The following is a 113,025-nucleotide window of genomic DNA, read 5'->3' on the forward strand; positions in this document are numbered from 1 at the left end:
TGTTCGGCGGGTGCCAGGCTGGTGGAGATGATCCCGATGAAGGGGCCGATCACCATCGCGCACGCGGCGCCCAGCACGATGGCCTTGATGATGGTCTCGACCCGGCCCGGGCGGGGCACCCCATCGATCAGTGTCCCCGACCCCGGCCTACGTCGTCGCCGCGGGGGTGGCGCGCCGGCGCCGGCGCCGGTGCCGGTGTGGCTGTGGCTGTGGCTGTGGGTGGTGTGGGTGGTGCTCATGCGCGGTAGACGCCTTCCTCGCCCAGGGCGTGGGCGATCTTGTTGGCGACCAGCACCAGCACCAGCCCGACCAGGCCCTTGACCAGGCCGACCGCGGCGCTGACGCCCCAGGCGCCGCCGATGACGCCGTTGTTGTAGACGTAGGTGTCCAGCACCTCTGAGACGTCCCGGCCTACGGCCTGCTGCTGCAGCAGCAGCTGCTCGAACCCCACAGAGAGGGAGTCGCCGAGCTTGAGGATCAGCAGCAGCACGATGATCGCCCGCATCCCGGGCAGGGTCACGTGCCAGGTCTGGCGCCACCGGGACGCACCATCCATCGCGGAGGCCTCATACAAGGACCGGTCGATCTGGGACAGCACCGCCAGGAACAAGATCGTGGCCCAGCCGGTGTCCTTCCAGATCACCTGCGAGGTGATCAACGCATAGAACGCCTCCGGGTTACCGATGATGTTCACGGCCTCGAACCCGTTCGCGCGCAGGAAGTTGTTGATCATCCCCGCACCCCCCAGCACCTGCTGGAACACCGCCACCACGATCACCCAGGACAGAAAGTGCGGCAGATACAGCACCGACTGCACCGCCTGCTTGACCTTGTTCGAGACCAGGCTGTTCAACAACAACGCCACCACGATCGGCGCCGGGAACACGAACACCGTCTGCAACAACGTGATGAACAACGTGTTCCGCAACGCCTGCAAGAACCGCGGATCACCATCAAAAAGAATCGAGAAGTTCTCCAACCCCACCCACAGGCTGCGATCAATCCCCAGATACGGCTGATAATCCTGGAACGCGATCACATTCCCACCCAGCGCCACATACTGGAACACGATCACCACAGCAATACCCGGCAACGCCAACAACAACACCGGATGATCACGCCGCAACCGAGCCCACCAACCCTGCCCCGGGCGGCGCGCCGGTCTGCGTGGGTCCCCGCCTCGCGGGGCGACCGGGGCGGTCACCTCCCGCTCGGACGTCGCCGTCACGGCTCGACCGCGCAGGGTCGAGACGCCGGTGCAACGTTCGAGCGCGTGCACATCCGTGTGGTGGCTTCGGGCATCTTCAGCTCCTTCTGACGAGTCCGCGGGAGCCACCTTGCGACACCGAGCCATGTTTGTCAAGGGCCTACGATTAATCCGTCGAAGTGTGCCTCGCTGGCAGCACAACGGCGTGCGGGCCGTCACCGGGGTCGCGATCCCGCGCCCGGCCGCCGCCGATGCCCTAGGTTCTGGCCATGAACCCGAGTGCGCAGCCGGGCAACGGCCTGGACGAGCAGGAGCGGCAGGGCAGGCGGTGGGCGATCGCGGCAGCGATCACCCAGCTGGCGAGCGCGTTCCTGTTCATCGGCGTGCAGTACTTCGGGCTCGAGTACGACATCCCTGTCGGCGGAGACCCGCACGGATACGCGCAGGTCTTCGGGTTCTTCCTCTCGTTCCTGCTGCTGATCCCCGGCATTGCCCTGCCCGGCATCGCGATCCCGCTGCTGCGCCGGTCCAGGCCCAGCGGTGCGGTGCTGCTCATCATCGCCGCGACCATGTGGGCGCTGCTCTTCGCGATCCTCGTGTCCGGCTACCCGGGCGGCATCACCGAGATGAACTGGGTGCGGGTGGTCACGATCGTGGTCAGCGCGTTCTGGCTGATCGTGTGCGCGTGGTCGGTCTGGGCCGGAGCCGCGGCCTACTCCCGTTTCGACCGACGCTGAGGGACACTGGGGCCATGTATCCACCAGGACCGCTCAATCTCGGCGAGGGCGAGGCGGGTCTCAGCTACGCCGGTGTCTACGCGGCGGCGGAGCGCGACCACGTGATCGCTGCGCTCGGCGAGATGCGCTTCACCGGGTACGTCGGGCCGCAGGAGGGCACCTGGGTGCTCTCGGTCGCAGGGAACCCGCTGGCGAAGGTGGCCGGCAAGAAGAGGCGGATCGACGACGTCGCTCGTGACCTTGCCGCGACCCTCGAGGTGGTGACGCTCGCCGCTGAGGTGAGCAAGGACGAGCGGCTCCGCCTCTGGGCGTTCGACGGCGACTCTCCCCTGCCGGTGTACGACTCCCAGCCGCCCGAGGACGATGGCGGAGCCGGCGGGATCGTGCTCGACGACTTCGGCAACCCGGTGATCGGCGAGGGCGCCTTCGTGGACACCGAGATGGTCGCCGTCTCGTTGCTCGCGGCCTTCGACGCCGACGACCCCGACGGCAAGCTCGCCGAGCTGCTGGAGGAGGACATCGGCGAGGACACCAACGAGTCCGAGCGGCTCACCGAGATCCTGCGGATCCTGGGGCTGCCCACGTGGATCGTGTCCTCGGACTCCCTGCCCAGGCGGGTGCCCGGCGGGCCGGACCGCGAGCAGGTGCTCAGGCTCGGCGCCGGGAAGCCGGGAGTGCAGGGCTGGTTCGCGGACGCGCTGAGGCGTCCCGTGCGGCCGCGACCGAAGAGGGATCTCTAGCGTCCCAGCCGAGCGATAGCGTGCGGACCATGACGACCGCTCCGCGACCGGCCGTGCGCGACGACGCACGTGGCATGAGCACGCGCACGGTCCGGACCGTGCAGCTGCAGCTCGGCGCGGTCATCCTGGTCACGGTCGGCGTGGTGGCGGCGGTCGATGCGATCACCAACCCGAACGCGCTCGTGCTGGGCCTCGCAGCCGCCGCGATCGCGACGGCGGCCGCCCTGCTGGTCCCGTGGCACCGTCTTCCCTTCTACGCGACAGCGCTCGTCCCGGCCATCGACATCGTGGCGATCGGGCTGCTGCGCGACAGCAGCCCCCCGGCGGGCTTCTCGCTGCTGTGGACGTTCCCGGTGATCTGGTCGGCGTGGGCGTACGGCCTGGTCGGGTCGATCAGCTCGGTGGCGGTGGTGTCGGTGGCGTACTGGCTGATGACAGCCTCGACCCCCACCGCTCAGTCGCTCGCCTTCCGGCTGATGTTCCCTGCCGTGCTCGCGATGCTGGCGGGGATCACACGCGTGAACGCGCGCCGCGCGCAGGCCCAGCGCGTGCTCCTGCAGCGCCAGGCGCTCGCACTGCGGAACGCTGCCGGTCGCGCGCACCGGCAGGAGAGCCTGGTCACGGAGGTGCTCGACAGCGTCGACTTCTCGGTCGTGGCGTTCACTCCCGACGGCTCGGTGCTGATCACCAACGATGCGGCGGCGCGACTGCAACGCACGCGGGACAGCTCAGGAGACGCCGTCTACGACGCCGACGGGTTCACCCCGCTCGAGCCCGCTGCCCGCGTCGAGGAGCGGGCCCGCCGTGGCGAGACCTTCTCGAACGTGCTGAGCTGGTACGGGGATCCCGGCTCCGACGACCGCCGCGCCCTTCAGGTCACGGCGCGACCTCTCACCGGCCCGGCCGGTGAAGGGGTGGGGCGCGTCGTCGTCGCGCGTGAGGTCACCGATGAGCAGCTCGCGCTGCGCGCCCGTGACGATCTGGTGGCCTCGGTGTCCCACGAGCTGCGCACGCCGCTCACCTCGATCGTGGGCTACCTGGACCTCGTCGAGGACGACCCCACCCTCAGCGCCAGCGCCCGCCACAACGTGCAGGTGGCCCAGCGCAACGCCGAGCGGCTGCTCGCGCTCGTCGCGGACGTGCTCGCCGTCTCCGCCGCCTCCCGCATGGGTATCGACATCCGGATCGAGCGGGAGGCCATCGACCTGGCCGAGGTGGTCGAGGCAGCGATCGAGGCAGCGGAGGTCCGCGCGCGCGAGCGGTCGATGACCATCGACAGCACCGCCGTCGAACCCTGTCCAGCGCGTGCCGACCCGCACCGCATCCGGCAGGTGGTCGACAACCTGATCGGGAACGCGGTCAAGTACGGCCGTGAGGGTGGGCGGATCGAGATCGGCTGCACCACCGACGACCACCATGCGTGGATCGTGGTGCGCGACGACGGACCGGGCATCACCAGCCACGACCAGGCCCGGCTGTTCGAGCGGTTCTTCCGGTCTCTGTCCGTGCGGAACACCTCGACGCACGGCAGCGGCCTGGGGCTCGCGATCAGCCGCGACATCGTGCGCGCGCACGGCGGCGACATCACGGTGACCAGCACGGTCGGAGCGGGCGCGACGTTCGTCGTCCGGCTCCCCCTCACATCCCCCGAGGAGTCGTCATGACCTGGCTGGACGCGCCCACCATGAGCGCCGCGACCGCCCTGGTGGTGACGGTGTGCGGCGTGCTCTACCTGCTCGACACGCTGTACCGCCGGGGCAACGCTGCCGCACACCTGTGGTCGGCGGCCTTCGTGGGCGGCATCCTTACCACGCTCTCCTACCTGGCCTGGAACCTCCTCGAGGAGGGCTGGGTCGCGAACGCCGTCGGCAACTGCTCGTTGGTGGCGACGATGGGCTTGTTGTGGCTGGGGTGCGCACGGTTCAACGGCCCGCTGGGCCGGATCCGTGGACCCGTGGTCGGGCTGGCAGCCACGCTCACCTTCCTGACGACGCTCATCCCTGGGCCGGACGGCGGCGACTGGGCGGGCGCCGAGGTCATGTTCGTCTCGATGGCGCTGCTGGCGGGGCTCGGGGCGCTGGAGGCCAGGCGAGGCGGGATCGCCCGCTTCCGCCCCGCGCTCTTCCTCTCGCTGACGTTCGGGGCAGCCAGCCTCTTCTACGCGGCCCGCACCGTGGTCGCGCTGACCACGGGCACCGCGAGCGCGCTCTTCACGGAGTGGTTCGGCACCGCCAGCGCATCGATCCTGACGATCGTGCTCACGGTGGTCGCGGTCGTCGCGATGACGATGCTTCGCGTGCAGTCGCAGGCGGAGAGCAGGGGTCGCAGCACACCCCTGGGCCTGCGCGAGGACGGCTTCCTCGACGTCCGCTCCTTCACGCACGCGTTGGCCAGCGTGATCGAACGGGCCAGGGCGACCAACCAGCAGGCCACGGTCCTGATGGTGCGACTGCATGGCGTGGAAGAGATCGGTGCCGCGTTCGGGGCCCGCCCCGCCCGCGACCTCACCACGCGCTGGCGCACGATCACGCTGCGCTTCATGCCTCTGGAGGCGTTCGCTGCGGACGACGACGGGGACGCGATCGTGGTCGCCCTCCCCGGCATGGCCGACGGCGAGGCGCTCAACCTGGGAAACCGGCTCTCGCAGCACCTCGCCAGCGAGCTGGCCGCAGTGGAGGGCGAGATCGTGCCGGTCATCGGGGTGGGGATCGCCACCGGCACGTGGAGCCGAGACGCAGCCGAGCTGGTCGCCGCGGCGCAGGCGGCAGCCGAGCAGTCGATCGACAACCTCGACGGCGGCGCCGTCCTCGACGCCGCGCCCGCACCGTCGGGTCAGGCCGTCATCCGGTAGCCGACGCCGCGGATCGTCTCGATCCAGCGGGGCCCGGCGGCGGACTCCCCGAGCTTGCGCCGCAGGTTCGCCACGTGCACCTCGATCGCGCGGGTGTCGTGCTCGGAGACGTAGGTGCCCATGTGCGCCTCGCCGCGCACGACGAGGGCGAGGTCCGCCTTGCTCACCACCCGGCGACCCGCGGCCATCAGCTCGGCGAGGATGTCGAACTCGCTGCGGGTCAGCTCGATGTCGACGTCGTCGCAGGTCACGATGCGCATCGCGACGTTGAGCCGCAGCCCGCGGTGCGTGAACCACTCCGAGGAGTCACCGCTCTCCTCGCGAGCGGGGGTGGGCGGGGGCGCCGACTCGGGTGAGCCGGCGACGCTACGCGGACGGCGGAGCATCGCCTCGATCCGGGCGCGCAGCTCGCGCGGCCGGAAGGGTTTGGTGAGGTAGTCGTCGGCTCCGGACTGCAGGCCCTGCAGGGTATCGATCTCGTCGTCACGCGCCGTCAGCATCACGATGTAGGTGGAGCTGATGGCGCGGATCCGCTTGGCGGTCTCGAACCCGTCGATACCGGGCATGCTGACGTCGAGGGTGGTGACGATCGGGCCGTGCTCGCGCACGAGCTCGACGCCCTCGAGCCCGGTCGCGGCGGCGTGCACCGTGAAGCCCGCCTGCTCCAGCACCACGCTGACGAGGCCGCGGATGTCCTCGTCGTCCTCGATGACGACGGCGATGTTCGCCTTGTCCATGTCCGCGCTCCCCGAGTCAAGGCGCTGGTGCACCGTTGTCACGCTCTCGGTGACGATATCGGAGAAGAGGTGCTTGAACGCCGGACCGGGGCCGGAACCGGGCACCTCAGCCCTGCCCGCAGGGCAGCCGCCAGCCAGGACCGGGGCTGTAGGAGGCGAAGATGAACTCGCGCGAGTGGCTGGCCGAGACCAGCTGGGTGTCGAGCGAGGTCCCGGTGATCGTGTATCGGGAGCCGCTGCCGGCGACCGTGGTCGCGTTGACCGACTGGAACGTGAGCGGGTGACCGGTGAGCGAGGTGCCGCAGACGAGCGTGGCGAAGTCGATCTCAGCGCGCCACGGCACGTAGAACTCGCTGGTCGAGGTGACCCGCACGCGGAAGGCCACGTAGTAGTCGCTCGACGGCGCGACGCTGACCTCGACCTTGTACAGCGACGGGTTCGGCTGCGGGGTCGGCACCTTGAGAGCGCAGAACTGCACGGTACGCGCGCCACCGGGCTGGAGCTGGCTCGCCCAGCCGTTGGAGCCGCCCACGGTCCAGTACCCGGTGGTCCGGTCGTAGCTGCGGGTCTCGATGTTGCTCAGCTGTACGGTTCCGGGCGCGGTCGGGTCCATCCCCCACATCGGGGCGAGCCTCGTGTTGAGCTGCACGGTCCAGTCCCCGAGAGGGCGGCGCGTGGTGTTGGTCACCGTGAAGGAGTGGCAGAAGGTCAGGGCGTTGGTCTGCGCACCTGTCCACGGCGTGGAGTAGCTGTAGGAGATCCCCGGGCTGACCGTCACCGGCACCAGGCCGTTGCCGCCGGTTCCCGGTGTGGGCGTGCCGCCCCCGTCGCCGGTGCCGCCGCCGTCGTCGGGGTTGGTCCCGCCGCCGCCGTCGCCCGGGATGGGTGTGGCCGCACGGGTCGCGTGCGACAGCAGCACGCTGGCTGCGCCGTCGGCGGACCCGATGCTCTGGGGCACGCTGATCGCGACGTCGAACGTCAGGTCGGTTGCGGTGGTCCAGCCCTCCCCGCTGACGTCGATCGTGGCCTGCGCGCCGCTGACGGTCGTGACCAGGGTGTCGGTGCTGCCGCTCGCCGTGAGCACGACGACGGCCCGGCCGCCCTGGAGCGCGGCCGGGTTCGGCACGTCGACGACGACGCTGGTCACGGTGCTGCCGGTGGTGGTGATGGTCAGTGCCGCGGTCTGCGCCACTGCGCCGGCGAATCCGGCGACGGAGCCGGTGAGGGCGCCGAGGTTGCTGACGAGCGTCTCGCCGTCGGCGCCCGTGACCGAGAGCGCCACCGAGGTCGCTGCGGTGAGCCGCGGCAGGGCGCCGCAGGCGGCCGTGAGGTCGGCACCGTCGAGCTCGATGGTGGCTGATGCCGCGCTGGTCTCGGTGGCGATCTCGCAGGTCGATGCGCCCGCGATGGTGACATCGACCGAGTCGCCGGCGAGGAAGCCGCGGGAGGGGTCGGCGGTGACGCCGAGCGCTCCCACCCGCCAACCGCCGTCGTGCCACTCCGGCGCCCAGTCGAGCGTGGCGCCGTCGAGCGTGTGCACCGAGGCAGCGGCTGCGCCGAGATCCTCGGTGCGCAGACCGCCGAGCCCGGCGGCCGAGGAGACGACGACCGAGGCCAGGGCGAGGCCGGCGAGGCCGGCGAGGCCCGCGATCAGCGGGCGGCGCAGGCGGCGAGGCTCACGCACGGTGGGCCGCCTCACGGGTGCGGTGGGGGGCGCCGTCCTCGTCGTCGTCGTCGGTGCGCGTGGACCACAGCAGCACGCTGACGATGGCGCCGATGACGGCTGCCAGAAGGATGGGGAGCACGGTCGGGCCGAGGTAGCGGCCCAGGCCGGGCACGGAGAAGATGGCGGTGCCGGTGATGTCGTTGGCGGTGAGCAACCACTGGTCGGCCGTCGGGTTGTTGTCGCCGAGGGTGGTGTAGACGAGCTCGCCGTCGACCTGCTCGGCGGTGACGACGCGGTGGATCACGTGGCCGCCCTCGCCGGGCTGGCCGTCGGGCACCGTGTAGGAGACGACGTCGCCGGGCTGGTAGTCGGCCTGGCGCCACGTGACCACGAGGTCGCCCGTGTAGTAGGTGGGCTCCATCGAGTGACCACTGACGATGGTCAGCCCGGTGAGGCCACCCCAGTGCGCCGGCCACATGAGCACGGCTGCGGCGATCACGAGGAGCCAGCCGAGGACCGAGACCACGCGGCGTGCCACGGGGCGGTCCGCCGTCGTGGGCTTGGTGTCCTGGGGGACGACGCAGGCACTGGACCCTGCCCTGTCCAGTGCCTGCGAGCTCATGGTGATCCGATCAGTGGTGGTGGGAATCAGGCCTGGTCGATGGCGGTGGACCCGCCGCCGGTGACGACGACGGAGACGCCCTCGACGTCGTGCGCGGCGATGTCGGGGAGGGTGGTGGTGAAGTCGACGGTGCCGCCGGTGGCGACGGTGCCCTCGACCTCGGCGGTGCCCTCGGCGAGCTGCAGGGTGAGCTGGACGTCGGCGCCCTGGGGGAGGGTCTCGGTCTCGTCGGTGGTGTCGATCGTGAAGCCGGAGACGATGTAGTAGCCGAGGTCGGCGTCGTAGGCGGTGTCCCACGTGACGTCGAGGCCGCCGGTGATCGGCGACTGCACGACGTTGCTGTTGGCGCCGAGCCACTGGGTGGTGAGGCCACCGAGCGATGCTGCGGAGGCGGCGACGGCGGTGGCGACCGCCACACCGGCCAGGACGGCGACGACGTTCTTCTTGCGGAGCTGCTTCATGATGTTCCCTCTCATGGCGGCCGGATCGCGGCCGGTTCTGTGTTGTCCCCCCGCTGCCCACAAGGTCGTGTCGCGGTGATGTGAGAGACGTTAGGAGCGGCTCCTCAACGGCCGCTCAAGGCATCGGCCGGGTCACCTCAGGATTGGCTCAAGATCCCGCACGGGGCGCGATGGCACCCCCGAAGACTTGAGTCGTTCACGTCTGCGACCTACCGTGGAGGGGTGATGTCGACGGCCCTGACCTCGGACGCGGACCTGCTGCGCGCCAGCGGGCTGCGAGCGACCAGCGGGCGGCTCGCCATCCTGAGCGCGCTGGCGAAGGCGCCGCACGCCGACGCGGAGTCGTTGCGGCGGCGCCTCGGTGCGGATGCGCCGAGCCTGCAGGCGGTGCACAACATCCTGGCCGACCTGCATGCTGCGGGGCTGGTGCGGCGGTTCGAGCCGGCGCGATCTGCGGCGCGGTACGAGCGGCGGGTCGATGACAACCACCACCACGCGGTGTGCTCGGCGTGCGGGAAGGTCGTGGACGTGGACTGTGCCGTCGGGGCGGCTCCGTGCCTGCACGGCCCCACGCCGCCGGGGTTCGCCGTCGCGGCCGCCGAGGTGATCTTCTGGGGTGTGTGCGACGACTGCGCCGCGGCCCCCAGGTAGGTTCGCCTCACCTTCCTGGCGCTCCTCGACGAACGCCTCTAAACTGGAGTCGTTCACGAAAAGAGCGACACCGGGTCGCCTCAGCGGCGACCGGAGAGGCAGAGACTGATGTCCACTCGCACAACCGCTTCCGAGAAGCTCCGTGGCTACCTGCAGCGCGTTCTCATCGACCTGATCGACCTGCACCTGCAGGGCAAGCAGGCGCACTGGAACGTGACCGGCCGCGGCTTCCGCAGCCTGCACCTGCAGCTCGATGAGCTGGTCGCCATCGCCCGTGAGGAGAGCGACGTCATCGCCGAGCGCATGCGTGCGCTCCAGGTTGTTCCCGACGGCCGCACCGAGACGATCGCCGCCACCAGCGACCTGACCGCCTACCCCGCCGACCTGGTCTCCGTGACCGACACGGTCGACAACATCGTGGAGCGCATCAACCAGACGGTCGCCGTGATCCGCGAGGTTCACTCCGACGTCGACGCCGAGGACCCGGCCACCGCCGATCTCCTCAACAACACCATCAGCCAGCTCGAGCAGCAGGCATGGATGATCGCCTCGCAGAACCTCGAGGTCTGATCCTCATCAGTCGATGGCCCGGCCCGCGTCACGCGGTGCCGGGCCTTCGGCGTTGGTGGGCGGCGGGAGTCCGGCATGGGCCGGGCCGCTCCGCCCGGAGTCGCCAGCGATGACCCGCGCGTTGCCTTCGCCCGCGTGCCGCCGCCGCAAGCAACAACGGTGCCCGAGCTGCGACTGGACTGCCTCGAGCGCGGTTGTGATGCGGATCCGACGTACAAGGTACGTCCAACTCGCATCACAGTGGCCTCCGGGCCGGTTGGCGCCCGTACGGCGCGGATCCGGTTCACGTGTCACGTCGAGCCGGCACCCGAGTGAGGTCAGGGGACGAGGTTGACGTCCATCGCGACGATCTCCACCGCTGGGGCGCTGCTGGTGGTGGTCGCGAACCCCGCGATCGGCAGCCACGGGCCGGCGCCGTTGATCTGAAGCTCACCCTGCCACGACGTCGTCAACGACACCTGAACGGACTCCGCCGCACTCGTATACACATGCGCCAACGTGTGATCCGGATACGGCCGCCCCGCATCAGTGGTCGACAACGGGGCACTGCCATCACCGAAGTCCCACGAGTAATGCACCGGCGTCGCCCGCACCGTCACCGGCACACCCAGAATCGTGGTGCTCAGGAGCTGCTGATCAGCATCGGTGTAGACGATGAAGTCCATGTTCACCAACGCCCAATCACCCTCAGGCTGATACGTGATCGCCGGGGCGGTCAACGGCAGCGTCCTGAACTCCGAGGACACCAACGCGACCAGCTCCGCAGTCGAGAGGTCACCCTCCTCCTCTTCGCATAACTCCGTCTCCTCGTTGAGGAGCTCACCCTCCTCATTCGCCGCCTGCCGCAACGAGCACTGAAACTCCGCCTCCTCATACGCCGCCCCCACAGCGTCCTGTGTCTCGGTCGATGTCGCCATCGGGGTGTCGTCGACGCGCGGCGCGAGGTGGTTGAGAACATCGCCGACGACATAGTGGTCGTCTTGGGACTCGGCGAATACGTCTTCGTCCTCGATTTCGTCCGCGTACGTCGGGATGATCGGGCCCATGACGAGCGCGATTGCTGCGCAGGCTGCGGCGAACAGGAACGTGCTCGATCGAGTCATTCCAAGTTCACCCCGAACACAACGAAACGACCGTCGACGAACTGGACGGCAACGACGCCGGCTCCTGAGGCCGCGTCGACGTTATCTACCGATCCGTCACTCCGGAAGATCCGCTGTGGCTCCTGGGCAAGAGGGAATCGGACGAGGTAACTCGGTTCCTGCTCCGTCGGGTAGTCCGCCGTTGCGTCGCTGACATCGAACACGATGGATCCACCTTCGACCCATCCGCCGGCGTCGTGGATCTCGGTGGCGTTCTCGATGGAACTGGCACAGAACTCGCACTCGGCGGCGCTCATCGCTTGGAACTGCGCCGTGTCCCCCGTCTGCCGCATGTAGGCGTACAGGTCCATGAAGTACCGCGCTGCGTGGATCGCACCCACGTGATCGTCGGTAGCAGCTTCCGGCGCCGGCGTCGGTGCCTCAACCTCGGGCGGCGTGGCCGTCTCGGCCGGCTCGGTCGTCTCCGTCGCCGGCTCCGTCGGAGCTTCGCTCGACGACGACTCCGTCGGCGGATCGGTCGGATCCTCGCCACCGTCGCACGCCGCCAGCAGCAGCCCCGCGCTCATTGCGAGCGCTGCTGCGGCCAGCCCGCCCCGTCGCCCCACGGTCCTCCCCTATCAGTCCGTGACCGAGAAACTACTTTGCCCACCCCCTCCGGCACAACGCCCCTGTGGACAACACCGCTTCCGCGGAAGCGCCGCAACGCCGATCTGGGTCGGTTCGAGCCACCTGGTGGCCCGAGCCGACCCCAAAGCCTCCGCCCGAGCTGGCCCGACCCAACTCCTCGCGTGCCACCGCCGGAATTGGGCTGTGACCGGCCGCGGCTGACTGCCTCGGGCGCTTGTGATGCGGATCCGACGCACCAGGTACGTCGAACGCGCATCACAGTGGCTCTGGGCACGAGGTTGGCGGCCATCACCAGTCACCACCGCCACGGCCAACGGCCTCCTTGACGTCATTGCGGTATGGACCCCATAGAAGAGGCGCGTCGAACCGGTACCCGAGTGAGGTCAGGGGACGAGGTTGACGTCCATCGCGACGATCTCCACCGCTGGGGCGCTGCTGGTGGTGGTCGCGAACCCCGCGATCGGCAGCCACGGGCCGGCGCCGTTGATCTGAAGCTCACCCTGCCACGACGTCGTCAACGACACCTGAACGGACTCCGCCGCACTCGTATACACATGCGCCAACGTGTGATCCGGATACGGCCGCCCCGCATCAGTGGTCGACAACGGGGCACTGCCATCACCGAAGTCCCACGAGTAATGCACCGGCGTCGCCCGCACCGTCACCGGCACACCCAGAATCGTGGTGCTCAGGAGCTGCTGATCAGCATCGGTGTAGACGATGAAGTCCATGTTCACCAACGCCCAATCACCCTCAGGCTGATACGTGATCGCCGGGGCGGTCAACGGCAGCGTCCTGAACTCCGAGGACACCAACGCGACCAGCTCCGCAGTCGAGAGGTCACCCTCCTCCTCTTCGCACAACTCCGTCTCCTCGTTGAGGAGCTCACCCTCCTCATTCGCCGCCTGCCGCAACGAGCACTGAAACTCCGCCTCCTCATACGCCGCAGCCACCGCGTTCTGCGTGGCAACCGACGTGGTGAGGTCGCTGTCGGGGATTCGCATGGAGAAGTCGGTCAACCCGACGGTGAACTCCTCATCGGCGGCGCCGGACTCGATCGTCTCTCCATCAATCGATAGTGCTGCGGCGGGCCCAGTCACCGCAGTAATGAGTAGTAGCAACAGACCAGCACCGGCGGCCCGCAACGTTGTGCGCATCACTCGACGTTCACCCCGAACACCACGAATCGGCCGTCTAGGAACTGCAACGCTACAACGGCGTCAGCAACGACTTCCTCAGTCTCGCCAGTGCTGCCGTCACCCCGGTGAATGACTTGCGGCTCCTGTGTGAGGCTGAAGCGAACCAGATAGTTCGGCTCCGCATCTGTCGGATAATCGGCCGCCGCCTCGAGGACATCGAACACGATGGCACCACCCTCGACCCACCCGCCAGCCTCGTGCAGCTCACTTGCGTAATCCACAGCCCCGGCGCAGAACTCGCATTCAGACGCGCTCATTGCCTCGAACTGCGCGCTGTCGCCGGTCGTGCGCATGTAGGCGTACAGGTCCATGAAGTACCGCGCTGCGTAGATCGCCCCGACGTGATCATCGACGGCCGCTTCCGGCGCCGGCGTCGGCGCCTCGACCTCGGGCGGCGTGGCCGTCTCGGGCGGCTCGGTCGTCTCCGTCGCCGGCTCCGTGGGCACTTCGCTCGACGACGGCTCCGTCGTCGGCGGATCGGTCGGATCCTCGCCACCGTCGCACGCCGACAGCAGCAGCCCCGCGCTGATTGCGAGCGCTGCTGCGGCCAGCCTGCCCCGTCGCCCCACGGTCCTCCCCTATCAGTCCGTGATCGAGAAACTACTTCGCCCACCCCCTCCGGCACAACGCCCCTGTGGACAACCACCGCTTCCGCGGAAGCGTGGCACTCTCCGATCGGGGGTCGATACGGACCACCTGAGCCCCAAACCGGCCCCCCACCGCCCGGAGCGATGCCCGAGCCTCTACTCCGAGCGACGCGCCGCCATCGACCGTGCCCGCGGCGCTACTGGACTGCCTCGAGCGCGGTTGTGATGCGGATCCGACGCACCAGGTACGTCCAACGCGCATCACAGTGGCCTGCGTGGCTGGCGGGCGGGCGAACATCACCGATCACGCCCGCCACCGCCTCCGGCTCGATCCCGACCACCTGATGGCCTACGTCCCCGAAAGCCTGCTCCCGGCGCAGGGCCAGAGCCCCACACGAGCAGCGAGCGCGAGCGCTTCCCCGGAAGCGCCCCGCTCGATCAGGCCACGCCCCGGCAGCGCCAGCGCTCAGCGCCGCAGCCCCACCATCAGGATCAGCCCCACGGTCAGGTGCTCGGCGAGCAGCACGACGAGCGCACCGGTCGTCGTCGCTCCCATCACGCCGATCAGCGAGGCCAGCAGGACCACCCCGCTCAGCACGAGCCAGACCACTCGCGCCCGGGCGGCGCTCCCGGTGAGCTTGCCGATCAGGGCTCGCACGCCCCAGCCGGCGAAGCCGATCACGAGGCCGGCCACCGCGACCGAGACGATCGTGACCTGCTGCATCGCCGCGCCGGTGTCAACGACCACGTCGCCCACGCCGGCCAGCATCCCGAGCGCCCACACCGCGAGCGCGCCCAGCGTCGCGACGAACGGCATCAGCCATCGGGGTGTGCGACGGCGTCCTGCCGCCTCCTTGTCGCTGGCCCTCACCTCGGTGGTGGTGGGCATGGCAGGGTTCGCATCCTTGATGCTCATCGGTGGCTCCTCTCGTCGTCGCGGCTCCTTGCCGCATCGAGAACTACGCTCCGCCGAACGCGCTGACGGCGGTACCGCCCTGCGTCGGCGGTCGCAGCGACGTTGGTCGCGCCAGGCACCGACTTTGGTCGGTGCCACCTCAGCGACCCGATGCCTACGGTGATCTCCATGACCTCGACCTGGGTGCCGCCGTGGGCGCAGCACTCGTCCGCCACCGGCGAGCCCTGGGAAGGGCTCCCGAAGGCGCAGCGTCGCCGTCTGCGCTGGGCGAGCGTGCCGCTCGGCGTCCTCAGCGCGATCGTCGTCTGGAGCACCTGGCGGGCCGGTGATGGTCTGCCAGCCCTCGATATCGCGGTCGCCGTTCTCGCGACAGCCGCCACGCCGCTGCTCTGGACCCGGCACCAGGTGCCCACCGCGATCGCGCTGGCGGCGCTCGCCGCACTCTCACCCGCGGCCACACCGGCTGCCACCGCGATGGCGGTCGTCGCCGGCCGGCTGCGCTCGCTCCGGATCGCCATCCCGGTCGCCGCTGCCGGCTTCCTCGGCCACGCGGTGCAGGGACTGTGGCGGCCGGCCCCGCACCCGTTCGGCTGGTGGCTGCTGGGCGTGGCGGCCGTCTACGGCGCGCTCGCCGGCTGGGGCGCATGGGCGCGCACCCGAACCGCGCTGCTCCGCTCGCTGCACGAGCGCGCGCTGAGGGCCGAGCAGGAGCAAGCCGCCCGCCTCCGCCGCGCCAAGCTCGACGAGCGGTCCCGCATCGCCCGCGAGATGCACGACTCCCTCGCCCACCACCTCACGCTCATCGCCACCACCGCGGGCGCGATCGAGTACCGCCCCGACGCCGACCCCGAAGCCACCCAGGCCGCCGCCGGCCGCGTCCGCACCTCAGCAGCCGACGCCCTCGTCGAGCTGCGCGGCATCCTCCGCATCCTCCGCACCGACGAGGACGAGCTGCGTCCCGCTGCCGGTCTCCCCGACATCGTCGCGCTCATCGAGCACGCGCGCGCCGGCGGCACCGAGGTCTCCTGGGAGCGAGCAGGCCAGGAGGACCCGCCAGCCGCCGTCGGGCTGGCCTCCTACCGCGTGGTCCAGGAGGCGCTGACCAACGCGCGCCGCCACGCGCCTGGAGCGCCCGTCGCGGTCACGCTCACCACCGCTCCCGGCCATCTCGATCTCACCGTGGTCAACGGGCCGAGCCAGGCGGAGGCGAACGACGACGGCGCAGGCACCGGGCTGGTCGGTCTCACCGAACGGGTCGAGCTGTTGGGCGGAACCCTCACCGCCGGGCGCCGGAACGGCGGATTCGCCGTCACCGCCTCGATACCGTGGCAGCCATGGGCCCGGTCCGCATCGTCATAGTCGACGACGACGCCCTCGTCCGCTCCGCCCTGCGCCTCATGCTCGACGGCGCGGACGGGATCGAGGTCGTCGCCGAGGCCGGGGACGGCGCCGAGGTGCCGGACGTGCTCGCGGCGCACCCGGCCGACGTCGTGCTCATGGACCTGCGCATGCCGCGCACCGATGGCATCGCCGCCACGCGCGAGATGAGACGACGGCGGGACTCGCCTGCCGTCGTCGTGCTCACCACGTTCGACACCCAGGCCGAGGTGGAGGGTGCACTGGCGGCCGGCGCTGCCGGATACCTGCTCAAGGACGCCCCGCCGCAACGCATCGCGGCGGCGGTGAAGGCGGCCGCGGCCGGCGAACCGGTGCTCGCGCCGCAGGTGGCACGCCAGCTGATGGACGCCGCCGCCGCCAGCGGCTCGGCGCGTGAGCGGGCACGGGCGGCCCTCGCGACGCTGACCCCGCGCGAGCGCGACGTGGCCGAGGGCATCGGTCGCGGCGAGAGCAACGCCCAGATCGGGCGCGAGCTGCACCTCAGCGTTCCGACCGTCAAGGCCTACGCATCCAGCGTGCTCGACAAGCTCGACCTCGACAGCCGCACCCAGGTGGCGCTGCTCGTGCAGCAGGCACGCTGACTGCGCACCACGGCGGCGGGCCGGTCGCGATGTCATGCGACGCCGCGGACCCAGCCGGCGCAGTTCTGGGTGTCGTCGAGGCAGACGCGGATCCACACGTTGTGGCCTTCGGCGATGTCACCGCTGCCATCTGGCGTGCCGAGGTTGAACTTGTCGTCGACAGCGTCTGCGTAGAACGTGTCGCGATCGAGCACCCGATCGCTCGTGTCCGTCACGAGGACGTCGGCGCGGGCGATGTGATAATCCCCGGTGCGATCGGTGAGATACAGCCACTCGCCCCGCGGTGCGACCATCGCACTGATCAGCCGCTCCGGTGCATCCACGAGCCAAAGCTGTGACGAGGCCCAGTAGCCACCTGCATCGTTCGTCGCTGGACCGCGTAGCGTCGATGAGCACGTCGACTCGTTGCACACCTTCGCCGCGATGGTGATCCCGTCGGGCGTGAACACCTCCCCGACCTCGGGAAGGTCATCGGGGTGTGGGGTCTCGTCGACCTGAGCGCTCGCCGGCACGACCGCCACCGCGAGCAGTGTCAGTGCTCCCGCGAGCGCCGTGATGACCTGTCGGATCTTCTTCCGTGTCGTATCCATGCCCCTACTGGAACAAGGACCACTTTCACCTGTCTTTCATCAGCCCGGGCTCAGTACCAGTAGCTCAGCACCGGCGCACTGACGGGTGCGAAAGCGAGGTCGAGCCAACGGGCAGTGCCCGGGCTCGCCTCGATCCGGCCGGCGGCGAGCAGCGTGGACGCGGTGACACCGCCGAGCAGCAACGAGCTGAGCTCGCTGATGCCGAGGGAGACCTGGTCATCGGCGCCTGCCGAGCCTGCGCCGTCGACCTTCTCGACCACCCCGGAACCTGCAGCGTCCACCTCGAGGCGCCAGGTGCCCTCGGCCATGCCGAGGGCGTCGGAGACCGAGAAGGTCACCGACCCCGGCACGCGATAGCGGCGCGCCTGCAGGCACCGGGCCACGTCGAGGATGCGCAGCCAGTGGTGGTCCCGCTCGGTCACGGTGAGCGCGCGCTGGTCGGCGATCATCCAGCGCAGCGGCTCGTCGAGCGCGCGGAGGCTGGTGGTGACCGTGCCGATCAGGTCGTGCTCGAGCACGTAGCGCCAGAGCGCGGCGTAGGCGTCGGTGCCGTCGGCGAGCGCAGCGACGACGTGGAGCGTGGAGCGCGTGAAGTCCGCCTCGTTCTCGCTCACCGTGTAGGCCAGGACGCCGCGCATCTCGCCCTGGGCGTCCGTGTACCGGACCGCGCGGACCTTCGGGTCGGGCTTGCCGGGCGTGAGACCGGCGAGCTCGACCCACAGCCGCGACCAGCCTTCGATGTCCCCCGGGCGGCTGCCGCGGGTGGCGGCGTTGAGGGTGTCGAGGTCGCGCTGCAGCGCCTCGCGCTCGATGTGGTCGAGGCGGCCATCGGGGCGCGGGCCGATCCAGCCGGCGCGGCGGGCGTCGATGTTCCAGCTCGCGGTGTGCGCCGCGACGCCGAACCCGTACCGCCCGTAGATCGTGGCCTCGGAGACCGTGAGGCCGGCGATCGGGACACCGGCCTCGTGCGCTGCGCGCAGCTCGCCCTCGAGGAGCGCACGTGCGATCCCTCGACGGCGGTGGGTCGAGGACACCGTGACCGCGCTGATCGACCACATGGGAAGGAACGAGTCGGCGTCGACGGTCACGTCCATGACCCACGCGTTCACCGTGCCCACGGGCACACCGGGCTCGGCGCCCTGCGGGTCGTGCACGCCCACCAGCCGGCTGCCGCCGAGCGAGTCCCGCCATCCCTGCGCCACCTCGGGCGTGGACCGCTCACCGAGGAAGCCGCGGCCCACGGCGTTGCGATAGCCGTCCAGCTCGTCGCCGTCGATCGGGACGATGCGGTACTCGAGGCCGCGGTCGGCCAGGGCCTGCTTCGATCGCGGGTCCAGCGGGACGTCGGGTGCGGAGGTTCGGGAGGGTGTGGCAGTCATGACGGCCACGCTACTGGGCAGGGCCCAGGGCGAGCGGTATGAAATACACCCCCTTCTCGTTCTCGACGAGCCTCGCCTCCAGTCGCTCGCCCTTGCGGACGAAATCATGGACCCTGACGTAGCCGCTCACGCCCGCGAGGCGGCGCACCGCGTAGGCCGGGATCAGGCCCTGCACCCCCTCCTCGTCGACGGCGAGCGCGTAGCGCGGTCCGGTGGTGCGCACCGTGATGGTTCGGGCCGGCGGCTCTGGCTCCGCGGTGTCCGGGCCGCCGAGGTCCTCGTCGCCCTCGGGGGTGACGGTGCTCTCCAGCTCGAAGGCGAGGTGGTCGGCGAGACGGTCCACCTCCGCGAGCAGGTTGGCCATCGTGGCACCGACCGCGCTGTGGAACGGCGAGGTCTTGATGGGGGCGCCGGGCTTGTAGAGATCCTCGTGCGTGAGCTCGCCCCAGGAGTCCTGCAGCATGGTCTTGATCTGCAGCTCCACGACCACCGGGGCGTGCCCCGGGACCGTCACCGCGAACTCCAGGTGCACGGCTCGGTACCCGGAGGTCTTCGGCTCGGACACGTAGTCCTTCATCCGTTGCAGCGCGATGCCGCTCGGGATCTCGACGGTGCCCAGCCGATCGGCCAGCAGGCGCTGGTCTCTGGTGGACTTGCAGAGGACCTTCATGCCGACGACGTCGCGCACCACCTCCTCGACCACCGCCTGGGCGGGCTGCCGCCCCGACGACGGCTCCAGCCTGCTCCGCAGCTTGTCGCCGGTCCTGCGCTGATCCTTGATGCGGTGGGGTGCCACGGTCATGCGGGAGACATCGGCACCGTCGAGCAGCTCGGCGCACTGCGCGGTCAGCCACGCACCCAAGGTGCTGGCAGCCAGGTCCCATGCTCGGCGTCGCTTCGCGTAGACGGCGTCGACGAGCTCACCGAGACCATCGGGCTCCTCGCCCGGGCCGCCGTCGTCAGTCATCGGGGCCCTGAGTCCAGCACCTCGCGCAGCTTCTCGGCGAACGCCGCCGGGTCGTTGTTCGGCGCCCAGTCGTTGACGGTGAAGCCGCCGTGGTCGCCGGGGAACACGACCGGGTCGACACCGAGCAGCGCGCCGAGCGCCTCGCCACCGCGGCGGGCCATCGAGCCGGCCCCCTCCGCACCGATGGCCGGCACGATCCGGACGCCGGTGGCCTTCAGCGCCTCCGCGTCGGGTAGGTAGGGCGGCATCGCCATGTTGTGGGCCAGCAGCGGGTCCTCGCGGAAGCCGTCATCCTCTGTGGGGAGGCCGAACTGGGCCGGGTCGGGCTCCGGGCGATCCAGGTACTCCTGGGTGAATTCCCCGGTGTGCATGACCAGCTGCATGAACTTCGCCATCGCCGGCCCGAAGCCCCGCTGCTGATAGGTCTCGACGATGTCCGCGCTCACCTGCCGGAGGACATCGGCATCCGGCAGCAGCAGTGTGAGCGGCGGCTCGTGCGCGACCAGCGTGCGCACATCGCCAGGGTGGGCGATCACCCAGGGCAGCGCCGCCTGCGCACCGCCGCTGGATCCGAACGCGTCGACAGGGCCGCGCCCGGCTGCCTCGACCACCCGGTGCAGGTCGTCGCCGTGGATCTCCACGCTGACCTCGCCACCCTCGGTGAGATGGCTGCGCTCCATCATGCGGGGGTCGTAGGTGATGACCACGCGGTCGTCGAGAAGCGAGACCAGCCGCTCGAAACCGGAGGCGCCCATCGGGGATCCGAAGACGAACAGCGGCGGGTGCTCGCTGAGCTGCTGCGGCTCGTGGATGTCATAGGTCAGCACCGCTCCGGGCACCTCGAGGGTGTGCGTGGTCGTGGGCATCGGATCCTCCGGTCGTCGGGCCACCACGGTATGCGGGGCCTCCGACACTCTCAACGGGTTCGAGGAGGCAACGCGCCGGCGCGCGCGTTCGAGGTGCTGCGGGACGAGCTGCACGAGCGAGCTACGACAGCACGTCCTTGGTGGTGAACCGCCCGTAGGCGAGCGCGCCGAAGAAGGCCACGTAGGCGCCCTGCAGCGCGGCGTTCTCGGTGAACGAGGTCCACACGATCGGGGTGCGCAGCAGGTCCGCGAACCCGAGCCAGTGGTGGGTGAACAGCCAGGGGTGCAGCCACGCCAGCTGGTCGAGCTGGCCCAGCACCTGCGCCACGATCGTGAGCACCGCGACCGCGGCCATGGCCCCCACGCCGGCGTCGGTGAGCGTGGAGATGAACTGCCCGATGGCGGCCAGCCCGATCATGCAGATCGTCACGTGGGCACCGACGAGCAAGGACCGCAGGACCGCATCCCCGACGCCGATCGTGTCGCCCGAGAGCAGGGTCGCCTCGCCGGTCCCGAACAGCGCGGCGCCGATCGCCCACCCCACCAGCAGCACCGTGCCGCTCGCCACCACGGCGAACACCACGGTGGTCAGGTACTTCACCACCAGCAGCCGCACCCGCCCGGCGGGCGCGACCAGCAGGTAGCGCAGCGTCCCGAGCGAGGCCTCGCCGGCGATCGTGTCGCCCGAGACCACCGCGATCGTCAGCGGCATGAACAGCGGCGTGGTCATCACGAGCGCCGTCACGGCCACGAACATCCCGTTGTTCGTCACCTGATCCAGGAACGGTGGCCCCTCGCCCGGGCCGGGCGGGTCCGAGGACAGCCGCACCACCACCGCCATGAGGATCGGGATCGAGGCCAGCGCCGCCAGCATCGCCCACGTGCGCCACCGGCGGAACAGCACCCGCAGCTCCGAGCCGAGCAGACGTTCACCGCGCAACGTCGAACCCCTCCCCGGTCAGGGCCACGAACCGGTCCTCGAGGCTCGGGCGCTCGACGTCGAAGCCGCGCACCCGCACGTCGGCACGCACGAGGGCGGCGACGACGTCCTCGGCGGCCGGCCCGTCGTCGGGCAGCGGCGCCACGACCTCCGCGTCGCCGGCACGATGCGCCGCGAGGTCGCTCGGACCCACCTCGAGACCGAGGTGAGCGAGCTCGCTCACGCAACGATCGCCGTCGGGAGTGATCACCCGGACCACGCGAGAACCGGTGCCACGGAGCTCGTCGAGGCTGCCCTGCGCCACGAGCGAGCCCACGTGCATCACGGCCGCGTGGGTGCAGATCTGCTCGACCTCGGCGAGCAGGTGGCTGGAGACGAACACCGTGGTGCCCTCGGCGGCGACGGCGCGGATGAGCGAGCGGACCTCGCGCGTGCCCTGCGGGTCGAGGCCGTTGGTGGGCTCGTCGAGCACGAGCAGGTCGCGGGGCTCGAGGAGGGCGGCGGCGATGCCGAGGCGCTGCTTCATGCCGAGGGAGTAGGCGCGTGCCTTCTTCTTCGCGGCGTGCGTGAGACCGACGCGTTCGAGCGCCCGGGCGACCCGCTCTGCTCGGGTGGCGGGGTCGGCGTGGCGGTCGGCGGCGTCGAAGCGGCGCAGATTGTCGGCGCCGGAGAGGAAAGGGTAGAACGCCGGGCCCTCGATGAGCGCGCCGACCCGGGGCAGGGCCTCGCGGAGCCGGGTGGGCACGTCGTGGCCGAGGAGGCGCGCGCTGCCGCTGGTCGCGGCGGCGAGGCCGAGCAGCACCCGGATGGTGGTGGTCTTGCCGGAGCCGTTGGGGCCGAGGAAGCCGAAGACGGCGCCGCGCGGCACGGCGAGGTCGATGCCGTTGACGGCGATCTGCTGCCCGAAGCGTTTGGTCAGTCCCGTGGTCGCGATCGCGAGATCGCCGGGTTCCGCCTCAGCGGTCTCGCTCACTCAGCGGCCGCGGCCTGGAGCCGCTCGAGCGGCACTGCCCCGACGAGCACGCGCCCGTCGTCGGTGATGAGGGCGTTGACGAGGTCGGTGCTGAGCAGGCGACCGCCGTCGACGGCGGTGGTCAGCTGCGCGAGCAGCGGCTCGCTGGCGATGTCGCCGGCCTCGAGCACGGCCACGGACTCCCAGCCCTCGCCGATCACGGTGGGCTGGGGCTTGTCGGTGGGCTCGCTGCCGTGGTCGCCGGTCGGCGGGGTGACCTCCTCGACCTCCGCGTCGGCCGGCGGGGTGAAGGTGAACAGGTCGGCGTCGGGGGCACCGAGGTCGAGCGAGGTGTAGGCGAGCTGGAAGGCGGGGGCGTCCTCGCCGCGGGCGGTCACGGTGACGCGCAGCGGCTGGCCGGTCTCGCCGTCGACGGCGATCGCGACCTCGCCCACGAGGGTGGCGTCGGTGCGCGGGGTCAGCACCAGGTCGTAAGCGGCGCGGCCGGCGACCTCGACGTCATCACGGACGCTGAGATCGGTGGTGGGGCCGGCGGCTTCGATGATGCGGTCGGCGACGGCGTCAGGGGTGAGCTGCTGCTGATCGGGCGCCGCGGCGTGGGCGCCCTCGGGGATGGTGGTGTGCGTGGCGGCGTTCTCGCTGGAGTCGTACGCCCAGACCTCCGTGCCGTTGACGATGAGGTCGCGCTCGCCGAAGGACTCGAAGACCTGCAGCCGCGCCTGGTGCTCCTCGCCCACGAACACGCGGCCGGAGTGGTCGCTGGTGAGGGCGTCGAGCGCGGCGGTGACGGCGGCCGCGTCGCCCTCGCCGGCGGGCAGGTCCACACCGCCGGGCAGCGACGGCAGGCCGAGGTCGGAGCTCTGCTCGAACTCGCCGGAGAAGGGCTGGTGCTCGCGGTCGGCGAGCAGCGTGAGGATCTCCTCGGGGGTGCGTTCCGGGAGCTCGTCGGCGCCGGCGGCCGAGGCGAGGGCCACCGACCCTGCGATGACGAGCGGGACCGCAGCGGCGGGTAGCCAGCGGGTCAGCGTGCGTGCCATGGAGATCACTCCCAGAGGTTGATGTGCCTGCCTCGACGGTACGTCGCGGTTCGCGGAATGACTACCCCTCTGGAGGGGGATCTGTTGTGGAGGTCTTGTCTGTCCACAGGTGGACGTTGTCCACAGAAAGTGCCGATCTGAGCCTCGGCCCGAGCGGGCGCCGTCGCGATCTCGGCAGCCTGGACCGATGGCTGACACAGACGAGGCGAGGTTCCCGTGGTGATCGCGATCGACGAAGGGCTCGGGGAGGGGTGCGACGCGCCGCGGCCGTCGCGTGGTGGGCGAACGAGGGACGCTGACCCGGGGGTCGCGGCGGCACGGGGCGAATGGGATTCAGTTGGTAGCCCGTTCCCATGAAGGCGACGATCGATTCTGGGGGCCGTCTCCTGCTGCCCAAGGCACTGCGAGACGCCCTGGCACTGACTCCCGGCGCCACGGTCGACATCTCTCCGTACGGCTCGGGTGTTCAGATCACACCCGGCGGACGCACGGCACAGCTTGAGCGAGATGCCGATGGCCGCCTGGTGGCCACGAGCGGGACCGTGGTCACGGACCAGGAGATGTTCGCGCTCATCGACGCGGGTCGTCGGTGAGCATCACGGCGGTCGACACGAGCGTCGCGGTTCCGCTGCTGATGTCATCGCACATCGCCCACGCGGCTGTGAGCGCACGGGCGAGGGATCGTCCGCTGGTGCTGAGCGGCCAGGCGCTCGCCGAGACGTCCTCGGTGCTCACCCGGCTCCCGGGGGATGCCCGGGTGGCCCCGGCGGACGCCGTGACCTTGATCGACGAGACCTTCGGTGACGCCGTGGTGCTCGATGAGATCCACCCGGCTCCGGAGCTCGGCGGGCTGATGGTGCATCTCTGGTGGGACTGATGTCCGCGGAACAGCCCCGTCGCCACCGGGGTCCGGTGCGACGTGCCACTGTGAGCGCATGAGACCGGACGCAGGAACCTACGACCTCGAGGACGTGCGGCGACGGATCATGCAGACACAGGGCGGGGCAGTGGACGAGAGCATCCCCGAGCTCGCGGCTGCGGACCCAGATCTGTGCGCGCTGGCACTGGCGCTCCCGGACGGGACGCTGCGCGCCAGCGCGCAGGCGGACGTGCCGTTCAGCGTGCAGTCGGCTGTCAAACCGTTCCTGTTCGCGATGGCCCTGCGCGACACGGACGGCGACGCCCTCGAGAGGGTCGGGATCGAACCGACCGGCGAGGCCTTCGACGCGATCAAGCTCGAGAGCGGCACCGGCCGCCCACCGAACCCGATGGTCAACGCTGGAGCGCTGCTCACGGCATCGCTCATCGACGGCGGGGACGTCGACGAACGTGACGATCGGATCCTCCGAGGCCTCTCGGCCTTCGCCGGGCGCCGGCTCGAGGTCGATGAGAGCGTGGCCCGCAACGAGCACCTGCTCGGCGACCGCAACCATGCGCTCGCCCACCTCATGCGGGCCGAGGGAACCCTTCACGTCAGCGCCGACGACGCTGTCGCCGTCTACGCCCGGGCGTGCGCCGTGCTGGTCGATGCGGAGGCGCTCGCGGTGATGGGGGCGACCCTCGCCTGCGGCGGGGTGAACCCGGTGACGCAGGAACGCGTCGTGTCACCGGCCGTGGCGCGCGACGTCGTCTCCGTGATGGCGACCTGCGGTGTGTACGACGGCTCCGGGCGATGGATGCGCGCGATCGGCATCCCGGCGAAGTCCAGCGTGTCAGGCGCGATCGTGCTCTCCGCCCCCGGGCGGCTCGGTGCCGCCGTCGTCAGCCCTCCCTTGGACGAGTACGGCACCAGCATGCGCGGAAAGGTCGCCTGCGACGCGCTGAGCATCGAGCTCGACCTGCACGCCTTCGGAACCGCGGCGCGCTGACGAGGTCGAGGCACACGAGGTGCCGACCGCACACGCCGCAGCTCCACGGCGCCGAAGCGGTGCGAATGCGGCAGGAACACTCAGCGCCAACCCTCGCCAGTCAGACGCCGTCGTCGCGTTCCGGACCAAGCGTGGCCGCCGCCTGGTTGAACAACCGCTGCAACGAGGCTCTCCATGCCGGGAGGTCCTCCGACAGCGTCGCCCACGTCAGACTGCGGTCGATCTCGTCGTACTGATGGATCAAGAAGTTGCGGTTGGCCACGGCAACAGCCCAGGTGACGCCGTCGGGTGCGAGTACGTCGAGCTTCGACAACCGGTTGGCGGCTTCCCCGAGCTTCATCATCAGCGAGTCACCCGCCTCTTGGAGCAGCTCGTCCTCAAGGTAGGCGGCGGGACCTCGCGCGATGACGTCATCGACGCGGTCCAACCAGCCCTCGATGTGAAGCAGCTCCTTAGCGGCCTTGCGCTCCATCACAGCACCACCGCATCCCGCTTGATGTCGTCATCGAGGCGGTCCTTGAGACCGCCCCATGAGATGAGATCGATCTCCCTCCCGAGGACCTGCTCCAGCAGAAGCTTGAACTCGACGAAGGCGAACGACGACGTCCCCTCGGGTGGGGCCACCAGCAGGTCGATGTCCGAGTCTTCACGCGCCTGACCACGCGCGACCGAACCGAATGCAGCGAGCTCGGTGTACCCCCGCTCAGCGGCCAGTGCCTTGAGGACCGGGGCCGCAGCCTCGAGCAGAAGCTCGGGGCGAACGTCCCGCAGCTGGTGGGAGAGCTTGAGCTGCTGACTGACGGCTGGCTGACTGACACCCAGTGCGTGAGCGATCGTGCGTTGACTCATCCCCGTGGCGATCATCGCGCGAAGCGCGATTGCACGACGGAGCCTCGCGACATCCTCATCTCGTCGAGCGCCTCGGTACTCCGCCAGCAGTGCCATAAGGCAATCTTATCAGCCGCTCGTCGGCCGACGGGTGCCGCAGCCAGTCGCACTGGAGCCTTGCTCACACCTCGACGGCGTGCGGCTCCTCGTGCGTGGTCACCCAGAACCGGGCGGCTGCGACGACCCCGATCACCAGCAGCACGGCGGTCAGCAGGAACGGCAACCGGCGGTCCATGCCGGAGAGCCAGCCGCTGATCCAGCCGAAGGGGGCGGTGACGAGCATGACCGCGGTGCGTTGGATGGCCATCACCCGGGAGCGCTCGTGGCGGTCCACGTGGAGCGCCACGAGCGACTCGGACAGCATGAACAGGATGCCGGCGCCGAAGGCGTCCAGGACCAGGCACAGACCCAGCAGCAGATAGGTGGAGAAGGAGGCTCCGCCGTCGGCCCCGGGAATGGCGACCAGCAGCAGCTGCCCAGCCAGGTACACCAGGAAGCCGATCAAGGTGGGGGCCCGCAGCTGGCGGCCGTGCGTGAGCAGCGGGATGAGGGTGAAGAAGAACAGCACCGAGAGCAGCGAGCGGGCCATCGGGAAGAACGGCAGCAAGGCGTCGGGCACGCCGAGGCGCTGGTTGATCACCACCTGCCAGAAGGTGGCGTTGACGAGGGTGACGGCGCCCACGAGGGCCGCGATCGCCAGCGAGAAGATCGTGCCCTTCGAGCGGATGATCAGCCCGAGCACGGTGCGGTACTCCCACAGCGACTTCCAGATGCTGACGCCGCGGGTCTGCTCCATCCGCACCACGCCGGTCGCCGTCTCGGTGGTGAAGCGGTACAGCAGCCAGATCTTGAGCGCCATGATGACGAACGCGTTGAGGTAGAGGATCCGCACCGCGAGCTCGAGCCCGAGGTTGGAGACCAGCAGCGCCGCGATCGGGGCGAACAGCGCCGAGAAGTCGCCCGCGACCTTGACGAGCGAGTAGACCTTGGGGATCTCGGCGCGGTCGACATCCTCCACGAGCAGGCAGTCCCAGGAGTTCTGGGTGACCTGCCACGCGCCGTTGATCACCGAGGCGATGAGGAACCACCAGAAGTTCTGCGCGAACGCCCACACGAGGCAGGGGATCGCCCAGGCGATGATGTCGAAGATCGCGGTGGTGCGCCGTCGGCCCAGCTTGTCGGTGATGACCCCGCTGAGGAGCCCGAAGACCACCTGAGAGAGCATCGAGATGGTCGCGAGCAGCCCGATCTGGGTGTCCCGGACGCCCAGGGCCAGCATGAACACCGACGCATACGGCAGCACCAGCATCATCGACAAGCCCCACATGGGCTCGGTGTAGACGGAGGCGCGACCGTTGCCCCGCAGGTTCAGCAGGGTGGCGATCATCGGGTTGCGAGTGCGCTGCACCGCAGGAGTCAAGCCCGTGGCGCGCGGATTGTCCACTTGGTCAGAGCGGCGCCTTCTGACCGGTGCGGCGGGTCCGGCGATCGCTCGTGCCCGACGCTTGACCGACCAGCGATACTCGACCCATGCCCAGGGGGACGGTCGCACTCGACGCGAGCATCTGCCGTCGCCCCTCGGCACGGGGCGTGGCATGAGAACTCTCACCGAGCTCACCACCCTCGCCGTCGACACCGCTTCCCTGTGGTGGCGCACCTTTCCGCGGCTGTTCCTGTGGTTCTGCCTCGGCTTCGGTGTCCACCACCTGGGGCAGCAGGCCTCCGCCCTGGTCGGCAGCGCCCACCAGCTCCTCGCCACGATGCTGTTCGTGCTCGGCGTGCTGGGCTGGCTGGCGTGCCTGGTCATGATGATCCACTCGGTGAAACCGGCCCTGTGGACCCCGCGCCACCTCGAGCCCGGTGTGGTCCACGACGGCGTCCCGCAAGCCCTCTTCACCAGCGAGCGCGGCATCAACGTGCTCGCCCTCGCGCTCGGCCCGTTCCTCGCCGTCTACTCGGTGTGGGGGCTGGTCGAGGACGAGGTCGCCGACCTGTTCTTCGCGAACATCAGCCGCGAGGGTCTCACCGACCCCGAGGGCTGGTCGATCAGCTTCGCCCCTGACCGCCTCGGCTTCTACGCCGCGCTCACGGTCGGCGCCTGGCTCATCGGCAAGCTCGTCACGCTGCTGAGCGTTCGACTGCGGGCGCGCGACGGCGTCGGGCTGGGGTTGCGGATCGTCGCGATCGTCGCTGACGGCACCGCCGTCTTCGGTCTCTTCGTCGCCCTGGGGATCGGCGCCGGCCAGATCCGGGAGTGGTGGCAGGGCCGGATGGTGTCGGTGTGGTTCGGTCAGACCTGGCGCGCCCTGCTCGACCGGCTCCCCGAGTGGCAGCTCTGGTTCGGCGCGACCCTGCCCGAGGCTCTGCGCGGCGCCGCTGCCTGGTTCTGGACCACTCTGCTCCCGGCGATCTCGGACCGGGTGCTGCTGCCGCTGATGTGGTTCGCGCTGGCCGCCACCGTGTTCGGATGGCGGGAGTTCCGTGGCCGCGACGTGGTGGCCGGCACCCGGCTGGAACCCGCCGCCGTTCGCCTCGACCACGCGACCGGGCGTGCCGGCGTCCAGGCCGGCGCGATCCCGACCCTGCTCGCGCTCGCCACCGACGACCTGCGCCGCAAGTACCTGCCGGTCGCGAACGCCCTGCGGGTGGTCTGGCACGCGGGCCCGCGCTTCATGGGTGTCTACCTGGTGCTCGCCACCGTGCTGTGGGCGGGTGAGGTGTGGGCGTCCGAGGGGCTGGTGCGCCTGGCCGGTCCTCAGCCCGACGACGTCTCGTTCGCGCTCGAGCCGTTCTACGACCTGCTGCTCGGCGGGGTGTTCCTCACCGCCTCGGTGGCCCTGTACGCCACCGGTGTCGACCGCGCGCTCGCGGAGGTCACCCGCACCCCGTGGCGCCCGGCCCGTTCGCCTCGAGCCTTCCCGACGGCGGAGCCTCCTCAGTCGGTCAGTCGCACCATGCCGCCCTCGTAGCCGAGCGAGAGGTCGACGTAGAGGGTGTCGACGGCGTCCGCCGGGACCACGAAGACGAAACCGACCGGGAGCGGCTCACCCGGGCGGATCGGGTCCTCGGAGGTGCCGCGGCACGAGTACGCCTCCGGGCCGGCCACGTCGCTGAGCAGGTCGGAGCGCCACCGCCGGCCGGCGGCGTCGTACGCCGTCGCCTCGCAGTAGTGGGTCTCGGGGTCGACCTCGTCGCTGAGGATCTCGGTCGTCACCACGACCTGCACGAGCGTCGCCCCCGCGGGCGCCTCGACCCACTCCTGCCCCTCGATGGTCGATGGCAACCGCGGCGCGGCCGTGAGGCTGTCGAAGCGATAGGAGGCACCGTCGATCTCGACGGTCTCGCCCAGGCCGATGACGGCGTCCGGCACCGGGTTGCGGGCGGTCCAGTGCAGGTACGCCTGCCAGCCCGCCACAGCGAGGGCGAACGCCAGCGCGGCGGCGAGCACGGCCCGAGACCGCAGCACCGCCGTCATGGCGTCACCTCCTGGCTGGGCGGGGCCAGCAGCACCGGTTCGGTGATCACGGGGGAGTCCTCGGTGAGGCCGAGGTCCACACGCACGGTGACGTCGTAGGTGAGGAACAGCGGCGTCCAGGGCTCCACCAGCAGCCGGGCGCCGGCGAGGCGGTCGGTGGGCACCTGGAACACGAAGGTGCCGGCCGCCGTGAAGCCGGGGTCCACGAAGGAGGGCTGCGCGGTGCTGAACTCCGGCCGCGGCCCGTAGCGGTGCCCGGTGGTGGTGAGCAGCCACACGTCGCCGCTGAACGAGACCGGTTCGCTGCGGGCGTCGGCGGTGAGCTCGACGACGAGGAAGCGGTGGTCGGTGGTGAGAGGCTCGGAGTACTCGTCGCGCTGCACCTGCTGGGTCACCTGCACTCGCCGCACCTGGGCGGCGAAGGTGGTCGAGACGCCGGTCTGGCCGATGCCGACATCGGCGTAGCTGACCGGGATCTCCTCCTCGTGGCCATCGGTGCCGATGGCGATCGCCGCCACGACGGCGAGGCAGCAGGCGAGCGAGAGCCACCCACGCCAGCGGCTCACTGCTCGACCCGATTGTCGGTGACGGGCAGGGTGACGACGGCGGCGACGTCGTCCACGCTCCAGTCCCACCCGAACAGGGGGTTGTCGGCCCACGTCTCGTCGCGGACCACCACCGCGACCGTGGCCGGCACCGCGGTGATCGGCGGCTGGGCGCCGTCATCGGGGCGTGGCGGCCAGGGGTGGTCGATCACGTAGGGGCGGGGGAGGTCGGGGTCGAGCTGGCTGCTCCACACGTCGCCGGCCTCGAAGCCGCTCTCGGGGGCGGGCCCTTCGGGGACGACCACGCTGACGATCCCGGAGGGAAGCCCGAACTGCGACTCCTCATCGGTGAGGGTGACGGTCATGTGCACCCGCAGCGTGGTGTCGGTGGGCGAGCCGGCTGCCGTGGTGTTGACCAGCTCGACCTCGTGCACGGTGAGCCGCCAGCGAGCCAGGGGGATCTCTGCGCCGGGATCGGCAGCCGGGCCTGCTTGTGCGTCGGCTTCGCGGAACCCGCCGGCCGCGGCGACCACCGCGACGAGGATCGCGACGGCCGCGAGCGGCAGGAACCACCGCGTCAGCAACTCCCGACGGCGCGGCCCCATGTGCTCACGGTAGTCACCGACGGGCGCTCACCACGCCATCACGACCTTGGTCCCAGGAACGCTGCAGCCGCCGTCTCGACAATGGAGGTACCAGCGAGAGGTGAGGGAGATGCGAATCCAGGGTGCGGTGCTCGTGGTCACCGGGGGTGGCAACGGGATCGGGCGAGCGGTGGTGCTCGAGCTGCTCCGCCGCGGCGCAAAGGTGGCGGCGGTCGACCTCCGCGAGGAGGGTCTGGCCGAGACGGCGGCGTTGGCCAGGGCAGGTGCCCGGCTGAGCACGCACGTGCTCGACGTGACTGATCGGGACGCCGTCGGGCAGCTGCCCGAGTTGGTGGCCGACGCGCACGGCACGATCGACGGCCTGGTCAACGTGGCCGGCGTGATCCAGAAGTTCGTCCCGTTCGCCGAGCTGGGCTACCCGGAGATGGAACGGGTGGTCTCCATCAACCTGTGGGGCGTGGTCAACACCTGCCACGCGTTCCTCCCGTGGCTGCTGGACCGGCCGCGCTCGAGCATCGTCAACGTCTCGAGCATGGGCGCCCTCGCACCGGTCCCCGGGCAGACGATGTACGGCGCCAGCAAGGCGGCCGTCAAGCTCTTCAGCGAGGGCCTGTACGCGGAGATGCAGGGAACGGAGGTCGCGGTCACGACCGTGTTCCCCGGTGGCGTCGCGACCGGCATCGCCGAGAACTCTGGAGCCGCCATCCCCGGCCAGGCCGAGCGTGCTGGTGAGATGGCCTCGAAGCTGACGACGGCGGCCTCCGCCGCCTCGCAGATCGCCGACGGCATCGAGAAGGGTGCTTTCCGCGTGGTGATCGGCAACGACGCCAGGATGCTGGACCGGCTGTCGCGGCTGGCGCCGCGTAAGGCCGTGGAGATGATCGCTTCGAAGATGAAGTCGTTGATGACCGTCTGACTCGCCCGGCCGGGTCACGCCATCCGCTCCCGTGCCGTTTACCCGACCGTGGGGGCGGCGAGCACCACGGCGGGCACCACAGCCTTGCCGCCGGCGGCCCCCGTGGTGCCGACCGGGCCGAGCTGGCCGCGCAGGCCGCGGATCGCGGGCACCGTGTACTCGAGTGAGACGTCGCCAGGTCCCGCGGGGATCGTCGTCGAGGCGCGAGAACCGCGGGTAAGCCCGAGCCGGCAGGTGAGCTCACTCGGGCGGTCGGCCAGAAGCGGCATCACGTGGGTGCCGTAACAGCGCGCGACCTCGACGCCGTCGAGCTCGGCGACGGGAGCGACGCCCAGGTTCGCGGGCATTCCTTGTCGTTGCAGCGTGATCGTGAGCGTGCGAGACATCGGCGTCAGTATGGCGGTGCGGTCGACGGCGGCCAACGCCACGTCGGGTCCGTCCGCCCTCCGCAACCGCGCCAGCCCGGTGAAGTGCCACAGCATCTGCCCGGGAGTCGGTCAGCACGAAACAGGCGGCTCCTGGTTCCGCGAGCGCGGTAGCGATCGGGTCGCGCTCGGGCAAGATCTGCACGTCGTGCGCCGACTGCGACCCGGTCGACCGCTGGGCCACACAGCCACTCAAGACCACATGGCGATCGTCCAGCTGTCACCTGGATGTTCGTTCTGATCCGCTCACAGCACGCGTGCCACGCGACGCCCTGGTCAGGTGGCGAAGGTTCGCTGCGACCGACTGATGAGCCTTGCGATGCCCTATCAGCCATGGTGGCCTGGAACCCGATCCAACCGAGGGAGGAATCGCGATGGATGCGTACGTGCTCGACCGGGCCGATGGTCGCGACGATGGTGAGCATTGGACCGAGAACTATCAGGAGCTGCCGGGTGGGCCAGGAATCTCGCTGATCCTCGAGTCGACGACGCAGGAGGGCGTCGGCCCACGCCTACATCTGCACCCGTACGCGGAGACGTTCGTCATCCGGCGCGGAGGTGCGCGATTCACGGTCGGAACCGATGACCTCGAGGCACACGCCGGGCAGATCGTGGTCGTGCCCGCCCAGACCCCGCACACCTTCCGCACGCTGCCCGGCGGCTACGAGGCGATCCACATCCACAGCAACGACCGGTTCGAGACCACCTGGCTGGAGTAGCCCAGGCAGGCCGGCCACGAGGCAGGCCATACTCTCGATCACAACGTCTCGGAGTAGATGAGGAAGTTGTCGACGTTCCGCTTCGAGATGATGACCTTCAGAGCTCGTTCCGCGCCGCTCACCTGGACCCCCTGGTGGAAGTCGTCCAGGATCACGTGGAAGTTCGCAGGGTTCACCTCGAGGATCCTCATGCTTCTGAAGCTCACGGCTTCCTTGAGCTTTGAGGAGTACGACAGATCGTTGTAGTCGGTCTTGAGCTGACCAAGAGAGCGTCGGAGCCGGTTCCAGGCGACGGTCACCTGGCCACCCGTGTCTCGCGCATGTGTGGTCGCGTGGTCGTAAATGACGTACCAGAACTTGCCGTACTCGTTCACGCAGCGTCGGATGGCGTCGGCGTCGTTGCCCGGTGACTCGCGCTTCACGATGTTGGACGTCTTCAGGTCGCCGTAGTGGGACACGTACGGACCGTCGGGGAAGACGAGGTCGGCGTCGAACCGACCGACACGCTTCTCCTTCTGGAAGCGGACAAGCGAATCGAGGCCATTCGCTCGAACGAAAGAGTCGAAGCGGTACTCGAGGTAGAAGCCCTGCCACTCGCTCTGGAACCTGTCGGGCCAGGACGCGGCGTGCATCTCGTTGACGGCGTCGAGCACATGCACCCATCCGTCCGTGAACAGCTCGGCGTTGAAGCGTCGGAACACCTCGACGCTTGGGTCTACCTGTGCGATCTCGCCGAGGAGGTGCGTCCGAAGGAGGTCTGATCGAACGGTCGTGAGCCGATTGCCGTTCGCGTCGACGCGCCAGAAGGTCCCGTCTACGTACGCCTGGTACAGATCGTTGGTCGATACGTGCGCCGCCGAGTTATTCGCCTTGCGTCGGATGTAGGTCGCGGGGTCGAAGTCGGCGAACAGGGTGGTCTCGCCGTACCGGTAGATGCCGATAAACCGCACCCTCAGCCCGTCACGCTGCGCTTGCTCGGCGACGTTCACCCACGCCCGACTGATCTGTATCCGCTTCTTGAAGATCGGGTGCGGGATCCCCAGATAGGTGATCTGGGCCTTCAGAATGATCTGGTCACGGAACCTGAGGACACGCTGCCCGGCGTAGGTGTCGACGGTCGCTCCGGGGACCGCGGCAGCCACTATCTCGTTCTTCTGCTTCTCGCTGAGAGTCAAGTCAGCGCCGCTGACGAGCACGCCTCCGGGACCGACTTGATCGACGACCACCGTCCCCAAGACTTGCTACCTCCAGGTCCGCTCGCCGAGCGCTCGCATACATGTGGAGATGATTATTCCCCGCACACCGGACGTAGGGAGACACCGTAGTCTCGGCGGCACTGCGCAGACCGGCTCCCGGACGGGGTGAGATCAGATGAAGTCAGCACGAGGAGACACAACAGCGCCGAGTGGGCCTCGATCGTGCGAGAGCTCGGAGATGGCCGAGATACGGACCTACCACGTCCCAACACACCCGGGCGCGTCGTCAGTTCAGGTCTCACGACGGATGTCGACAGCACGGCGAAAGGACACCGCCGCCGAGATGGCGCTGCGGCGGGAGCTCCATCGTCGCGGCCTTCGGTACCGCGTCACCGTCAAAGTTCCGGACCGGCCTCGCCGAACCATCGACATCGCCTTCACACGGCGCAAGGTCGCGGTTTTCGTCGATGGCTGCTTCTGGCACGGCTGCCCTGAGCACGGGACCGACCCGGCCAGCAACGCAGCGTGGTGGCAGACCAAGCTCGAGGCCAACAAGCTGCGAGACGCCGACACTACGCATCATCTCGAGTCGCTCGGGTGGAGAGTGGTGAGGGTGTGGGAGCACGAGGACCCGGTAGCGGCTGCCACGAACATAGGGCAAATCGTGCGCACGTTGGCAGGCTCACCGACCGACCTCCCGGCCGATGTCGGGGCCGTCAGGTAAGCTGCACGCATGTTCGAGCCGACTGACAACAACGAGACCGTGGACGCCCCCACGTTCACCTACGCGGACGCCTTCGCGGGCATCGGCGGTTTCGCCGCTGTCCTAGAACGCCTTGGCGGAGAGAGCGCCTACGTGGTCGAGTTCGATCGACACGCAGCGGCGGTCTACGAGCGCAACTGGGGTCACCGCGCCTATGGCGACATCACGGTCGATGCCACCGACCAGGGGTTCCGTCCTCTCGAGAAGCGCGACGGTCAGCAGCTGGGGGCTCCTCAGCCTGCACCCAGCATCGACGTGTTCACCGGCGGGTTCCCCTGTCAGCCGTTCAGCAAGTCCGGAGCCCAGCGAGGCATGGACGAGACACGCGGCACCCTGTTCTGGAACATCGAGAAGATCCTCCGTGAAACCCGCCCAACGCTCGTCGTGCTCGAGAATGTGAGGAACCTCGCCGGACCGCGCCATCTCCATGAGTGGCAGGTGATCATCGATCACCTGCGGCAACTTGGATACCAGGTCTCGTCTACTCCAGCAATCTTCTCGCCACACCAGATAAAGCCAGAGCACGGCGGCAAGCCTCAAGTTCGCGAGCGCGTCTACATCACAGCGACGCTCGTGCCCGAAGGCATGCCAAACGACGAGCTCGTCGAACCGGTGCGCTTGCCCGAGAGCATCCGGATGGACCGCGAGTGGGATCTGCGCATCGATCTTCCTCTTCAAGAGGAGCGTGTCCTCCCGGGTACACAGATCAGCGCCGATGAACATGTCTGGATCGACCATTGGGACGAGATGGTCACAGCAATCCGTGAGATGTTCGCGCGTGATGCTGACCGAGAGGGCGAGCCAGCGCGCGGAGTGCCCGGCCACCCGATCTGGGCCAACGTGTGGACCACCGACGATCGGAAACGCCGCAGCCTGATGGCTCCGGGGGGTGTGCCGGTGCCGTCCTGGAAGGCGGACTTCCTGAGAAAGAATTGGAATCTCTACGAAGCGCTCCTCGAACGCGGCGACGCGGCCTGGCTCCGGAAGTGGCTGCACAAGACGCGCACGTTCCCCGAGTCCCGGCAGAAGCTCGAGTGGCAGGCCCAAGACGCGCGTGGCATGTGGGACTGCGTGATCTCGTTGCGACCCTCAGGACTCCGTGTGAAGCGCATGACTCACCTGCCCGCGCTTGTCGCCATCACCCAGACACCGATTCTCGGCCCGCTCGGGAGGCGGCTTTCCGTGAGGGAAGCGGCTCGCTTGCAGGGCCTGGAAGATACCTTCACCTTTGGTGAGCAACGCGATGCGCTCAGCTACAAGCAGCTCGGCAACGGCGTCAACACGGGTGTCGTACTGAGTGTCCTTAAGGCACACGTCGAGCGGGATCGAGGACTGCTCGAGATGACCGAGGTCGGCCGCCGGCTGCTGAAGGTCGTCACTGGAGCCCGCGCCGTGCTCACCACCTCGGCCTGATCTACCCGATCTCCGGAAAGACCGACCGACAGATCGCTACCAGTTCGGCCGCCTTGGTCGCGTCGAGCTGGATGGACTGACTCACAGTTCCTTTGTCCTTCCGTTCGGGCGAGCCGTAGGTATCGATCTGCAAGACACGCAAGCCCTCGCGCGTCGCCACCCGCCATGTCGCGTCCGACACGGAATGGGGTCTGCCTCGGTCGAGGGGATCGAGGGCAGAGAGTGATTCGAGGTATGCCATGGGTTCTCTCTCATGTCTGGAACAACCGGAACACTTTGTCGGGACGGTTTCGAAGCACCCGCGGGTCCGTCCAGCGGAGACTCATACCTGCACCGTGGACCTGCTCAGCTAGCTCGCCCTGAGAAGAGTTGAGGCGGCCGGCGGCGCGCGACCACAACGGGTGCCCGACGGCCACGACGCGGGAATCCGTCTCGAGCGTCACCATGCCGCATCGCTCGTGGATGGCAACTGCGCCAGCCAGTTCCTCGATGGCTTCTCCGTAGGCGTCGATGAAAGCGGCTGCTCCCGACTCCGCGGTCGCTCGCCACCGCGCAAGGCGCACAGTCCCACCGCGCGCTGCATCGACCACGTCGAGCGCAAGGCGCCAGTCCAGCGCACCGTGCAGATGGCGGTTGTCCCATGAGCGCAAGCAGTCCGGGCACGAGCTGTCGCAGGCAGCATGCCCGCCCGCCTCCCACCGGGCTCCGACAACATGGGCAAGTGTCTCCAGCACCGGCTGGAGCCGACCGCGTGCGAGCTCGAGCGCGTAGCCCGCTCCGTTCTCGAGCGTGTCGGCTGCGTAGAGGGCCGCGGTGCGGACGCCGCCGACCTCGCGAGGTTGGAGGCCGACGACGAGCTCGGATGGATCGATGTCAAGCTCAGCTTGGCAACCGCGACGCAACGCCTCCGCGAAGGACAGCATCGCAGCGCGTCCTGACGCGCACTCGGCCGGGTCGGTCGGCACGACTCCTCCCACCAGGTCGGCATCGGAAACGAGCAGCAGGACCGCATCGGTGACCCTCACCTCACCGATCGCTGCCTCGCCGATGACGGGCATCTGGGTCGCGCTCGAGCCCTTGACCTGCACGATGACTGACTGATCGCTGTGTCGCTGAAGCTCATACAAGCGGCCGTTGTTGTCGTTGATCGTCAGCAGGCGTGCCTGGTCAAGACTCCACAGCTCCATCGCACCTATCTGCCCCGGAGCAGGTCCGAGCTCGAGCCAGCTCAGCACAGGGCGGGCAGCGGTGGCGGCGTCACGATCTTCGATGTGACCGTCACTGCGCTCGATATGCGTCCTGAATCCCAGTGGCTGGTACATCGTGACAGTGCGGACGGCATCACCGCACACCGGGCACTTCTGCCAGGTGTCGACGACGGTTGAGGCGGAGCACGAGTTGCAGCGCTGCACGGCCAGAGGGGTGCCGAGCGGGTCCATCGGTGCGCTCTTGCGCCCCTGTTGCCTGAAAGCGGCGAAACCGTTAGCCGTGTAGACCCATCCATCTCTGATCACTTGGGCCCCGGGGGCAAAGAGCGAGACTGCCTGACCAAGCGGACGGTCGCTGATCGGCTCGGGGCGCTTGCTGCCGTGCTCGGTGGAGTAGAGGTAGCGCACCTTGGTCGGAAAGCCGAACATGGGCAGGATTCCCGCGTTGGCAAGCCGTTCGCTCAGCGACCTGTCCGAGTGCACCTCCTCGTGCACTGCAGCATCCACAGCCGTGACGAGGTTGAAACGCGTCCACGTGATCGTCTCATCGACGTCAGCGGGGTCCAGCCCGGTCAATCGGGCGAGACGTCGGAGCGTGGTGTCGACCTCGGCCGATGACGACAACCAGCGAGCGACGCCGGTGCGGTATTGCACCCACTGCTCTACTCTCCCGAACGCGCCGTGGACGTTGTCACCGCGAGGCTCGGGCGGCTGCTCGAGCGAACTGAAGGCGCGCCGAAGCACTTCTGCAGCAGCGACGCGTTGGAAGATGCGTCGTCGACCGGTGTCCAGGAACGGCTGGGGTGGTAGGTCGCCCGTGATGCGATGCGCGTTGCTGAAGTAGTAGTCATCGTGGGAACGGTCGCGGCAGAGTGTCGCGGCGTAGGAGAAGGTCTGACCCGAGCGTCCGGCTCGTCCGACGCGTTGCTGGTAGTTGAACCTTTGTGGGGGCATGTTGCCCATCACCGTCGACCGGAGCGAGCCGATGTCGACGCCGACCTCCATCGTGGTGGTCACACTGAGGACGTCCAGCGGGGTGGCCCGGCGGTTCTCGGTCGGTTCCGGGAGAAGAGCGCCGCGGAACACACGCTGTCGACGCCGCTGCTCGTCCGGGGGCCGGGTCTGCCCGGTGAGCTCGGCGACAGCGAGCCGCTGGGGTTCTCGAGTTGCTAACCATGCGTAGTAGTCAGCCGTCCCGAGCTCCGACGCCGGTTCTACCTCGAGCTCTCCTGTGCACTTCTCCCGCGTGCAGATTCCCGCCGAGGCGTGGAGGTGACGCCGACCGCACAGCGTGCATACCCATACGGCGTCCTCCGAGGGTCGCACGTCCAGCGGAAGGTCGAGACGGTCGAGGTGAACCTGTCCATCAGTCAACAGTTTGTCGAGGCGGGTCTGGACGATGGTGACGAGCTCATCGGCCGCAACGCCCACGCGAGGCGCCGCTCGACCGAGGAAGTCCGTCAGTGCTCGCGGCCACGATGCCGTCGAGGCGCGAGCCTGTGGCAGCCACCGGCCGCTGCTCAGCAGGATCCGGAGGCTGGAGCAGACGGCTTCCACGATCTGCGGGCTGTCGTGCTCGACCGATCGAGGCACGAAATATGCCACGAGGGTCTCTTCTGCGTCACGACTGCTCTGCCCTAGCAGGACGTCGCCAAGGGACGAGGCAAGCCAGTGCAGGTAGCGCTTCTGGGCGTCGTGACGAACGGTCGGGTCCTCGAGCGGGCGCCACTCGCCTGTCACCGGAGGGTCGAACGCGGTGTACCACGGTGAGTCATCGGGCAGCTTGAGCAACGAGGCTCGCGGTCCACCCGGTGGGACACCCAGGGCTACCAGTCGGTCTCGGATACGTGTGACCAGTGACGGCCACGAGAGCTGCCGCGCCGCGGCTGCCTGTGCTTTTTCGAACTGCTCGATGAGGGCAACGTGCTCAGCTTGCGCCACACCCACGCTCTGCAGCGTGTAGGCCGTGGTGATCTCGTGGTTCTCGGCGGCCAGCTGTCCGTAGCGTGCCGCAAGATGCGGTTGAAGGTTGCCTGAGGAGCCAGCGCGGAGGATCGCAGCGACGTCCTCGCCGGGTTCGGTCAGCGTCTGCTGGACCTGCTGCCGCACAAGATCCGCATAGTGGGTCATCGCGAGCCCCATCGCCATCCGCGCAGCGTCATCACGTGAATCCGTGAAGATGATCGTCCTGCTGGACTCGGGGTCGTCTCCGAGCTCTCGGAAGATCTCGGAGACGAGCAGCTGGGCTGCCTGCGCCGCGCCTTGCGTGTGCGCGCGAATGGCTGAGGTGACGCGGCCCTTCTCAAAAGCTCGCTGCTGTCGAGTGTGCGCGCAACGTGGGCAATGAGATGGCAGGGCAGGGGGTGACCACTCTTTGTCCGGCCCCGTCCAGGTCATGACCGTGCCCGTCGGGTCGAACGGGCTGGGGGCCAGATAGCCGGTGGCAGGATCGAACGAGCCTCCAGCGAAGCCGAACTTCCACGTGCCCTGCCCGGGGCCGGTGTGCGTCCAGCTCACCCCCGCGCCGTCCCGGCGTGGGAGATACCAGCGGTACTCGCGCGTACTGCGCTCGTAGACGTACCTGCTCCGTTCGTCGTCACTCTCCCGTGGATCTACGCCGAGGAACACGCCGCCTGCCTCGTCGTGCTCGCTGAGGACGTGCCCGCCGAGGCTCGCGTCACCACAGTTGCCGCAGTAGAGGAGCTCGAGGACCCTTCCGCCGCAGGAGCAGCGGTGCATCGGCCTGGCGAACAACCGACCGAAGCCGCGTTCAGTCCTGGCTTGGGCATCGATCTCCGTGCAGAAAGGGCTTGAGCATGCCCACATCCCGCGCATCGTCCGGACGAAGTAGTGGGCTCGGAAGGGGATACCACCGCTTCGTTGGGGCGCTCCCGCGGCGAGCACGTCGAGCGCGGTTGAGACGAGCTTCGGATCCGGGTCGCCAAAAGCTCGCGCGGCGATCTCGGGCAGGCGCGTGGCACGGACGACACCGTCGTCTCCGCGGCACGCCGCAGCCAGGATCTCGTCAAGCGGCGCAGCCGCGTCCTGCAGGACGTCGCTCGTCGTGGGGAGCGGTTGCTCAACCGCCCGAGGGGATCCAGCGATCTGCTGGAAGGACTCCCGGGGCACACCGAAGAAGCGTTCGAGGTATTCGTCTGCGTCCGCGTTCAGTGACGCGCTGGTCCCGACGACCCTCAGCTGCCGGGACTCAGGTTCCAAGCCGAGTCGCATCAGCAGGTTCCTCAAGATCAGTGCGACCTCGGATCCCTGGGTGCCGCGGTAGAGGTGCAGCTCGTCGACCACGAGCGTGAACACATTGTCCGGGTCTGCTCGCAACCACGCCGCAGTCTGCTCGAAGATCGGCTGCTCACGCTCCCGCATGAGCATGATGTTGAGCATCGAGTAGTTGGTCACGAGGAGGTCCGGTGGCGTCTCCACCATGTCCCAGCGCGTCAGCAGCTCGACGCGCCGAGGATCTGAGAGAAAATCAGCGATCTCAGGGTTGGCGGCCGTGACCGAGTCGAACTCCGCGACGAGGTCTCGCAGCTGCTTTGCGATGGCTGCGACATCTTGGGGTAGATGTGCCTCCGGCCGCTTGGTGCCACCGATGGCTGCGGACGTGTAGCGGCCGAACCAGAGCGCAGGGCCCCCGAGGTCGGCGATCCGTCTCGCAGCCCGCCGAAGCCGCGACATCTGGTCCTCGACCAGCGCGTTGGTCGGGTAGAGGACCAGGGTGCGGACTGCAGCGTGGCGTCGTTCGTGCGCCCGGACCGGAACCCAGTGCCTGGGGTCGGCGTCCCACCACGGTGCCGCCGGTTCGTCAGCCTCTCGCCAGCCTCGCGCCTCTATCAGCAGCCGTGACAGCACTGGGAGCAGAAAGGACTCCGTCTTGCCGGATCCCGTTCCGGAGGTGATGACGGGGTTGCTCGGCCCCGCAGCACTGAGGGCAGTGCGGAGCGCATCTGCCTGGTGCTGCCTCAGCCGAACTTCAGAAGCGGCCCGACCGAACAGCCCGCCGATGAGCCATTCCGCCTCGTGAGCTGCGAGGCCCACCTCGGCACAGACAGCGCGGGCGTCGTCGGTCCCGTCGTACGGCAGCACGGGTTCCAGGAGCGGTGGGGGTACCAGCGGAGCATCCGCTGCGAGCAGACGCCGTCTCTCGAGCGTGATTGCGCTGTCCCGGAGGTAGAAGGCGGTATCGATGTAGCGCAGGAGCGTCTCGCGCAACCTGTCGCCGAGCAGCACAGGGTTGATCTCAGCAGTCATGTCAACGCTCAATTCGTCAGGAGGTACGTGAGTCGTGAGGCGACGCGCTCGGGGACGCTCATATAGACCATGTAGTTGCGGCGCCGTTCCGGCGCGCGGCCAGAGCAGAGGACGGCGGCCCTCTGATAGAGCCCCGGAAGGCTCGCCCCGAGGGGGACAGCCAGCTCCCGAGAGTCTCGGGACCACGCGATCAGAGGTCTGTTCGCCAGGTCGGCGGCGGCGGCGTGCTTGACGAGGTAGACGTCGCCGATCGCTGCGGTGCCGTCGTCGAGGTCTCCGTGGGTCCGGTAGAAGTACTCTGAAGCGAACCGCCCGACGCGATACGCGCCAACACCATCCATGCCTTCGCCGTCGACCCACGCAGCACGAGCAGGGTCGAACCACTGAGTCTCGAGCCACCCGTTCATGTGGCGACGTGGCAGGGCCGCGATGACGGTGCTCAACGGGGGAAGCGCGTCGACGAGCGCACCCGCGGCGTCGCCTGCGATGGCCACATCCTCGATCTCCAACCACTGAAGCAGAGCGTCGTCGCTCGCCGTCGTCGCCACCCGATCGGGTCCACGTCGCTGCTGCTCGACACTGTAGATGTGCCCGTGGTCCTCGGAGTTCTGAGCTGCGATGTCGCGCAGAACGGGTGGCCAGTAGCCCGTGAGGACTCGATCGGCGCCCGTGTCCACGACGGCGGTAGATGTGACCTCCCAGCTGATCTCAGAGAGATCTGTGGCAGCCCGCCTCAGCTCGATGTGGCCGAGCGAGTCGAGCGTCTGTACGAACTCCTTGTAGAAGACCCGGCTCGGGTCGATCTGTGCGGCAACCCGAGCAAGCAGGGACGCGTGGCCTCCACCGGTGTACTGGAGAGCGTCGAAGGCAGTGCTCCAGTCGTCACTCGGCTCTGTCACCGGGACAACCGGTGGAAGAGCTCGTACGTCGACCGTGTCGCTCGTGCTGGCACCCCGGCGGCGGTCGTAGTCGCGCTTGTTGCGCCAGTAGCTCGCCGGATAACGCCTTTCGAGCCCGCACCACTTGCACACGCCTGCCGAGCTGGCCACCTTGGGTCGGAAGGTCTTCGAGTCGATCGGTACCTGCTCGACGATCGTGTAATGAGCTCCCGTGTAGAAGCACGACTCGGCCTCCGGTCGGCGCAAGGCCACCTTTGCCTGGCGCTCTTTGTCCCGGACTGGCTTCCACCAGGGCTGAGCCGGTGGTGGTGACGACTCGGAGGGACGGCGAATGGGGGCGTCGTACTCGAGCTCCACTCCGTGCAGCCGAACAGCACCGGCGCCGCTGTCGGCTCCCATGACCGCCAGCGGGTCGGAGATGTCGTGCATGATCGATTCGACGCGGGCCCACTGAATGGCATCGGGGTTGTCGCTGCTGCGAAGCACGACAGACTTGCGGGCGGAGACCGTGCCGTCTGCCACCAGCTCGACCTGATAGTCGCCGTCTTCGAGATCGAGACCGTCAAGAGCCTGGATGACAGAGCCCGTCCCGTTGTCTGACCACTCCTCGAGCACCAAGGGTTCGTCGTCCTCACCGGGAGCTCCCAGGGAGACGAGGCGAACGGTGAAACCACTGCTGTCGCTGACGGCGCGAATCTCAGGGGCGCGCCAGGTGTGCCACCGATGGCGGAGAGCTCCGGGCAGGGCGAACCCACCAGCCAGCTTCAGCTGGCTGCTCGTGAGCGGCACCAATGCCCTGACGTCAAGGTGCAGCGACTCGGGACTTGCCGGTCGCCCGAAGACCTCGACATCTCGGACTAGGGTCCAACCCTGCGGGATGCCCGGCGTCTCCTTGTCGAGCTTCCACCCGGCTCGAGCGACCGCATCGAGCAGCGACGTGGTCGCTGCGAGAAGGCGATCAGCGACAAGAAGTACGACATCGTCGCCGAGCAGGACCTGCGGGACCTCGATCCACGCGCCGCTGAGCTCATCGCGTCGGAATACCACCAGCCCTCGCGGACGCCGCTCGAGCCGGCCGGCTGTCGCATCCTCGAGAGTGAGCACTCCTTCGAGCAGGTCGGCGGCGTCGATCAGGCCAGCATCCGCCAGGGTCGCAGCCCCGGGCATGCTGGGGACCAGCTTCACGTCGACCGGTGTGTCTCCGAGCAGCCTGCTGTCCCGGGTACGGCTCGCGTCGGCGACGAAGAACAGGGGTGAGAGGCGCGCTCGTCGCTTCGGGAACGACGTCAGCTGCAGAACAAGGCGTACGCGGCCGCGGTGAGCTGCACCATTCGCGTTCTCCTGCTCTGCTCCGTCCCACTCGGCGAGCAGGGTCGCCGCCACCTCGGCGATGCGCTCCTGCAATGCCGGCTTCTTCCACAGCTTGGCTAGATGGTTGGTCGCGGGGGATGGTGTCTGGCTGACCCACGAGCCGATCAGAGGCAACAGCTCGCCCGGCGGGAGCTCGGAGCGGGGGGCGAGAGCGAAGTCTGCGAAGAAGCGTTCCAGATTCCGTCTGTCTGCCTCACGCACCAGGGCCTGTGAGAGCGCGAGACCCACGTAACGCAGCCCCACCGAATAGGCGGTGGGAAGCCCTCGCCTGCCGCCGAGCGACTCGAGCCACAAGTTCAAGCTGGCCCAGAACGGCTCAGCAACTGCCCGGTAGCTCGAGGCCAGCCGCTCGCTGTCGCGCACGGCCAGGAGATCGCCCAGGCGACCGTAGTAGTTGTGCGCCGCCATTCCGTCGCCGGACGCCATCTTCTCCGCAGCGAGGCTGAACACCGACAAGAGCGCGATCAGGGGATTCGTCTCCACCCGTGTTCCCGCGCGCCATGCAGCAAGCCGTCTGTGATGGCGATCGAAGGCCGATGGACCACGACTCAAGAGCGTTGCCCGCACGACGTCGAGCAGTGCGGGCACGACGTCGTCCGCTGCTATGCCCGCCGAGATGGAAAGCCTGGCAACCACGTCGTCCTCGACGTCGAGGTAGACCGGAGTCGCCACCTCCACCTCGGGGAACAGGATCTCGGCGATCCAATCGTTCCATTCGTCATAGTCCGACCATTGAAGACTGTTCGACACCCGCGTCTCGTCCCCCGTTGGTCCAGATTAGGTTGATGCTGTGACCGTATCGAAGGGCTGTGACAACGGGCGTCGTACCTGGACACGATCCCATAACCATTAGCCTGGCCTGAGCAGCGATGCGGACGAAGAGGGCGGGACTGACAATGACGCATCTGGCCGAGCCATCTGTCGGTGACGAGCGCAGCGAGGTGTTGACGAGCCTTGCAGCGGGACTCGCCATGCTCTCGGCGACCGAGGTCACACCCACCGAGGTCGACGAGGTCGTGCCCTTCGACGCCGAGGACGTGACCTTCGACGCCGAGGCCACCTGGCTCGATCAGCTCGTGCTCGTGCAGGACTGGCTGCGACTCGATCATCGCCTGGATCCCTTCGCGAGCACGGCGACGCTGGCGACCCGATTGTTCGACGGCCTCGGAGCGAGGGACCACAGCGAGCTCTACGTGCTCGACGGCGACAGCCTGGTGCTCACGGATGCCGGCGTGGACCTTCTCCGGGCGCGCGTCGAGCGGGCGACTGCCCTTCGTGATTCCTTCCTGGCCTCCGTCGAGACAGGCTCGCGGTCGGCCGCGACGGCGGAGTGGTTGACCGCGTGGGACGACAGTCTCACCGCCACGGTGTCCGGTCGGATCCGCGCCAAAGCGGAGGTCTGGTCGATACACGACTTCGCATCGCGAGCGAAGTCTGGGCGACTCGACCTCAGCCCCTCGTATCAGCGGGGCGACGTCTGGCCGACTGCAGACGCACAACTCCTGATGGAGTCGATCCTCCGTGGGATCCCGTTGCCGTCGATCATCATCCTGCGGCCGCGGTCGGTCGCGGACGCACCGTTCGAGATCGTCGACGGCAAGCAGCGGCTGACCTCGATCCTCCGGTTCATCGGTGCGCATCCCACAGCGCTCGAGTCGGTCGAGGCAGCCAACAGACAGCACCCAGGATTCGATCTCCCGCATCTGTTCCGCACCAACTACCCGGCCTTCCGACGGGCATGGGCCGATGCGACCGGCGAGCGACTGACTACGACCCTGGAGCGGTCCTACTTCTTCCCGTACCGGCTCGCCTCTGGAGCCTCTGGACTGTCCGGCGAGCTGGCACCCTTCGCCGGGAAGTACTACCACGAGATCACCGATGAGTACGTGCACGTGGGTGGAGAGCAGGTGGCCGTCCGGGACGTGTTCGAGTCCACGACGGACTACAAGATTCCTGTGATCGAGTACACCGAGGCGACACCTCGACAGATTCACGAGGTCTTCAGTCTCTACAACAAGCAGGGCAAGCACCTGAATGCGGAGGAGATCCGCAACGCGGTGTACCACGAGCTCCATCTGATGCGCGCCCTGTCCGCCGCTTCCGGCGACGCCCCGAGCATCCGCAAAGCGGCTCCATTCCTAGCAGCCGTCGGGGGTGACGCCGCTGACATCAGCAAGTTCCTGCAAGACGCGGGCATCGCAAGCGCGCGCTACCGCCGCACCAAGGTCCTGTCATGGCTGATGTCGATGCTGGTGGTCGAGTCGCTGAACGAGCGCGGAGAGCCGCGCAGGCTCTCGACCGCCAGCCAGATCAACGCGATGCTCGACCGAGCACAGCACCCAGGCGACCCGCTGAACGACCCCGGAACCATCAACGAGCTCATCTCGCTCGTAGCTCTCGGCATGCGGGCGCACAGCGAGTCCGATGCCTGGGCGGACACGTTCAAGGACGGCAACCTGGGCAAGCGATGGCAAGACCTTCAGCTAGTGGCGAGCCTGACGGGCGTCTGCCTTGCGGGGGCGGCCCTTGGGCCGACTGTGGTGCCTGTTCTGACTGAGAATGCCGAGCGCATCAGGGCGGTGTCCGCGTCGGAGTGGAAACGACCCGCGAAGACGCAGACCTCCGTGCAGTGGGACTACCTCGGACGCGTGGCTGTGAAGATGCTCAAGTTGCTGAAGGTCGATCCGCAGCGGGCGCACGAGGCGGTTCATTCGCTGTCTGGTGCCTCGTCAGTTACGGCTTTAGTAAGAGCCGCGGTCGAGTCGGAGTAGGCCGCCTCGGGAGGGGCGCAAGCACTACCGCGCAGTTGGATAGCGTCTGCGATCGGGCCGTCAGTCAGCGGGCCGCCGTCCACGAATACTTCGCGTTCGTTCCAAGTTCGTCCGAACTCGACGGGCACCTGGCGGGATGTTGATTGATCGACTTCTCCGGCTCGCCGGCGTCGAAGTCCCAGGTGGCGGGCGCTCTACGAAACAATGGAGAGGAGAGCGCACATCGAAGGCTACGGATGGATCAAGGTGCTTGGGCACTCCACACCAGATGTCCCAGGAACCCGAAGCTTCAGTCCTCTGGTCGCGCAAAGCGGCCTCTGTGACCAGCGATTCTTGTTGAATCCTGGAACGGCTAAGTCAGGTGGCCTAAGCACTTTGGGCAGCCTGGATCTCAAGGTTTCGATAGAGTGCGTCCTTCATCGTACTCCAGCGCCCCCTCAAGAAGGAGCGGTATGCCTCCAACGTCAAGCCAGGCTCGCTAATATCGACATCCTCTGCTCTGCAGAGTAGAAGCCGGTCAAGAACGGCACGCTCCTCCTTTGACAATTGGTGGGCCGAAAGATACTCAGAAATAGTCTGCTCAGACTTTTCGCGATTGAGAATCTTGGTGAAAAGGGCAAGATTCGCGATACAGCTGATTGGCCAACCGGGCCCTTCGCTGGACACGATCACACGCTTCAATCGGGAGACCGGGTACAGATGCTCCAACTCAAACTGGTGCTTCTTGTCGTCCTTGAAAGATACGAGACCCGCATATACAAAGCGCAGCAGCAAACGATCGACTGCTCGAACATACTGCCTGCTGCGCTGCTCCCTCTCGAGCTGCTTTCCGAACCACGTATCGAGCGCGTTCTCCCACGTACGCCGCTCAATTGGGCGACTATAGTAGGGCGAAGGATCTATTGCTCTTCCATCGTCGTCCATTTCCCAGACCCGTGAGAATAGCGTCGAGTAGATCGGCCCGCGCCAAGTCTCCTCAATTGCGTCCATGAGGTAGTGCTGCGGAACCGCGAGCGCAAGCCGTTTCCAATCCGCCTCCCAGTTGGGTCGTTCTGACCAGTCGCCCCTCGTGTCCCACCGGCCGGCCGCAGTGCGCGCAATAATCGAAACGATCTGGAGTTCACCATGTGCAATATCTATGCCATCGGATGTATTGTTTAGTCGGAGCCCGACGAATGGTGCCAGCCATCTTTGAACTTCAGTCGCTGCGGCGGTGAGGCAGGCTTCCATCTCGGCCGGATCGATAATCCCATCCTCAGCCCGGGGCATGAACTCGGGCAGGAGAGCCATCCGCGATAATTGCTGACCCCGCACCACGCAACTGAGCGAAAACGCGGCCGGCTCCGTCTCCGCGGGATCGGACCGCTGGTTGAACAGCAGACTATGGCCACGGACCAGACACTTTCCGAATCCGAATAGGTACTCGAAGAGGTTGAAGTCTTGGATTGCGCGGCCAGAATCGAGATCGCTTATCGCGAATCCGCGGGATATGAGTGCGTCGTACTTGTCATTGATTGCGACGCGAACGTCAGTGGAATTGACCTGCGTCTGCGAGTTGCTCATCCATGTGGCTGCAAACACCTCGTACTTGTTGAGCTTGGTCCCCGACTGATTGATGCGTTCGAAGATTTCGGGCAATTCACCTTCGGGCCCCGCGTAGGTGACCACCGGTAGCGATACGGCGGTGATATCGACGGCAACCTTCAACTCGTCGAGCGCCTCCTCGATGAGGACATCGAGCTCCGCGGAACGCTTCGATGGCAATACATCGAGTGCGTCAAAGACGAACGCCGCAAGATTGTGCGGGGAGAAGCCTGCGGCGAATGTGAGTTTCTTCGTTGCGCGCATCCAATCCTGGATGGCGCGTTCGACGTGCAAGGAGTCGCGCTCGATGAGGTGGGCGATGCCGCTGATATGCGGTGCGCTTAGCAGTTTGCTCGATGCATATGTCAGCGGTTGTTCGCTATAGCCAATCAATGTGCTTGTCCGCTGAAGTCCGTCGACAACTTGGTATGTCTCGTGCTGACCACCGGGATTCGGACGCCGATAAAGAAGGATCGAGCCTATCGGATAGCCGCGATGTATTGAGTCGATGAGGTCAATTCTTTGTTGATCTTTCCATACCAGGCGGCGCTGGAACTTGGGGATTTCTACGCGCACCCCAGAATCTGCTATCGCCTGGACCGCCTGGACCAGTTTACCGATGGTCCAGATCGAACTGCCAGCCGTATCTTTCAGCATGATCTCTCCCTTGACACAACTCAACATTGCTAGCAAAGGCTAGCGGAACGGATGGGACTCAGGGGTACGTCGATCGTCCTGCGCGCGGCTCAATCGTCGTCGGGCTGGCCTGCAGGTTTCCGGCTCGCTCAAGGCATCACGATTGATCTCGTCCAGAGCCTTGGTGACGGTTTGGGACATCAGTGGTCAATGTTGGCGCGAGCCGGGCAACGGGCAGCACGGCGGCGAGCAGGCGGTCACCCAGCCAGACACTGACGCGGCGCGCTGCCAGTTCTACGGTGTCTTAATGGATGAGCAAATGGGTACCGTTGGGCACTCGGCATGGGAAGCATGTGCCTTCATCATGGCTACGATTCCAGTTTGGCAGTGGCCGCCCGGCAGGATATCCATCTGTGTGACTCGGTGTCGTGAGCGATCATCCCTTGCGGCGGGCGCGGGGCAGGGCGATGCCGCCCGCGCGATCGGAAACGATGACTCTGTAGGGGCCGCGCCCGGAGCAAGTAGCGGGGCCGCCGTGAGGCGACGCTCTGAGTCCTTGTGCCGGGGCTCCGGCAAGTGGTGTGTGCCCAGTCAGTCCCCGCGCTCTCCGGCCCCTATTCACGGTGCGGTGGCATCCGGCGGCCTGGGGACCCGTAGACGCCGTCGAGATGACGATCGCGTCGAGCACTTCCGCTGCGGTCTCACCGTCGAAGTTGTGCACCGCGGCTGTGTCGAGGGCGTCATGCCTCACGGATCGAGCGTGTGGTCTCGCGGAGCGGGTTCGCGACCTTTGCCTCAGACCCTTCGTTCGACGCCCGGACCGGGAGCCTCCCGTAGAGAATCGTCAGGGCCGAACGATGTGGCGCGGCACGTAGCGGTGAGTACTTCGCGGCCAGCGTTTCCAATCCCCTATTCTCGTGGGCTAGCGGTACCGACGGACTTCGCGTGCGACATGTCCCCCACCGCACGAGTAATCGTGCTGCCCGGGGAGACAGATGGCGTCGACGTACCGCCTGCAGGCGGCCGATCTGGTGCGGATGTTCGAGCCGCCCTCACCCGGGGAGGAGCAGCTCGCGCGGACACTCGCCTACTCGGGCGCCTCGCCGTCGGCCTCGGAACGGCAGTCGTGGCGGGCGTCGCTGCCCGTACTTGGCCGAGACCTGGTCGACGCCGACCTTGGCCACATCGAGGTTCTGCTTGAGCATCGCCTACCGCTGAGCTCGAAGCGGACCGATGCCGTTCTCGCGGGCGTGCACCCACGCACTGGCCATCCCTCGTACGTGGTGGTCGAACTCAAGCAATGGTCGAATGCGCACCGGTGGGAGGACGACGACATGCTCGTCGAGGTACCAGGCGCCGCCTACCGACCCGTACTGCACCCGTCGCTCCAGGTGGCTGGGTACGTCGGCTACCTCCGCGACTTCACCACGTCGATCGACGCCACCCACGCTTCGATTCAAGGCGTCGCCTACCTGCACAACGCGGCCGATACCGGCGTCGCCGAGCTGTGGTCCGTCCCGGCCGCACATCAAGCGCCGGTGTTCACCGGCCAGCGTCGCGGCGAGTTTGTCGATTTTCTGCGAGGCCAGTTCTCTGACGAACCTGGCCGCAGCGCGGCCGATGTCCTCCTCGGGTCCGCGATCCGCCCCTCGAAGCGCCTGCTCACAGTTGCGGCCGCCGAGATCCGCGAGCGCGAGAACTTCATCCTCCTCGACGAGCAGCGCGTCGCCTATCAACTCGTGCTGCACGAGGTCGAGGCGGCTCGACGCGAAGATCACAAGACCGCCGTCGTGATCTCGGGCGGACCGGGCTCGGGCAAGAGTGTCATCGCTCTCGCCCTCCTTGGTGAGCTCGCTCGAAGCGGGCGAGCCGCGCTCCATGCGACCGGCTCTCAGAGCTTCACGCAGACGCTGCGCAAGGTGGCGGGACACCGCTCCCGTGAGACGCAGTCGCTCTTCAAGTACTTCAACTCGTTCATGAACGCCGACCGCAACGGTCTCGACGTCCTTATCCTCGACGAGGCGCACCGTATCCGGGACAAGTCCGTCAACCGGTACACGTCCAAGGTGGTTCGCGAGCACGCGGGTCCGCAGATCGACGAGCTCCTCGACGCCGCCCGCGTGCCCGTGTTCCTCCTCGACGAGCATCAAGTGGTCCGCCCGGGTGAAGTCGGCTCCATCGACCTCATCGAGAGCCGTGCAGAAGAACGCGGGATCGACATCAGACACGTCGACCTCAACGCCCAGTTCCGCGCCGGCGGGAGTGAGGCCTACATCAGCTGGGTGCTCAGCCTTCTCGGCCTCGCTCCGGGTGGCCCACAGCCCTGGCGGGGTGACGAGCCCACCTACTCGCTCGACGCCGTCGACAGTCCCGAAGAGCTCGAGGCTCGCCTGCTCCTGCACCACGACGGCGGGGCGACTGCCCGTATGACCGCAGGCTATTGCTGGCGGTGGAGCGACCCGACGAAGGACGGGCAGCTCGTCCCTGACGTCACGATCGGTTCGTGGCAGCGCCCGTGGAACGTCAAGGGCGATCGGCGCGTGGGCGACGCGCCGCCGTCACAGCTCTGGGCAACCGAGTTGGGCGGCTTCGAGCAGGTCGGCTGTGTCTACACCGCGCAGGGATTCGAGTACGACTGGAACGGCGTGATCCTCGGCCCCGACCTCGTGTGGCGCACCGACCGATGGGTCGCCGTACGGGAGGCAAATCGAGATCCGGCGTTCCGATCCCGCTCGGCTGTGAGTGACGTGGAGTTCGACCGGCTCGTGCGGAACGTCTATAAGGTCCTCCTCACGCGCGGGATGCGCGGGACGCTGGTGTACTCAACCGATCCCGAGACTCAGGAACTGCTGAAGTCCCTGGTGCTAAGGCGGGGAACCGTGGCTCAAGTCACTGGCGGTACTCCGTTGGTTGGCAATCCCTCGGCTGCATACGTCGTTGGTGAACCGTCACGGCCGAAGGAGAAGGTCTCCACAGTCCGAGTGACGGGCCTGACGCCACAGTCAGTGCTCAGAGACTTCGTTCTGCTGGCACTCCGCGACCTAGGAGGGTCTGCGACGAAGGAGAAGGTCCTCGACCGGATCGACGAACGCTTTGGCGCCGGCTTGACGCGGGATGACCGCCGGCGGCAGCCCTCGAACAACGAGGTCAAGTGGGAGAACCAGGCCGCCTGGGAGCGCAACGCCATGGTCACGGACAAACTGATCGAGCCTTATGTCCGTGGCGTCACCACGCGCGGTGTCTGGACCCTCACACCACTCGGGCGGGTTGAGGCCGACCGGCTCGCAGACGGCGGATAACCCCGCCGCCACAAGTACGTCTGTTACTCCTGCATCTTGCTGTGGGGCGATGCACCTGGCCGTCGATGCGCCCGCAGTGGGGGAAACCGTCTTTCGTTGAGATCGATCTTTGCACCGGTGACCTGGAGTAGGTCGATCTGCGCGACATCGGCGAGGCGGGCCAGGTAGATGAGCACGTCAGCCATCTCCTGACTGACACGTTCGCGGAGGGCGGCGTCCTCGATGACAGCCGTTCGACTCGCCTCGCCGTCGAGCCACTGGAGCTCGGCTGCCAACTCGCCTGCTTCACCTGCAATCGCCATCGCAAGGTTCTTCGGGGTGTGGAACTGGTCCCAGTCACGAGCGGCGGCGAAGGCTCTCAGACGGTCGGTGAGTGCCTCGACGGTCCCAGTAGCGCTCTCGGCGCGCCGTGTGACGTCGGGGACGACGGTTGCACTTGCCGGTCGCCGTGGCGGATGGTGCGGTGCGGGCGGAGCGACGATGTAGCCGGTCTCGATATCACCAAAGGCCATCAGGGTTCCGGGGTCGTTGTCGAACAGCCAGGCGAGGTAGGCGCACACGACTGCGTCCACCTCGTCCTCGACTGAGTCCAGGTCCACCGGACGGGCACTGCGTGACACAACCGCTCGGATCTCCTGCCACCGTGCGTTCGTCTCGAGGGCGAGGATGTGCCATGTCTCCATGAGATCCAGGAGCCTGATCAGCTCGGACCTCCGCCCCTCGATTCGGCCCTTCTTGTACCGGACCACCCACTCAAGGCCGAGCAGGCCCACGAGCGCCGCGTGGGGGTACACCTCAACGCACACCGGACGGCCGGAGCTCGCCGGATCCACCTCCCAGCCGTGGCGCTCCGCAAGGAGCTCAGCGCGCGGGGGGTTCATGTACGCACGGGAACGGTTGCTCGCATGGCAGCTCGCGCCATAGCGGCCGTAGGCCACGCCGACCAGCCGTTCGCACTCGCGCATCCCGGTCTCGTTCGGAACGATCAACGGGGCGTCCACGGCAATGACTTGCGGCGCGCCGGCAAAGGTGCCTAGCCACGCGTCGATCTCGTCATCGGTACGTCCCGATCCAGATGCGATAAGGCGTCCGGCCGTGTCCACCACGGCCAGACCTGTACGCGCCCGGTCGCCCCAAGCGAGGTCGATGCCGACATAACTCATGACTTGCTTCCTCGATCCACCGCCTGGGCGTGCGTCCGCACTAGGTTCCCATGTATGCCGTCTCTCCTCGCCTGGCTCGACACGACTGAAGATGAGCAGCGCGTATCCCGCGAGCTGATGTCGCTCTTCGTCGAGCCCGAGGGCCGCGACGAGCTCGGGATCGGGCAGGTCCGTGACGCGTTTAGCGAGCTGCTCTTTCCCGGCACCACGACCCTGCTCACCCGAGCGCGGTACTACCTGCTGGTGCCGTGGTGCTATCGCGACGGTCGCGCCCGCGGCACCTCCGGTGAGGAGTGCTTCCGGATCGGCCAGCGGCAGGAGCGGGACCTCATCGGCGCCCTCCGCCACGAGCTCCAGCCGGGAGAGACCGGGCTGATCGGGGCCACGCTCGGCGCCAACGTCCGCAATCTGCCCTCCGTCTACTACTGGGGTGGCCTCATCCGCTTCGGGATCCTGGCCAGCGGCGTCGATGTGCACCATCTCGGCCGCCACCAGCCCGACACCTCGGAGGCGACCGAGCTCGCCGAGCGGGCGGTCACCGACTGGGATCCCACGCTCCCCAGTCCGCCTCCCCGACGCGAGGGGGAGGACGGGTTTCCCTGGCGGATGCCCGGCGGCTTCCGTCTCACGCCCGAGGAGTCGCAGTACCTCACCGAACGCATCGTCCGGAGCGTCCCCGACACCGCCCTCGCGGCACTCCTCCTCCGTGACGACCCGCTCCCCGACACGCGGTTCGCGTGGGACTTCCTCGACGACGGCGTGCCCCACCTTCGCCACGCCCGGCTGTTCTCCGCCGCGATTCACGGCGCGCAGATCCTCTACAACCTGCTCGTCGCCGAGCGATACGTCGCGACCCCGGACCTCGACCGCTACGACGTGGACATCCTGGACGAGTACCGCACCCTCCTTTACGACTGGGCGGACGAGCTTCCTGCGGCCGACCTCGCCACCTGGGACGTCCCCGAGATGTGGCGCACCGTCACCGGCGTCAACCCCCGCATCGCCCCCGCCACCAGGGCCTTCATCGACGCGTGGATCACCGCAGTCCGGACCGACCCACAGCAGGTGGCGGACGACCCCCGGCTCCGGAACGCCGTCGAGAACCGCGAGCGCCGCAAGGGCAAGCGGTCGCGCTTCGCCAACCGCAAGCTCCTCGCTAGCTGGCCCCGCGACTCGGGCATCGGCCGGCTCGACTTCCGCTGGTCCACCGTGAAGCGGATCGTCGACGACATCCACCAGGGCAGGACGATCGATGCTGCGGCCTGACGACCGGACGATCCTCCTCGACAGCTTGCGCCCGCCCGCCGGCTACGTGCTCGACGCCGCCGTCGCCACCACATTCACGCTCAGCCTGCCGGCCGCGGTGCTGCCGCCTCTGGCCTTCAGCGCGTTCGCGATGAGCTCCTCCGCACCGGACCCTGTCGCGCTGCTCCAGGCGATCCGTAGCGCCGCGGACAAGGTGGACATCTTCTGCCAGGCGGGCGCTGTCGCGATCCCGCCCGCGCCCTACGACCTGTTCGCGTTCCTCGAGCCGATGATCCATCAGGTGCGGCGGCCGCAACGCGGGCTGTTCCACCCCAAGGTCTGGGCCGCGCGCTTCACGGCCGATGACGCCGCACCCTGCTACCGCGTGCTCGTCCTCACCCGGAACCTCACCCACGACCGCACCTGGGACCTCGCCGTCCGCCTCGACTCCGCCGAGGTCGGCACCCGCCAGCCCGCCAACGACGGCCTCGCCTACCTCATCGCGAGCCTCCCCGACATGGCGCTCGCCCTCCCCCGGAGACGTGCCGACCGCGTGCGCCGGCTCGCACGCGATCTGCGAAGCGTGTCGTGGCAGCCCATCGACGGCGTCTCCGACCTCACGTTCCATCACCTGTACGACGGGGGGCCGGTGCCGTCGTTCATGGGCGGGCGGCACCTCGTGGTGTCGCCGTTCGTCGACGACAACGGTCTGCAGCTCCTGCGGTCGGCGCGGCGTGACACCGTCCTCGTGTCTCGCGAGGAGGAGCTCGACACCCTCAGCCCGGAGACACTCTCCGGCCTCGAGACCTATGTGCTCAGCTCGAGCCTCACCGAGGCCGACCCCGACACGGACGAACCGTCCACGCTCGGGAGCCTGCTCGGCCTGCACGCGAAGCTGGTCATCGACGAGGACCCAGCCACCCGGGGACGGCGCGGTCCTGTCTCGATGTACGTCGGCAGCGCCAACGCGACCTCAGCCGCATGGGTCGGCGGCAACGTCGAGCTCATGCTCCAGCTCGACGGCGCACGCCAGGACCTGGGCGTCGACGCGCTCCTCGACCCCAGGACCGGCTTCGGGGCTCTGCTCGAGAGCTATGCCACCACGGGCGGCGCCGAGCCCGATCCCGAGGACGAGGAGCTCCGTCAGCTGGAGAACCGCTTGCGCGCGATCGCCGAGATCCCGCACACGGTGACCGTCGCTCCCGACGAGCAGGGCACCCACACGCTGACGGTCACCGCAGCGCGCCCGTACCGACTCGAGAGCGGCTGGACCTGCATCGTCTACCCATTGACGCTTGCCCAGCGAGGCGGCGGCAGCCCGATCGACGACGCCACCTTCCACCACGTGGGGACGACGGAGGTCACTCCGTTCGTCTGCGTCTCGATCACCTCGGAGTCGGGCGCGAGCGCCGGAACGGTGCTGCTGGCCAAGCTCGTCGGCGACCCTCCCGACCGTCTCGACCTCACGCTCGCCGAGCAGCTCAGCACGCCCGAGAAGTTCCTCCGGTTCCTGCTCCTCGTGCTCTCGCTCGGCAACCCGCACCTTCTCGCACAGCTGCAACGGGCAGGCGCCCTCGCAGGTGACGTGACGACGTCGCTCGTGGACCTGGGGACCGGGCCGGGGATCCTCGAGCTGGTCTTGCGTGCTCTCGCGGAGCGGCCAGAGTCGCTCGACGACCTCGCGGCGGTCATCGAACGCCTGCACGATCGCCGCGGTCCCCACGGTGAGCCGATCCTGCCTCCGGGGTTCGAGGCGTTGTGGTCCGCCGTCGAGGAAGCGCGGCGAGCGCTCACCTCAGGAGGTGCTCGGTGAGGTACTCGGCCGAGCCGGTCCTGGATGGTCTGACAGCGTTCCAGCGGCGGACCGTCGACCACGTGATCGAGCAGCTCTACGGCGTCGGCGCGGACCGGCTCCTCGTGGCCGACGAGACCGGGCTGGGCAAATCGATGGTGGCGCGGGGTGTCATCGCTCGCGCCGTCCAGCACCTGCAGGACGTCGACAGCGTCGAGCGCATCGACGTGGTCTACGTCTGCTCCAACCTCGACCTCGCCAACCAGAACATCCGGCGCCTGCAGGTGACGGACGACGACGTCATCCCCTTCGCGAGCAGGCTCACCCTCCTCGGCAAACACTCCGCCGAGCTCTCGCGGCCGACGACGGACCACAAGCCGGTCAACCTCGTGTCGTTCACACCCGGGACGTCGTTCGACCCGAAGTCCAGCACCGGCTCTGCCGAGGAACGAGCGATGCTCTACCTGCTGCTGGAGCAGCTGCTGGAGCTGCGGCGGGCGCGCACGACCGCCGGGCTGCGCCTGCTCCAGGTCGGCGTACGGAGTTGGCGACGCTTCAAGGGCCGTGTCGACGACCTGACACGCGAGCTGCGCGACCACGGCATCGACCCGGCGATCGTCGCCACGTTCCAGACGCTGGCGAGCGAACGAGGCGAGCTCGCCAGCTTCGAGGAACTCGTGCAGCGCACGGTCGGGCACGACGCCGTGCCGGCGGACCTCCACGGGCCGAGCCGGGCGCTGGTCGGTGCGCTGCGCCGCACCCTCGCTGAGGCGAGTGTCGCCACCCTCGAACCCGACCTGGTGATCCTCGACGAGTTCCAGCGGTTCCGGCACCTGCTGAGCACAACGAACCCGGCCGGTGAGCTCGCGCACCACCTCTTCGACTGGCCGGACGCGAAGGTGCTGCTGCTCTCCGCCACGCCGTACAAGCCGTTCACGTACGCGGAGGAAGGTGCGGAGGAGAACCACGAGCGCAGCTTCCTCGAGGTGCTGGACTTCCTGACCACGGGTCGATCGGACGTCTCGACCGAGGCGGTGGCGGGCGAGCTGCGGGAGTACCGAGACGCCGTCGTACGTGGCCGACCTGCAGCCGACATCACGCAGCGCCTGCAGCGCTCCCTGCTCAGGGTGATGACGCGTGCGGAGCGCCCGCGCAACGAGCACGACGGGCTCCGGGAAGTGGTCGCCGGGGCGCTGCCCATCACCGCCGAGGACCTCGTGGGATACGCGCAGCTCCATCACGTGGCGCAGAGGGTGCGACAGGATCGCGACGGCGCCCTCGTCTCCGCCCCGTACTGGAAGAGCGCACCGTACTTCGCGACGTTCTGCGAGGGCTACCGGCTCGGGACGCGGCTCAAGGAGGCGCCGGCCGAGGCGGTCGATGCGTTCGGGCGGCTGCCGCAGGTGCGGCGCGACGACCTGGAGGGTTTCCGGCCGATCGATCCGGGCAACGCACGCATGCGCCATCTCGTTGACACCACGATCGGCGAGGGGTGGTGGCGACTTCTGTGGGTGCCGCCGTCGATGCCGTACCTCACGCCTGGTCGACCGTTCGTTGACGATGACGGTCAGCCGGTCTCGATGACCAAGCGGTTGGTGTTCTCGTCTTGGACGGCGACGCCGTCGGCGGTCGCGAGCCTGCTGTCCTATGAGGTCGAGCGATTGGCCGCTCAGGGCACCGACGGCAGTCCGTCGAACTACGCCGAGTACACGGCGGCGGCACGGCAGCGGCTACGCCTCCCCTTCTCTTACTCGGTGGCCGATGATCGGCCGTCCTCGATGGCGACGCTGCTGCTGTTCTGGCCGTTCCCCGGGTTGGCGGACATGGCCGATCCCCTGCGCCTGGTCGCCGAGGCCGGGGGCGAGCCGCTGACGCGGCGCCAGGCGTGGGAACGCGCGCGACCGGGTGTAGCTCGAGCCGTGGGTGGGTCCGAGGATGTCTCGGAGGACGCGTCGCCGCTGCTGGAGGCCGAAGGGGAGATGCGTCCCACGATCTGGCGCGCGGCCTTCGCGCGGGCCCAGGCGTGGCCGGAGCTCGCAGATCACGCGATCAGTGAGGTCCTGGTCCCGCTACGACGAAAGGCCGAGGACAGCGAGGACGACGACGCGCCGTCGGACCCGGTGGGTCTTGCCGCCCACATCGCGGCCGCACGCGAGGCGCGTCAGGGGGAGCGCCCTGAGCCGGATGCGGACGCCGTCGATCTGCTGACGTTGGTGGCGCTGCACGCGCCGGGCACCATCGCCTGGCGCGCGCTGGGGCGGCAGCTCGAGGGTGCTGACGTGAGCGACGCGGGCCACTTCCGTGCAGCCGCCGTGCTCGCCAACGGTCTGCGGTCCCTGTTCAACCGCCCGGATGTCACGAAGCTGATCGAACGCGTGACGGACCCCGGCCCGTACTGGCGACGCGTCCTGCAGTACACGGGACGCGGCAATCTTCAAGCGGTGCTCGACGAGTACATCCACCACCTGCGAGCGGATCAGTTCGCAGCACCGTTGACCGACGAGTCGCTCATGGAGCTGGCGACGACGGCCGCATCCGCCGTGAGCCTGCGGTCCTCGACGTACCGAGCTCTCGACCTCGCGGACGTGCACGGGCCGGGTCTGGCGTTCACGCCGAGGTTCGCGCTGCGCTACGGCGGCCGCAAGCAAGACGCCGAGGATGCACGGCAGCCGGAGGTGCGGCGGTCGTTCAACAGCCCGTTCTGGCCGTTCGTGCTGGCGTCGACATCGGTGGGGCAGGAGGGCATCGACTTCCACTGGTGGTGCCATGCGGTGTTCCACTGGAACATCCCGCCCAACCCGGTCGACTTCGAGCAGCGCGAAGGCCGGGTCGATCGATACCGCGGGCATGCGGTGCGGAGGAACGTCGCGGAGAACCATGCCCGCGAGGTCTTGCGAGCTCCTGGGACGGATCCGTGGGCGACGGCGTGGAGGCTAGCGGCGCATGACGAGGAAGGGTTCACGCCGTCGTGGGTGTATCCCGGCAGCGCACGCGTGGAACGGCACGTCGCGCCGTACCCGCTCTCGAGCGACGAGCCGCAGTACGACCGGGTGAAGGAAGACGTGGCGCTCTACAGGCTCACGTTCGGACAGCCTCGGCAGGAAGACATGCTCACGCTGCTGAAGGAACGTGGGCTGGGGGACGATCGCGCTTCAGCTGAAGCCCTGCGGGTGCGCTTGGTGCCATAGTCCGTGTGACGAGGTTCGAGCATGCGAGCGGTCGATGGGCTAGAGAGGGAGAGGCGAGCATGACGCCGCAGGACGTAGGGGAGGAAACAGTGGATCCCTCGCGCATCGAGATCGGTTCCACCACCGTTGGTGCCGTCATGGCGGATCTTGCCCGCCACCGTTCGGTGTTTCACAGCGAAGCGGATCTCCAGTTCAGCTTCGCGCAGACCGTCGAGAGGTTGTCGTACGGCCGGGTTCGGTGTCGGCTGGAGGCCCCGATCAGGGACCCAGAATCTGGACGGACTACCTACCTCGACCTCCTCTGTCTCGCCGAATCTGGCGACGTCGGGATCGAGTTCAAGTACTTCACCCGCTCGTGGACCGGATCGGCGCAGGGCGAGACGTACTCGCTGCGCAACCATGCCGCGAGCGACCTCGCCCGGCTCTACTTCGTCAGTGACGTGAGTCGATTGGAGGCCCTCACGGCGGCGCGCTCCTGCCAAGGCGTCGCCCTCATGATGAGCAACGAGCCTCGCCTCTGGCAGCCTCCGGGCCCGCGCGCGCGAGCTCGGAACGACCGGGCCTTCGGCATCCATGAGGGCGCATCACTCTCGGGAGAGCTTCGATGGGGGAACGGCTACGCAGCCAATACCCGGACACTGCGAGGCCGCTACGACGCCGTCTGGCGCGACTTCTCCGCACCCGACCCGGGAGTACCCGGTGGCACTTTGAGGTGGCTGGCACTCGCAGTGGGCCCTGCGGCGGGGGGTACTGCAACCTGACAGTGCGCAGCCCCGGACCGCCGTCGAGCACGATGAGCGCGACCGCTGCCTGCTTCCGCGACACTCGATCGAACACAGGGCGAGAGCGTCGCGAGTAGCCCACACTCAATGGCGTGGCGGACTGGCAGCCTCTCCGGGAGCTCTTGCAGGGCGTTTCCGGCTCCATCACGCTCGGGTGGCACGAACTCGACACGCTTGTCGGCGGTCTGCCGCCCTCGGCCTCGCGCTACCGGGAGTTCTGGTCTAGCGACAGGAGCACCTGGCGAGGCTTCAGAGTCAGCGACGTCGACGTAGGCGGCTCCGTCACGTTCACTCGCGGCGTCGGCGTTGATGGGCAGCTCCCGACCACCGTCTCCGAGCACCGCGAGTTGCCAGGCTCGAATCCGCGCAGGCTGGCAGCGAGCACGAGAGCGGATGTCGTGCTCGTCAGCTGCGCCAAGTCCAAGGCAGATCACGAGGCACCCGCGGCTGACCTCTACGTGTCGCCGTTGTTTCGGTTCACACGCGCGTACGCCGAGGCGACTGGCAGACCGTGGTTCATCTTGTCTGCGAAGCACGGGCTGGTCCGTCCCGACCAAGTGCTGCAGCCTTACGACCTCAACCTCGGCGACCTTGATCGAGGGTCGCAAGGAACGTGGGCACGACAGGTCTCCGACGACCTTGCGCTCGCCCTGGATGGACTGGCCGGCGCGGTGATCGAGATTCACGCCGGTGAGACATACACCCGCCACCTCCGAGCGCGCCTGCTCCGGGCCGGCGCCTTCGTCGGGGAACCACTCCACGGGCTCACGCTCGGCGAGCGGCTGGCGTGGTACTCCAACGCAGACCGGGAGAGTGTCGAGTCGGCCGCGGTCCCCGAAGGGCTGCTGCAACAGGACGAACTCGTTCGCCGGCTGACGAATCACGCTTACGCCCGCACCCCTGCGGAGGTTGTGGCAGGTGCGGATGCCGCACTCCTCCAGCCGGGGATGTATAGCTGGTGGGTAGACGCCGCCGGTGCGCGTGAGCTGAGCCAGGGACTGGGCCACGAGATAGCACCGGGACTGATCTACGCGGGCCTGGCAGGGGCGACAAGACGGCGGAGTCAACGTCGGTCGAGCAACACGCTGCGCGGGCGGCTCGTCGGAATGCACCTGGGAAGTAGGTACCGGTTCTCCACCTTCCGCTACAGCCTGGGTTCAGTGCTGGCCTGCGCCTGGGAAGCTGACGTGATCGATGAGCAAGGGCTGACGTCTTGGATGCACGACCATCTGCGTGTCGTGGCTGTTCCGGTCGCCGACCCTGACGCTCTTGAGGGTCTTGAGGACCGAGTCCTGGAGATGCTCGACCCGCCCTTGAACCTCAGCAAGGTCCGTTCAACACCTACACGTCGGAAACTCACGGAACTACGCCGCCGCCACAAACGCTGATCGTACGGCTCGCAAATTCGTTCACGATCGTGTGCGTCAGCCTACAGACCGCTGGACGAGGCCACGGCACCCCCCGTGCGGTCGCTGAGCGATGCCGTTTCGGATGCATTCGGCTGCTCAGGCTTCCAGCCGTTACGGCTTTCGCGACGAAGCGCGCCCAGCCTCATAGATGAATCCCAGTCGACTCACTAGCTCGCTGTGCTCTCGCTCCATGTACTTCGCAGCATCTATGGGTCGCACGTAGTCGACCAGCTTGGCGAAGAAGAGCAGTTCGAAGGCCATGGACTCGAACCAGTCGACGTCCTGGGTGAAACCGCTTAGTAGGCGAACACCTAGCGATTGACGAATTTGTTTCGCAAAGTCGTTCCCGCCGTCGAGCACCGCACATGAACCCAAGTGGAGGCACTTGGCTGTGAGGTCTACCCCTTGAAGCTCACCTCCAAGATCGACCATGGAGATCTTCTTCCGTCCGGTGTAGACCGCACCAGGCGACCCGTGCAGCGCCAGGTAGCCGATTCCGTAACTATCATGCTGCTTCTGTCCCCAGCGCCGGAGTGCCTTGACCAGATCCTCCGGACCATTGACTTGCTGTCGCGCGGCGTCCGCAACCTTGGCCGCCCTCATTGCGTCGAGGATCGGGCTGACCGACCGTACGTCCGTGACCCGAGCGGACCATTGGCCCTCCATTGCCCAGATCCCAGGCTTCCTCCGCCTTGCCATGACTCTCTCCTTCGCTAGCCCGAGCTTGCCGGCCTGCAGGCTATCCACTTGCTGGCTCAGGCGCTCCGCGATCGAGCAAGCCGTGGCGAACCGCCTGCCCAGTTGTCATGAGCACCAGCGTGTAGCTCGCCTCGATGTAGTCGTCATCTTCACGGTAGTGCGGAGATTCGAGATCCTCGGCCGCCTCCTCCAGGGTCTCCTGGGAGATGAAGTCCAGCAGTACGACGCGTTGCCCATTCAACGAACCGACGTAGGGCTCAATCGCTCCGCCGAGCTGGAGATCCGCGCGGAAGTTGCTGACCAGTTGCTCCTCGTCAGCTGTGAGCCAGTTGCCCGTAGCCTCGACACGATCTTCCCCATGGTCATACATCCTCGTCGTTGATGTCGACCGTCTCCCCTGCATCGACGTCACTTCCTGCATCCGTACCGTCCATCCAAATGACGACGTCGAGCACTCGAAGCAGCGAGAGGTTCTGGTCAAGTCCGGCTCGTCGGCGAAGGTCACGGAGACGCTCGGCGAGCGGCCGGTCGTCAAGCGCGGGGTGGGGCGCACTACCGAACTGCGCACAGAGGAACGCCCAGTAGCCAAGGGAGCCGTCCGCGCCGTACTCGCGACCTATGACAGAGTCATAGATCGGGAACAGGTGCGGTCGTTTGCGCGCAAGAAGTTTGCTAGTCCGGACCGGTCCGAAGCTCTGAGCTCGACGCATACGCTGCGGAGCGGCGGCGCCGGCTTTCCGCACCGAAGTCCATAAGCGCGACGCTGCTCCGTCGCGCTCGGTGAGCAAGGTGCGGCCCTCCTCGTTCTCGATCGTTGCGCTATGGGGTATCTGCCGCAGCAGGTCGCTGATCTCGTCGGCGAGTGGCCTCATGAGGATCTCCCGGGCCGCAAATCCGCCGACCGAGACGGACAGCATCGCTAGCGCAAGCAGATCATCGGCAGTGATGCGATCCGCGACCTCGGGCCGATCACCCCCACCGCCGAGCCGCTCGAAGCTCGCACCCGCGTAGTTGCCCTCTCGGAAGTAGGTGATTAGGTGCTGGACCGCTCTATCCTCGGATTCTGGCGTCAGGATCCTCGGAATGGTGCTACCCCACTGTTTGGTTTTCGCCATGCTCCATCCTGGCGGTCGATCAGCGCTGCGTCTTCCATTTACCCGGAAAGGTGCATCGGTACGGATGTCGGTCTTCGTGCGGCTGCCTCACTTGGTACGTGGGGGCGTCCTCCCGCGCGGACAGCCGCGACTGTGCACGCCCTGCTTCCACGATTGGATGCCATCGCCGGCGGGCCGACGATCGATGTGGTTAAGTTTCAGGTCCCCACGACAGGCCGTTCCTTGCGATCCGTACGTTCCTCCTCCGGATGAAGTGCATGCTCGCATCGCGATACGCGAGGTACTCCTCCGGAGTCCGCGGCAGCGGGTCCTGGCCGAACCGCGTGAAGGGAAGGTGGAAGCGCACGGCGGATCCGCCGTCGTCGGTCAGATCCTGCAGCAGGAAGAACTCGACGTAGCCGCGGAAGTCACCGAAGAGCTCGAAGAAGTCGCGATAGCGACTGAGCACCTCGCCGAGTGGCGTGTCTTCGTCTGCGAGGTAGAAGCGTCGGATGCACTCGAGCGTGAGGTCGAACCGATCACGGATGTCCGGATGGACGCCCCGCGCCATGTTGATCGTGTGGCGCCCGTCGACCTTGTTGCTGGGGAAGATCAGCATGCCGCCGATCGTGTAGCCGAGAGTCCTGAACTCCTCGACATCGCGCGGATCGACCTTGGCAATCAGGTCTGCGGTCGAGCGCCAGGTCGCATAGCTGTGCGTGATCGAGTCGCTGCTGAGGAAGAACTCGCCCGCCTCCGAGAGGTGGTACAGGTAGGCCCACGGCGTCGTGGTGTCGAGCGTGAAGACCCTGCCATCGGGCAGCGGCTTGCTCCACAACAGCTGGTGATAGCGCCGAAGCGTCGGGCTGCTCTGGTCCGGGTCGGCCGTCGTGGCGTCGCGCCGGAAGTCGTAGGCGGTGTCAATCGGCCCTGATGCCATAAGTCCTCCATGCCCAATCGCCATTCACTATGCAACACGTCCGGCCGCGCGGGGCCTACGCCAGCGTCATGTCGGTGCGGGCACCTACCGTCTGGCAGGTGCAAACACTAGTCCTGCGCGATGGATCAGTGATCGGGCCACCACCGCTTCAACTCGGCTCTGGGCTCGGCCCCGAGGTTGTGGATCCGGTCGCTCGCGCCCTCACTCAAGCGCTCTTCGACGGGGAGTCGCTGCTCGGCATCGTTCGGCTTGTCTCCGACGGCGAATGGGAGCTGCTCTGGGTCGCTTCGGAGCACCACCTCTCTCGTGTCGCCTTTGGTCCGACGCGTGAGGACGCCCGGATCGTCAGTGTCGGATACGAGCACCTGAGCGCTGGCATCGTTGACCTGACGCTGACCTCGGGGGAACGGATCCTCCTTGGTGAACCGGAAGATCCCACGGACTTCGAGGACCACCGCGGTGTTCAGCTCACCTACTTCATGCGCCTTCCGGCGGGCTCAGACGGCCACCGGGTCTTCGTCGATCCCGAACCGGTCGGCTCGTACCGCTGGGCACTCTCCCGAAACTGAACAACGCAGCGCGTCCCAGTGCGCCGACCTCAGCGTGGTTCGTCAGGTCGAGGTCGAAAGCGGCGGACACCGCGTTGCCCGCCAAGCCCCGCAATGCGCCGTACTTCTCACCGAGCCCGCCGACCTCGAATACTGGTGGCCGCCCGCGAAACCGGACCCCGACGCCACCCATTGGTGATTCGCCGAGCCAGCACCACAGGCGGGACCGAAGCAGGCTGGTGCAAGACCGACGGCAGGGCGGCTGCGGGAACGTCGGAGCGCGCTGCCATGATCAGGACATGGCCAACTGGCAACCACTGCGCGACCGGCTCGAGGGCGTCCAGGGCTCCATCACCCTCGGCTGGGACGAGATCGACCGACTGGTCGGTGGGCTACCGCCGTCGGCGTTCGAACACACAGCCTTCTGGGGTGGTTCTCGGCCCGCGTGGGCAGGATTCCGGACACGTGAAGTCCGCGTGGGGGGCGAGGTCACCTTTGTGCGCACGCCACCGACTCCCGGTGGCGCCACAACCGACGACCGCCGTAGCCCCGGTTCGTTCGCCGCTGCCAGTGAGATTCGCTGGGTGGGCACGCGCGAGGGCCAGGCCATATGGGCCGATGTCGCTCTCGCCGTGCTCATCGGCGTGGCGAGTCATTACGGCGGCGTCATCTCCTACTCGGATCTAGGAGAGCACGTTCAGGAGCGGTCAGGTCTTCGAACCCGAGTGCCCCTGCGCAACTGGATCGGCGGCATGCTGGCAGAGGTCGTCCATCGCTGCCACCGTGAAGGCCTACCGCCACTCACCTCGCTCGTTGTTCACAAGCATGACGGGCAGGTCGGTGTGGGCTATGACGAGGTCCTGACGGTGCAGGGAATCGCGCCAACAGATGATCAGCTCGAGCGCGAAACCTACGCCGCCGAGGGCCGGCTCGCCTGCTACCGCCGCTGGGCCAACGATGTGCCGGCCAACGCCACGGCCACTTTGACGGCGAAGTTCGAGCGCAGCGTGCAGTCGCGACGCCGCCGCTCGGCCACACCAGCACCTCCAGCTGTCTGCCCAACATGCTCGATCCAGCTACCCGCCTCCGGTGTGTGCGACGACTGCAGCTGACTGGCGGGGCGACAGTGGTGACGTTGCGGAAGCCGAGGCGGAGCCGCGGAGGTTCCGTTCGGCCGTAGATCGCCTTTGTCGGTCCCTTACTGGCTGAGACCACTGCGGCCAAGTATCGATGGTGCAGTCGCTGGAACATCGAGCGAAACCGACGTTCGGAGACTCTTCCCCTAGCGTTACTGACCAGCCGCATGCAGCGCTCGCATCCGCCGCCGAGCAGTACCTTTGGTCAACGCTTCATCCACCGCTCAGAGAGTCGACCATGGATTACGAGATCGAGCTGATCAGCGACGGAGGTCGGAGTTGTCGGTAACGCGGGCGACCCGGCCGACTTTGAGGCGTGGTACTCCGACTCCCTCTCGTCATCCCCGCAGCAGCGGGCCTGGGAGATTGCCCGGCGGCGCGTGGCTGCGCTGACAGAGGCCGATCCGCCGGCGTTCCCTGGTCTTGTTAACGGCGGTGCAACGCCGTTCGGGCATGAGGACAGCATCAGCGGGCCTCTGGAGTCCTTGACGGCGATCGCCGAGCGAATCGATCCCAAGACCGACGGATTCAGCCTCGAACGTGACGACGCCGCCATCGCGGCCACCTTTGGTGGTTTGTTCTCATGAGCGAAGCGATGATCGCCGACGAGGAGGAGGTGTACCGATGGTTCGCCGATGGCCGCGCATATCTGTTCATGGTCGATGCCTACGAGCGCCAGTACGGCCTGTCGGTGATGCCTTCGTTGTTCGGTGAGTATCGGCGTCGGCATGGTCTGACCCACGCTCAACCGGACCAGTGGCTCGAGGACGTAGGAATCGAGACGACCTAGAAGAACGCCGACGGGCCCGGGCGGGTGGGCCATCGAAGCGGCACGACCGATCAGGGCTAGCGCGATATGATGATGATATGAACACGGTGCTCGCGCTGCGTCGTGAGGCGGGGCTCACTCAGGATGAGCTGGCAGCCCGTTCCGGTGTCGCCCAGCCGAACATCGCGGCGTACGAGGCAGGGCGGAGGAAGCCGTCAGCAGCGATGCTCGCACGGCTGCGCCAGGCAGCCTCGCCCTTGCCGCGCGACGCTGTTGCTGCGAAACGTGAGGCTCTCGTTGCCCTCGCGGAGAAGTTCCACTTCGAGAACGTACGGATCTTCGGCTCGGTCCGTCATAGAGCGGACACCCCTCGAAGCGATGTGGACCTGCTGCTCCACGTGCCATCGGGGACCGGTCTGATGACGATCGCAGCATTTGCGCTTGAAGCCGAGGAGCTCCTTGGTGTGAAGGTCGACATCGTCACCGAGGGCGGACTGCGGACAGACCATCCGATCCTCCGTGATGCGGTTGCTCTGTGAGCGAGGACGCCGCAGCCGCCATCGCCGTTGGGCGCTCCTACGGAGCCAAGACGCTGGAAGCGCTCCACGAGATCGTGCGGATCACCGACCTGGGCATGCAGCTCGCATCACGCGGGCACGATTGGTACACCAACGACTCTGCGAACGTCCCCGGACTCGCGGCAGAGGCTCTCATCACCAAGCTCGGCGAGAACGTCAGCCGCGTCAGCGCACCCTTCGAGGCCGACCACCCCACGGTGCCGTGGAAGGTGATCAAGGACATGCGGAACCGTCTCACCCACTACTACGAGGCGACCGACTACGACGTCGTCTGGTCGACGATCGCCTCCGACTTTCCGACGATCAACGCCATGGTTCGCCGCTTGCTGGGAGCGTCGTCGGACGATCACACGGCGAGCTCCTGACCTCGGGGGCAGTCGCCCGCTGCAGCCATTGGCGCGCCGGTGCGCCAGGTCTAGGCTGGAGCGCGAGCCGCTGACATCCCTCCCGGAGGTGCTCATGACCGTGCAGGAAGCCAAGGACGTCGAGTTCCATCGACTGCACTCCTCCGGCACCTTCGTGATGCCGAACCCCTGGGACGCGGGCAGCGCGCGGGTGCTGCAGCAGCTGGGTTTCGTTGCACTGGCGACCACGAGCGCCGGCCTCGCATGGACGCTCGGCCGCGCGGACACCGGCGTGACCCGCGACCAGGCGCTCGAGCACCTCGAGACCGTGGCCGGCGCCGTCGAGGTCCCGGTGAACGCCGACTTCGAGGATGGCTACGCCGTCGAGCCCGACCAGGTCTACGACAACGTCCGCCTCGCGCTGGCGACCGGCATCGCCGGGATCTCCATCGAGGACTCCACCCGGGGCGCCGCCGAGCCGCTCCACGGGTTCGAGCTGGCCGTCGACCGGGTCCGGGCCGCCCGTCGCGCGATCGACGACAGCGGCACCGGCGTGGTGCTCACCGCGCGAACCGAGGGCTTCGTCGTCGGGCGCCCCGACCTGGACGAGACCACGCGGCGGATCCGCGCCTTCGTCGAGGCCGGGGCAGACTGCCTCTACGCACCCAGAATCGAGTCCGAGGACCAGATACAGGCGGTCGTGGCCGCGGCGTCACCGAAGCCGGTGAACCTGCTGATCAATGCGCCCTTCATGACCGTCGCGCGGGCCGCCGAGCTCGGGGTTCGGCGGATCAGCGTCGGAGGGACGCTGGCGCGTGCAGCCTGGCGCGGGATGCTCGACGCCGCTCGCGAGATCGGCGACCAGGGCACCTTCACCGCGTTCACCGGGCTGCCCGACGTCGACGGGCTGTTCCGGCAGTCCTGACTCATCTACCGTGCGAGCGGAACGAGAATGGTGCAGACCTGCCACCATGGCTCGATGTCGGACGACTCGAGCACCGCGCAGCAGCTCACCGAGTCCGGGCACCACATCGTCATCAACGGCCGCCGGTGGCGAGCCACGGACCCGTCAATCCCTGCCTCACTCCGCGACGAGCTCGTCTCAGCCCTGATGGCCGCACGCCGAGCGGTCCGGAGCGACGAGAGCGCGCGACCCGCCGTCCACGACGCGAAGGTGGCGCTCGGCGAGCGCGGCGAGCCCTGGTGGGAGCCGACCACGCCGGAGGGCCGGGTGGATTGCGTCCACCACGCCGACCTGACGGCCGGGAGTGGCTCATGACGCGGCCGTGGGGACGAGCGATACCCAACGCCGGATACCGTCGAGCTCCTGTCGGCGGCGCCCGGAGTACATGAAGCGTTGGGCTGAAGCCATCAGCACGAGCTCAAGGATCGATGCCGCAACCTGCCGCCACCACCAGGGTTTTCCACAAGCTGTCGTCGCGTCCGACTTATCCACAGATCCGCCCGACCTGGTAGCGCACCAGCGCGGCCGCACCCGACGCTCGTGGCGTGACAACACTTCACGACGACGTCGAGATCGATCGGACTCAACCTGGGTGGCTGCGCCGGGCCTGGCAGGTAGGCCTGGCGAGAAGGCAAGCGGAGCCGGGCGGCAACCGGTGCGGCATCGGCTTCCTCCTCCGCGGGAGCATCCCCGAGGTCCTCGAGCCGTACATCAGCACCAAGCCGTCGGCGTACGGGACACGCATCCTTCACTTCAACGACCTGGATAGTCCGGCCGCAGTCGCTCTGCTCGCCGCCCTCCCGAAGCCGGCGCTCAGGCAAGACTTGAGCGGCTACGCGCCACCTGCGTCCATCATGCTGAAGATCGTCGCTGACAACCCCGGCACCGTTCGCGCGGGCGGGTCGGTGATCGCTCCGGAACTACCCGGAGAAGCACTTCAGGTGCGGGAACTGACCATCCTTGACCCGGAGCTGCTCAACGGAGTGCCGGATGTCGAGCCCGCCGAGCTGCCCTCATGGATCGACGAACTCACAGCCGAGGACTACACGGAGTACCTCGAATGGCGTCGCAGCTGCCTCGAGCACGGGATCACGCGACAGGCATGGATCCGGGCGGTCGAGCGCTACGGCATCCGCGAGGAACGTCGCAGCCCCTACATGCGCCTGGTCACCGATGCCAAGACCAGCAGCCAAGGAGTGTGGTTCGCGTGGTGATCGACGACGGCGAAGACTGGCTTCTGGACATGTTCATGCCTCCTGAGCCGTTCCGGAGCGGAAATCTGACGCCGGAGCAGGCCGACGACTGGCAAACGCTGACCGGATACGACTCTCAGCGGCCCTACTACTCAAGCAACGGCGTCGATCGCGCCGACGCGCGGCGCCTCCTGCGCAACCTCTCGGACACGCAGCTGTCGGGGAGGTGGAACAGCTCACCTACGGTGGGGACGATCCTGCGCAGCATCATCAAGTACCCACAAGTGCGGGCAAACCAGTCGGCGTCACGGACCATTCCGAAGCCAGACGCGCACGCAGCCTTCAGCGGTGTCCTCATCGACGACCCCGAGCTGATCGCCTTCAGCCCCGATGTCAAGCTCGGTCCGCTCCCACCCGAGATCGGGGACCTGGAGCCCGAGCTTCGGCGCGAGTACTACCACCACCGCGCCGCCTGCATGAGCAGCAGCATCTACCGGCAGCGCTGGTTCGCCGCCCGCCACCGGTACGACCTCCGCGACGCCCTGTCCGTACCTGACGAGATCGACGTCGTCACCGGTCCGAACGGCACACCGGTGCTGCATCTGTGGTGGGACTGAGGTTGCCCCTGCAAGGCGGGGGCATCTCGCCAGAGATCACCCCGACCGGGGTGGAGCTGACCGTGAGCGCCATTGCGGTCGGACTTGAGAAAGGGTGGACCTGTCACGATGGCTCGATGTCGGACGATACGAGACGCGGGCAGCAGCGCACCGAGTCCGGGCATCACATCGTGATCAACGGCCGCCGGTGGCGAGCCACGGATCCGTCGATCCCCGCCGCACTCCGCGACGAGCTCGTCTCAGCGCTCATGACCGCACGCCGAGCGGTCCGGACCGACGAAGGCGCACGACCCGCCGTCCACGACGCGAAGGTGGCGCTCGGCGAGCGCGGCGAGCCTTGGTGGGAGCCGACCACGCCGGAAGGTCGGGTCGACCGGCTGCAACGAGCGGCACGCGCGTTGCTCCGGCATCGGGGTGGCGATGGCGCCGTCACCGTCGAGGAGCTGGCCACCCTCTCGTCGGGTTCCGGCATCGAGCTGGCGGATGCACAGCGGCCTGTCGACGACCTCGCGGCGCTGCCAGCGCGACCGCCGTTCGTTCGTCCGATCTGCCCGCTCAGCCCCGCTGATGCCGGCGGGGCTTGGTCAGGGGTACGCCCGACCGACCGCCTTGCGGAAGTACTCGTTCTGACCCAGGCCCGGGTGGGCGTCCAGCAGCTCCAGCGCCAGCTTGTCGAGGAACGCTTCGGCAGCGGCCAGCAGCTCGTCGTGCGGTACCGAGGCCGTGTCGTTGACGTATGACGCCGAGATCTCGACCCGGTCTCCGACCCGTCGGAAGCGGATGACATCTCCGTTCTCGGTGAACTCGAAGGTCTCCTCTCCGCCTCCAGGTGTCAACGCGGCCGCAATGGTGCGGAGGGCCAGCGCGAAGTCGAGCTGAGGTACCCACTCCCAGCCCGTGGTGCTGAAGTCGGTCTCACCCACCCGGAAGGTGAAGTCGCCGAGGAAGTAGTCGTAGTGAAGCTCCATCTGCGTGACCGTCGCCCAGTCGGGAGCGGGCGACGGGCCGACTTCGACGATCTTTGATGCCAGGCGGATGTCCATGGTGCAAGTCTCCAAGCTAAAAGGGGAAGGCGCTCCAGATCTCACCCGCGTCGTTGACGACGACCCGCAGCCGCGAGGTCGGACGCCCACCACTCACGCCGATGATCCTGCCCAGGTCGACCTCATAGATCGTCCCCAGTCGACTGTTCGTGTTCGGCCGGGTGGCGCCGTATTGCAGTGCTGCCGCGATCATGTTGTTCAGGTCTGTCAGGCTCGTGCCATCGGCAAACTTGCTGACCCTGGAGCTAGTTCCAGCGGTCGGCCAGTGCCTCGCGACGATGTGGTCAAGTCTGGCCTGAGTCAGCCGCGGCGCCGCATTCGCTGCGCCGTCGAAACGGCCCGCGATCCGCATCAGCGTCCCAGCGCTCCCGACCACAGGAACGACACCTGCCAGCGAGATCCCCGCGTTGATCCAGTCGTGCTCCCAGGCGTAGATCGCGGCGTTGATCGCGTCGGCTGGCTCACCAATGACCGGGATCAGACCGAGCAGGTCGAGCTCGTGGTGAGCGGGGTTCTCCTCATGGATCAGCACCTGCGGCAAGGCGGGAGCGTTGCCGCGGTGATCAGCCCACTCAGGCGAGGCCACCGCACTACCCGCTGACGCCGTCGGGACTCGCTCACCCTGAGCTCGCCGGCCGTGCAACCCGCGCAGGGTCTCTTCGCACGCCTCGGAAGCGTGCGTCAGATGCCGCATCAGCGTCGCGTGCTGCTGCAGGAGATCGTCGTTGGCGCGGACCGCCGCAGGATCGTCCCGCCAGTCCACCGCAAGCCCTGCCGAGCTGACGACGGCGCGGCCCACCTGCGAGCGCAGGGCCTCGTCCCGGAACTGCTGGGCGCGGCGCTCGAGGTCGGCGAGCCGAGGACCGAGGACGCTCAGCTCGTGAGCCAGGTGCTCCAGGGCGCGGGACCCGCGCGTGAGCCTGGTATCGACGTCGTCGGCTCTCGCGATCGCCGGGTGCACGAGCGCGTGCACCCGTTCCTGCTCGGGCGCCCGATACCCGACCTCGAGGCCACGCCACGCCTGCGCCACCTCGGCTGCGCCGGCTCCGACGCGTGAGCCGACGGCCCCCATCTCGGCAGCGGCGCGGTCAACGGCGCCCGCATCGATCTCGGTGGACCTGACCGAGAACAGGTTCGGATCGATGAGCCCGTCCGGTGACGTGCTCACGCTCGCAACACTCCTACGACCCGCGCGCCCGACGGCGACGCCGCCTGGGTGCGCAGCGCCATGTCCGCCTGTGCGCTGTCATAACCGACGCGGGCCGCTGCCACCGCGGTGGCGGCGGCGCTGATCTCGTCGGTCAGCCCGTGGACGTCGTCGGTGCACTCCTCGAGCAGCACACCCAGGGCCGCCGCAACACCAAGCACCGCAGGGATTCCACGAGCTACGTCTGCCTCGACGCCGCGCAGTCGTTCTCGCGTGGCCACCGTGCTGAGATCTGCGGTCAGTTCACCGGTCCGGGCCAGCACCCGATCGATCACCGCGCCGTGCAACCGCCATTCACCCACTGGCCTCCCCTTCCACGTGGGACCAGCGTGGTCGAGTGCGCTGGCCCGCCGCCACCGGGGGTCCGCAAGTTGTGGATACTCGTCGGCGTTGGCAGACCCACCGTCGGGATACGCGGAGTGGCTCAGTGAGCTGAAGAGTCGCGTCTACGCTGCCCAGCAGCGCTCAGCTCTGGCTGTGAACACCGAGAGGCTGGCGCTCTACTGGCAGATCGGAAGCGACATCCTGGCCCGGCAGCAAGCGCGGGGGTTGGGGCGCCAAGATCATCGATCGTCTCTCGCACGACCTACGCACCTCGTCTCCTGACCTCGGCGGATTCTCGCCACGGAACCTCAAGTACATGCGTGCCTTCGCGGCCGCCTGGCCCGACCGGGCGTCTGTGCAGCAGCCTGCTGCACAAGTCCCGTGGGGCCACCACTTGGTGCTGCTCGACAAGCTTCCGAGTGAGGATCAGCGCACCTGGTACGCCGGCGAAGGTCGGCGAGCACGGCTGGTCCCGCAACGTGCTCGTGAGGCAGATCGAGAGCCGCCTGCTCGAACGCACCGGCACTACCGTGACGAACTCCGAGAGCTCGCTACCGAACCCGACTCCGAGCTCGCTCATGAATCGCTCAAGGACCCGTTTCGCCTCGATTTCCTCGGCCTGGGGTCCGAAGCGCACGAGCGTGAGATCGAGGCTGCGCTGATCGAGCACGTCACCGACTTCCTGCTCGAGCTCGGTGTCCGGGTTCGCGTTCGCCGGCCGTCAGGTCCATGTGCAGGTGGGTGGCGCGAAGCACTCCAGACCGCACTGCCCACTATCGAGCAGATCGAGCGCGAGCTCGGCGGCGACGCTGCCGGCTGAAGCCCATCGTTGACAGCGCCGGCCCGGCGGTCACTTGATGCCCGTGGTCGCGATCCCCTTCACGAGGAACCGCTGCCCGAACAGGAAGATGAGGAACAGCGGCGCCAGCGAGATCAATGACATCGCGAACATCGGGCCCCAGTGGTTCTGTCCTGTCGCGTCGAGGAACGTGCGCAGCGCGACCGGCACCGTGTACATGTCCGGATGTGTCAGGAAGATCAGCTGGCTGAAGAAGTCGTTCCACGTCCAGATGAAGGTGAAGATCGCCGTGGTCGCCAGCGCCGGCACCGACAGCGGCAGCATGATCCTGAAGAAGATCCTCGGGTGTCCGGCACCGTCGATCCGTGCGGCCTCGTCGAGCTCGCGCGGGATGCCCCGGAAGAACTGCACCATGAGGAACACGAAGAACGCATCGGTCGCCAGCACCTTCGGCGCGATGAGCGGCAGGAACGTGTTGATCCACCCGATGTTCGAGAACAGGATGTACTGCGGCACGATGATCACGTGGATCGGCAGCATGATCGACATCAGCATGATGGCGAACCACAGGTTCTTGAACTTGAAGTTCAGTCGCGCGAAGCCGTAGGCCGCCAACGAGCACGACACCAGGTTGCCGATCACCGCACCCGCGACCACGATCAACGAGTTCGTGATGTACCAGCTGAACGGCCGCCGTAGGAAGTCCCATCCGAAGGCGTAGTTCTCGGTCGTGAACTCGCTCGCCAGCAGACCCGGCTCGCGGAAGATCAACGCCTCGGGCTTGAACGAGCTCGCCACCATCCACAGCAGCGGATAGAGCATCAGCAGGCCGCCGAGGACGAGCAGCACGTGCTTGCCGAAACGCCGCCACGATGCCCGGCGCCTCCCCGCCGCCCGGGCAGCATTCATGAGCACGATATCGGCGCGTGCGGCGTCAGTCATTGTAGAAGACCCAGTACTTCGACAGGAAGAAGTTCAGCGCCGTCATCACGGCCACGATGAGCAGCAGCACCCACGCCATCGCCGAGGCGTACCCCATATTGAGGTTCGTGAAGGCCTGGATGTACAGGTAGAGCGTGTAGAAGAGCGTCGAGTCGACCGGACCGCCGCTCCCGCCCGAGACGATGTAGGACTGCGTGAAGGTCTGGAACGCATTGATGACCTGCAGCACCAGGTTGAAGAAGATGATCGGGGTGAGCAGTGGCAGCGTGATCTTGAGCAGCTGCCGCCACCGCGAGGCACCATCGATCGAGGCGGCCTCGTAGTACATCTCCGGGATCTGCCGAAGGCCGGCGAGGAAGATCACCATCGGGGAGCCGAAGGTCCACACGTTGAGGATCATCAGGGTGCCGAGCGCGGTGTCCGGGTTGGATACCCATCCCTGTGTCTGGATGTGGAAGAACGGCTGGATGTCGTTGAACCACCACAGCACCTGGTTGACGAGTCCCTCAGTACCGAATATCTGGCGCCACAGGATCGCGATCGCGACCGAACCACCCAGCAGCGAAGGCAGGTAGTAGACCGAGCGGTACACGGCCAGTCCGCGCAGACCCCTGTCCAGCAGGAGCGCCAGGCCGAGCGCCGCCGCCAGCTGCAGCGGCACCGACACGAACACGTATGTGAAGGTGACCTGGAGCGCCTTCCGCAGCTGCGCGTCGGTCAGCAGCGCCTGGTAGTTCGCCAACCCCTCGAAGGTCGGCGACGAGAGCAGGTTGTAGTCGGTCAGCGACAGATAGAAGGACGCCGCCAGCGGGCCGGCCACGATGACGAGCAGCCCGATGAACCAGGGGCCGAGGAAGAAGAGTGCCGCCTTCCCGTCGTTGCGCTCGGCGGGGCTCTTCGAGGCCGGTGCGCCCCGACGCCGGAGGCGGCTCAGCTCGCTGAGGGCACTCATGTGTCGCCGTCACCACCCCCGGGCGCCCAGGCGCGCGCGACCTCCAGAGCGATCTCGTCACGGCGCTCGGGGCTCAGCGGATCGTCCTTGCTGTTGAAGCCCATCGACGCCGGGCCGATCCGGTCCGCCGGGATGTCGGCACGCCGCGGAGCCAGGCTGAAGTGCACATGCGAGACCCCCTCGGCGAACTGCATGACGTACGTCTTCAGCGCACCGAAGTGCTCGACGTGCAGCGCGCTGGCCCGCTGAATCAGCGGCCCGAGATCCGCAGCCTCCTCCGGCGTCATCTCGTGCAGCGACTCGATGTGACGCCGCGGCATCAGCAGGAACCACCCCGGGAGCGCGGAGCGATGCACCACCAACCGCCAACGGTCGGTGCGAACCGCACGCTCGCGCGGCGGTGCGTCCTCGACGTCCGCCACGCAGAATGCGCACTCGTCAGCCATCAGGCCCCACCCATCGCGGCCTTGCTCTCCGCGACGATCGCCGAAGCGGCATCGGAGACCGACATCTGGCCGTACGCCACCGCCGTGGAGTTGCGACCGATCGAGGCGTTGACCTCCTCCGAGCCTTCCGGCCGCACCGGGAACGGGCGCCGTGGATACTCCTGCTCGCGGGAGATCTGCTCGACGAACGCCCGCTGGCCGTCATCGAGGAGCGGCAGGATCGCGTCGCGCACGGCCGCTGAGGAGGGCGCACCCTGATTGAGCAGCGTGTGCTCGCCGGCCGCGGTGTCGTTGACGAGGAAGTTGATGAGTCCGGCAGCGATCTCGGGGTGCTGGGTGTTGGCGCCGGCGCAGATGAGGATCGGTGGGAAGAACCACCAGTCCTCGGTGCCGTCCGGCAGCACCGGCAGACTGGCGAGCGCGAGCTCGTTCTGGGTGACCGGCAGCACCTGCACATAGTGGTTCGTGCTCATCAGGGCCAGCGCGCACCGGTTCGTCGCGATCATGCTGCCCGCCACGCCGGCCGCGTCGTTCTCGAGCGACACATCCGGCGGCGTGAGCACACCGTCGCTACGCAGCTGGTGCCAGAACTCCAGCCACGAGCCGATCGTGTCCTCGGAGAAGCCGATGCCGCCCTCCGGCGTGAACACCTCCTCACCGGCCTGGCGGATGTAGGCCTCGAGGAACCGCTGGGTGGCGTTGTCCATCGTGGGGTCGTCCAGGCCCACGATGCCCTCGCGGACCCCGTGCGCCGCACGCGCGGCCTCCGCCAGGTCGTCCCAGGTGGTGATGGCCGTGCCGTCGATGCCGGCCTCCTGCAGCATCTCGACGTCGTAGAAGAGCGCCTGGCCCACGTAGTGCGTGGGGAGCGCGTAGACGCCCTCACCGACCGTGCCGTCGCCGATGGCGGCGTCACCGATCTGGTCGGTCTGGATGATGTCGCCCAGGTACGGGGTCAGGTCCAGCAGCGACCCGCTCTGCCCGTACCAGCCCACGTGCGTGTCCCGCATGAAGAACACGTCCGGCAGGTCGTTGGCCGCCGCGGTGGTGGCGAGCCGCTCGAGGTAGGGGCCGAGCTCGGCGAAGGACATGTCGAAGGTGACGTCCTCCTCGAGGGTCTCGGCAAACATCGCGGCTGCCTCCTCGTACAGCTGGGCCCGATCGGCGTTGCCCCACAGGGCGGTGCGCATGGTGATGGGGCCGCCCCCACCGCCGTCGTCACCGGTGCCGGTGCCGCCGCCGCCGCTGTTCGGTGCGGCGTCGCCGCGACCGCATGCCGCGAGCATCGCTGCCATCGCGCCTGCTCCGACGCCGGCGGTCAGGAACGTGCGCCGGCTCGGGGTGATCAGGTGTGTCGTCATCGTTGACTTTCCCTTCGTGAATGGTGCTCAGATGTGAAGCGGTGCTGGTCCCCCGACCTGTCGGTCCGGCCTCAGTAGCCGTGGACCTTGTCGACGATGTTTTGCAGCGGCTGCCCTGCCACGAAGCGGCGGAGGTTGTCGACGAAGATCTCCACCCCTCGTCGTGCCGTGCCCTGCGTGGTGGCGCCGTTGTGCGGGGTGATGATCGTGTTGGGCGCGGTCCAGAACGGGCTGTCGCTGGGCAGCGGCTCGACGCCGTGCGCATCGATGCCGGCCCCGGCGATCCAGCCTTCCTGCAGCGCCTGCAGCAGGGCGTCGTCGGCGGCGATGCCGCCGCGAGAGATGCAGATCCAGTAGGCACTCGACTTCATCGCCCGGAACACGTCGGCGGAGAACGCCCCGGCGGTGCCCGAGGTGTACGGTGCGGTCACCACCACGAAGTCGCACTCGGCCACGAACTCCGTGAGCTGGTCGGGGCTGTACATCTGGTCGATGCCAGGGACAGACGTCTCATGGTTGCGGCGGCACCCGAGCACGCGCATGTGGAAGGCCCTCGCCTTCAGAGCGAGGTCGCTGCCGGAATGCCCCACGCCGTAGATGCCGACTGTCTTGCCGTTCAGCTCACCGTGGGTGAACCGGTCCCAGGTCTGCGCCCGCTGGCTCGCCATCCACCGCGGCACGTCGCGGTTCAGCATCATCATCAGCAGCATCGAGTGCTCAGCCAACGGGATCGCCCCGTTGCCGACCGACGAGGTCAGCACCACGTCGCTGGCCACCATCTCGGGCGTCAGATCGTTGTTCGCTCCGGCCGCCCAGCTGTGCACCCAGCGCAGCCCGGGTGCGGCCGCGAGGTGCTCTCCCGAAACCGTGCCCGCGACGGCGACCGCGGCACCGAGCAGCTCAGCCGCATCCTTCATACTCGGGACGAAGCGCACCGGCACCTCACCCGCCGCCTCGGTGATCAGCTGGCGGTTCTCTTCGCTCTGCTGCCCGGTGACGAGGATCAGTCCTTGGGTCTCTTCGTTCGGCACTGCGTCTCCTTGTGTTTGTGTGATGGATGAGGCCCGACGGCGTCAGCCGGGATCCGTGGTCGCGCCTGCCCTGGCAGGTCGTGATCCCGGTGCCGCTGCCGCGCCGTTGCGGCCCAGGTCATGCAACGCATGTCGGGTCGCCTCTCGGACCCAGTGCGCGGCGGAGGGCCCGATCGCCTGCTGCGGTTCGGGCGCGGCGTTTTCCGCGGACGCCCAGGCACGGATGCCGATCTGCTGGAGCTGCTCGTTCGCCATCTCCACCCGGCCCGCCACCACGACCGCCGGCACGCCGGCCGCGACCGCACGCTCGATCACGCCGAGCGGCGCCTTGCCGCGCAGCGACTGCCGGTCGAACGAGCCTTCACCGGTGATGACCAGGTCCGCCCACGCCAGGTGGCCGGCCAGTCCGGTCAGCTCGGCGATGAAGTCGATGCCGCTCACGAACTCGGCTCCCAGGACGCCGTGAAGGCCACCCGCCGTGCCACCTGCGGCGCCGCCCCAGTCGAGGGCGGCGATGTCGCGTCCGGTGGCCCGGTCGATGGCCGCGGCGAGCGAGGCGAGCCCGCGCTCGAGCACCTCCTGAGTGGCCGGGCTCGCCCCCTTCTGCGTACTGAACATGGCGATCGCGCCCTCGGGGCCCAGCAGCGGGGCCGCGACATCGCAGATGACCGTAAGCGTGACGCTGCGCAGCCGTGGGTCGAGCGAGCCAAGGTCGACGTCGGCCAGGCGCACCAGGTCGGCGCCGCCGAGCTCCAGCGGTTGCCCCGCGGCATCGAGGAAGCGGGCACCGAGTGCGCGGAGCAGGCCGGTGCCGCCGTCCGTGCTCGCGGACCCGCCGACCCCGATCACGATTCGCGTCATGCCCCGGTCGAGTGCGGCGCGGACCAGCTGGCCGGTGCCGAAGGTGTGCGCAGTCCCGGCCGTGGTGTCCGAGGGCTCCAGCAGCTGAAGACCGCTGGCCGCGGAGAGCTCGATGACCGCCATCGAGCCGAGCACTGCCCAGCCCGCCGTCACGCTGTCACCCAGCGGGCCCTGCACGGTGGTCGTCACCGCTGTCGCTCCCGCACCCAGGGCCGCATCCACGGTGCCCTCGCCACCGTCGGCGACGACGACCTGCCGCACCTGCGCGCCTGGCGCCCAGTCGTGCACACCGGCACTCATGGCCTCGGCGGCCTCCTGCCCCGTGAGCGTGCCCTTGAACTTGTCGGGCGCCAGCAGCACCCGCGGTCCAGCGGGCACGGCCTCCGGCGTCGAGCTCGTCGCGGCGGACATCACTGCCCGACCAGGACCTCGAAGGAGCCGATCTCGGGGAGAGCGAACGAGCCATCGTCGTCCCGTTCGAGATCGACATCTGCCTTCAGCGCGCGAAGCGTCTGCACCTCGGTGCTCTGGATCCGCAACCGGCGCCCCGCTGGCACGGTGAGGGGATCGCTGAGGCCTTGGTGCCGGCGGCCGCTCACGTTGTTGAGATGAAGGACCAGCCCTGCGCGCGAGCGGCCCATGATCACCTCGATCTGAGCAGGCAGGTCGGTGTCGATGTCGATGTCATCGGCGAGCAGCATGCGCACCTGCGCCGCCATCTCTTCGGCGATCGCGCTGAGGCCGAGGTGCCGGTGCGCACGCCCGGGGGTCCAGAACATCGCTGCGCCGCGTCCGGCGCCGTGCTCGACGACGGCGCTCGCCGGCGTCTCCAGCGGCAGGTGCCCGTAGCACTTCTCGGGCGGGCCGTACGGCGCGCGGGACAGCACGGCACCGGATCGCCGGGCGCCCTCGCGCAGCGTGGTGACGTGCAGCGCCCCGAGGATGGGGAGCGCCGTGCTGCGGTCCTCGGGATCGGTGAGCACCACGGAGGACCAGGTGGTCTCCGGTGTGTCGAGCACCGCGAGCCGGGAGGCGGCGGGGCTCGCCGCGAGCTGGCTGGCCCCGGACGCGAAGCCGCTGCTGCCGGTGCCCAGGACCCGGCCGCCGCGCTCCACCCAGCGGTCGAGCGCCGTCGCGGCTGCCGGGTCGAGCGGTCCGAGATCGGGGAGGATCAGCACGCGGTAGCGCTCGAGCCCTCCGGAGTCCGCGATCTCACCGAGGCGGCCGAGGTCGAGGGCGTCGAACGGGATGTGGGCGGCGCTCAGCGTCTGCCACCACCCACGGAACTCGTCGGTGGCCTCCTGCTGGCCCGGCAGCGCCTCACCGTGGCGCCCGCCGGGCGGACTCACGAGCCCGGTGCGGGCCACCGGCGCGAGGTCGTGGTAGACCTCCTCGTGATCGCGGTGGAACCGGGTGACCTCCGACCCGGCCTCCAGTGACGCGTAGTCGAACTCTTCCGGGACGCCCATGATGTAGGTGGAGGGGATGGCCCCCGTGGCCATCGCCTGCAGCAGGTACTGGGCGAAGTGGTGCGGGTCTTCGGACACCAGCCGGTAGGGCATGTCGACGAATGCGACGGAGTTGACCAGTACCGGGACGTGGGGGCGGTAGGACCGTGCCAGACTCACGCGCTCCTGGGTCAGGGCAGGCCACAGCTCGCGGCCGATCGCGTTGTTGGCCTCGTGGAAGACCATGTCCGCAGTCACGCCCATGATCAGCGGGGCCTGCGGCCGGCGCTCGGCGATGAAGGCCCGCACCCGGGCGAGGAGCTCGTCGATCACGGCGCCCGCGTAGCCGCGCCACTGCTCGTACCCAGGACTGTCGGGACCGGCGGGCAGCTCGGCGCCCTCGAACGCCGCGGCGTACCCGGTGCGGCACGAGACGCAGTGGCACACGCCGCGGTACGCCTTGTCGTAGTCGATCTCGTTGAAGCTCATCCAGTTGAAGAAGAACCCGTCGACCTCGTAGCGAGCGAGCACCTCGTCCAGGACCTCGAAGATCTTGGTCTGGTAGTACCCGGCGCTCGGGCACACGCTGGTCAGACCCTGGTAGACCTGATGGCGACCGTCCGGTCCGACGAACAGCCACTCGGGGTGCTCCATCGCGACCCGGCGCGCGACCTTGGAGAAGTCCATCCGGGCGAGCACCCGCACGCCCCGCCGGCTCGCGGCCGCGGTGGCGTCACCGATGAGGTCGCCGCTGGGCCGGTCGGCCAGGCGCGGGTTCGGGCTCTGGTGGGTGAGCTCAGTGGGGTAGTTGGAGATGATCCCGCCCACGCCGAGCAGCCAGGTGTTGGCGCCGTAGTCGATGATCCGGTCGAGCACTCTCTCGACGTCGAGCCCGGCGTCGATCTCGCGGATGTTCGTCTGGAACATCCGGAACGGCTTCTGCCACCACATCTGCTCATCGGGTTCGGTGCCCGCGACGACCGTGGTCATCGGTCGGCTCCCGCTGCGTGCTCGCCGTTGAGGTCGAGCAGGAGCTGTAGCAGCGCCGAGTGGTCGAGGTCCTCGTAGCCGCGCCGCCGCGCGGCCCGCACGAGCGCCGTGACGGCCGCCGTCAGCGGGAGGGCGAGGCCCTGCTCCTTGCTGGCGTCGTCAACGATGCCGAGGTCCTTGTCGTGCAGCGCGATCCGGAAGCCGGGGGCGAACTCGCGATTCACCATCGCTGCGCGCTTGCGGGTGATCACCGTGCTACCGGCGAGCCCGCCGCCCAGCACGTCGAGCGCGGTCTCCGGCTCGACACCGTGGGCGTCGAGGAACACCAGCGCCTCGGCGAGCATCTGGATGTGCCCGGCGACCATGAGCTGGTTGGCCGCCTTCACCACCTGCCCGGACCCGGCCGGTCCGACCAGCTCGATGGTGGATCCCACGACGTCGAAGAGGGGCTTGGCGGCGTCGAACGCCTCCTGGTCGCCGCCGACCATGATCGACAGGACACCCTCGACGGCGCCGGCTTCACCACCACTGACCGGCGCGTCCAGGCACCGGACCTCGGCGGCGGCCGCGCTCTCGTGCACGGTCAGCGCCTCGGCCGGACTGATCGTGGAGTGGTCGATGAGCAGCGCGCCGGGAGCGAGGTGGCTGATCGCGCCGCCTTCGCCAAGCAGGACCTCGTGCACAACGGGACCATCCGGGAGCATCGTGATGAGGACATCGCAACCGCTGGCGGCTTCCGCGACCGAGCCGACAACCGTGCCGCCCGTCTCCGCTGCTCGAGCACGGGCTCGATCACTCGCTCCGTACACCCGCACGTCATTCCCCGCGGTGACCAGGTTGCGCACCATCGGCGCACCCATGATGCCTGGACCGATGAATCCGATGGCTGTCATAGACCTTGGGCTCCTTCGCCTTGTCGTATGTACGACCGTAGGGCACGAACCTATGAGCGTCAAGAACTCTTGTATGACATTCCGAAGCCGCTTAGCATCAGCACATGGCAGACCATGAGCTCCAGACCCGTTCGGTCGTGGACGCAGTCGAGGAAGAGCTGCGGAACCAGCTTCTCCGCGGCGAGGTCGATGCCGGTGACGGTGTGACCGAGGTGGGCGTTGCTGCGCGGTTCAAGATCGGCCGACCCACCGCCAAGGCCGCTCTCGATCGACTGGTTAACGACGGGATATTGACGCGGAACGGCCGTCGAGGCCTGATCGTGCGGGTGCTCTCTGCCCACGACATCGGTGAGCTGTACGAGTCTCGGATCGTCCTCGAGAGTCACGTGGCCAGCTCCCTGGCGACTCGCCGAGACGTCCCAGAGACGGCGACCCTCCAGAACGACCTCCTGCGCCTTGCGGCCACCCGCAACGACGCCAGCGTCGTCGTCGCCTCCGACGTCCAGCTTCACCACGCGCTAGTGCGCGCGCACGGCAACGAGCGGATCTCCAAGATGCACTCGACGCTCATGGCCGAGGCGCACCTGTGCATGGCCCGCGTGCAGGCACGTCAGCTACTTCGCGCCGAGCAGATCGCCGACGAGCACGCCACGATCCTCAGCGCGATCGCCGCCGGCGATCCCGAGTCAGCCAGGAATCTCACCCGGGCCCATCTTGAGCGAGCCCGTGACAAGCTCCTCGCCACGATGTTCAGCGAGCAGGCTCCTTGAGACGAGAGCGACTCCTCGTGCGACCTGCCCTTGCGACGCACTGCGGCCGGTAGCCGCCTGGAGCGGGCTTAGGTCTCGCGCCAGTACCGGGTGAACAGCGCTGGGTCGGGGTCGTACGCCCACACGGTCCCGGTCGCGCTCATGCCGCTTCTGACGACTGCGCGGTCGGCGAGGCTGTCCCGGATCCGTCGCTCGATCCCGTCAGGGTCGAAACGCGCCAGCACATCCTCACGGGCGGTGGTGACCGCCTCGGCGAAGCGCGGATCGTTTACCAGATCGTGCAGCTCATCAGGGTCGGTCGCCAGGTCGAACAGCTGCTCACCATGGCCGTGCACGTAGGTGTACTTGAGGTCGCCGTCGCGGCGCATCCAGCAGGGGGCGTAGACGCCCTCGGAGTGGTACTCCACGAACACCGGGGCCGGGCTGGCGGGCTCACCCGCAAGCTCGCTGAGCACGCTTCGCCCATCCGGCCGCACCGCTTCAGCCCCGACCATCTCGCACACCGTGGGCACCAGATCCACCAGGGACACCGGCGTCGAGGACGCGGTTCCCTTCGCCGCGACCGGTCCTCCGGCCACGATCAGGGGGATGCGGGCCGACCACTCGTAGAAGGTGCGCTTCTGCACCATGCCCCGCTCGCCCAGCATGTCACCGTGGTCGCTGGTGAAGATCACCACGGTGTCCTCGCCGTGGCCGGTCTCCTCGAGGACATCGAGCAGCTCGCCGAGCTTGTCGTCGATGTAGGTCACCAGGGCGTAGTACGCCCGGCGGGTACGGTGCACCTCCTCCGGGTCGGTGAGGTCGACGCCGTCGACACCGTGGAGAGTGTCCACCCACTCATCCATCGGGCTGCGCGGCAGGTCGTCGGACGCCGGTACGCGGACCGGGTCGATCGGCGCGTCCTCGTACATGTCCCAGTACCGCTGCGGCGCCAGGAACGGCTCGTGCGGGTGGTGATAGGAGGCCACCAGGAAGAACGGCGACCGCTCCGGCTCCGCCGTGGGGACCTGCAACGAGCCGCGTCGCGACGTCCGCCGCGAGCGCAGGTACTCCATCGCTCGGTAGTGCGTCTCCTCGTCGAACTGGAGCTGCTCGGTCCACTGCACCGGCCCTGCGGTCACATAGTCGATGGCGATCGGGGGGCCGTCCGGGTTGCCGGGATGGACGAACCGCCCGACGGCGTCACGATCGGGTGTCCACGCGAGCGTGCTGGGGAACATGTCGGTCGTCAGCCGCGCACCGAAACCGTGCACCTGGTCGGCGCCGACGAAGTGCATCTTCCCCGAGAGCGCCGAGTCGTAGCCGACCGTCGAGAGGTAGTGCGGCAACATCGGGATGTCCGAGGCGATCGGCGCTGCGTTGTCCCACGCCGAGTTCGTGGACGCGTGCCGCCCGGACAGCATCGAGCTGCGCGACGGCGAGCACACCGGCACCGGGCAGTACGCCGCATCGAACCGGACCCCGCGCGCGGCCAGCCGGTCCAGGTTGGGCGTGCGAACCACCGGGTGCCCGTAGGCACCCGTCAGCTCGGCGACGAGCTGGTCCGCCACGATCAGCAGGATGTTCGGTCGGTCGGTCACAGAGCTGCTCCGGTGAGGTCGATCGCGGTCATGATGTCGTTGAGCTGTACGGCGGCCGTGTGCACGCCGGTCGCGGCGACACCGTCGTTCGCGACGTCGCCGATGACCTCGACCACCAGAGGTGTGGTCGGCTTGCGCCCGAGCAGCTCGCGGGTGAACTCGACGACGTCGAACGGGCCGTCGAGCGGGAACGTACGGTCGCGGTAGCCCAGCAGGTCCTCGAGCGGCCGCCCGTTGGAGTTCGAGAGCTGGGCCGCCACGACCGGGACCGCATCCAGCAGCGCGAGGTCGGTGACCGCGTGCCCGGCGCGGAAGAAGTGGAAGGAGTCGAGCAGCACCCCGGCGACATCGCCGTCGAGGCTCGACACGACCGGGACGAGCTCCTCGAGTCGCCTCACCACGGGGTGGTGACCGATCGACTCGACCGCCAGCCGGAGGCCGTGCTGGCGGGCGATCGGCGTCGCGGCCAGCAGGCCTCGCCGTACCGACTCAGCGTCACCGCTCGGCTCCATGAACGGCATCACGAAGTAGGCCGCTCCGGCCTCGGCGGCCCGCCTCATCTCGAGCTCCAACGCCCGCCCGAGTGCGTCGTCCCACCGCCAGTGCCATGAGTGCAGGTCGCGCGTCGGGGACACGCCTAGCAGCCTGATCCCGCGCTCGCGGAGCTGCTGCGCCAGGCCAGCCTCCGAGGCCAGCAGCTCGCCGGTGATCTCGACGGCGTCGAGCGCCGCACCGGCGACCGCCTCGACCAGCTGGGCAGCGCTGGCGCCGGGGACGGTCTGAGAGTTCACCGCGAGCACGGGCCGCGGAGCAGGCAAGGGCGGGGTGGTGGCCTCAGTCATCGAGGACGTCGGCGAAGGTGGTGGTGTCGACGTAGTCGGCCGGCTCCAGGTCAGCCCCCTCGAGAGCACCGATCTGCTCGAACGTGGACTGCATCGTCTCGATCCAACCCAGCACCGTGCCGTCGGCGTAGAAGGTCGCCCACTCCTCGTTGCTGTACGCCTCGGTCTTGCCGTAGAGGTTGTGGCACTGCTCGGCGTCCATGTTCTCTTCGATCCGGGGGCAGAAGACGTCCAGCGCTGCCTCGGGGTCGGCCACGATGTCGGCGTTGGCACCCTGCCACGCGCGCACCATGCCCTGCACGAGATCCATGTGGTTGTCGTAGAAGTCGTTCGAGGCGACCCAGCCGCCCGAGATCGGGGCGTCGAGGTCCGCAGCGGTGGCCACCAGCACTGCCTCCGGCATGTTCTCCTCGACCTGGCTGTCGAAGGGCGCCCACAGCGAGGCGACCTCCACACCGCCGGTGACGAACGTGTTCGTCACCGCGGGCATCTCGAGATTGACCACCTCCACGTCGGCGCGGGTGAGGCCGGCCTTGTCGAGCGCGACCTGCAGCACCACATCCGAGGCGGTGCCCGAGGTGGTCGCGATCGTTGCCCCCGCGAGGTCGTCGATCGAGGTGATGCCGGACTCGGGCGAGGCCCAGATCTGGTGGATGTCGACCTGCTGGTTGTTCAGCACGATCACGTGGCCCTGCCCCTTCGCGGGAAAGTTCGCGACCACAGCACCCATCACACCGACGTCGAGGGAGCCTCCCGTGAGCGCCTGCGAGAGCGTGATCCCGGTCTGGAACGACGTGACCTCGAGCTCGATGCCCTGCTCCTCGAAGTAGCCGGCCTCGTCGGCCACGAACAGCTGGGCGATGTCGTGCGCGCCGGGGATGTACCCGACGCGGACCGTCGTCAGCCCCTCGCCGTCGGTGGCACCGCCACCTCCGTCCGCGCAGGCGACGAGCGTGGTGGCGAGCAGAGCGGCGGCAGTGGCCGTCGCCAGGCGCTTGAGAGACATGATCGGATCCTCCGTGGTGTGTGGGGTCAGCCGTCGGTGTGGAGCAGGTGCTCCACGTGCCGACGAAGGTCGATGAACTCGGTCGTGAGCTTCACGTCGTGGTGCCGCTCGGAACGCCAGGGCACCTCGACGATCTCGGTGATGCGCGCGGGGCGGGCGCCCATCACCACCACGCGGTCGGCGAGGTACAGCGCCTCCTCGACCTGGTGCGTCACGAACAGCACCGTGCGCCGCTCCTGTCGCGTGATGTCGAGGAGCGCCTCCTGCATGTGCTCGCGCGTCTGGGCGTCGAGGGCGGCGAAGGGTTCGTCCATCAGCAGGATCGCGGGGTCGACGGCGTACGCCCGGGCAATGGCGACGCGTTGGCGCATGCCGCCCGAGAGGGTCTTCGGCAGCGCATCGCGGAAGGCGATCAAGCCCATCAGCTCGAGGTAGCGATCCACGATCGCTCCGCGCTGCGAACGATCGCCGGACCACGTGCGCAGCTGCGTGCCGAAGCCGATGTTCTGCTCGACCGTCAGCCATGGGAAGACGGCGTACTCCTGGAAGACGACACAGCGCGACGGGCCTGGACCAGTGACCTGCTCCCCGTCGACCAGGATGCTGCCGGCATCGGGCGTGATGAAGCCGGCGACGGCGTTGAGCAGCGTGCTCTTGCCCGAGCCGCTGGGTCCGACGACAGCCACGAACTCGCCGTCGGCGACGTCCAGGTTGATCCCGTCCAGCACGTTGGTGCGCTTGGCACCCTTGCCGAACCCGACACTCAGGTCGATCACGCTGAGTCCGGTTGTCGAGATGGTGGTCATCGCTCGCCCCTGTCCTGCCAGCGAAGTACCCGTGCGGCGGCCACCCGGACCGCGAGGTCCATGACGAGCGCCGCGAGCCCGATCAGGATGATGCCGGCGTACATCCCTGGGACGTCGAGAAAGTTGGCGGAGTTCTGGATGGCGGCGCCCAGCCCGTCCTGGGCCGCGACGAGCTCGGCGGCGACCAGTGAGGACCACCCGATCCCGAGCGAGATCCGCGCTGCCGTGAAGATGTGCGGCGTCGACAGCGGCAGCACCACCCGCGTGAAGAGCTCGAGCTTGCCGGCGCCCAGGGTGCGGCCGGCTCGGATGTATTTCTCCTCGATCGCGCCGACACCCTCGTAGACCACGATCACCGTGGCGAAGAACGCTGCGTAGACGAGGATCACCTCGCGGGCGAGCTCGCCGATCCCGAAGTAGATGACGACCAGCGGCACCAACGCGATCGGTGGCAGCGCACGGAAGAAGTTGACGAGCGGGTTGAAGGTTGCTCGTGCGCGCGGGAACCAGCCGAGCACGAGCCCGAACGGGATGGCGACGGCCATACCGATGGTCACGCCGATCACCACACGGCGGCTGCTGACGAGCAGGTCCCGAAGGAGGTCACCGGAGACGAGGCCCTCGATCATGACGCTGCCGACCGTGCCCGGCGTGGGCAGTAGGCCTGGTCGCATCAGGCCCAGCGATGACGAGAGCTGCCAGCCAGCGAGAATGATCAAGAAGCCGAGGCCGCCGAGCAGCGTGTTCGCGACCCAGCGCCGGGCAGCGCGCCCTCGTTCCGATCGCGTGGCCGCCCGAGTGTCGGCGGCGACGGCCGGCTCCGCGCCAGGGCTCAGTTGCGTGGTCCGATCCTGCATGGTCTCCATTGGCCTCATCATTTGTAGGATCATTGGAATGCTTTGATCCCAACTAAAGCTCTCGCACACCATGCTGCAGTTCTGCTTTAGTTGTCAAGCCTTCGTGCTGGACAACGCGACGTGAGGCCATTAGGTTCTACCTATCCGTGCCGAGGGGAGAGATATGGGCACCAGCTCGCGCGTCGCCGTCGACCATGCGCATCAGCAGCTCGTGGGGCTGATCGAGCGACATCGGCAGGAGGGGGTGGACCGGCTCCCGACCGAGGCGGAGCTCAGCACTGAGCTGGGTGTCTCGCGCAACAGCCTGCGCGAGGCGCTTGCGCTGCTGGAGTCTCAGGGGGTTGTCTCACGGCGCCGCCGGGTCGGCACGCTCATCGTGCCCACCCCCGACCGTGCCGACAGGTCTCTGCTGGAGTACCCGATCGACTCGATCGTCTCCATTCCGGACTTCTTCTCCGGTGCCGGCCGACCGGTCGAGATCTCGTCGGTGACGGTCGTGCAGGAGCTGGCGGACGCCACGATCGCCGCGCAGCTGGATGTCGCTGAGGGCGACGACGTGTACCGCGTGCGCCGCGTCTACGTCTGGCCGGACGGTCCGGTCGCCGTGGGTGAGCACGCCATCCCGAAGGTTCTCCGCGGCCACGGCATCCACATCGAGGCGCTCACCGACGGCATCTCGACCTTCCTCGCCGACGTCGAGAACATCCAGGTGGACGTGGTCGAGCACACGGCCAGCGCCGTCGCCGCAGACGATGCCCTCGCTCGGGATCTGCACGTCCCCCGGGGGACCGCCATGCTCGTGGTCGACGCGACGCTGATGGCCGTGGAGGCCGACACGCGGCGCGCGGTGGCGATCGGACGGTTGGCGTTCGATCCCCGCAAGGTTGCTGTGCGAGCAACAGCGACCCCCAAGCGCTGACCCGAGCTCCGGTGACAGGAGCTCAGGTCGGAACGGCGCGCGCATATCGCTCCCAACACCCGCACGTGCTCGACCAGCTCGGGCGGTTCGGTCACGTGGAAGTCGATCCCGAGCATCCCGATCCACACCGCGACGATCTCGACGCTGTCGCCGCCGGTGACGAGCACGCTGCGCCGGTCGGCGAGCGCCTCCACGGTGCCGACGGCCGGGTTGATGCGCGCCAGCACCTACTCGGCGGGGGCGTCGATGGTGATGCGGGCGTGCACCGCCCAGCCGGTTCGCGCCACCTCGCGCACCACGAACTCGGTGAAAGTCGTCAGGGAACGGCGGGCGTGTCTTCCGCTAATCGGACAGCACCAAGGCGGCTATGGCGGCATGCCGTTAGTGAGCGGGCGTGGAGAACCGTGCAGCAATCTCACGGACTTGTATCGCGGCCCGCCGAACAACTTCGCTTCGGACGTTGTCCGGGCTTCCGTGCGTGAGCTTGTTTCGCAACTCGCGAATTTTGAGAAGCCGTGCATAGTCTGATTCTGGAATCAGCGCCCTTCTCCGGGCGTCCCGAAGTAGAAGCGAGAAGGGCGCCGGCTTGCGCTCGCCTGCGTTTTCTCCAAGAAGTTCCATCAGGGCGGTTTCGAGGTCAGCCCAGGCCTGGATGAAAGTTCCAATATCATCGGGGGAGGCGGCGTCAGAAAGGCGCTGCCGGTCTCTTGACTCGACGAGACGACTAGAATGTTGCCGCGCGCTCCTAGACGTCTCACGATACGCGTCGTACTGACGTCGGTCGCCGGAAAGCATGAGATCTGCTAGTTGCTCCGCGACCGGACGCCGCTCAAAGTCCCTCTCCAGTTGCTCTAGGTAGGGGGATACCGCTGTCGCACTAGCTAGGCCCTGCTGAATGAGAAAGGCGAAGAGAATATCGACGCGACCGAGCGCGGGTTCCGACACCTCGGCGCCAAACGCGCTTAGCCGTGATCTCAAAAATTCGGCGAGCTCAAAGTGGTTCCGAAAGGGCGATGACGCTGCAGTCAGTCGCTCGTCACCTGCGGATTGCAGTTGTTCCAATGCGATTTCACCGGCTAGAACGAGGCCGTTCAGTTGGTCCAGGAGTGCGTACTCAGACGCCGACAAATCGCCCTCAAGCGGTTTGTACACGAGATCGTGCTCAACCTCCGACCAGGCATGCATCAACACGGATGCGACCTGGATCTCGACAATTGCAGTTGCGTAACGGACGCCTGTGCCAGTCAGCGACTCTGAAGGGATATGGGCACGGAAGTGCCGCGCGCCGTACCCCACGAACCGCCGCTTCGTCGGCAAGACTCCAACACCCGTTGCGCTGTTCATGGGCACTGGAGTCGAGTGCTCCGGAAACTGCTTGACATGCACGACATCAAGCGTTGAGCGGATAATTTGTTCGACCTCCTCCATCTGGCCCGGAAAGTACAGGGCGACTCGGACTCCAGCAAGATCTGCAATGTCTTCACGAATCTCGGCGGACGTTTGATAGTATTTATGACGATTGCGTTGCTGCAACTTCTGGGACAACCGATCCACTGACTTTGCGCGGCTGCTGACAATTGCACGGAGACCCGAACTGTTCAGTGCGGCTTCAAGTGTGCTGCGCGCCATACCAGCGACTGCGTCCCAATAGTCATACTCTCGCTCGTACGCTGCGACGAACCGCTCGATGACGTCCACGACGCTCCTTTATCGTTGGTCGGGTCGCGATACGGCTAGCCTAGGGGTCGCTCTAGCTCCGTGTCGACAGGGCGTGGCGCAAGAGCTCCTATCCACGCGATCCGACAGTTTCGGGCTCGATCGCGGCCCTGGGGCTCGGCGAGAGAAACTCGTGTCGGCAGGCACGCTCAAGCGGCCGACGCTGGGGACCGTGGAACGTCATAGGACTGGTGAACTTGGCTCGTGCACTCCTACGAGGCAACCGACTACGACGTCGCGTGGTCAATCGTTGAGTCCGACTTGCCAGCCATCAACCGCCACTATCCACCTCCCGCTGGGCCAGTGACAACGCGCCAAACTTGCGTCGTCGCACGTGCGTACCGCCCCGCCAGCACCCGCACGTGCTCCACCAGCTCGGGCGGTTCGGTCACGTGGAAGTCGATCCCGAGCATCCCGATCCACACCGCGACGATCTCGACGCTGTCACCGCCGGTGACGAGCACGCCGCGCCCGTCGCCGAGCGCCTCCACGGTGCCGACGGCCGGGTTGATGCTCGCCAGCACCTCCTCGGCGGGGGCGTCGATGGTGGTGCGGGCGTGCACCGCCCAGCCGGTCCGCGCCACCTCGCGCACCACGAACTCGGTGAAGTCGCCAGGGAACGGCGCGGGTGTGAAGCGGCGGCCGCCCGGGGTGCGCAGCTGTAGCCAGTCCAGGTTGTCGGTGTCGTCCATGACGAGAACGCCGTGCTCGTCCGCTCACTCGTACGCCTATCGCGTACGTGCGGGTGCACCTGGTGGAGGCCGAGCCTCGCGTGCGCACCCACGAAGCTCACGGTGCTGCCACGGACAGGACCGCGCCACCGAGCGCCGCGTCCCTCAACCACGCAAACGCCGGCCGACAATGTCTGTCGACCGGCGCGTTGCAGTGAACGGTTCCGTGCGCGGACCGGGTCAGAGCGTCCCGGAGTCGGCGATGGTGACCGTCGCGCTGGTGCGGCCGCTCTGCGACCCGAGACCCTCGATCTTCGTGACCAGGTCCATGCTCTCCTGGTCGGCGACCTCGCCGAAGACCACGTGCTTGCCATCCAGCCAGGAGGTCACGATGGTCGTGATGAAGAACTGTGAGCCGTTGGAGTTCGGGCCGCTGTTCGCCATCGAGAGGAGACCGGGCTTGGTGTGCGCCAGCGTGAAGTTCTCGTCGTCGAACTTCGCGCCGTAGATGCTCTTGCCGCCGGTGCCGTCACCGCGGGTGAAGTCGCCGCCCTGCAGCATGAACTCAGGGATCACGCGGTGGAAGGAAGAACCCTTGTATCCGTAGCCCTGCTCACCCGTGGCCAGCTGGCGGAAGTTCTCGGCGGTCTTGGGGACCACGTCGTCGTAGAGGTCAAAGACGATCCGCCCGGCGGGCTCGTCGTCGATAGTGATGTCGAAGTACACCTTGCTCGTCATCGAACCATCCTGTCATCCGCCGGCGGTCCATGGACACCGTGGCTGCGTCGAACGGGTGGGGATCGTCGCTGGTCGGCTCGGGATCTGGGTCCTCTGGACTGCAGGCGCCCAGGGCCAGCACCATCCGCCGACAACACAGTGGTCTTCGTTCTCGCATCGTCACTGTCCCGCACCCAGCCGGGGCCACGTCGAGGACAGCGGTACTCACATCCCTGGGCAGATCCGTCGGCACGTGTTGCCGTCAATCGGGCGTTGGTCATCGGTCAGCGGACGCTGGCGCTCAACCGGTCCGCGACCCAACCTGCGGTGCGCGTTCTTCTTCGAGGTCGCCGCACTCGGGAGGGAGGCCGCGGGTGGAACAAAGTCCACGCTCGATGCCATCATCGGCGGTCTGGAAACGGTTGCAGCCTCATCGAGCGTGGAGAACGTTTCACTGCTCCCACCGTCCACCGCCACGTGCCGCACGGCATCGGGCGGACAGGCCCGGCGCCTTGCCCGTTGCGGTGCGATCCCGACGTACCAGGTACGTCGCGATCGCACCGTTGGGGTGTCCGGTGCGATCGCGCCTCCGCCCTCAGCTCGGCACAGCGTTCGCGTACCGGGCGGTGAGCACTTGTAGGTGCTCGACCAGCTCCGCCGGCTCGGTCACGTGGAAGTCGATCCCGAGCATCCCGATCCACACCGCGACGATCTCGACGCTGTCGCCGCCGGTGACGAGCACGCTGCGCCCGTCGGCGAGCGCCTCCACCGTGCCGACGGCCGGGTTGATGCGCGCCAGCACCTCCTCGGCCGGGGCGTCGATGGTGATGCGGGCGTGGACCGCCCAGCCGGTTCGCGCCACCTCGCGCACCACGAACTCGGTGAAGTCGCCAGGGAACGGCGCGGGCGTGAAGCGGCGACCACCCGGGGTGCGCAGCTGTAGCCAGTCCACCCGGTACGGCGCCCACTCACCGCTGCCGGGCTCGCGCGCCACGAGGAACCATCGCCGCTGCCAGGCGACCAGCCGGTACGGCTCCAGCTCCACCGGCTCGTCGCGGTAGAAGGCGCGCAGGCCGTGGTGGTCGCGGATCGCGTCGGCCACCGAGGCGAGCGCCTCCGAGTCGACCGGCGGGTCCTCGACGTTGGAGTCGGTGTTCTCCGGGCCGCTCGCGCTCGCGTCCCGAATCGATGCCAGACGACGGCGCAGCCGATCCGGGAGCACCTGCTCCAGCTTGGTCAGTGCTGAGTGGGCGGACTCCTCGAAGCCGGCGGTCGCCGTCGCGGTCCGGAGCCCGACGGCGACCGCCACCGCCTCCGCGTCGTCCAGCAGCAGCGGGGGCACCCGGGCGCCGGCACCCAGCCGGTAGCGGCCTCCGGGCCCGCGGACGCCGTCCACCGGGTAGCCGAGCTCGCGGAGGCGGGCGACATCGTTGCGGACCGTCCGGTCGGTCACGCCGAGCCGTTGTGCGAGCTCGGCGCCCGACCAGTCGGGGCGGGACTGCAGCAGCCCCAGCAGGGCGAGGAGACGGGCGGACGTGGAGCCCATGGCGGACCTCCCGAAGGTCGTGAGAACTCGCTCAGAGTAGCGGAAAGAAACGTTCCGGAACGGTGCATAACGTGAGGTCAACGAGCTGGAGATGACCCGGCTCACGACCACGGGAGCATGACATGACCACAGCGACACCCGCCGCCGGCCTCGAGATCCGCCCATTCGCCGTCGAGACCCCGCAGGCAGATCTGGACGACCTGCGGGGGCGGCTCGAGCGCACCCGGTTCGCGCCGGCCGCGCCCGGCGACTCCTGGGACTACGGCACCCCGCAGTCCTACCTGCGGGACATGGTGGAGAGGTGGAAGACCTTCGACTGGGCCGCCGTCGAGGGCCGACTGAACGGCTTCCCGAACTTCGTCACCGAGATCGAGGGTCAGCCGCTGCACTTCCTGCACGTGCGCTCGGCGCACGAGGATGCGACGCCGCTGCTGCTCGCCCACACCTACCCCGGCTCGGTGCTCGACTTCCTCGACATGATCGAGCCGCTCGTGGACCCGGTCGCGCACGGCGGCCGGGCGGAGGACGCGTTCGACGTCGTGATCCCCTCGATGCCCGGATTCGGGTTCTCGACGCCGCTGGTCGGGGAGGGGTGGACCATGGCGCGGGTCGCGCGGCTGTATGACACGTTGATGCGCGGGCTCGGCTACGACTCGTACGGCATCCACGGCAGCGACGCCGGCGCGTTGGTCGGCCGGGAGCTGGCGGTCCTCGACCCCGAGGGGTTCCGCGGCGCGCACGTGCTGCACCTGTTCTCCTTCCCCTCCGGGGCGCCGGGGGAGATGGACGACTTCGGCGAGAAGGAGTACGCGGCGCTCGGGCACATGCAGTGGTTCCAGTCGGTGGGCGGGTACAACGCGATGAACGCCTCGCGGCCGCAGACGGTCGCCGCCGGGCTGGCGGACTCGCCGGTCGCGACACTGGCCTACCACGAGCTGTTCGAGAGCTTCGGCAACGGCACCTCGCTGGTGAGCGCGGACCAGGTGCTCGCGCAGGCCACGCTGTACTGGCTGACCAACACCTACGCGACGGCGGCTCGCTACCACTATGCCGAGCAGCGCTCCGGCGCCGAGCCGGTGGTGAGCACGGGGCGGATCGGCGTCGCGGTGTTCAAGGACGACTTCCAGACCATCCGCAGCCTCGCCGAGCGCGACAACGCGCGGATCGAGCACTGGTCGGAGTTCGGTCGCGGTGGGCACTTCGCGGCGATGGAGGTGCCGGAAGACGTCGTGGCCGACCTGCGGGTGTTCTTCGGCTGAGCTCGGGACCCAAGGGCTCCGCCGGCAGCGATGCTGGTGGGGCCCTTGTCTCCTGTGTGGTGCATGTCGCCGTTTGACGGCTGGACGACGGCGGGCGAGCGCTTCCGGAGATGCGACGCTAGAGGCATGACGGATGGTGCGACGGCGGAGCGGTGGGTCAAGCCCACCGAGGCAACGAGGGAATGGGCGGCCGCCGCCGGCGAGGTCCTCACCGGCGTCGCCGAGCACTACCTGGGTGTCATCACCTACGCCGACCTCGCCGAGCAGGTCCAGTCCCGGACCGGGCTGCGCACCCGCGCGCCGTACCGCAGCTGGATCGGGAGCGTCCTCGCCGCGGTGGTGGCGAACTGCCGGGCGGAGGGGCTGCCGCCGCTGAGCTCCCTGGTGGTCTACCGGGCCGACAGCGACGCCGACGTCGAGGAGGGCACCGCCCTGGCGCGGTTCGCCTGCTACCGGCGGTTCGCCGTCGACGTCCCGGTCGAGGCGGTCGCTGAGGCCGATGCGCTGGCGCGGGCCAAGGAGGCCGCTGCGCAGGAGGCCAAGCCGGCGGCGCGGCCGCGGCGAGCTGCGGCAGCGCCGCGTGAGCGGAAGCCGAAGAAGCCCGACGAGCCCGAGCCCCAGATCTGCCCGACGTGCTTCATGCAGCTACCCACGTCTGGGATCTGCGACAACTGCAGCTGAGGGACGCTGCGCGAGTCCGTACTTTTGTACGTGACTCCGTACCTTTGTACGCGGCGGGGCCCTCGATCGTTGGTTGCCGGTCACGCGCAATCAAGGGAACCCGAGGCCGCCGCGCCCGCTGAAGGGCACAGACGTTCGACTCAGCCGGAGAGGACCTCCTCACCGAGCCAGCGGCGGTAGGTCCACACGACCTGGTGATCCACCGCTGCTGGGTGCCACTCCTTGATCTCGACAGTGACGTTGAGCAGGTCGCCCGTGAGGTCCTCGAACTGCTCCACGATCTCAGCGATCTCTGGGTAGTCATCCACGACCGGGTGATCGACGTAGAAATGCAAGGTGACATCGAGGCCGTCGTCGGTGGCGCCGGCGATCACGATTCGAGGAGAAAGCAGCCCCAATGACGCCTGCGTGAGCTGGCCTCGCACATAGTTGGACCAAGTGGGCAACTGGGCGACGTCGTCCGGAGGGGGAAACATCTTGGTCACTCTCCTCAGGGCGCGGCGCCGGGGGGACCCAGTTCGGGTTGTACGGTACAACGCTTGGTCGAGCCCACCCCTTGAGGAAGAAGAGGTTGGTCGGTTGGTCGATGAATCCGAGCTCTGGGTTGCGAATCCTGGCACCCCGTCGACCCTGACGACGACGTTCCCGGGCTTGATGCCGACAATCTCCGCACCGTCGTGGAACCCGGGCGGCGCGCTCACTCACGGCTCGCGCACGCGTCTCGAACACAGACTCAGATGCGTCGGACCTTCAACTGGTCGATCCGCCCATCACTCTCAGTCTCCAGAGATTCCTCGCCGAGCCAGCTGCGGTACGTCCAGCGGACATCTCGGTCGACCTTCGCTGGGTCCCACTGCTCCACCTTCACAGTGACGTCGAGCAGGTTGCCGGTCAGGTCGTCGAACTCCTCCATGATCTGAGCGATCTCGCGGTAGTCGTCCTGCAGCGGAGGCTCCACGTAGAAGGCGAGCGTCACCGTCATTCCGTCCGCCTTGAGCCCTGCGATCACAATGCGGGAAGTGATGTTGCCCAGCGAGGCTCGTGTGAGCTGTCCGTAGAGGTAGCTGAACCACACGGGCACCTCAGAGTGGTCATCCGGAGTGGGGAACATCGAGATCCAATCTGGCCTAGGTGCGCGGCGGCCGTGGCACCCAGTTGGGGTTGTACGGTACAGCGCTCGGAGAAGTCGTGCCCTTGATGAAGAACACGTCGGTCGCTTGGGCACGGTAGGCGCCACTGATGTTGAAGCCAGTGACTCCATCCACCCGGACGACAACGTCACCGTTCGATTTGAGGCCGAGCACCTCAGCGCTGCCGTCGTGGAAGGCATCGAGCACTGCTTGTGCCTCGCTCGGGTCCCGGAAGTACCCACCGTCGTCGTACTTGGGCGAGCCCTGCAGGTGCCGCGCCTGGCGCTGCGCGGAGATCGAAGTCGAGTACTCGGTCCGATCAATCTGGACCGGGGGAGCGTCGGCTGGTGACGTCCCGTGATGGACGACGTCGACACCCTCCGCACTGGGGGCTCCGTCGGCGTTGGTTCGTCGTCCCTCCCCGAACAACTCATCGCTGAGCGGCTGGTCGAGGACCACAGTGTTCGTATCCGCCGCATCGACCGCGTTCCCCGCCACACCACCCGCATGTGGCTCCACGACCGGGATGTCGTCCACGCGCCTGATCGCCGAGGCCAGCCCTGAGGTCACCCGGATGCTGCCGTAGGTCAGCGCACTCGCACCGGGAACGAGGAAGTCGCCGGCACCGGTGACGATCCGCAGCAGCCGGGCACCGAGGCTCCCGGTCCGCAGCGCACCTGCCGCAGCCCCACCCGACGGCGTGAACATCGACCCGATGTTCAGCGCGGACTCGGTGGCTGTCGCGATACCGTCCTCGCGCCAGCGCCACAGGCCGTCCTCACCGTTGAGGTGAGCGTGCACATCCACCCCGACCAGGTCGCCGCCCACGCTCGCCGTGACCACCCGACGCTCCTGCAGCCACTGCCGCTGGTCACCGGAGAGCTGACGGTCGATGACGCCGGCCAGCCCGGGGCTGGCCGCTGCGAGCGCACCCCACAGCCCCGTCACGCTCGACGACAGCCACGCGTCTCCCAAGGCGCCCGCCACCTCGCCGCGGTACCCCTCGCTGTACTCCTCCATCCGCATGTCGTAGCCGAGCAGCAGACCCGCAGCCCCGGCCGCGAGGTTGTAGCCGAACATGTAGCCGCCGTGCCCGATGGACTCGCCCCAGTGGCGGTCCTCGGCAACCGGCGTGCCCCACGGGTACTCCACACGCCGATCCATGAGCTGCTCAGCCTGGACGCCGACGACGTCATGCTCGTCGGTCGCCCACCTCACCAGGTCCATCAGCGCGTTGTGGCACTCCGCCGACGCCGTGGTGATCCGCTCCACGAGCTTCGCGTGCTCGAGCAGCAGGTCCTCGTTCCTCGCCACGGTGTCGGTGTCCTGGGACCACGGGATCGTGCCCCACGCGCTGTCCAGCGTGACCGTGAAGTCGGCACCTTCGGTGATCGGCGCCCAGACGCCGCCCGCCACCTCGTCACGGAAGCGCGCCGCCCGCCGCTCGAGGTCCACCAGCTGCGCCCGAAGCACCGCCCACGAGGCGGCGAGATCATCGAGGCGGTCAGCCGCCGTCGACAGATCGCCCTCGAGGCGCTCGGCACTCACGGCGACCGGGCGCATCAAGCCCCACACCTGCTCCTGCTGCGGCCCTTGATAGACCGGGCGCAGGCCGGACCAGGAATCGATGAGCCCGTCGGCCGACGCGCTGACACCCGAGCCCATCCGGCGCAGCGTCGTCGCCGCGCACGAGAGCCCGTCGACGTCCATCTCAGCCGATCGGAACGGGAACTGGCTGGGGTCGATGAGGCCGTCGTACCCGGCCGCTCCACCGCTCACACGGCACCTGCCGGGAGCTCCGACCCGTACCACCAGGTGAAGTCACCCGACCCGGCCGAGGCCAGCATGTGCGACTGGCACTGCGCCAGCATCTCGACCTGAGCGTTCTCGAAGCAGGCCGTCGCGGACTCCACGCCCACCAACCCCGCGCTCACGCGATTCCCCATCGAGGAGAGCCGCTCGCCCTGGGCGTTCAGGAGCGCGACGACGGCGCCGGTCACGTCGGCAGCGGCCGGACCCGCGGCGTCCAGGTCCTCGCTGATCGACTCCAGCCGGCGCGCCGACCACGCCTCGTTCATGCCCCCCAGATCATCCTCGACGGCGGTGAGCACCGCCGCGACCCCCTCCGGCTGCAGGTGCCACTTGCCCATCGCGTCCTCCCCAGTCACGTCCCCTTCGCGTCACACGGTGCCGCGCGCGGCGGGGTCGCCGCCAGCGGGGTGGGCGTGAGCTGTGGACAACTCGGAGAGGGGCCGCGACTGTGGACAGAGCGTGCGACCGGGCGGCGGCCAGTGGTAGGCCGCCCGGCGTCAGGGCGTTGCGCTGGCGGCGGTGCGTGCCTTGCGCGCCTGCACGAAGGACCGGATGCCGACGACGAGATAGACCACCAGCGCCACGAACATGATGACGCTGACGATGATCGCCGCGGGCCGCTCGGCGGTGCCGTCGAGGAGCGAGCCGATCTTCGCGACGTTCATGAGCGAGCCGAGCGCACCGAGCAGCGCGACAGCCATGGCGACGTGCACAGCGTGCCGACGCGCGGCCCCGCCACGGCGGGCGATCAGCCACGCGATCAGGAGCAGCACGCCGACGAACGCCGGGATCAGGGCGGTGACGCTGCTCATCGACGTCACGAGCCAGGCGATCACGCCGGTCGCCGTGAGCAGGCTCCCGATCGCGAGAGTGAGGGCAACCACGAGGGCGGTCCTTCCGAGAGACGACACAAGGAGCGGTCAACGTTTCAGGATGTCGAGCGACCTGACCCGGGACCAAGGTCCCGGGTTCGTCGGACCACGTGATGTTTTGATGCGCGAGCGTCGATGTTATGATGCACCCGTGCGAACGACCGTGAACATCGACGACGAGTTGCTTGCCCGCGCGAAGGTCCAGGCAGCGCGCACGCACCGCACGATCGGGTCGGTTCTGGAGGAGGCTTTGCGACGGATGCTCGACGAGAGTGCGGATCGGCCGGCCCCGGTGGCGCTGCCTGATTTCTCCTATCCGGGCGGACTGCGAGCAGGCGTCGATCTCTACGACAAGGAGTCGATGGCGCAGGTGCTCGGCGAGGCGAACCGCTGACGTGCTGTTCCTCGATGTCAACGTGCTCGTCGGAGCCCAGCGCAACGACAACTCCCCTCACAGCCGAACGATGCGCCGGTGGCTCGACGAGGCGCTCACGGGGCACCAGCGCATCGGGATCAGCGAGCTCGCCCTGAGCGTCATGGTGCGTATCGTCACGCACGCCCGGGTGTTCGAGCACCCCACGGCACCCAGCGAGGCCCTTGCCTTCGCCAACACGCTCCTGGCTGCTCACCCGGTAGGCGTCGTCCGCCCGGGCGCCCGCCACTGGTCGATCTTCGCCGACCTCGTCACCCAGCACCGGCTCCGCGGCAACGACGTCCCGGACGCCTACTACGCGGCCCTCGCGCTCGAGCACGGTGCCACGATGGTCACCGCCGACCGTGGTCTCGGACGGTTCGGCATCCCGATTCTCGACCCCACAACCGATGGGTCTTAGCCGGACCGTCAACACCGTGTGCCAGCGGCCGGTCCCGGCGGTCCCCACCGGCGTACCGTGATCACACCGCATCGATCGGAGGCACCACATGGGCGGCGAACTCGTGGTCGGCATCATCGCCGTCCTCATCGGCCTGATCGTGTGCCTGCGTGGCTACGTCGCGCTCCGGATCATCATCAGCCTGCTCGGCGCATGGATGGGCTTCATCTTCGGCGGCGCGCTCGTCGCCAGCGTGACCGGTGAGGGCTTCCTCGCCACCACCTTCACCTGGGTGGGCGCCATCGTCGGCGCGCTCCTGCTCGGCCTGCTCGCCTACGCCTTCTACCAGGTAGCGGTGCTGCTCGGCATGGGCGCCCTCGGCTTCACCATCGCCACCGCCGTGCTCGCCGCCCTCGGCGTGGACAACCGCGCCCTCATCTGGATCGTCGCCGGCGCCGCGGCGCTGCTCGCGATCGTGCTGGCGATCGTCACCGACCTCCCCGCCGGCATCCTCATCGTCCTCACCGCGCTCGCGGGTGCGAACATCGCCGTCACCGGTCTGCTCGTGCTGCTCGGGCAGCTCGATGTCGCCGATCTCGAGGCGGGCTATGTGCCCGACGGCGGTGTCCCGCTCTGGGCGGGGATCGTTGCCCTTGTGCTGGCGATCCTGGGGATCGTCGTGCAGTGGCGAGGAGTCGCCCGAGACAAGCGGATGCGGGCGGCCTGGGCCGCCTGACGCGGCGAGCGCCGTCGTCGACCCCCTTGACTTCGAGCGCACTCGAAGAGTGAGACTGCCCTATGCCGTACTCGATCTCCGACGTCGCCGAACGCACCAACCTCACCACCCACACGCTGCGCTACTACGAGCGCGACGACCTGCTGCTCGGACCAGTCGCCAGGGACGCCGGCGGGCGCCGCGTCTACGACGATCACGACGTCAGCTGGATCGTCATGCTCACCTGCCTGCGCGGCACGGGCATGCCGATCCGCGACATGCGCCGCTACGCCGAGCTGGTCCGCGCGGGCGAGGGCAACGAAGATGCCCGCCTCGCCCTCCTCGACGCGCACCGACGGCGCGTGATCGCCCAGCTCGCCGAGGTCACCGAGCATCTCGGCGCCGTCGAGGACAAGATCGCCCTCTACACCGAACGCCTGCAGATCAGCGCTTGACTTCGAGCGCGCTCGAAGGGTTTGACTGCCGGACATGAGCACTCACCCAGTCACCCTCGGCACCACCTCCGCCCTCACCGTCTCCTCGCTCGGCCTCGGCTGCATGGGGATGAGCGAGTTCTACGGCAGCCCCGACGAGCAGTCCGCGGTCGAGACCATCCACCGCGCCCTCGACCTCGGGGTCACCTTCCTCGACACCGCCGACATGTACGGACCCTTCACCAACGAGCAGCTCGTCGGCCGCGCGATCGCCGGCAGCAGCCAGGGTCGCGACGCCGTCCAGCTCGCCACCAAGTTCGGCAACGAGCGCCTCGCCGACGGCACCAGCCTCGGCGTCAACGGCCGCCCGGAATACGTGCGCGCCGCCGCCGACGCCTCGCTGCAGCGCCTCGGCGTCGATCACATCGACCTCTACTACCAGCACCGGGTCGACTTCACGGTCCCGATCGAGGAGACCGTCGGCGCCATGAGCGAGCTCATCGCGGCCGGCAAGGTGCGCCACCTCGGGCTGTCGGAGGCGAGCGCGGAGACCATCCGCCGCGCGCACGCCGTCCACCCCATCACCGCGCTGCAGACCGAGTACTCGCTCTTCACCCGCGACCTCGAGGACGAGGTCTGGCCCGTGCTCGCCGAGCTCGGCATCGGCCTGGTGCCGTACTCGCCGCTCGGTCGTGGCCTCCTCACGGGATCGATCAGCTCGACGGCGGAGCTCGCCGAGGGCGACTCCCGCACCGCTGGGTACTTCCCCCGGTTCCAGGGCTCGGCCCTCGAGGCCAACCTGGCGCTGGTCGCCACGGTCCGCGAGATCGCCGAGCGGCTCGGCTGCACGCCCGGCCAGCTCGCGCTCGCCTGGGTGCTCAGCCACTCGGGCTCCGACGGCGTGAGCGTGGTCCCGATCCCCGGAACCAAGCGGGTCCGATACCTGGAGGAGAACGTCGCGGCCACCGACGTGGTCCTGACTCCCGAGCTCCTGGCCGAGCTGGAGGCCGCGGTCCCGCGCGACGCCGTCGCCGGGGACCGCTACGGAGACATGTCCACGATCGACAGCTGACCCCGTCCCACCGCGCAGCTCGCCAGGCTCGCCCGCAGTGAGACCGCACACTGACGGTGAGAGCGCACATCGCACGGTGCGGTCTCGCCGTCGGTGTGCTGTTTCAGCACCGTCGTCGGGCTTGCGCGCGCTGGTGCCCGCCATCGTCGGTAGGATGCCGAATCAACCGGTTGAACGGGGGTAGACGGTGGGCCGGAGAGTAACGCTGCGGGATGTCGCTGCGGTGGCCGGCGTCTCGGTCTCGACGGCGTCGAAGGTGCTGAACGGGCGGGGCCACTTCACGGCGGCCACGCACACCAAGATCAACGACGCCGTCGAACGCCTGGGATTCCGACCCAATGCCCTTGCGCGCTCGTTCGCGACCGGGCGTAGTCAGCTCGTCGGCGTGCTGACCGAGTTCGCGCCGGGTGTGTTCACCAGTCCCGTGATGGTGGGAGCGAGCACGCACCTGGGCCACAACAACATGGCCACGCTGTTCGCCGACGCCTCCCGTGAACCCGCAGCCATGTCCGGGCTCGCCGAGAACCTCCGCGCCCGTCACGTCGACGGGCTGCTCGTCATCGGCGACGGCCTTCACACCCGGCTCAGCTCGGTGTCCGGTGGATTCGACGTCCCGGTCGTCTACGTCTTCGGCGAGTCGGTCGACCCGAACGACGTCTCGTTCGTGCCCGACAACGAGATGGTGGGCCGGATCGCCACCGAGCACCTGCTCGAGCTCGGCCGTACGAAGATCGCGCACATCGCGGTCCCTGACGACCTCGCCGGCGCGGCTCGGACCAAGGGCTGCGTCGACGCCCTCGAGAACGCCGGCCTCTCGCTCGCCGGCGGTCGGGCGTACCCAAGCATGTGGCGCCGCGCGGGCGGGATCGCCGCGACGACGGCGATGCTGGACTCGGGCGCGGACGTCGATGCCATCTTCTGCTCGAACGACCAGATCGCGTTCGGGGCCCTGGCCGCTCTCACCGCGGCGGGGCGCCGGGTGCCCGACGACGTCGCCCTCGTGGGCGTGGACAACTGGGAGGCGATGAGCGGCACCGGCCAGAACGTGCTGACCACGGTCGATCCTGACCTCCGCGGTCTCGGGCGTGCCGCCTCGGCCTACCTGCTCGACGCCCTCACCGGTCGCCACGAGCCCGGGCGGCACACCCACCCCTGCCGGATCCGGCTCGGCGAGTCCACGCTCGGGGTGCAGGCGGAGACACCCGCCTGAGCGCGCCTCACCAGTTCGTCATCGTGCCGTCGCGCAGCCGCGCCACCGGCAGGTAGCTCCGCCGGTACTCGTACCCGGCGGCCAGCGCTTCGTCGATATCGACGCCGAGGCCGGGCGCCTCGCCGGGGTCCAGCAGTCCGTCGCTGAAGGTGTACGCGTGCGGGAACACCTCGTCGGTCTGCGGCGTGTGCAGCGCCCGTTCCTGGATGCCGACGTTGTGCGCGGAGATCCCGAAGTGCAGCGCCGCGGCGAGCGTGATCGGTGACATGTCAGCCGCACCGTGACAGCCGGTCCGCACCTGGTACGGCTCGGCGAACGCGGCGATCTTCCGCAACCCCGTGATGCCGCCGCAGTGCACGGCGGCCACGCGGATGTAGTCGATCAGCTGCTCCCGGATCAGCACCTCGCACTCGCTGAGGTGATTGATCACCTCGCCGACGGCGAGTGGCGTGGTCGTGTGCTGCCGGACGGTGCGAAAAGCGGTCTGGATGTCTGCCTGCACCGCATCCTCCATCCAGAACAACCGGTAGGGCTCGAGGTCGCGTCCTAGCCTCGCCGCCTCGATCGGCGTCAGCCGGTGGTGCACGTCGTGCAGCAGGTGCACCTCCCCGCCCACGGCTTCGCGTGCCGCCTCGAACAGCATCGGCGCGATGCGCAGGTACGCCTCGGTGTCCCAGCTTTCCGAGTACGGCCGCTCGTGCGGCGTCCCAGGCTGCTCGGACAGATCGCGCTCCACGCCGTAGACGGTGCGCAACCCGGGGATGCCGCACTGCAGCCGCACCGCGCGATAGCCCGCCTCCAGCTTCGTGTGCAACATCTCGACGGCGTCCTCGATCGTGTCGCCGTGGGCGTGTGAGTAACACATCAACCCCTTACGGGACCGGCCCCCGAGGAGCTCGTACACCGGCACCCCGAGCGCTTTGCCCTTGATGTCCCAGAGGGCCATGTCAACCGCTGACTGCGCGGTCGTCTGCACCGGACCTCGGCGCCAGTAAGACCCACGGCCCAGGAGCTGCCAGGTGTCCTCGATCGCGAAGGCATCCCGCCCGGTCAGCATGGGAACCACGTACTCGCTCAGATATGTGGCAACGGCCAGCTCGCGACCGACAAGGGTCGCATCGCCGACGCCGTGGATCCCTTCGTCGGTCTCCACCTTGAGGGTCACGAAGTTCGCCCCCGGGCCGGTGACGATCACGCGCGCGTCGACGACCTTCATGCCAGCCGCCCCGGGTCGGCGACATCGCCCACCGTCGCCATCAGCTCCTCGAGCTGAGCGTGCAGCTGGTCCCGGATATCCCGGTAATCCGGGTCGTCGTATCGGCTGCGCAGCTCCTGCGGGTCCTCGACGAGGTCGAACAGCTCCCATCCCTCCGGGTAGCTGGCCTCGGAGGTGCCCGGGAGCCCGAAGCCCTGCGGCAGGTATCGGATCAGCTTGTGGGTGGCGGTGCGGATGCCGTAGTGAGCCCACACGCCGTGCTGCGCGTCGTCGTGCTCCCAGTAGCGGTAGTAGACGGCGTCTCGCCAGCCGCCCGGCATCTCGCCGTCGAGCAGCGGCACGATGCTCCGCCCCTGCACGCCGTCGGGAGGCTCCACACCTGCGAGGTCGCAGATGGTCTGGCAGAAGTCCACGTTGCTGACCAGCCCGGTCTGCACCGATCCCTCCTGGACCGCACGCGGGTAGGAGATGAGCAGCGGCATCCGCAGTGACTCCTCGTACATGAAGCGCTTGTCGTACCAGCCGTGGTCACCGAGGAAGAAGCCCTGGTCGGAGGTGTAGACGACGACCGTGTCCTCGCCGATACCCTCCTCCTGCAGCCGGTCCAGCAGCCGCCCGACCCCCTCGTCCACGGCTGCGACGCAGCGCAGGTAGTCCTGCATGTACCTGCGGTACCGCCACGACGCAGACTCACGGTCGCTCAACCCGGCGGGTTCCTCCTCCTTCAGATCCACGTGCCGCAGGTCGCGCGCCACCCGCATCCGGGCAGCCTCCGCCGCACCCGTCCGCCCCGAGTAGTCGTCCCAGAACGTCTCAGGCTCGGGGATCTCGACGTCGGAGTAGAGGTCCGCATGGCGCGCCGCCGGCACGAACGGCCGGTGGGGTGCCTTGTGGTGGACGAGCAGGCAGAACGGCCGGTCCGTGTCGCGGCGGTCCAGCCACTCGAGCGCCATGTCGGTGATGACGTCGGTGACGTACCCCTCGCGCGTCACCTCACCGCCCGGCTCGTGGAACACCGGGTCGTCGTACAGACCCTGCTCGTGCAGCACCGACCAGTCGTCGAAGCCCACCGGGTCGTGCCCGTCCCCGTGCCCCAGGTGCCACTTCCCGAACACCGCCGTCTGGTACCCGGCCTGCTGGAGCAGCGGTGGAAAGGTGGGCTGTGAGGAGTCGAACTCCGTGCTGAGCGTGCGCACCCCGTTGACGTGGTTGTACGTGCCGGTGAGGATCGACGCCCGGCTCGGCGCGCACAACGCATTGGCGCAGAAGCAGCTGTCGAACCGCATCCCGCCCGCGGCGATTCGGTCGATGCTCGGCGTGCTCGCGACGGCGCTGCCGTAGGCCCCGATCGCGTGTGCCGCGTGGTCGTCGGACATCACGAACACGATGTTGGGTCTGGTCGGGGTGCTCATCACGCTTCCTTCGCTGCTGACAGGTACGGGGTCATCCGCTCGGCGATGCGGGCGTAGCCGACCTCGCTCGGGTGGATCCGGTCGTGCATGACGCCCGGCTCGGTCGGGTCGAAGATCGCCGGGCCTGGCACGAGCTCGAGCTGGGTGGCGCCGTCGGCCCGCAGGATCTGCACCGACGGCTCGACGGCGTCGCGCACCTCGCCCAGGGTCAGGCCGTGCAGGTTGGTCTCGTCGGCTGAGCGCAGCGTGGGCAGCGGGCTGATCACCTGCACCGGCACGTCGGGGTGCCCGTCGCAGACCGTGGCCAGAAAGCCGAGGACCGCGGGCCGCAGGCTGCGCCTGGAGTGCGTCGCCGCGCCGTGCACGTTGATGCCGAGGCACAGCGTGACGAGGTCGGCGGCGTCGAAGCAGTCCCGGCGCGCGGGTGGCAGCCGCCACGGGGTGATGGTGCCGCCGAGGTCCACGACCTCGACGGCACCACGCCACGCGACCTCGCTGCGGAGGTCGAGCGATCTCACAGACGATCCACCAGCACCTCTGCTGCCAGCCAACCGCTCTGCTCATGCTTGATCTGGACATCGACGAGCACGGTGCGGGTGTAGACCTGCGCCTGCCCCTCGAGCGGGGTCGTCTCGACCCCTGGCCCGACCGGCACGGTCGCACCGTCCGTGCGGACCTGCCGCGGAGGTGTCGTCACGTTCAGGCGCTGGCCCTCGATCTCGAGCCGGGCCACCGTCGGTCGAGACTCGCCGGTGCTGTCCACGGTCACCGTCACCGTCACCTCAGCACCCTGCGTCGCGGAGGCCGGTGCGCTCACCTCGATCCGGGAACCGGCGCCGATGTCGCTGACATCGCCCTCGACGTAGATCGGCTCCTGGCCGATCGTGAGGTAGACCCGGCCGCCGTCAGGCGTGAGGGCCCGCGAGTCGCCGTCGATCCGTGTCGCCGTCACGTCGTCGGCCACGCTCAGCGTGACGTCCTGAGGACCGTCGGGCGACCAGAGCACCCGGACCTGCTCGCCGTCCGCCCGGGTGAACACATAGCTGCGGACGCCGTCGGGAGCCTCCTCCCGACCGCTCGCTGCCGCGCCGGAGAGCAGCCGCGTCATGGTGGCGTACGCGGTGAACGCCTCCTTCGGTGCGTTGCTGCCGAGCGGATCGCCCTCGTTGCGTAGCAGCCCCCAGTTCGCGCCCGGCCCGGCGGGCAGGGTGCGGTCGTTGCGAAGCGAGTACCAGTACATCCGGTCCACGCCCGCGGACAGCGCCAGCACGTGCGAGCGCACCAGGTAGTCGGCCTGGACCGCCTCGCTGACCCCGCGCGGGGCCTCGTAGGAGCCCCAGCCGATCTCCGTGAACCACAGCGGCTTCGACTCGCCGCCGTTGTGCTCGCGCACGAGCGCATCGAGGTCCGCGATCCTGGCCTCCAGGCCGACACCCTCGAAGTTCGGGTTGCCGTAACCCGACTCGGGCGACGCCGGGAACCCGTACGGGTGGACCGACACGGCGTCGAGGTAGTCGAGAGCGCCGTAGGAGAACAGCTCGTCGAGCCAGGCGTAGGGGATCGTCACCCCGGCGGGGCCCACGATCGTGGCCTCCGGGTGCGTCTCCTTGACCACCTCGTAGGTGACCTTGAGCATCTCGTAGTAGCAGCGCGCGTCGGCCTTGCACGGGCCCCGGTTCCAGGGCGCCTCCCTGCCGTTGTACTCGTTCCAGATCTCGACGGCGTCGACCTGGCCCTCGTAGCGCGTCAGCACCTCACGGGCGTAGGCGGCGTAGGCCGCGATGCCCTCCTCGGTGTACGGCGCAGCACCCACGCCCTGGGCGTCGACGTCGTACAGCTTGTTGCCGTAGGAGAGGATCACCAGCGTCGGGGCGTCCATCTCGGCCGTCGCCGCGATGTAGGTGTCGTACCATTCCGGCCCGCCCTCGTACCGAGCCTCCTCCGGCTCGAACTGGTTCCAGGCGATGGTGTCGCGCACGCCGCCGGTGCCACTCAGCTCCAGCGCGGCGTTGAGCTCCTGCCCGTAGCGGGAGGTCCCCATCGGGTCGTAGGTCTCGGTGACGGGGTTCCAGGTCGGTACGCTCCCGGGCGCCTCGGCGGGCAGACCGAACTTGGTGTTCAGGCCGAACCGCACGTCCCGGTCGCCGTCGAAGGAGGTCACGACGGCGAACGGCGTCGAGTCGCTCGCGCCCGCCTCGTCGGTGACGATCAGGGTGTACTGCCCGATCGGCAGCCCGGGCACGGTCAGCGGGCTCGCACCGGCCTCCAGCTCGCCCTCGGCGAGCGGCCGGCCCTGGTCGTCGATCACCAGCCAGGTCGCGGGCGCGCCGGTCGTCACGGCGAACGACGCCGTGGAGGTGTCGACGAAGATGCTGCCGAACGTGGTCTGGGCGATGTCGGGTGGGTCTGCGGCACTCGCGGGCGAGGCCGCGAGCAGCGGGACGGCGAGGGCAAGAGCGGCGGGGACCGCTGCGAGCCGGCCACGACGACGTGGCTTCAGCATGATCTTTCCTCTCCTCTTCTCCGGCGCCTCACGACCGGGTGGTCGCGGGCACGACGCCGGAGCGATCGTGGGTGCGCCAGCCGTGCTCGGCCGTGAAGCCCAGCAGGGACGCGGCGCGGTGGCAGTCGAGCACGGTCGAGAACCCCTCGAGCGGGGCACGCACGGGGACCTCGGGCAGGTAGCGGGCGAGCAGCTCCGGCGTCGGGATCTCGCTGACCGTGTCCGGGGCTGCCACGGTCACGACGTGCGCCCCCGAGGTCGACGCCTCGAGCGCGAGCCGGAACGCCCGCGCCGCATCGGCGGTGTGGAGCCAGCCCCACAGGTCGCCGCGCAGGGCGCCTGGATCCGCGGCGGCCTCCGCGAGCCTGCGGTCCAGTCGCTGCCCGTGGCCGACGAACGGGAGCCGGAGCGCGATCACGTCCATGCCCCAGCGCCGCTGCATCATGTGCGCGGTGGCCTCGTCGGTCACCTTCGACAGCGCGTAGGCGTCCTCGGCGTAGGTGGGGTGCGTCTCGTCGACCGGCACGAACTCCGGCCGCAGGTCCGCCCGCCCGAACGCGAACCCGAGCGCGGAGATGCTGGACGCGATCACGGCGCGCCGCAGGCCGGCACGGCCCGCTGCCTCGAGGACCGCGTACGTCGCCGCGGTGTTGTTGGGGAACACGCGGTCCTGCGGGCGCACCCCCGGCGAGGGCATCGCCGCCAGGTGCACGACGCCGACGTCGCCGCCGCCCGCGAGCCGGTGCGCGATCTCGCACGCCTGCGACACCACGGAGATGTCGGTGGCGTCGCCGAGCACGGTGGGCTGCGCCACCTCCTCCGTGGCCACCTCGTCCTCGGGCCGGAGCAGGCGAACCACGCGCCGGCCGCTGGCCTCGAGCTCGCCGACCACGACCCGGCCGAGCATCCCGGCCGCGCCGGTCACCACGACCGCGCTCACGTGTCGACCTCCTCGGGCGAGGTCCGGTCGGCGTGCACGTACGGGAAGCCGGCCGGCTGGGCGATCGGGCCGGACAGGATCGGGTCGTCGGTGCGCTGCATCCAGTCGTCGAGGAGCGCTCGCATCTGGCTCAGTACGTCGTGCAGCGCCGGGTCCTGGGCGAGGTTGCGCCGCTCGCCGGGGTCGAGCACGAGGTCGAACAGCTCCTCCTCGGCGACCGTGCGGTCACGCCACCCGGCCTCGACCCACACATCCTTGCTCGGGCTGTCGTCGGTGTTGGGCAGCACCGGTGACCTACGCTCCCCGAACCGTCTCGTGTACCGCCACCGGCGGGTCCGCGCCGAGCGCGCCGGCTCGTAGGCGACGTGATAGGTCATCTCGGCGAACACCGCCTCGTTGACCTCGGCGCCGTCGCGCAAAGCCGGGAGCACGCTGCGGCCCTGCACCCACGGCGGCACGTCGATGCCGATCAGCTCGCACAGCGTCGGAACCACGTCGATCTGGGAGACGAGCGCGTCGCACACCCTGCCGGGCGGCAGACCGGGACCTTGCAGCAGCATCATGACACCGGTGCCGAGATCGGTCAGCGTCGCCTTCATGCCGGGTAGCGCGACGCCGTGGTCGGTCGTGACCAGCACGATCGTGCTCTCCCGGAGACCGTGCGCGTCCAGCGCGTCGAGCACCCGCCCGAGCGCCGTGTCGAACGCCTCCGCCGCGGCGTGGAAGCTCGCCACGTCCGCTCGCACCTGGGGCGTGTCGGGGAGCGTCGGCGGCGGCGCGACGTAGCGGTCGTCGCGTGCGGGGTAGCCGAACGTAGCGCCGTCGGTGGGGAGGATATGCGTCTCGACGAAACCGACCGACAGGAAGAAGGGCTGCTCGTGGGTTCCTCCGAGGAAGTCGACGGCGGCGTCGGCGATGTGGTGGGCGAGCCGCCCGGAGGTGCGCAGGTGCTCGTGGTACCCGATCACGTCACCCTCGTCGGGGCCAGGCGCCACATGCTGCACACCGACCATCGCGGACCGGTAGCCGGCCTCGTGGAGCGGGTGCACCAGGTGCTGGCGGTAGTCCTTCAGACTCCAGCCCATGTGGGCCAGCCCGAGCATGCCTGCGGAGTGCGGGGCCTGCCCGGTGAGCAGACCGGCGCGACTCGGCGAGCACGTCGGAGCGGCGGAGAACGCCTGTCGGAAGAGCACCGACTCCTCCGCGAGCTGTTGCAGCCGTGGCGTTGGAACCGCGTGACCGTAGGGGCTGACCATGCGGCCGGTGTCATGGGTGTGCAGGTAGATGATGTTCGGGCGGTTCATGGCGCCGCCACCTTCCTCTCGGTGTAGGCGAGGCGACCCAGCACGGCGGCCGAGGCGGCCGCCCAGCCGTGCATCGGGACGACCGGATATCGCTCGACGGGCAGGTCGACACCGCCGCCGACGACGTCGTAGCGCTCCCAGAGCTCACCGGTCTCGGCGTGCACGCGCACCTGCAGGTCGGTGAAGTCACGTGCGATCTCGGTGGCCAGCTGGTGGTACCCGTACCGCTGCAGACCCTCGACGACGACCATCTGCATCGGCGGCCAGCCCGAGGGGTGGGCCCACTGCAGCACCGGGAGGTCCTGGTGCGGGCTCGGCGCAGACCGGTCCGTGAAGGTCAGCCCGCCGGCGCCGCGGAAGGCCGGCAGCGCCGCGACCAGCGCCTGCGCCTGCTCGGGTGAGGCGATGCCCGCCCACATCGTCCAGTACGCGGCGAGCGACCGGACCGGGATCTGGTGACCGGCCACGACGTCGTGCTCGAAGAAGAACAAGCTCTCGCCATCCCAGCACAGGCGCGTGATCGCCGCGGACCGGGCCTCGCGCACCGCGCGCCAGTGCTCTGCTGCCGGGGTGCTCCCGAGCCGCTCGTGCAGGTCGGCGATCACCTCGGCGGTCCTGGCGAGCGCGCAGTTGAGCACCAGCGGGACGCAGCGGCGGGCGTCACCGCCGAAGATCGGCGTGAAGTCGAGCCCGGTCTCGGCCTCGGAGGCGAGCTCGGCGCGCAGCCTGGGGTCGCCCAGGTCGACCGCACGGGTGAGACCGCTCGCGGTCACGTGGTGGTCGGCGCCCCAGTAGCCGTCGTGCTCACGCGCGAGCAGGGCGGCACCGCGGCCGATCAGGGTGGTGACCTCGGCGTCGTCCTCGTTGACGGCAGGATGCGCCAGGTAGGCCGCGATGCTGGCGGCCAGCACCGGCGGCTGTCCGCGCGTGAGGTAGTAGCTCCGGTTGCCGTTGAGCACCCGGCCGTACCGCTCGATCATGTGGAGCTGGTTCTGCAGGTGTCCGAGTACGAGATCGGTGCGGTCGTGCGCCAGCAACCCGAGATTGATGAAGTGGGTGTCCCAGCCGTACATCTCGGCGAAGTGCTCGGTGTGCGCGCCGCCTGCGGTCGTGTACGCACACGGCAACCAGAGCAGGGTCTCGTCGGCAGCGACCTCTGCGTCGCCGGCCCGGGCACGGTCGAGGTCCCAGAAGCCGCGGATCCGGTCGTCCA

Annotated in this window: 110 protein-coding genes and 3 pseudogenes (1 of these 113 only partly in view); 45 read left to right on the forward strand and 68 right to left on the reverse strand. The window is 68.3% G+C overall.

Annotated features, from left to right (window positions below):
• Positions 1-239, reverse strand: a pseudogene (locus GPA03_RS18675) (hypothetical protein); the annotation flags it as partial.
• Positions 236-1,204: an ABC transporter permease gene (locus tag GPA03_RS18680; RefSeq protein WP_206673641.1), complete on the reverse strand. Its 969-nt coding sequence runs from the start codon at positions 1,202-1,204 to the stop codon at positions 236-238. The gene GPA03_RS18680 and the pseudogene GPA03_RS18675, both read right to left, overlap by 4 nt.
• A gap of 272 nt (positions 1,205-1,476) precedes the next feature.
• On the opposite strand from GPA03_RS18680, the gene GPA03_RS18685 reads away from it, so the two are divergent.
• The 4 genes from GPA03_RS18685 to GPA03_RS18700 are packed head-to-tail and all read left to right on the forward strand — an operon-like array spanning position 1,477 to position 5,535.
• Positions 1,477-1,944 (forward strand): hypothetical protein, encoded by a 468-nt coding sequence (locus tag GPA03_RS18685; RefSeq protein WP_156253583.1) that lies wholly within the window; start codon positions 1,477-1,479, stop codon positions 1,942-1,944.
• Positions 1,945-1,958: 14 nt separating this feature from the next.
• Positions 1,959-2,684 carry a hypothetical protein gene (locus GPA03_RS18690; RefSeq protein ID WP_156253584.1) on the forward strand — a complete coding sequence of 242 codons (726 nt, stop codon included), beginning with the start codon at positions 1,959-1,961 and terminating at the stop codon, positions 2,682-2,684.
• 29 nt (positions 2,685-2,713) lie between these two features.
• Positions 2,714-4,348: a sensor histidine kinase gene (locus GPA03_RS18695; RefSeq protein ID WP_156253585.1), complete on the forward strand. Its 1,635-nt coding sequence runs from the start codon at positions 2,714-2,716 to the stop codon at positions 4,346-4,348.
• Positions 4,345-5,535, forward strand: a complete 1,191-nt coding sequence (locus GPA03_RS18700; RefSeq protein WP_156253586.1) for a diguanylate cyclase — start codon at positions 4,345-4,347, stop codon at positions 5,533-5,535. Before GPA03_RS18695 ends, GPA03_RS18700 begins: the two co-directional genes overlap by 4 nt.
• Here the strand turns inward: GPA03_RS18700 and GPA03_RS18705 are convergent.
• The 4 genes from GPA03_RS18705 to GPA03_RS18720 all read right to left on the reverse strand — a co-directional run bounded on the left by GPA03_RS18705 (position 5,517) and on the right by GPA03_RS18720 (position 9,021).
• The gene (locus GPA03_RS18705; protein WP_156253587.1) at positions 5,517-6,272 is read right to left on the reverse strand and encodes a response regulator transcription factor; all 756 of its coding nucleotides are present in this window, start codon (positions 6,270-6,272) and stop codon (positions 5,517-5,519) included. The two genes, GPA03_RS18700 and GPA03_RS18705, sit on opposite strands and share 19 nt — an antisense overlap.
• 106 nt (positions 6,273-6,378) lie before the next feature.
• A complete protein-coding gene (locus tag GPA03_RS18710) occupies positions 6,379-7,956 on the reverse strand; it encodes a hypothetical protein (RefSeq protein ID WP_156253588.1) in 1,578 nt (525 codons plus the stop codon).
• The gene (locus GPA03_RS18715; RefSeq protein ID WP_156253589.1) at positions 7,949-8,560 is read right to left on the reverse strand and encodes a signal peptidase I; all 612 of its coding nucleotides are present in this window, start codon (positions 8,558-8,560) and stop codon (positions 7,949-7,951) included. Before GPA03_RS18715 ends, GPA03_RS18710 begins: the two co-directional genes overlap by 8 nt.
• Before the next feature lie 26 nt (positions 8,561-8,586).
• Complete coding sequence (locus tag GPA03_RS18720; protein WP_156253590.1) at positions 8,587-9,021, reverse strand: hypothetical protein; 435 nt, start codon at positions 9,019-9,021, stop codon at positions 8,587-8,589.
• Between the two features lie 225 nt (positions 9,022-9,246).
• Here GPA03_RS18720 and GPA03_RS18725 point away from each other — a divergent pair, with 225 nt between their 5' ends.
• Complete coding sequence (locus GPA03_RS18725) at positions 9,247-9,672, forward strand: Fur family transcriptional regulator (RefSeq protein ID WP_156253787.1); 426 nt, start codon at positions 9,247-9,249, stop codon at positions 9,670-9,672.
• A 108-nt stretch (positions 9,673-9,780) separates the two neighbouring features.
• Positions 9,781-10,242, forward strand: coding sequence for a Dps family protein (locus GPA03_RS18730; RefSeq protein ID WP_156253591.1), 462 nt, complete (start codon positions 9,781-9,783; stop codon positions 10,240-10,242).
• 317 nt (positions 10,243-10,559) lie between these two features.
• Here the strand turns inward: GPA03_RS18730 and GPA03_RS18735 are convergent, their stop codons facing one another.
• The 5 genes from GPA03_RS18735 to GPA03_RS18755 all read right to left on the reverse strand — a co-directional run bounded on the left by GPA03_RS18735 (position 10,560) and on the right by GPA03_RS18755 (position 14,674).
• The gene (locus GPA03_RS18735; RefSeq protein WP_156253592.1) at positions 10,560-11,288 is read right to left on the reverse strand and encodes a hypothetical protein; all 729 of its coding nucleotides are present in this window, start codon (positions 11,286-11,288) and stop codon (positions 10,560-10,562) included.
• A gap of 53 nt (positions 11,289-11,341) precedes the next feature.
• On the reverse strand, positions 11,342-11,911 hold the full coding sequence (locus GPA03_RS18740; RefSeq protein WP_156253593.1) for a DUF6318 family protein: 570 nt from the start codon (positions 11,909-11,911) through the stop codon (positions 11,342-11,344).
• Between the two features lie 444 nt (positions 11,912-12,355).
• The gene (locus tag GPA03_RS18745) at positions 12,356-13,129 is read right to left on the reverse strand and encodes a hypothetical protein (protein ID WP_156253594.1); all 774 of its coding nucleotides are present in this window, start codon (positions 13,127-13,129) and stop codon (positions 12,356-12,358) included.
• Positions 13,129-13,740 (reverse strand): DUF6318 family protein, encoded by a 612-nt coding sequence (locus tag GPA03_RS18750; protein WP_156253595.1) that lies wholly within the window; start codon positions 13,738-13,740, stop codon positions 13,129-13,131. Before GPA03_RS18750 ends, GPA03_RS18745 begins: the two co-directional genes overlap by 1 nt.
• Before the next feature lie 484 nt (positions 13,741-14,224).
• Positions 14,225-14,674 (reverse strand): DUF6069 family protein, encoded by a 450-nt coding sequence (locus GPA03_RS18755; RefSeq protein WP_241681381.1) that lies wholly within the window; start codon positions 14,672-14,674, stop codon positions 14,225-14,227.
• Between the two features lie 168 nt (positions 14,675-14,842).
• On the opposite strand from GPA03_RS18755, the gene GPA03_RS18760 reads away from it, so the two are divergent.
• Together GPA03_RS18760 and GPA03_RS18765 are read left to right on the forward strand one after the other, a co-directional pair.
• Positions 14,843-16,033: a sensor histidine kinase gene (locus GPA03_RS18760; RefSeq protein WP_156253596.1), complete on the forward strand. Its 1,191-nt coding sequence runs from the start codon at positions 14,843-14,845 to the stop codon at positions 16,031-16,033.
• On the forward strand, positions 16,009-16,653 hold the full coding sequence (locus GPA03_RS18765) for a response regulator transcription factor (RefSeq protein ID WP_156253597.1): 645 nt from the start codon (positions 16,009-16,011) through the stop codon (positions 16,651-16,653). The genes GPA03_RS18760 and GPA03_RS18765 overlap by 25 nt, the downstream gene beginning before the upstream one ends.
• 32 nt (positions 16,654-16,685) lie before the next feature.
• Here the strand turns inward: GPA03_RS18765 and GPA03_RS18770 are convergent, their stop codons facing one another.
• The 7 genes from GPA03_RS18770 to GPA03_RS18800 form a co-directional block, all read right to left on the reverse strand.
• Positions 16,686-17,243: a hypothetical protein gene (locus tag GPA03_RS18770; protein ID WP_156253598.1), complete on the reverse strand. Its 558-nt coding sequence runs from the start codon at positions 17,241-17,243 to the stop codon at positions 16,686-16,688.
• A 50-nt stretch (positions 17,244-17,293) separates the two neighbouring features.
• Positions 17,294-18,622: a GNAT family N-acetyltransferase gene (locus GPA03_RS18775; RefSeq protein ID WP_162458429.1), complete on the reverse strand. Its 1,329-nt coding sequence runs from the start codon at positions 18,620-18,622 to the stop codon at positions 17,294-17,296.
• A 10-nt stretch (positions 18,623-18,632) separates the two neighbouring features.
• Entirely contained in the window at positions 18,633-19,589 is a 957-nt protein-coding gene (locus GPA03_RS18780) for a (p)ppGpp synthetase (protein WP_156253600.1), read from the reverse strand.
• Positions 19,586-20,455, reverse strand: coding sequence for an alpha/beta fold hydrolase (locus GPA03_RS18785; RefSeq protein WP_156253601.1), 870 nt, complete (start codon positions 20,453-20,455; stop codon positions 19,586-19,588). Before GPA03_RS18785 ends, GPA03_RS18780 begins: the two co-directional genes overlap by 4 nt.
• A 121-nt stretch (positions 20,456-20,576) precedes the next feature.
• On the reverse strand, positions 20,577-21,395 hold the full coding sequence (locus GPA03_RS18790; protein ID WP_156253602.1) for an ABC transporter permease: 819 nt from the start codon (positions 21,393-21,395) through the stop codon (positions 20,577-20,579).
• Entirely contained in the window at positions 21,385-22,368 is a 984-nt protein-coding gene (locus GPA03_RS18795; protein WP_156253603.1) for an ABC transporter ATP-binding protein, read from the reverse strand. Before GPA03_RS18795 ends, GPA03_RS18790 begins: the two co-directional genes overlap by 11 nt.
• Positions 22,365-23,405, reverse strand: coding sequence for a LolA family protein (locus GPA03_RS18800; protein ID WP_156253604.1), 1,041 nt, complete (start codon positions 23,403-23,405; stop codon positions 22,365-22,367). The genes GPA03_RS18795 and GPA03_RS18800 overlap by 4 nt, the downstream gene beginning before the upstream one ends.
• A gap of 353 nt (positions 23,406-23,758) precedes the next feature.
• On the opposite strand from GPA03_RS18800, the gene GPA03_RS18805 reads away from it, so the two are divergent.
• Genes GPA03_RS18805 through glsA form a run of 3 tightly spaced genes read left to right on the forward strand, consistent with a single transcriptional unit; the run spans position 23,759 to position 25,273 of the window.
• On the forward strand, positions 23,759-23,998 hold the full coding sequence (locus tag GPA03_RS18805; protein ID WP_156253605.1) for an AbrB/MazE/SpoVT family DNA-binding domain-containing protein: 240 nt from the start codon (positions 23,759-23,761) through the stop codon (positions 23,996-23,998).
• Positions 23,995-24,282, forward strand: coding sequence for a PIN domain-containing protein (locus GPA03_RS18810; RefSeq protein ID WP_156253606.1), 288 nt, complete (start codon positions 23,995-23,997; stop codon positions 24,280-24,282). The genes GPA03_RS18805 and GPA03_RS18810 overlap by 4 nt, the downstream gene beginning before the upstream one ends.
• Positions 24,283-24,340: 58 nt before the next feature.
• On the forward strand, positions 24,341-25,273 hold the full coding sequence (glsA, locus tag GPA03_RS18815) for a glutaminase A (RefSeq protein WP_156253607.1): 933 nt from the start codon (positions 24,341-24,343) through the stop codon (positions 25,271-25,273).
• Positions 25,274-25,373: 100 nt separating this feature from the next.
• On the opposite strand, the gene GPA03_RS18820 is transcribed toward glsA, so the two are convergent.
• From GPA03_RS18820 to GPA03_RS18830, 3 genes are all read right to left on the reverse strand, one after another.
• Positions 25,374-25,745 carry a HepT-like ribonuclease domain-containing protein gene (locus tag GPA03_RS18820; RefSeq protein WP_156253608.1) on the reverse strand — a complete coding sequence of 124 codons (372 nt, stop codon included), beginning with the start codon at positions 25,743-25,745 and terminating at the stop codon, positions 25,374-25,376.
• Positions 25,745-26,122 (reverse strand): nucleotidyltransferase family protein, encoded by a 378-nt coding sequence (locus GPA03_RS18825; protein WP_241681382.1) that lies wholly within the window; start codon positions 26,120-26,122, stop codon positions 25,745-25,747. Before GPA03_RS18825 ends, GPA03_RS18820 begins: the two co-directional genes overlap by 1 nt.
• A 160-nt stretch (positions 26,123-26,282) precedes the next feature.
• Positions 26,283-27,569 (reverse strand): MFS transporter, encoded by a 1,287-nt coding sequence (locus GPA03_RS18830; RefSeq protein WP_156253610.1) that lies wholly within the window; start codon positions 27,567-27,569, stop codon positions 26,283-26,285.
• Positions 27,570-27,756: 187 nt separating this feature from the next.
• Between GPA03_RS18830 and GPA03_RS18835 the strand changes: the two genes are divergently transcribed.
• The gene (locus GPA03_RS18835; RefSeq protein WP_156253611.1) at positions 27,757-29,130 is read left to right on the forward strand and encodes a hypothetical protein; all 1,374 of its coding nucleotides are present in this window, start codon (positions 27,757-27,759) and stop codon (positions 29,128-29,130) included.
• Here GPA03_RS18835 and GPA03_RS18840 read toward each other — a convergent pair.
• The 3 genes from GPA03_RS18840 to GPA03_RS18850 are packed head-to-tail and all read right to left on the reverse strand — an operon-like array spanning position 29,097 to position 30,786.
• Complete coding sequence (locus tag GPA03_RS18840; RefSeq protein ID WP_156253612.1) at positions 29,097-29,636, reverse strand: hypothetical protein; 540 nt, start codon at positions 29,634-29,636, stop codon at positions 29,097-29,099. The two genes, GPA03_RS18835 and GPA03_RS18840, sit on opposite strands and share 34 nt — an antisense overlap.
• On the reverse strand, positions 29,633-30,202 hold the full coding sequence (locus GPA03_RS18845) for a DUF4352 domain-containing protein (RefSeq protein WP_156253613.1): 570 nt from the start codon (positions 30,200-30,202) through the stop codon (positions 29,633-29,635). Before GPA03_RS18845 ends, GPA03_RS18840 begins: the two co-directional genes overlap by 4 nt.
• Positions 30,199-30,786 (reverse strand): hypothetical protein, encoded by a 588-nt coding sequence (locus GPA03_RS18850; RefSeq protein WP_156253614.1) that lies wholly within the window; start codon positions 30,784-30,786, stop codon positions 30,199-30,201. Before GPA03_RS18850 ends, GPA03_RS18845 begins: the two co-directional genes overlap by 4 nt.
• A gap of 109 nt (positions 30,787-30,895) precedes the next feature.
• On the opposite strand from GPA03_RS18850, the gene GPA03_RS18855 reads away from it, so the two are divergent.
• Positions 30,896-31,702: an SDR family NAD(P)-dependent oxidoreductase gene (locus GPA03_RS18855; RefSeq protein WP_156253615.1), complete on the forward strand. Its 807-nt coding sequence runs from the start codon at positions 30,896-30,898 to the stop codon at positions 31,700-31,702.
• 38 nt (positions 31,703-31,740) lie between these two features.
• Here GPA03_RS18855 and GPA03_RS18860 read toward each other — a convergent pair whose 3' ends face one another.
• Positions 31,741-32,088, reverse strand: a complete 348-nt coding sequence (locus GPA03_RS18860) for a hypothetical protein (RefSeq protein WP_156253616.1) — start codon at positions 32,086-32,088, stop codon at positions 31,741-31,743.
• Positions 32,089-32,501: 413 nt separating this feature from the next.
• Between GPA03_RS18860 and GPA03_RS18865 the strand changes: the two genes are divergently transcribed.
• Positions 32,502-32,846 carry a cupin domain-containing protein gene (locus tag GPA03_RS18865; RefSeq protein WP_156253617.1) on the forward strand — a complete coding sequence of 115 codons (345 nt, stop codon included), beginning with the start codon at positions 32,502-32,504 and terminating at the stop codon, positions 32,844-32,846.
• A gap of 38 nt (positions 32,847-32,884) precedes the next feature.
• On the opposite strand, the gene GPA03_RS18870 is transcribed toward GPA03_RS18865, so the two are convergent.
• Entirely contained in the window at positions 32,885-34,072 is a 1,188-nt protein-coding gene (locus GPA03_RS18870) for a hypothetical protein (protein ID WP_241681397.1), read from the reverse strand.
• A gap of 208 nt (positions 34,073-34,280) precedes the next feature.
• On the opposite strand from GPA03_RS18870, the gene GPA03_RS18875 reads away from it, so the two are divergent.
• Entirely contained in the window at positions 34,281-34,766 is a 486-nt protein-coding gene (locus GPA03_RS18875) for a very short patch repair endonuclease (RefSeq protein ID WP_277755252.1), read from the forward strand.
• A gap of 9 nt (positions 34,767-34,775) precedes the next feature.
• Entirely contained in the window at positions 34,776-36,218 is a 1,443-nt protein-coding gene (dcm, locus tag GPA03_RS18880; RefSeq protein WP_156253619.1) for a DNA (cytosine-5-)-methyltransferase, read from the forward strand.
• 1 nt (position 36,219) lies between these two features.
• Here dcm and GPA03_RS18885 read toward each other — a convergent pair whose 3' ends face one another.
• Genes GPA03_RS18885 through GPA03_RS22695 form a run of 3 tightly spaced genes read right to left on the reverse strand, consistent with a single transcriptional unit; the run spans position 36,220 to position 44,712 of the window.
• Positions 36,220-36,459, reverse strand: a complete 240-nt coding sequence (locus GPA03_RS18885) for a hypothetical protein (protein WP_156253620.1) — start codon at positions 36,457-36,459, stop codon at positions 36,220-36,222.
• Between the two features lie 10 nt (positions 36,460-36,469).
• Positions 36,470-41,692, reverse strand: a complete 5,223-nt coding sequence (locus GPA03_RS23115; RefSeq protein ID WP_206673642.1) for a DEAD/DEAH box helicase — start codon at positions 41,690-41,692, stop codon at positions 36,470-36,472.
• A gap of 8 nt (positions 41,693-41,700) precedes the next feature.
• Positions 41,701-44,712: a hypothetical protein gene (locus GPA03_RS22695; protein ID WP_206673643.1), complete on the reverse strand. Its 3,012-nt coding sequence runs from the start codon at positions 44,710-44,712 to the stop codon at positions 41,701-41,703.
• Positions 44,713-44,858: 146 nt separating this feature from the next.
• Here GPA03_RS22695 and GPA03_RS18895 point away from each other — a divergent pair, with 146 nt between their 5' ends.
• Positions 44,859-46,733, forward strand: coding sequence for a DUF262 domain-containing protein (locus GPA03_RS18895; protein ID WP_162458430.1), 1,875 nt, complete (start codon positions 44,859-44,861; stop codon positions 46,731-46,733).
• 366 nt (positions 46,734-47,099) lie between these two features.
• Here GPA03_RS18895 and GPA03_RS18900 read toward each other — a convergent pair whose 3' ends face one another.
• Entirely contained in the window at positions 47,100-48,974 is a 1,875-nt protein-coding gene (locus tag GPA03_RS18900; RefSeq protein WP_162458431.1) for a DUF262 domain-containing protein, read from the reverse strand.
• A gap of 974 nt (positions 48,975-49,948) precedes the next feature.
• On the opposite strand from GPA03_RS18900, the gene GPA03_RS18905 reads away from it, so the two are divergent.
• Complete coding sequence (locus tag GPA03_RS18905) at positions 49,949-52,252, forward strand: DNA/RNA helicase domain-containing protein (protein ID WP_162458432.1); 2,304 nt, start codon at positions 49,949-49,951, stop codon at positions 52,250-52,252.
• Positions 52,253-52,275: 23 nt separating this feature from the next.
• On the opposite strand, the gene GPA03_RS18910 is transcribed toward GPA03_RS18905, so the two are convergent.
• Entirely contained in the window at positions 52,276-53,415 is a 1,140-nt protein-coding gene (locus GPA03_RS18910; protein WP_162458433.1) for a DUF429 domain-containing protein, read from the reverse strand.
• A gap of 54 nt (positions 53,416-53,469) precedes the next feature.
• Here GPA03_RS18910 and GPA03_RS18915 point away from each other — a divergent pair, with 54 nt between their 5' ends.
• The 5 genes from GPA03_RS18915 to GPA03_RS18935 all read left to right on the forward strand — a co-directional run bounded on the left by GPA03_RS18915 (position 53,470) and on the right by GPA03_RS18935 (position 61,810).
• Positions 53,470-54,681 (forward strand): DUF6361 family protein, encoded by a 1,212-nt coding sequence (locus GPA03_RS18915; protein WP_162458434.1) that lies wholly within the window; start codon positions 53,470-53,472, stop codon positions 54,679-54,681.
• On the forward strand, positions 54,668-56,473 hold the full coding sequence (locus GPA03_RS18920; RefSeq protein WP_156253626.1) for a phospholipase D family protein: 1,806 nt from the start codon (positions 54,668-54,670) through the stop codon (positions 56,471-56,473). The genes GPA03_RS18915 and GPA03_RS18920 overlap by 14 nt, the downstream gene beginning before the upstream one ends.
• Positions 56,470-59,640: a helicase gene (locus GPA03_RS18925; RefSeq protein ID WP_156253627.1), complete on the forward strand. Its 3,171-nt coding sequence runs from the start codon at positions 56,470-56,472 to the stop codon at positions 59,638-59,640. The genes GPA03_RS18920 and GPA03_RS18925 overlap by 4 nt, the downstream gene beginning before the upstream one ends.
• 59 nt (positions 59,641-59,699) lie before the next feature.
• Positions 59,700-60,401: a hypothetical protein gene (locus GPA03_RS18930; protein WP_206673644.1), complete on the forward strand. Its 702-nt coding sequence runs from the start codon at positions 59,700-59,702 to the stop codon at positions 60,399-60,401.
• 113 nt (positions 60,402-60,514) lie between these two features.
• The gene (locus tag GPA03_RS18935; protein WP_206673645.1) at positions 60,515-61,810 is read left to right on the forward strand and encodes a DUF6884 domain-containing protein; all 1,296 of its coding nucleotides are present in this window, start codon (positions 60,515-60,517) and stop codon (positions 61,808-61,810) included.
• A gap of 132 nt (positions 61,811-61,942) precedes the next feature.
• Here GPA03_RS18935 and GPA03_RS18940 read toward each other — a convergent pair whose 3' ends face one another.
• The 4 genes from GPA03_RS18940 to GPA03_RS18955 all read right to left on the reverse strand — a co-directional run bounded on the left by GPA03_RS18940 (position 61,943) and on the right by GPA03_RS18955 (position 64,564).
• Positions 61,943-62,530 carry a DUF6642 family protein gene (locus tag GPA03_RS18940; protein ID WP_421958434.1) on the reverse strand — a complete coding sequence of 196 codons (588 nt, stop codon included), beginning with the start codon at positions 62,528-62,530 and terminating at the stop codon, positions 61,943-61,945.
• Positions 62,531-62,570: 40 nt separating this feature from the next.
• Entirely contained in the window at positions 62,571-62,900 is a 330-nt protein-coding gene (locus GPA03_RS18945) for a hypothetical protein (protein WP_156253629.1), read from the reverse strand.
• On the reverse strand, positions 62,893-63,645 hold the full coding sequence (locus tag GPA03_RS18950) for a DUF6308 family protein (RefSeq protein WP_156253630.1): 753 nt from the start codon (positions 63,643-63,645) through the stop codon (positions 62,893-62,895). Before GPA03_RS18950 ends, GPA03_RS18945 begins: the two co-directional genes overlap by 8 nt.
• A 190-nt stretch (positions 63,646-63,835) precedes the next feature.
• The gene (locus GPA03_RS18955; protein ID WP_156253631.1) at positions 63,836-64,564 is read right to left on the reverse strand and encodes a DUF6994 family protein; all 729 of its coding nucleotides are present in this window, start codon (positions 64,562-64,564) and stop codon (positions 63,836-63,838) included.
• A gap of 98 nt (positions 64,565-64,662) precedes the next feature.
• On the opposite strand from GPA03_RS18955, the gene GPA03_RS18960 reads away from it, so the two are divergent.
• From GPA03_RS18960 to GPA03_RS19005, 10 genes are all read left to right on the forward strand, one after another.
• Positions 64,663-65,133 (forward strand): hypothetical protein, encoded by a 471-nt coding sequence (locus GPA03_RS18960; protein ID WP_156253632.1) that lies wholly within the window; start codon positions 64,663-64,665, stop codon positions 65,131-65,133.
• Between the two features lie 278 nt (positions 65,134-65,411).
• Positions 65,412-66,224 carry a DUF7662 domain-containing protein gene (locus tag GPA03_RS18965; protein WP_156253633.1) on the forward strand — a complete coding sequence of 271 codons (813 nt, stop codon included), beginning with the start codon at positions 65,412-65,414 and terminating at the stop codon, positions 66,222-66,224.
• Positions 66,225-66,628: 404 nt separating this feature from the next.
• Complete coding sequence (locus GPA03_RS18970; RefSeq protein WP_156253634.1) at positions 66,629-66,835, forward strand: hypothetical protein; 207 nt, start codon at positions 66,629-66,631, stop codon at positions 66,833-66,835.
• Positions 66,832-67,038 (forward strand): hypothetical protein, encoded by a 207-nt coding sequence (locus tag GPA03_RS18975; protein ID WP_156253635.1) that lies wholly within the window; start codon positions 66,832-66,834, stop codon positions 67,036-67,038. Before GPA03_RS18970 ends, GPA03_RS18975 begins: the two co-directional genes overlap by 4 nt.
• A 77-nt stretch (positions 67,039-67,115) precedes the next feature.
• Complete coding sequence (locus GPA03_RS18980; RefSeq protein ID WP_156253636.1) at positions 67,116-67,556, forward strand: helix-turn-helix domain-containing protein; 441 nt, start codon at positions 67,116-67,118, stop codon at positions 67,554-67,556.
• Complete coding sequence (locus GPA03_RS18985) at positions 67,553-67,960, forward strand: HepT-like ribonuclease domain-containing protein (protein WP_241681384.1); 408 nt, start codon at positions 67,553-67,555, stop codon at positions 67,958-67,960. The genes GPA03_RS18980 and GPA03_RS18985 overlap by 4 nt, the downstream gene beginning before the upstream one ends.
• A 94-nt stretch (positions 67,961-68,054) precedes the next feature.
• A complete protein-coding gene (locus GPA03_RS18990; RefSeq protein ID WP_156253637.1) occupies positions 68,055-68,864 on the forward strand; it encodes an isocitrate lyase/PEP mutase family protein in 810 nt (269 codons plus the stop codon).
• A 54-nt stretch (positions 68,865-68,918) separates the two neighbouring features.
• Positions 68,919-69,218 (forward strand): hypothetical protein, encoded by a 300-nt coding sequence (locus GPA03_RS18995; protein ID WP_194239543.1) that lies wholly within the window; start codon positions 68,919-68,921, stop codon positions 69,216-69,218.
• Between the two features lie 230 nt (positions 69,219-69,448).
• Positions 69,449-70,117 carry a hypothetical protein gene (locus GPA03_RS19000; RefSeq protein ID WP_156253638.1) on the forward strand — a complete coding sequence of 223 codons (669 nt, stop codon included), beginning with the start codon at positions 69,449-69,451 and terminating at the stop codon, positions 70,115-70,117.
• Entirely contained in the window at positions 70,111-70,713 is a 603-nt protein-coding gene (locus GPA03_RS19005) for a hypothetical protein (RefSeq protein ID WP_156253639.1), read from the forward strand. The genes GPA03_RS19000 and GPA03_RS19005 overlap by 7 nt, the downstream gene beginning before the upstream one ends.
• Before the next feature lie 584 nt (positions 70,714-71,297).
• Here the strand turns inward: GPA03_RS19005 and GPA03_RS19010 are convergent.
• The 3 genes from GPA03_RS19010 to GPA03_RS19020 are packed head-to-tail and all read right to left on the reverse strand — an operon-like array spanning position 71,298 to position 73,250.
• Positions 71,298-71,756 carry a hypothetical protein gene (locus tag GPA03_RS19010; protein ID WP_156253640.1) on the reverse strand — a complete coding sequence of 153 codons (459 nt, stop codon included), beginning with the start codon at positions 71,754-71,756 and terminating at the stop codon, positions 71,298-71,300.
• Between the two features lie 16 nt (positions 71,757-71,772).
• Positions 71,773-72,924: a hypothetical protein gene (locus tag GPA03_RS19015; protein ID WP_156253641.1), complete on the reverse strand. Its 1,152-nt coding sequence runs from the start codon at positions 72,922-72,924 to the stop codon at positions 71,773-71,775.
• On the reverse strand, positions 72,921-73,250 hold the full coding sequence (locus GPA03_RS19020; protein ID WP_156253642.1) for a hypothetical protein: 330 nt from the start codon (positions 73,248-73,250) through the stop codon (positions 72,921-72,923). The genes GPA03_RS19015 and GPA03_RS19020 overlap by 4 nt, the downstream gene beginning before the upstream one ends.
• 257 nt (positions 73,251-73,507) lie before the next feature.
• Here GPA03_RS19020 and GPA03_RS23075 point away from each other — a divergent pair.
• Positions 73,508-73,735 (forward strand): annotated as a pseudogene (locus GPA03_RS23075) (DUF1016 N-terminal domain-containing protein); the annotation flags it as partial.
• 18 nt (positions 73,736-73,753) lie between these two features.
• Entirely contained in the window at positions 73,754-74,107 is a 354-nt protein-coding gene (locus tag GPA03_RS23080) for a PDDEXK nuclease domain-containing protein (RefSeq protein WP_277755259.1), read from the forward strand.
• Between the two features lie 30 nt (positions 74,108-74,137).
• On the opposite strand, the gene GPA03_RS19030 is transcribed toward GPA03_RS23080, so the two are convergent.
• The 8 genes from GPA03_RS19030 to GPA03_RS19065 form a co-directional block, all read right to left on the reverse strand.
• Complete coding sequence (locus tag GPA03_RS19030; RefSeq protein ID WP_241681400.1) at positions 74,138-74,995, reverse strand: carbohydrate ABC transporter permease; 858 nt, start codon at positions 74,993-74,995, stop codon at positions 74,138-74,140.
• Positions 74,996-75,020: 25 nt separating this feature from the next.
• Entirely contained in the window at positions 75,021-75,980 is a 960-nt protein-coding gene (locus tag GPA03_RS19035) for a carbohydrate ABC transporter permease (RefSeq protein WP_156253644.1), read from the reverse strand.
• On the reverse strand, positions 75,977-76,426 hold the full coding sequence (locus tag GPA03_RS19040) for an HIT family protein (RefSeq protein ID WP_156253645.1): 450 nt from the start codon (positions 76,424-76,426) through the stop codon (positions 75,977-75,979). Before GPA03_RS19040 ends, GPA03_RS19035 begins: the two co-directional genes overlap by 4 nt.
• Positions 76,426-77,787, reverse strand: coding sequence for an ABC transporter substrate-binding protein (locus GPA03_RS19045; RefSeq protein WP_156253646.1), 1,362 nt, complete (start codon positions 77,785-77,787; stop codon positions 76,426-76,428). Before GPA03_RS19045 ends, GPA03_RS19040 begins: the two co-directional genes overlap by 1 nt.
• Positions 77,788-77,858: 71 nt before the next feature.
• The gene (locus GPA03_RS19050; RefSeq protein WP_206673648.1) at positions 77,859-78,818 is read right to left on the reverse strand and encodes a D-2-hydroxyacid dehydrogenase; all 960 of its coding nucleotides are present in this window, start codon (positions 78,816-78,818) and stop codon (positions 77,859-77,861) included.
• 42 nt (positions 78,819-78,860) lie between these two features.
• A complete protein-coding gene (locus tag GPA03_RS19055; protein ID WP_156253647.1) occupies positions 78,861-80,090 on the reverse strand; it encodes a glycerate kinase in 1,230 nt (409 codons plus the stop codon).
• Entirely contained in the window at positions 80,090-82,117 is a 2,028-nt protein-coding gene (locus GPA03_RS19060) for an alpha-amylase family protein (RefSeq protein WP_156253648.1), read from the reverse strand. The genes GPA03_RS19055 and GPA03_RS19060 overlap by 1 nt, the downstream gene beginning before the upstream one ends.
• Positions 82,114-83,010, reverse strand: a complete 897-nt coding sequence (locus GPA03_RS19065; RefSeq protein WP_156253649.1) for an NAD(P)-dependent oxidoreductase — start codon at positions 83,008-83,010, stop codon at positions 82,114-82,116. Before GPA03_RS19065 ends, GPA03_RS19060 begins: the two co-directional genes overlap by 4 nt.
• Positions 83,011-83,114: 104 nt before the next feature.
• Here GPA03_RS19065 and GPA03_RS19070 point away from each other — a divergent pair, with 104 nt between their 5' ends.
• Complete coding sequence (locus GPA03_RS19070; RefSeq protein ID WP_156253650.1) at positions 83,115-83,780, forward strand: GntR family transcriptional regulator; 666 nt, start codon at positions 83,115-83,117, stop codon at positions 83,778-83,780.
• A 68-nt stretch (positions 83,781-83,848) separates the two neighbouring features.
• Here the strand turns inward: GPA03_RS19070 and betC are convergent, their stop codons facing one another.
• The 5 genes from betC to GPA03_RS19095 are packed head-to-tail and all read right to left on the reverse strand — an operon-like array spanning position 83,849 to position 88,880.
• Positions 83,849-85,360, reverse strand: a complete 1,512-nt coding sequence (betC, locus tag GPA03_RS19075; RefSeq protein WP_156253651.1) for a choline-sulfatase — start codon at positions 85,358-85,360, stop codon at positions 83,849-83,851.
• A complete protein-coding gene (locus tag GPA03_RS19080) occupies positions 85,357-86,202 on the reverse strand; it encodes a sugar phosphate isomerase/epimerase family protein (protein WP_156253652.1) in 846 nt (281 codons plus the stop codon). The genes betC and GPA03_RS19080 overlap by 4 nt, the downstream gene beginning before the upstream one ends.
• A complete protein-coding gene (locus tag GPA03_RS19085; RefSeq protein WP_156253653.1) occupies positions 86,195-87,208 on the reverse strand; it encodes an ABC transporter substrate-binding protein in 1,014 nt (337 codons plus the stop codon). Before GPA03_RS19085 ends, GPA03_RS19080 begins: the two co-directional genes overlap by 8 nt.
• Before the next feature lie 26 nt (positions 87,209-87,234).
• Entirely contained in the window at positions 87,235-88,014 is a 780-nt protein-coding gene (locus GPA03_RS19090; protein WP_156253654.1) for an ABC transporter ATP-binding protein, read from the reverse strand.
• Entirely contained in the window at positions 88,011-88,880 is an 870-nt protein-coding gene (locus GPA03_RS19095; RefSeq protein WP_206673649.1) for an ABC transporter permease, read from the reverse strand. Before GPA03_RS19095 ends, GPA03_RS19090 begins: the two co-directional genes overlap by 4 nt.
• A gap of 154 nt (positions 88,881-89,034) precedes the next feature.
• On the opposite strand from GPA03_RS19095, the gene GPA03_RS19100 reads away from it, so the two are divergent.
• Positions 89,035-89,790 carry a GntR family transcriptional regulator gene (locus tag GPA03_RS19100; RefSeq protein ID WP_156253655.1) on the forward strand — a complete coding sequence of 252 codons (756 nt, stop codon included), beginning with the start codon at positions 89,035-89,037 and terminating at the stop codon, positions 89,788-89,790.
• 119 nt (positions 89,791-89,909) lie between these two features.
• On the opposite strand, the pseudogene GPA03_RS23190 reads toward GPA03_RS19100, so the two are convergent.
• The 5 genes and pseudogenes from GPA03_RS23190 to GPA03_RS19120 all read right to left on the reverse strand — a co-directional run.
• Positions 89,910-90,017 (reverse strand): annotated as a pseudogene (locus tag GPA03_RS23190) (DNA-binding transcriptional regulator); the annotation flags it as partial.
• A 154-nt stretch (positions 90,018-90,171) separates the two neighbouring features.
• Positions 90,172-91,488, reverse strand: a complete 1,317-nt coding sequence (locus GPA03_RS19105; protein ID WP_156253656.1) for a RelA/SpoT domain-containing protein — start codon at positions 91,486-91,488, stop codon at positions 90,172-90,174.
• Positions 91,489-91,787: 299 nt separating this feature from the next.
• Complete coding sequence (locus tag GPA03_RS19110) at positions 91,788-92,198, reverse strand: WYL domain-containing protein (protein WP_241681385.1); 411 nt, start codon at positions 92,196-92,198, stop codon at positions 91,788-91,790.
• Positions 92,199-92,417: 219 nt separating this feature from the next.
• Positions 92,418-92,915: a peptidylprolyl isomerase gene (locus GPA03_RS19115; RefSeq protein ID WP_156253657.1), complete on the reverse strand. Its 498-nt coding sequence runs from the start codon at positions 92,913-92,915 to the stop codon at positions 92,418-92,420.
• Between the two features lie 574 nt (positions 92,916-93,489).
• Positions 93,490-94,440, reverse strand: coding sequence for a helix-turn-helix transcriptional regulator (locus GPA03_RS19120; protein WP_156253658.1), 951 nt, complete (start codon positions 94,438-94,440; stop codon positions 93,490-93,492).
• A 122-nt stretch (positions 94,441-94,562) separates the two neighbouring features.
• Here GPA03_RS19120 and GPA03_RS19125 point away from each other — a divergent pair, with 122 nt between their 5' ends.
• Complete coding sequence (locus GPA03_RS19125; protein ID WP_156253659.1) at positions 94,563-95,699, forward strand: epoxide hydrolase family protein; 1,137 nt, start codon at positions 94,563-94,565, stop codon at positions 95,697-95,699.
• Positions 95,700-95,825: 126 nt separating this feature from the next.
• A complete protein-coding gene (locus GPA03_RS19130; protein WP_156253660.1) occupies positions 95,826-96,380 on the forward strand; it encodes a hypothetical protein in 555 nt (184 codons plus the stop codon).
• Between the two features lie 140 nt (positions 96,381-96,520).
• Here GPA03_RS19130 and GPA03_RS19135 read toward each other — a convergent pair whose 3' ends face one another.
• The 5 genes from GPA03_RS19135 to GPA03_RS19155 all read right to left on the reverse strand — a co-directional run bounded on the left by GPA03_RS19135 (position 96,521) and on the right by GPA03_RS19155 (position 100,206).
• On the reverse strand, positions 96,521-96,865 hold the full coding sequence (locus GPA03_RS19135; protein WP_206673650.1) for a hypothetical protein: 345 nt from the start codon (positions 96,863-96,865) through the stop codon (positions 96,521-96,523).
• Positions 96,866-97,113: 248 nt separating this feature from the next.
• The gene (locus GPA03_RS19140; protein WP_162458436.1) at positions 97,114-97,455 is read right to left on the reverse strand and encodes a hypothetical protein; all 342 of its coding nucleotides are present in this window, start codon (positions 97,453-97,455) and stop codon (positions 97,114-97,116) included.
• Positions 97,456-97,507: 52 nt separating this feature from the next.
• Positions 97,508-99,289 carry a hypothetical protein gene (locus GPA03_RS19145; protein ID WP_156253663.1) on the reverse strand — a complete coding sequence of 594 codons (1,782 nt, stop codon included), beginning with the start codon at positions 99,287-99,289 and terminating at the stop codon, positions 97,508-97,510.
• Positions 99,286-99,678 carry a DUF6507 family protein gene (locus GPA03_RS19150; RefSeq protein WP_156253664.1) on the reverse strand — a complete coding sequence of 131 codons (393 nt, stop codon included), beginning with the start codon at positions 99,676-99,678 and terminating at the stop codon, positions 99,286-99,288. Before GPA03_RS19150 ends, GPA03_RS19145 begins: the two co-directional genes overlap by 4 nt.
• 141 nt (positions 99,679-99,819) lie before the next feature.
• Entirely contained in the window at positions 99,820-100,206 is a 387-nt protein-coding gene (locus tag GPA03_RS19155) for a hypothetical protein (RefSeq protein ID WP_156253665.1), read from the reverse strand.
• 49 nt (positions 100,207-100,255) lie between these two features.
• Between GPA03_RS19155 and GPA03_RS19160 the strand changes: the two genes are divergently transcribed.
• From GPA03_RS19160 to GPA03_RS19185, 6 genes are all read left to right on the forward strand, one after another.
• Positions 100,256-100,588: an antitoxin gene (locus GPA03_RS19160; RefSeq protein WP_156253666.1), complete on the forward strand. Its 333-nt coding sequence runs from the start codon at positions 100,256-100,258 to the stop codon at positions 100,586-100,588.
• Position 100,589: 1 nt separating this feature from the next.
• Positions 100,590-101,027, forward strand: a complete 438-nt coding sequence (locus tag GPA03_RS19165; RefSeq protein ID WP_156253667.1) for a TA system VapC family ribonuclease toxin — start codon at positions 100,590-100,592, stop codon at positions 101,025-101,027.
• Positions 101,028-101,115: 88 nt separating this feature from the next.
• A complete protein-coding gene (locus tag GPA03_RS19170) occupies positions 101,116-101,742 on the forward strand; it encodes a TM7S3/TM198-like domain-containing protein (protein ID WP_156253668.1) in 627 nt (208 codons plus the stop codon).
• A gap of 62 nt (positions 101,743-101,804) precedes the next feature.
• Positions 101,805-102,176, forward strand: coding sequence for a MerR family transcriptional regulator (locus GPA03_RS19175; protein ID WP_156253669.1), 372 nt, complete (start codon positions 101,805-101,807; stop codon positions 102,174-102,176).
• 34 nt (positions 102,177-102,210) lie between these two features.
• Positions 102,211-103,227 carry an aldo/keto reductase gene (locus GPA03_RS19180; protein ID WP_156253670.1) on the forward strand — a complete coding sequence of 339 codons (1,017 nt, stop codon included), beginning with the start codon at positions 102,211-102,213 and terminating at the stop codon, positions 103,225-103,227.
• 187 nt (positions 103,228-103,414) lie between these two features.
• A complete protein-coding gene (locus GPA03_RS19185; RefSeq protein WP_156253671.1) occupies positions 103,415-104,437 on the forward strand; it encodes a LacI family DNA-binding transcriptional regulator in 1,023 nt (340 codons plus the stop codon).
• Between the two features lie 7 nt (positions 104,438-104,444).
• Here GPA03_RS19185 and manD read toward each other — a convergent pair whose 3' ends face one another.
• The 7 genes in view from manD to GPA03_RS19220 are tightly spaced (at most 28 nt apart) and all read right to left on the reverse strand, a layout consistent with a single transcriptional unit that may run on beyond the window.
• A complete protein-coding gene (gene manD, locus GPA03_RS19190) occupies positions 104,445-105,653 on the reverse strand; it encodes a D-mannonate dehydratase ManD (RefSeq protein ID WP_156253672.1) in 1,209 nt (402 codons plus the stop codon).
• Entirely contained in the window at positions 105,650-107,065 is a 1,416-nt protein-coding gene (locus tag GPA03_RS19195; RefSeq protein WP_156253673.1) for a sulfatase family protein, read from the reverse strand. The genes manD and GPA03_RS19195 overlap by 4 nt, the downstream gene beginning before the upstream one ends.
• Positions 107,065-107,583: an SGNH/GDSL hydrolase family protein gene (locus GPA03_RS19200; protein WP_156253674.1), complete on the reverse strand. Its 519-nt coding sequence runs from the start codon at positions 107,581-107,583 to the stop codon at positions 107,065-107,067. The genes GPA03_RS19195 and GPA03_RS19200 overlap by 1 nt, the downstream gene beginning before the upstream one ends.
• Positions 107,580-109,568, reverse strand: coding sequence for a hypothetical protein (locus GPA03_RS19205; RefSeq protein WP_156253675.1), 1,989 nt, complete (start codon positions 109,566-109,568; stop codon positions 107,580-107,582). The genes GPA03_RS19200 and GPA03_RS19205 overlap by 4 nt, the downstream gene beginning before the upstream one ends.
• A gap of 28 nt (positions 109,569-109,596) precedes the next feature.
• A complete protein-coding gene (locus GPA03_RS19210; RefSeq protein ID WP_156253676.1) occupies positions 109,597-110,508 on the reverse strand; it encodes an NAD-dependent epimerase/dehydratase family protein in 912 nt (303 codons plus the stop codon).
• A complete protein-coding gene (locus GPA03_RS19215; protein WP_156253677.1) occupies positions 110,505-111,812 on the reverse strand; it encodes a sulfatase family protein in 1,308 nt (435 codons plus the stop codon). Before GPA03_RS19215 ends, GPA03_RS19210 begins: the two co-directional genes overlap by 4 nt.
• On the reverse strand, positions 111,809-113,025 hold the 3' portion of the coding sequence (locus GPA03_RS19220) for a trehalase family glycosidase (protein WP_156253678.1). Its footprint extends 22 nt past the window's final position; the window shows 1,217 of its 1,239 coding nt (coding positions 23-1,239); its start codon lies off the right edge, out of view — the gene reads right to left on this strand; the stop codon is at positions 111,809-111,811. The genes GPA03_RS19215 and GPA03_RS19220 overlap by 4 nt, the downstream gene beginning before the upstream one ends.

Origin of the sequence: Pseudactinotalea terrae (assembly GCF_009733845.1) — a bacterium.
GTDB lineage: Bacteria > Actinomycetota > Actinomycetes > Actinomycetales > Beutenbergiaceae > Pseudactinotalea > Pseudactinotalea terrae.

Excerpts from the sequence above, each read along its gene's own strand:
- GPA03_RS18685 (WP_156253583.1), top strand. The coding sequence starts at position 1,477 with ATGAACCCGAGTGCGCAGCCGGGCAACGGCCTGGACGAGCAGGAGCGG.
- GPA03_RS18690 (WP_156253584.1), top strand. The coding sequence starts at position 1,959 with ATGTATCCACCAGGACCGCTCAATCTCGGCGAGGGCGAGGCGGGTCTC.
- GPA03_RS18695 (WP_156253585.1), top strand. The coding sequence starts at position 2,714 with ATGACGACCGCTCCGCGACCGGCCGTGCGCGACGACGCACGTGGCATG.
- GPA03_RS18700 (WP_156253586.1), top strand. The coding sequence starts at position 4,345 with ATGACCTGGCTGGACGCGCCCACCATGAGCGCCGCGACCGCCCTGGTG.
- GPA03_RS18705 (WP_156253587.1), bottom strand. The coding sequence starts at position 6,272 with ATGGACAAGGCGAACATCGCCGTCGTCATCGAGGACGACGAGGACATC.
- GPA03_RS18715 (WP_156253589.1), bottom strand. The coding sequence starts at position 8,560 with ATGAGCTCGCAGGCACTGGACAGGGCAGGGTCCAGTGCCTGCGTCGTC.
- GPA03_RS18720 (WP_156253590.1), bottom strand. The coding sequence starts at position 9,021 with ATGAAGCAGCTCCGCAAGAAGAACGTCGTCGCCGTCCTGGCCGGTGTG.
- GPA03_RS18725 (WP_156253787.1), top strand. The coding sequence starts at position 9,247 with ATGTCGACGGCCCTGACCTCGGACGCGGACCTGCTGCGCGCCAGCGGG.
- GPA03_RS18730 (WP_156253591.1), top strand. The coding sequence starts at position 9,781 with ATGTCCACTCGCACAACCGCTTCCGAGAAGCTCCGTGGCTACCTGCAG.
- GPA03_RS18735 (WP_156253592.1), bottom strand. The coding sequence starts at position 11,288 with ATGGGCCCGATCATCCCGACGTACGCGGACGAAATCGAGGACGAAGAC.
- GPA03_RS18740 (WP_156253593.1), bottom strand. The coding sequence starts at position 11,911 with ATGAGCGCGGGGCTGCTGCTGGCGGCGTGCGACGGTGGCGAGGATCCG.
- GPA03_RS18745 (WP_156253594.1), bottom strand. The coding sequence starts at position 13,129 with ATGCGCACAACGTTGCGGGCCGCCGGTGCTGGTCTGTTGCTACTACTC.
- GPA03_RS18755 (WP_241681381.1), bottom strand. The coding sequence starts at position 14,674 with ATGAGCATCAAGGATGCGAACCCTGCCATGCCCACCACCACCGAGGTG.
- GPA03_RS18760 (WP_156253596.1), top strand. The coding sequence starts at position 14,843 with ATGACCTCGACCTGGGTGCCGCCGTGGGCGCAGCACTCGTCCGCCACC.
- GPA03_RS18765 (WP_156253597.1), top strand. The coding sequence starts at position 16,009 with ATGGGCCCGGTCCGCATCGTCATAGTCGACGACGACGCCCTCGTCCGC.
- GPA03_RS18770 (WP_156253598.1), bottom strand. The coding sequence starts at position 17,243 with ATGGATACGACACGGAAGAAGATCCGACAGGTCATCACGGCGCTCGCG.
- GPA03_RS18775 (WP_162458429.1), bottom strand. The coding sequence starts at position 18,622 with ATGACTGCCACACCCTCCCGAACCTCCGCACCCGACGTCCCGCTGGAC.
- GPA03_RS18780 (WP_156253600.1), bottom strand. The coding sequence starts at position 19,589 with ATGACTGACGACGGCGGCCCGGGCGAGGAGCCCGATGGTCTCGGTGAG.
- GPA03_RS18785 (WP_156253601.1), bottom strand. The coding sequence starts at position 20,455 with ATGCCCACGACCACGCACACCCTCGAGGTGCCCGGAGCGGTGCTGACC.
- GPA03_RS18800 (WP_156253604.1), bottom strand. The coding sequence starts at position 23,405 with ATGGCACGCACGCTGACCCGCTGGCTACCCGCCGCTGCGGTCCCGCTC.
- GPA03_RS18805 (WP_156253605.1), top strand. The coding sequence starts at position 23,759 with ATGAAGGCGACGATCGATTCTGGGGGCCGTCTCCTGCTGCCCAAGGCA.
- glsA (WP_156253607.1), top strand. The coding sequence starts at position 24,341 with ATGAGACCGGACGCAGGAACCTACGACCTCGAGGACGTGCGGCGACGG.
- GPA03_RS18820 (WP_156253608.1), bottom strand. The coding sequence starts at position 25,745 with ATGGAGCGCAAGGCCGCTAAGGAGCTGCTTCACATCGAGGGCTGGTTG.
- GPA03_RS18825 (WP_241681382.1), bottom strand. The coding sequence starts at position 26,122 with ATGAGTCAACGCACGATCGCTCACGCACTGGGTGTCAGTCAGCCAGCC.
- GPA03_RS18835 (WP_156253611.1), top strand. The coding sequence starts at position 27,757 with ATGAGAACTCTCACCGAGCTCACCACCCTCGCCGTCGACACCGCTTCC.
- GPA03_RS18840 (WP_156253612.1), bottom strand. The coding sequence starts at position 29,636 with ATGACGGCGGTGCTGCGGTCTCGGGCCGTGCTCGCCGCCGCGCTGGCG.
- GPA03_RS18850 (WP_156253614.1), bottom strand. The coding sequence starts at position 30,786 with ATGGGGCCGCGCCGTCGGGAGTTGCTGACGCGGTGGTTCCTGCCGCTC.
- GPA03_RS18855 (WP_156253615.1), top strand. The coding sequence starts at position 30,896 with ATGCGAATCCAGGGTGCGGTGCTCGTGGTCACCGGGGGTGGCAACGGG.
- GPA03_RS18860 (WP_156253616.1), bottom strand. The coding sequence starts at position 32,088 with ATGTCTCGCACGCTCACGATCACGCTGCAACGACAAGGAATGCCCGCG.
- GPA03_RS18865 (WP_156253617.1), top strand. The coding sequence starts at position 32,502 with ATGGATGCGTACGTGCTCGACCGGGCCGATGGTCGCGACGATGGTGAG.
- GPA03_RS18875 (WP_277755252.1), top strand. The coding sequence starts at position 34,281 with ATGGCCGAGATACGGACCTACCACGTCCCAACACACCCGGGCGCGTCG.
- dcm (WP_156253619.1), top strand. The coding sequence starts at position 34,776 with ATGTTCGAGCCGACTGACAACAACGAGACCGTGGACGCCCCCACGTTC.
- GPA03_RS18885 (WP_156253620.1), bottom strand. The coding sequence starts at position 36,459 with ATGGCATACCTCGAATCACTCTCTGCCCTCGATCCCCTCGACCGAGGC.
- GPA03_RS23115 (WP_206673642.1), bottom strand. The coding sequence starts at position 41,692 with ATGACTGCTGAGATCAACCCTGTGCTGCTCGGCGACAGGTTGCGCGAG.
- GPA03_RS18895 (WP_162458430.1), top strand. The coding sequence starts at position 44,859 with ATGACGCATCTGGCCGAGCCATCTGTCGGTGACGAGCGCAGCGAGGTG.
- GPA03_RS18900 (WP_162458431.1), bottom strand. The coding sequence starts at position 48,974 with ATGCTGAAAGATACGGCTGGCAGTTCGATCTGGACCATCGGTAAACTG.
- GPA03_RS18905 (WP_162458432.1), top strand. The coding sequence starts at position 49,949 with ATGGCGTCGACGTACCGCCTGCAGGCGGCCGATCTGGTGCGGATGTTC.
- GPA03_RS18910 (WP_162458433.1), bottom strand. The coding sequence starts at position 53,415 with ATGAGTTATGTCGGCATCGACCTCGCTTGGGGCGACCGGGCGCGTACA.
- GPA03_RS18915 (WP_162458434.1), top strand. The coding sequence starts at position 53,470 with ATGCCGTCTCTCCTCGCCTGGCTCGACACGACTGAAGATGAGCAGCGC.
- GPA03_RS18920 (WP_156253626.1), top strand. The coding sequence starts at position 54,668 with ATGCTGCGGCCTGACGACCGGACGATCCTCCTCGACAGCTTGCGCCCG.
- GPA03_RS18930 (WP_206673644.1), top strand. The coding sequence starts at position 59,700 with ATGACGCCGCAGGACGTAGGGGAGGAAACAGTGGATCCCTCGCGCATC.
- GPA03_RS18940 (WP_421958434.1), bottom strand. The coding sequence starts at position 62,530 with ATGGCAAGGCGGAGGAAGCCTGGGATCTGGGCAATGGAGGGCCAATGG.
- GPA03_RS18945 (WP_156253629.1), bottom strand. The coding sequence starts at position 62,900 with ATGTATGACCATGGGGAAGATCGTGTCGAGGCTACGGGCAACTGGCTC.
- GPA03_RS18950 (WP_156253630.1), bottom strand. The coding sequence starts at position 63,645 with ATGGCGAAAACCAAACAGTGGGGTAGCACCATTCCGAGGATCCTGACG.
- GPA03_RS18955 (WP_156253631.1), bottom strand. The coding sequence starts at position 64,564 with ATGGCATCAGGGCCGATTGACACCGCCTACGACTTCCGGCGCGACGCC.
- GPA03_RS18965 (WP_156253633.1), top strand. The coding sequence starts at position 65,412 with ATGGCCAACTGGCAACCACTGCGCGACCGGCTCGAGGGCGTCCAGGGC.
- GPA03_RS18975 (WP_156253635.1), top strand. The coding sequence starts at position 66,832 with ATGAGCGAAGCGATGATCGCCGACGAGGAGGAGGTGTACCGATGGTTC.
- GPA03_RS18980 (WP_156253636.1), top strand. The coding sequence starts at position 67,116 with ATGAACACGGTGCTCGCGCTGCGTCGTGAGGCGGGGCTCACTCAGGAT.
- GPA03_RS18990 (WP_156253637.1), top strand. The coding sequence starts at position 68,055 with ATGACCGTGCAGGAAGCCAAGGACGTCGAGTTCCATCGACTGCACTCC.
- GPA03_RS18995 (WP_194239543.1), top strand. The coding sequence starts at position 68,919 with ATGTCGGACGACTCGAGCACCGCGCAGCAGCTCACCGAGTCCGGGCAC.
- GPA03_RS19010 (WP_156253640.1), bottom strand. The coding sequence starts at position 71,756 with ATGGACATCCGCCTGGCATCAAAGATCGTCGAAGTCGGCCCGTCGCCC.
- GPA03_RS19030 (WP_241681400.1), bottom strand. The coding sequence starts at position 74,995 with ATGAATGCTGCCCGGGCGGCGGGGAGGCGCCGGGCATCGTGGCGGCGT.
- GPA03_RS19035 (WP_156253644.1), bottom strand. The coding sequence starts at position 75,980 with ATGAGTGCCCTCAGCGAGCTGAGCCGCCTCCGGCGTCGGGGCGCACCG.
- GPA03_RS19040 (WP_156253645.1), bottom strand. The coding sequence starts at position 76,426 with ATGGCTGACGAGTGCGCATTCTGCGTGGCGGACGTCGAGGACGCACCG.
- GPA03_RS19045 (WP_156253646.1), bottom strand. The coding sequence starts at position 77,787 with ATGACGACACACCTGATCACCCCGAGCCGGCGCACGTTCCTGACCGCC.
- GPA03_RS19055 (WP_156253647.1), bottom strand. The coding sequence starts at position 80,090 with ATGTCCGCCGCGACGAGCTCGACGCCGGAGGCCGTGCCCGCTGGACCG.
- GPA03_RS19060 (WP_156253648.1), bottom strand. The coding sequence starts at position 82,117 with ATGACCACGGTCGTCGCGGGCACCGAACCCGATGAGCAGATGTGGTGG.
- GPA03_RS19065 (WP_156253649.1), bottom strand. The coding sequence starts at position 83,010 with ATGACAGCCATCGGATTCATCGGTCCAGGCATCATGGGTGCGCCGATG.
- GPA03_RS19070 (WP_156253650.1), top strand. The coding sequence starts at position 83,115 with ATGGCAGACCATGAGCTCCAGACCCGTTCGGTCGTGGACGCAGTCGAG.
- GPA03_RS19080 (WP_156253652.1), bottom strand. The coding sequence starts at position 86,202 with ATGACTGAGGCCACCACCCCGCCCTTGCCTGCTCCGCGGCCCGTGCTC.
- GPA03_RS19085 (WP_156253653.1), bottom strand. The coding sequence starts at position 87,208 with ATGTCTCTCAAGCGCCTGGCGACGGCCACTGCCGCCGCTCTGCTCGCC.
- GPA03_RS19090 (WP_156253654.1), bottom strand. The coding sequence starts at position 88,014 with ATGACCACCATCTCGACAACCGGACTCAGCGTGATCGACCTGAGTGTC.
- GPA03_RS19095 (WP_206673649.1), bottom strand. The coding sequence starts at position 88,880 with ATGGAGACCATGCAGGATCGGACCACGCAACTGAGCCCTGGCGCGGAG.
- GPA03_RS19100 (WP_156253655.1), top strand. The coding sequence starts at position 89,035 with ATGGGCACCAGCTCGCGCGTCGCCGTCGACCATGCGCATCAGCAGCTC.
- GPA03_RS19110 (WP_241681385.1), bottom strand. The coding sequence starts at position 92,198 with ATGGACGACACCGACAACCTGGACTGGCTACAGCTGCGCACCCCGGGC.
- GPA03_RS19115 (WP_156253657.1), bottom strand. The coding sequence starts at position 92,915 with ATGACGAGCAAGGTGTACTTCGACATCACTATCGACGACGAGCCCGCC.
- GPA03_RS19120 (WP_156253658.1), bottom strand. The coding sequence starts at position 94,440 with ATGGGCTCCACGTCCGCCCGTCTCCTCGCCCTGCTGGGGCTGCTGCAG.
- GPA03_RS19125 (WP_156253659.1), top strand. The coding sequence starts at position 94,563 with ATGACCACAGCGACACCCGCCGCCGGCCTCGAGATCCGCCCATTCGCC.
- GPA03_RS19130 (WP_156253660.1), top strand. The coding sequence starts at position 95,826 with ATGACGGATGGTGCGACGGCGGAGCGGTGGGTCAAGCCCACCGAGGCA.
- GPA03_RS19160 (WP_156253666.1), top strand. The coding sequence starts at position 100,256 with ATGTCGAGCGACCTGACCCGGGACCAAGGTCCCGGGTTCGTCGGACCA.
- GPA03_RS19170 (WP_156253668.1), top strand. The coding sequence starts at position 101,116 with ATGGGCGGCGAACTCGTGGTCGGCATCATCGCCGTCCTCATCGGCCTG.
- GPA03_RS19175 (WP_156253669.1), top strand. The coding sequence starts at position 101,805 with ATGCCGTACTCGATCTCCGACGTCGCCGAACGCACCAACCTCACCACC.
- GPA03_RS19180 (WP_156253670.1), top strand. The coding sequence starts at position 102,211 with ATGAGCACTCACCCAGTCACCCTCGGCACCACCTCCGCCCTCACCGTC.
- manD (WP_156253672.1), bottom strand. The coding sequence starts at position 105,653 with ATGAAGGTCGTCGACGCGCGCGTGATCGTCACCGGCCCGGGGGCGAAC.
- GPA03_RS19195 (WP_156253673.1), bottom strand. The coding sequence starts at position 107,065 with ATGAGCACCCCGACCAGACCCAACATCGTGTTCGTGATGTCCGACGAC.
- GPA03_RS19205 (WP_156253675.1), bottom strand. The coding sequence starts at position 109,568 with ATGCTGAAGCCACGTCGTCGTGGCCGGCTCGCAGCGGTCCCCGCCGCT.
- GPA03_RS19215 (WP_156253677.1), bottom strand. The coding sequence starts at position 111,812 with ATGAACCGCCCGAACATCATCTACCTGCACACCCATGACACCGGCCGC.